The 112634-nt window shown below is 74.3% G+C and carries 101 protein-coding genes, 1 rRNA gene and 2 pseudogenes (1 of these 104 running past the window's edge); 71 read left to right on the top strand and 33 right to left on the bottom strand.

Going from position 1 to position 112634, the window contains the following annotated elements; all coding sequences use genetic code 11:
* The 3 genes and pseudogenes from rrf to ACIGW2_RS20660 all read left to right on the top strand — a co-directional run.
* Positions 1-88 (top strand): 5S ribosomal RNA (gene rrf, locus ACIGW2_RS20650); the annotation flags it as partial.
* Between the two features lie 137 nt (positions 89-225).
* A pseudogene (locus ACIGW2_RS20655) lies at positions 226-1179 on the top strand (hypothetical protein); the annotation flags it as partial.
* An 81-nt stretch (positions 1180-1260) separates the two neighbouring features.
* On the top strand, positions 1261-2040 hold the full coding sequence (locus ACIGW2_RS20660; RefSeq protein ID WP_399845369.1) for a tetratricopeptide repeat protein: 780 nt from the start codon (positions 1261-1263) through the stop codon (positions 2038-2040).
* Between the two features lie 78 nt (positions 2041-2118).
* Here the strand turns inward: ACIGW2_RS20660 and ACIGW2_RS20665 are convergent, their stop codons facing one another.
* A complete protein-coding gene (locus ACIGW2_RS20665; RefSeq protein ID WP_399844952.1) occupies positions 2119-3405 on the bottom strand; it encodes a DUF1015 domain-containing protein in 1287 nt (428 codons plus the stop codon).
* A gap of 83 nt (positions 3406-3488) precedes the next feature.
* Here ACIGW2_RS20665 and ACIGW2_RS20670 point away from each other — a divergent pair, with 83 nt between their 5' ends.
* From ACIGW2_RS20670 to ACIGW2_RS20685, 4 genes are all read left to right on the top strand, one after another.
* Entirely contained in the window at positions 3489-4559 is a 1071-nt protein-coding gene (locus ACIGW2_RS20670; protein WP_391656864.1) for an HAD hydrolase-like protein, read from the top strand.
* A 161-nt stretch (positions 4560-4720) separates the two neighbouring features.
* Positions 4721-5776: a FecCD family ABC transporter permease gene (locus ACIGW2_RS20675; protein WP_391656865.1), complete on the top strand. Its 1056-nt coding sequence runs from the start codon at positions 4721-4723 to the stop codon at positions 5774-5776.
* An 86-nt stretch (positions 5777-5862) separates the two neighbouring features.
* Complete coding sequence (locus ACIGW2_RS20680) at positions 5863-6882, top strand: FecCD family ABC transporter permease (protein WP_391656890.1); 1020 nt, start codon at positions 5863-5865, stop codon at positions 6880-6882.
* 29 nt (positions 6883-6911) lie between these two features.
* On the top strand, positions 6912-7811 hold the full coding sequence (locus ACIGW2_RS20685) for an ABC transporter ATP-binding protein (RefSeq protein ID WP_399844955.1): 900 nt from the start codon (positions 6912-6914) through the stop codon (positions 7809-7811).
* Between the two features lie 55 nt (positions 7812-7866).
* Here ACIGW2_RS20685 and ACIGW2_RS20690 read toward each other — a convergent pair whose 3' ends face one another.
* Positions 7867-8214 carry an SCP2 sterol-binding domain-containing protein gene (locus ACIGW2_RS20690; RefSeq protein WP_361590626.1) on the bottom strand — a complete coding sequence of 116 codons (348 nt, stop codon included), beginning with the start codon at positions 8212-8214 and terminating at the stop codon, positions 7867-7869.
* A gap of 42 nt (positions 8215-8256) precedes the next feature.
* Here ACIGW2_RS20690 and ACIGW2_RS20695 point away from each other — a divergent pair, with 42 nt between their 5' ends.
* The 4 genes from ACIGW2_RS20695 (at position 8257) to recN (ending at position 12514) form a co-directional block, all read left to right on the top strand.
* On the top strand, positions 8257-8529 hold the full coding sequence (locus ACIGW2_RS20695) for a hypothetical protein (protein WP_399844958.1): 273 nt from the start codon (positions 8257-8259) through the stop codon (positions 8527-8529).
* Between the two features lie 7 nt (positions 8530-8536).
* Positions 8537-9352, top strand: a complete 816-nt coding sequence (locus tag ACIGW2_RS20700) for a TlyA family RNA methyltransferase (RefSeq protein ID WP_361590631.1) — start codon at positions 8537-8539, stop codon at positions 9350-9352.
* Positions 9349-10281: an NAD kinase gene (locus ACIGW2_RS20705; protein WP_361590634.1), complete on the top strand. Its 933-nt coding sequence runs from the start codon at positions 9349-9351 to the stop codon at positions 10279-10281. Before ACIGW2_RS20700 ends, ACIGW2_RS20705 begins: the two co-directional genes overlap by 4 nt.
* 490 nt (positions 10282-10771) lie before the next feature.
* Positions 10772-12514, top strand: coding sequence for a DNA repair protein RecN (recN, locus tag ACIGW2_RS20710; protein ID WP_399844961.1), 1743 nt, complete (start codon positions 10772-10774; stop codon positions 12512-12514).
* Positions 12515-12586: 72 nt separating this feature from the next.
* Here recN and ACIGW2_RS20715 read toward each other — a convergent pair whose 3' ends face one another.
* Positions 12587-13621 carry an HNH endonuclease gene (locus ACIGW2_RS20715; protein WP_399844964.1) on the bottom strand — a complete coding sequence of 345 codons (1035 nt, stop codon included), beginning with the start codon at positions 13619-13621 and terminating at the stop codon, positions 12587-12589.
* A gap of 71 nt (positions 13622-13692) precedes the next feature.
* Here ACIGW2_RS20715 and ACIGW2_RS20720 point away from each other — a divergent pair, with 71 nt between their 5' ends.
* A complete protein-coding gene (locus ACIGW2_RS20720) occupies positions 13693-14523 on the top strand; it encodes a hypothetical protein (RefSeq protein WP_399844966.1) in 831 nt (276 codons plus the stop codon).
* Positions 14524-14595: 72 nt separating this feature from the next.
* Positions 14596-15684 (top strand): glycosyltransferase family 4 protein, encoded by a 1089-nt coding sequence (locus ACIGW2_RS20725; protein ID WP_399844969.1) that lies wholly within the window; start codon positions 14596-14598, stop codon positions 15682-15684.
* 975 nt (positions 15685-16659) lie between these two features.
* Here ACIGW2_RS20725 and ACIGW2_RS20730 read toward each other — a convergent pair.
* The gene (locus ACIGW2_RS20730; RefSeq protein ID WP_361580411.1) at positions 16660-18282 is read right to left on the bottom strand and encodes a PucR family transcriptional regulator; all 1623 of its coding nucleotides are present in this window, start codon (positions 18280-18282) and stop codon (positions 16660-16662) included.
* A gap of 160 nt (positions 18283-18442) precedes the next feature.
* On the opposite strand from ACIGW2_RS20730, the gene ACIGW2_RS20735 reads away from it, so the two are divergent.
* Both ACIGW2_RS20735 and ACIGW2_RS20740 read left to right on the top strand, forming a co-directional pair.
* The gene (locus ACIGW2_RS20735) at positions 18443-19978 is read left to right on the top strand and encodes an APC family permease (RefSeq protein WP_391656872.1); all 1536 of its coding nucleotides are present in this window, start codon (positions 18443-18445) and stop codon (positions 19976-19978) included.
* Positions 19979-20009: 31 nt separating this feature from the next.
* On the top strand, positions 20010-21650 hold the full coding sequence (locus ACIGW2_RS20740) for a flavin monoamine oxidase family protein (RefSeq protein WP_391656873.1): 1641 nt from the start codon (positions 20010-20012) through the stop codon (positions 21648-21650).
* A gap of 10 nt (positions 21651-21660) precedes the next feature.
* On the opposite strand, the gene ACIGW2_RS20745 is transcribed toward ACIGW2_RS20740, so the two are convergent.
* Positions 21661-23052 (bottom strand): FAD-binding oxidoreductase, encoded by a 1392-nt coding sequence (locus ACIGW2_RS20745; protein ID WP_399844972.1) that lies wholly within the window; start codon positions 23050-23052, stop codon positions 21661-21663.
* 101 nt (positions 23053-23153) lie between these two features.
* Positions 23154-24956: a glycoside hydrolase family 15 protein gene (locus ACIGW2_RS20750; RefSeq protein WP_361580403.1), complete on the bottom strand. Its 1803-nt coding sequence runs from the start codon at positions 24954-24956 to the stop codon at positions 23154-23156.
* Between the two features lie 479 nt (positions 24957-25435).
* Between ACIGW2_RS20750 and ACIGW2_RS20755 the strand changes: the two genes are divergently transcribed.
* From ACIGW2_RS20755 to ACIGW2_RS20820, 14 genes are all read left to right on the top strand, one after another.
* Entirely contained in the window at positions 25436-27094 is a 1659-nt protein-coding gene (locus tag ACIGW2_RS20755) for a CTP synthase (RefSeq protein ID WP_356070008.1), read from the top strand.
* A gap of 89 nt (positions 27095-27183) precedes the next feature.
* On the top strand, positions 27184-27810 hold the full coding sequence (locus ACIGW2_RS20760; RefSeq protein WP_391656875.1) for an NUDIX domain-containing protein: 627 nt from the start codon (positions 27184-27186) through the stop codon (positions 27808-27810).
* Positions 27811-28038: 228 nt separating this feature from the next.
* On the top strand, positions 28039-30030 hold the full coding sequence (locus ACIGW2_RS20765) for a tetratricopeptide repeat protein (protein WP_399844975.1): 1992 nt from the start codon (positions 28039-28041) through the stop codon (positions 30028-30030).
* A gap of 145 nt (positions 30031-30175) precedes the next feature.
* Positions 30176-31291: an alanine dehydrogenase gene (gene ald, locus ACIGW2_RS20770; protein WP_391656877.1), complete on the top strand. Its 1116-nt coding sequence runs from the start codon at positions 30176-30178 to the stop codon at positions 31289-31291.
* Between the two features lie 447 nt (positions 31292-31738).
* Complete coding sequence (locus tag ACIGW2_RS20775; protein WP_345492490.1) at positions 31739-32764, top strand: ParA family protein; 1026 nt, start codon at positions 31739-31741, stop codon at positions 32762-32764.
* Positions 32761-33252 (top strand): hypothetical protein, encoded by a 492-nt coding sequence (locus ACIGW2_RS20780; protein WP_391656891.1) that lies wholly within the window; start codon positions 32761-32763, stop codon positions 33250-33252. Before ACIGW2_RS20775 ends, ACIGW2_RS20780 begins: the two co-directional genes overlap by 4 nt.
* A 45-nt stretch (positions 33253-33297) precedes the next feature.
* On the top strand, positions 33298-34386 hold the full coding sequence (locus tag ACIGW2_RS20785) for a segregation/condensation protein A (protein WP_399844978.1): 1089 nt from the start codon (positions 33298-33300) through the stop codon (positions 34384-34386).
* Positions 34387-34418: 32 nt separating this feature from the next.
* Positions 34419-34991: an SMC-Scp complex subunit ScpB gene (gene scpB / locus ACIGW2_RS20790; RefSeq protein WP_265865694.1), complete on the top strand. Its 573-nt coding sequence runs from the start codon at positions 34419-34421 to the stop codon at positions 34989-34991.
* Positions 34991-36100 carry a pseudouridine synthase gene (locus tag ACIGW2_RS20795; RefSeq protein WP_356070026.1) on the top strand — a complete coding sequence of 370 codons (1110 nt, stop codon included), beginning with the start codon at positions 34991-34993 and terminating at the stop codon, positions 36098-36100. The genes scpB and ACIGW2_RS20795 overlap by 1 nt, the downstream gene beginning before the upstream one ends.
* Before the next feature lie 168 nt (positions 36101-36268).
* On the top strand, positions 36269-36919 hold the full coding sequence (pnuC, locus tag ACIGW2_RS20800; RefSeq protein ID WP_356070029.1) for a nicotinamide riboside transporter PnuC: 651 nt from the start codon (positions 36269-36271) through the stop codon (positions 36917-36919).
* Positions 36916-38013, top strand: a complete 1098-nt coding sequence (locus tag ACIGW2_RS20805; protein WP_391656880.1) for an AAA family ATPase — start codon at positions 36916-36918, stop codon at positions 38011-38013. The genes pnuC and ACIGW2_RS20805 overlap by 4 nt, the downstream gene beginning before the upstream one ends.
* Positions 38010-38750 (top strand): NUDIX hydrolase, encoded by a 741-nt coding sequence (locus ACIGW2_RS20810; protein ID WP_399844982.1) that lies wholly within the window; start codon positions 38010-38012, stop codon positions 38748-38750. The genes ACIGW2_RS20805 and ACIGW2_RS20810 overlap by 4 nt, the downstream gene beginning before the upstream one ends.
* The gene (locus ACIGW2_RS20815; RefSeq protein WP_391656882.1) at positions 38747-39760 is read left to right on the top strand and encodes an ADP-ribosylglycohydrolase family protein; all 1014 of its coding nucleotides are present in this window, start codon (positions 38747-38749) and stop codon (positions 39758-39760) included. The genes ACIGW2_RS20810 and ACIGW2_RS20815 overlap by 4 nt, the downstream gene beginning before the upstream one ends.
* 3 nt (positions 39761-39763) lie before the next feature.
* A complete protein-coding gene (locus ACIGW2_RS20820; RefSeq protein WP_399844985.1) occupies positions 39764-40531 on the top strand; it encodes a DNA polymerase beta superfamily protein in 768 nt (255 codons plus the stop codon).
* On the opposite strand, the gene ACIGW2_RS20825 is transcribed toward ACIGW2_RS20820, so the two are convergent.
* Genes ACIGW2_RS20825 through ACIGW2_RS20835 form a run of 3 tightly spaced genes read right to left on the bottom strand, consistent with a single transcriptional unit; the run spans position 40448 to position 42066 of the window.
* Positions 40448-41200 (bottom strand): DNA polymerase beta superfamily protein, encoded by a 753-nt coding sequence (locus ACIGW2_RS20825; RefSeq protein ID WP_399844987.1) that lies wholly within the window; start codon positions 41198-41200, stop codon positions 40448-40450. The two genes, ACIGW2_RS20820 and ACIGW2_RS20825, sit on opposite strands and share 84 nt — an antisense overlap.
* A gap of 10 nt (positions 41201-41210) precedes the next feature.
* A complete protein-coding gene (locus tag ACIGW2_RS20830) occupies positions 41211-41675 on the bottom strand; it encodes a Rieske (2Fe-2S) protein (protein WP_399844989.1) in 465 nt (154 codons plus the stop codon).
* Between the two features lie 46 nt (positions 41676-41721).
* The gene (locus tag ACIGW2_RS20835; protein ID WP_391656886.1) at positions 41722-42066 is read right to left on the bottom strand and encodes a DUF952 domain-containing protein; all 345 of its coding nucleotides are present in this window, start codon (positions 42064-42066) and stop codon (positions 41722-41724) included.
* Positions 42067-42177: 111 nt separating this feature from the next.
* On the opposite strand from ACIGW2_RS20835, the gene ACIGW2_RS20840 reads away from it, so the two are divergent.
* The 7 genes and pseudogenes from ACIGW2_RS20840 to der all read left to right on the top strand — a co-directional run bounded on the left by ACIGW2_RS20840 (position 42178) and on the right by der (position 47480).
* Positions 42178-42633, top strand: a complete 456-nt coding sequence (locus ACIGW2_RS20840; protein ID WP_399844992.1) for a YidB family protein — start codon at positions 42178-42180, stop codon at positions 42631-42633.
* A gap of 98 nt (positions 42634-42731) precedes the next feature.
* Complete coding sequence (aroH, locus tag ACIGW2_RS20845) at positions 42732-43094, top strand: chorismate mutase (protein ID WP_356070053.1); 363 nt, start codon at positions 42732-42734, stop codon at positions 43092-43094.
* The gene (locus ACIGW2_RS20850; RefSeq protein WP_391656888.1) at positions 43091-44179 is read left to right on the top strand and encodes a prephenate dehydrogenase; all 1089 of its coding nucleotides are present in this window, start codon (positions 43091-43093) and stop codon (positions 44177-44179) included. Before aroH ends, ACIGW2_RS20850 begins: the two co-directional genes overlap by 4 nt.
* A gap of 167 nt (positions 44180-44346) precedes the next feature.
* Positions 44347-44496, top strand: a pseudogene (locus tag ACIGW2_RS20855) (prephenate dehydrogenase); the annotation flags it as partial.
* Between the two features lie 125 nt (positions 44497-44621).
* Positions 44622-45311, top strand: a complete 690-nt coding sequence (gene cmk / locus ACIGW2_RS20860; RefSeq protein ID WP_356070059.1) for a (d)CMP kinase — start codon at positions 44622-44624, stop codon at positions 45309-45311.
* Between the two features lie 53 nt (positions 45312-45364).
* Positions 45365-45952, top strand: coding sequence for a lysophospholipid acyltransferase family protein (locus tag ACIGW2_RS20865; RefSeq protein ID WP_391656892.1), 588 nt, complete (start codon positions 45365-45367; stop codon positions 45950-45952).
* A gap of 79 nt (positions 45953-46031) precedes the next feature.
* Positions 46032-47480, top strand: coding sequence for a ribosome biogenesis GTPase Der (gene der / locus ACIGW2_RS20870; protein ID WP_361580373.1), 1449 nt, complete (start codon positions 46032-46034; stop codon positions 47478-47480).
* A gap of 102 nt (positions 47481-47582) precedes the next feature.
* On the opposite strand, the gene ACIGW2_RS20875 is transcribed toward der, so the two are convergent.
* The gene (locus ACIGW2_RS20875; RefSeq protein WP_391653971.1) at positions 47583-47846 is read right to left on the bottom strand and encodes a hypothetical protein; all 264 of its coding nucleotides are present in this window, start codon (positions 47844-47846) and stop codon (positions 47583-47585) included.
* Between the two features lie 293 nt (positions 47847-48139).
* Positions 48140-48940, bottom strand: a complete 801-nt coding sequence (locus ACIGW2_RS20880; protein WP_356076372.1) for a hypothetical protein — start codon at positions 48938-48940, stop codon at positions 48140-48142.
* Positions 48941-49155: 215 nt separating this feature from the next.
* Between ACIGW2_RS20880 and ACIGW2_RS20885 the strand changes: the two genes are divergently transcribed.
* Positions 49156-49698 (top strand): transglycosylase family protein, encoded by a 543-nt coding sequence (locus tag ACIGW2_RS20885; protein ID WP_356076370.1) that lies wholly within the window; start codon positions 49156-49158, stop codon positions 49696-49698.
* 24 nt (positions 49699-49722) lie between these two features.
* Here ACIGW2_RS20885 and ACIGW2_RS20890 read toward each other — a convergent pair whose 3' ends face one another.
* From ACIGW2_RS20890 to ACIGW2_RS20900, 3 genes are read right to left on the bottom strand one after another with little or no spacing between them, the layout of a single operon-like run.
* Positions 49723-50370 carry an ATP-binding cassette domain-containing protein gene (locus ACIGW2_RS20890; RefSeq protein WP_391653970.1) on the bottom strand — a complete coding sequence of 216 codons (648 nt, stop codon included), beginning with the start codon at positions 50368-50370 and terminating at the stop codon, positions 49723-49725.
* Positions 50367-53516: an ATP-binding cassette domain-containing protein gene (locus ACIGW2_RS20895; protein ID WP_399844999.1), complete on the bottom strand. Its 3150-nt coding sequence runs from the start codon at positions 53514-53516 to the stop codon at positions 50367-50369. The genes ACIGW2_RS20890 and ACIGW2_RS20895 overlap by 4 nt, the downstream gene beginning before the upstream one ends.
* Positions 53504-53932, bottom strand: a complete 429-nt coding sequence (locus tag ACIGW2_RS20900) for a hypothetical protein (RefSeq protein ID WP_399845002.1) — start codon at positions 53930-53932, stop codon at positions 53504-53506. Before ACIGW2_RS20900 ends, ACIGW2_RS20895 begins: the two co-directional genes overlap by 13 nt.
* Positions 53933-54118: 186 nt before the next feature.
* Here ACIGW2_RS20900 and ACIGW2_RS20905 point away from each other — a divergent pair, with 186 nt between their 5' ends.
* The 4 genes from ACIGW2_RS20905 (at position 54119) to ACIGW2_RS20920 (ending at position 58315) form a co-directional block, all read left to right on the top strand.
* Positions 54119-54613, top strand: a complete 495-nt coding sequence (locus ACIGW2_RS20905) for a hypothetical protein (protein WP_399845005.1) — start codon at positions 54119-54121, stop codon at positions 54611-54613.
* Positions 54591-55907 (top strand): ABC transporter substrate-binding protein, encoded by a 1317-nt coding sequence (locus tag ACIGW2_RS20910; protein WP_399845008.1) that lies wholly within the window; start codon positions 54591-54593, stop codon positions 55905-55907. The genes ACIGW2_RS20905 and ACIGW2_RS20910 overlap by 23 nt, the downstream gene beginning before the upstream one ends.
* A gap of 70 nt (positions 55908-55977) precedes the next feature.
* Complete coding sequence (locus ACIGW2_RS20915) at positions 55978-57258, top strand: glycosyltransferase (RefSeq protein ID WP_399845011.1); 1281 nt, start codon at positions 55978-55980, stop codon at positions 57256-57258.
* Between the two features lie 70 nt (positions 57259-57328).
* The gene (locus ACIGW2_RS20920) at positions 57329-58315 is read left to right on the top strand and encodes a YafY family protein (protein ID WP_361580357.1); all 987 of its coding nucleotides are present in this window, start codon (positions 57329-57331) and stop codon (positions 58313-58315) included.
* On the opposite strand, the gene ctaD is transcribed toward ACIGW2_RS20920, so the two are convergent.
* Positions 58254-59966 carry a cytochrome c oxidase subunit I gene (gene ctaD / locus ACIGW2_RS20925; protein WP_399845015.1) on the bottom strand — a complete coding sequence of 571 codons (1713 nt, stop codon included), beginning with the start codon at positions 59964-59966 and terminating at the stop codon, positions 58254-58256. The two genes, ACIGW2_RS20920 and ctaD, sit on opposite strands and share 62 nt — an antisense overlap.
* Before the next feature lie 353 nt (positions 59967-60319).
* On the opposite strand from ctaD, the gene ACIGW2_RS20930 reads away from it, so the two are divergent.
* Positions 60320-60523 carry an I78 family peptidase inhibitor gene (locus ACIGW2_RS20930; protein WP_361580353.1) on the top strand — a complete coding sequence of 68 codons (204 nt, stop codon included), beginning with the start codon at positions 60320-60322 and terminating at the stop codon, positions 60521-60523.
* 111 nt (positions 60524-60634) lie between these two features.
* On the opposite strand, the gene ACIGW2_RS20935 is transcribed toward ACIGW2_RS20930, so the two are convergent.
* Positions 60635-61669, bottom strand: coding sequence for a phosphatase PAP2 family protein (locus tag ACIGW2_RS20935; RefSeq protein ID WP_399845019.1), 1035 nt, complete (start codon positions 61667-61669; stop codon positions 60635-60637).
* A gap of 413 nt (positions 61670-62082) precedes the next feature.
* Here ACIGW2_RS20935 and ACIGW2_RS20940 point away from each other — a divergent pair, with 413 nt between their 5' ends.
* Positions 62083-63807 (top strand): MFS transporter, encoded by a 1725-nt coding sequence (locus ACIGW2_RS20940; RefSeq protein WP_391653959.1) that lies wholly within the window; start codon positions 62083-62085, stop codon positions 63805-63807.
* Positions 63808-63822: 15 nt separating this feature from the next.
* Here the strand turns inward: ACIGW2_RS20940 and ACIGW2_RS20945 are convergent, their stop codons facing one another.
* Positions 63823-64257, bottom strand: a complete 435-nt coding sequence (locus ACIGW2_RS20945) for a cell division protein SepF (RefSeq protein ID WP_356076139.1) — start codon at positions 64255-64257, stop codon at positions 63823-63825.
* Positions 64258-64578: 321 nt separating this feature from the next.
* On the opposite strand from ACIGW2_RS20945, the gene ACIGW2_RS20950 reads away from it, so the two are divergent.
* Entirely contained in the window at positions 64579-65802 is a 1224-nt protein-coding gene (locus ACIGW2_RS20950) for a DUF5685 family protein (RefSeq protein WP_391653958.1), read from the top strand.
* A 34-nt stretch (positions 65803-65836) separates the two neighbouring features.
* Here ACIGW2_RS20950 and ACIGW2_RS20955 read toward each other — a convergent pair whose 3' ends face one another.
* Positions 65837-66805 (bottom strand): ABC transporter substrate-binding protein, encoded by a 969-nt coding sequence (locus ACIGW2_RS20955; protein ID WP_361580343.1) that lies wholly within the window; start codon positions 66803-66805, stop codon positions 65837-65839.
* Positions 66802-67296: a GNAT family N-acetyltransferase gene (locus tag ACIGW2_RS20960; protein WP_399845025.1), complete on the bottom strand. Its 495-nt coding sequence runs from the start codon at positions 67294-67296 to the stop codon at positions 66802-66804. Before ACIGW2_RS20960 ends, ACIGW2_RS20955 begins: the two co-directional genes overlap by 4 nt.
* Positions 67297-67734: 438 nt before the next feature.
* On the opposite strand from ACIGW2_RS20960, the gene ACIGW2_RS20965 reads away from it, so the two are divergent.
* From ACIGW2_RS20965 to ACIGW2_RS21000, 8 genes are all read left to right on the top strand, one after another.
* Positions 67735-68586 (top strand): amino acid ABC transporter permease, encoded by an 852-nt coding sequence (locus tag ACIGW2_RS20965; RefSeq protein ID WP_391653955.1) that lies wholly within the window; start codon positions 67735-67737, stop codon positions 68584-68586.
* On the top strand, positions 68583-70433 hold the full coding sequence (locus tag ACIGW2_RS20970) for an FAD/NAD(P)-binding protein (protein WP_399845028.1): 1851 nt from the start codon (positions 68583-68585) through the stop codon (positions 70431-70433). Before ACIGW2_RS20965 ends, ACIGW2_RS20970 begins: the two co-directional genes overlap by 4 nt.
* Positions 70434-70493: 60 nt before the next feature.
* Entirely contained in the window at positions 70494-71408 is a 915-nt protein-coding gene (locus tag ACIGW2_RS20975; RefSeq protein WP_399845031.1) for an amino acid ABC transporter permease, read from the top strand.
* The gene (locus ACIGW2_RS20980; protein WP_361580335.1) at positions 71405-72220 is read left to right on the top strand and encodes an amino acid ABC transporter ATP-binding protein; all 816 of its coding nucleotides are present in this window, start codon (positions 71405-71407) and stop codon (positions 72218-72220) included. The genes ACIGW2_RS20975 and ACIGW2_RS20980 overlap by 4 nt, the downstream gene beginning before the upstream one ends.
* A 51-nt stretch (positions 72221-72271) precedes the next feature.
* Positions 72272-73252, top strand: coding sequence for an ABC transporter substrate-binding protein (locus ACIGW2_RS20985; RefSeq protein WP_391653952.1), 981 nt, complete (start codon positions 72272-72274; stop codon positions 73250-73252).
* Positions 73253-73273: 21 nt separating this feature from the next.
* The gene (locus ACIGW2_RS20990) at positions 73274-74092 is read left to right on the top strand and encodes a DUF1684 domain-containing protein (protein WP_391653951.1); all 819 of its coding nucleotides are present in this window, start codon (positions 73274-73276) and stop codon (positions 74090-74092) included.
* Between the two features lie 192 nt (positions 74093-74284).
* A complete protein-coding gene (locus ACIGW2_RS20995) occupies positions 74285-75187 on the top strand; it encodes a S1 family peptidase (protein WP_399845035.1) in 903 nt (300 codons plus the stop codon).
* A 207-nt stretch (positions 75188-75394) separates the two neighbouring features.
* On the top strand, positions 75395-76303 hold the full coding sequence (locus ACIGW2_RS21000; protein WP_361580327.1) for a S1 family peptidase: 909 nt from the start codon (positions 75395-75397) through the stop codon (positions 76301-76303).
* A gap of 58 nt (positions 76304-76361) precedes the next feature.
* Here the strand turns inward: ACIGW2_RS21000 and ACIGW2_RS21005 are convergent, their stop codons facing one another.
* A complete protein-coding gene (locus ACIGW2_RS21005) occupies positions 76362-77399 on the bottom strand; it encodes a DUF3533 domain-containing protein (RefSeq protein ID WP_361580325.1) in 1038 nt (345 codons plus the stop codon).
* Between the two features lie 157 nt (positions 77400-77556).
* Here ACIGW2_RS21005 and ACIGW2_RS21010 point away from each other — a divergent pair, with 157 nt between their 5' ends.
* From ACIGW2_RS21010 to ACIGW2_RS21020, 3 genes are all read left to right on the top strand, one after another.
* A complete protein-coding gene (locus ACIGW2_RS21010) occupies positions 77557-81081 on the top strand; it encodes a DNA polymerase III subunit alpha (protein WP_399845038.1) in 3525 nt (1174 codons plus the stop codon).
* A complete protein-coding gene (locus tag ACIGW2_RS21015) occupies positions 81078-82037 on the top strand; it encodes a DNA polymerase thumb domain-containing protein (RefSeq protein ID WP_391653980.1) in 960 nt (319 codons plus the stop codon). The genes ACIGW2_RS21010 and ACIGW2_RS21015 overlap by 4 nt, the downstream gene beginning before the upstream one ends.
* A 190-nt stretch (positions 82038-82227) precedes the next feature.
* A complete protein-coding gene (locus tag ACIGW2_RS21020; RefSeq protein WP_391653948.1) occupies positions 82228-83112 on the top strand; it encodes an esterase/lipase family protein in 885 nt (294 codons plus the stop codon).
* A gap of 18 nt (positions 83113-83130) precedes the next feature.
* On the opposite strand, the gene ACIGW2_RS21025 is transcribed toward ACIGW2_RS21020, so the two are convergent.
* Both ACIGW2_RS21025 and ACIGW2_RS21030 read right to left on the bottom strand, forming a co-directional pair.
* Positions 83131-84072, bottom strand: a complete 942-nt coding sequence (locus ACIGW2_RS21025; protein WP_399845042.1) for a lytic polysaccharide monooxygenase — start codon at positions 84070-84072, stop codon at positions 83131-83133.
* Between the two features lie 186 nt (positions 84073-84258).
* Positions 84259-84933, bottom strand: a complete 675-nt coding sequence (locus tag ACIGW2_RS21030; RefSeq protein WP_391653946.1) for a response regulator — start codon at positions 84931-84933, stop codon at positions 84259-84261.
* 131 nt (positions 84934-85064) lie between these two features.
* Between ACIGW2_RS21030 and ACIGW2_RS21035 the strand changes: the two genes are divergently transcribed.
* From ACIGW2_RS21035 to ACIGW2_RS21050, 4 genes are all read left to right on the top strand, one after another.
* Complete coding sequence (locus ACIGW2_RS21035) at positions 85065-86048, top strand: Bug family tripartite tricarboxylate transporter substrate binding protein (RefSeq protein ID WP_399845044.1); 984 nt, start codon at positions 85065-85067, stop codon at positions 86046-86048.
* On the top strand, positions 86045-86578 hold the full coding sequence (locus ACIGW2_RS21040) for a tripartite tricarboxylate transporter TctB family protein (protein WP_391653944.1): 534 nt from the start codon (positions 86045-86047) through the stop codon (positions 86576-86578). The genes ACIGW2_RS21035 and ACIGW2_RS21040 overlap by 4 nt, the downstream gene beginning before the upstream one ends.
* Positions 86579-86581: 3 nt before the next feature.
* Positions 86582-88078 (top strand): tripartite tricarboxylate transporter permease, encoded by a 1497-nt coding sequence (locus ACIGW2_RS21045; protein WP_391653943.1) that lies wholly within the window; start codon positions 86582-86584, stop codon positions 88076-88078.
* 154 nt (positions 88079-88232) lie between these two features.
* Entirely contained in the window at positions 88233-88649 is a 417-nt protein-coding gene (locus tag ACIGW2_RS21050) for a DUF6299 family protein (protein ID WP_391653942.1), read from the top strand.
* Here ACIGW2_RS21050 and ACIGW2_RS21055 read toward each other — a convergent pair.
* Together ACIGW2_RS21055 and ACIGW2_RS21060 are read right to left on the bottom strand one after the other, a co-directional pair.
* A complete protein-coding gene (locus ACIGW2_RS21055; RefSeq protein WP_391653941.1) occupies positions 88636-89133 on the bottom strand; it encodes a DUF402 domain-containing protein in 498 nt (165 codons plus the stop codon). The genes ACIGW2_RS21050 and ACIGW2_RS21055 overlap by 14 nt on opposite strands.
* Positions 89114-90043, bottom strand: coding sequence for a GNAT family N-acetyltransferase (locus ACIGW2_RS21060; protein WP_391653940.1), 930 nt, complete (start codon positions 90041-90043; stop codon positions 89114-89116). Before ACIGW2_RS21060 ends, ACIGW2_RS21055 begins: the two co-directional genes overlap by 20 nt.
* A 74-nt stretch (positions 90044-90117) precedes the next feature.
* Between ACIGW2_RS21060 and ACIGW2_RS21065 the strand changes: the two genes are divergently transcribed.
* Both ACIGW2_RS21065 and ACIGW2_RS21070 read left to right on the top strand, forming a co-directional pair.
* Positions 90118-90492 (top strand): GntR family transcriptional regulator, encoded by a 375-nt coding sequence (locus ACIGW2_RS21065; protein WP_356075209.1) that lies wholly within the window; start codon positions 90118-90120, stop codon positions 90490-90492.
* Between the two features lie 222 nt (positions 90493-90714).
* Positions 90715-91521, top strand: coding sequence for an SGNH/GDSL hydrolase family protein (locus ACIGW2_RS21070; protein WP_399845049.1), 807 nt, complete (start codon positions 90715-90717; stop codon positions 91519-91521).
* Here ACIGW2_RS21070 and ACIGW2_RS21075 read toward each other — a convergent pair.
* Entirely contained in the window at positions 91505-93136 is a 1632-nt protein-coding gene (locus ACIGW2_RS21075; protein ID WP_399845052.1) for a serine/threonine-protein kinase, read from the bottom strand. The genes ACIGW2_RS21070 and ACIGW2_RS21075 overlap by 17 nt on opposite strands.
* Positions 93137-93411: 275 nt before the next feature.
* Here ACIGW2_RS21075 and ACIGW2_RS21080 point away from each other — a divergent pair, with 275 nt between their 5' ends.
* On the top strand, positions 93412-93684 hold the full coding sequence (locus ACIGW2_RS21080; RefSeq protein ID WP_391653937.1) for a hypothetical protein: 273 nt from the start codon (positions 93412-93414) through the stop codon (positions 93682-93684).
* A 222-nt stretch (positions 93685-93906) separates the two neighbouring features.
* Here ACIGW2_RS21080 and ACIGW2_RS21085 read toward each other — a convergent pair whose 3' ends face one another.
* Positions 93907-94695: an ABC transporter permease gene (locus ACIGW2_RS21085; protein ID WP_391653936.1), complete on the bottom strand. Its 789-nt coding sequence runs from the start codon at positions 94693-94695 to the stop codon at positions 93907-93909.
* Positions 94692-95678: an ATP-binding cassette domain-containing protein gene (locus ACIGW2_RS21090; RefSeq protein ID WP_391653935.1), complete on the bottom strand. Its 987-nt coding sequence runs from the start codon at positions 95676-95678 to the stop codon at positions 94692-94694. Before ACIGW2_RS21090 ends, ACIGW2_RS21085 begins: the two co-directional genes overlap by 4 nt.
* An 87-nt stretch (positions 95679-95765) precedes the next feature.
* Between ACIGW2_RS21090 and ACIGW2_RS21095 the strand changes: the two genes are divergently transcribed.
* On the top strand, positions 95766-96503 hold the full coding sequence (locus ACIGW2_RS21095; RefSeq protein ID WP_361580296.1) for a TetR/AcrR family transcriptional regulator: 738 nt from the start codon (positions 95766-95768) through the stop codon (positions 96501-96503).
* On the opposite strand, the gene ACIGW2_RS21100 is transcribed toward ACIGW2_RS21095, so the two are convergent.
* The 3 genes from ACIGW2_RS21100 to hmgA all read right to left on the bottom strand — a co-directional run bounded on the left by ACIGW2_RS21100 (position 96500) and on the right by hmgA (position 99948).
* Positions 96500-97750 carry a type ISP restriction/modification enzyme gene (locus ACIGW2_RS21100; protein ID WP_399845058.1) on the bottom strand — a complete coding sequence of 417 codons (1251 nt, stop codon included), beginning with the start codon at positions 97748-97750 and terminating at the stop codon, positions 96500-96502. The two genes, ACIGW2_RS21095 and ACIGW2_RS21100, sit on opposite strands and share 4 nt — an antisense overlap.
* An 80-nt stretch (positions 97751-97830) precedes the next feature.
* Positions 97831-98583: a GntR family transcriptional regulator gene (locus ACIGW2_RS21105; protein WP_391653930.1), complete on the bottom strand. Its 753-nt coding sequence runs from the start codon at positions 98581-98583 to the stop codon at positions 97831-97833.
* Positions 98584-98634: 51 nt separating this feature from the next.
* Positions 98635-99948: a homogentisate 1,2-dioxygenase gene (gene hmgA, locus ACIGW2_RS21110; RefSeq protein ID WP_391653929.1), complete on the bottom strand. Its 1314-nt coding sequence runs from the start codon at positions 99946-99948 to the stop codon at positions 98635-98637.
* A gap of 243 nt (positions 99949-100191) precedes the next feature.
* On the opposite strand from hmgA, the gene ACIGW2_RS21115 reads away from it, so the two are divergent.
* From ACIGW2_RS21115 to ACIGW2_RS21145, 7 genes are all read left to right on the top strand, one after another.
* Positions 100192-100860 (top strand): TetR family transcriptional regulator, encoded by a 669-nt coding sequence (locus ACIGW2_RS21115; protein ID WP_399845376.1) that lies wholly within the window; start codon positions 100192-100194, stop codon positions 100858-100860.
* A 121-nt stretch (positions 100861-100981) separates the two neighbouring features.
* Positions 100982-103183 carry a molybdopterin oxidoreductase family protein gene (locus tag ACIGW2_RS21120; RefSeq protein ID WP_399845062.1) on the top strand — a complete coding sequence of 734 codons (2202 nt, stop codon included), beginning with the start codon at positions 100982-100984 and terminating at the stop codon, positions 103181-103183.
* Positions 103184-103318: 135 nt separating this feature from the next.
* Complete coding sequence (locus ACIGW2_RS21125; protein WP_399845065.1) at positions 103319-104734, top strand: CitMHS family transporter; 1416 nt, start codon at positions 103319-103321, stop codon at positions 104732-104734.
* Between the two features lie 151 nt (positions 104735-104885).
* Positions 104886-105527: a hypothetical protein gene (locus tag ACIGW2_RS21130; RefSeq protein ID WP_391653925.1), complete on the top strand. Its 642-nt coding sequence runs from the start codon at positions 104886-104888 to the stop codon at positions 105525-105527.
* Positions 105514-106350: a class F sortase gene (locus tag ACIGW2_RS21135; protein WP_399845068.1), complete on the top strand. Its 837-nt coding sequence runs from the start codon at positions 105514-105516 to the stop codon at positions 106348-106350. The genes ACIGW2_RS21130 and ACIGW2_RS21135 overlap by 14 nt, the downstream gene beginning before the upstream one ends.
* Positions 106351-106833: 483 nt before the next feature.
* Positions 106834-108225 carry an aldehyde dehydrogenase family protein gene (locus ACIGW2_RS21140; RefSeq protein WP_399845070.1) on the top strand — a complete coding sequence of 464 codons (1392 nt, stop codon included), beginning with the start codon at positions 106834-106836 and terminating at the stop codon, positions 108223-108225.
* A gap of 86 nt (positions 108226-108311) precedes the next feature.
* Entirely contained in the window at positions 108312-109391 is a 1080-nt protein-coding gene (locus ACIGW2_RS21145; RefSeq protein ID WP_399845072.1) for a Zn-dependent alcohol dehydrogenase, read from the top strand.
* On the opposite strand, the gene ACIGW2_RS21150 is transcribed toward ACIGW2_RS21145, so the two are convergent.
* The 3 genes from ACIGW2_RS21150 to ACIGW2_RS21160 form a co-directional block, all read right to left on the bottom strand.
* Positions 109388-110329: a DMT family transporter gene (locus tag ACIGW2_RS21150; protein ID WP_391653921.1), complete on the bottom strand. Its 942-nt coding sequence runs from the start codon at positions 110327-110329 to the stop codon at positions 109388-109390. The genes ACIGW2_RS21145 and ACIGW2_RS21150 overlap by 4 nt on opposite strands.
* Before the next feature lie 104 nt (positions 110330-110433).
* On the bottom strand, positions 110434-111132 hold the full coding sequence (locus ACIGW2_RS21155; RefSeq protein WP_391653920.1) for an ArsR/SmtB family transcription factor: 699 nt from the start codon (positions 111130-111132) through the stop codon (positions 110434-110436).
* Between the two features lie 65 nt (positions 111133-111197).
* Entirely contained in the window at positions 111198-111884 is a 687-nt protein-coding gene (locus tag ACIGW2_RS21160) for a TetR/AcrR family transcriptional regulator (protein ID WP_361580273.1), read from the bottom strand.
* A gap of 96 nt (positions 111885-111980) precedes the next feature.
* Here ACIGW2_RS21160 and ACIGW2_RS21165 point away from each other — a divergent pair, with 96 nt between their 5' ends.
* A protein-coding gene (locus tag ACIGW2_RS21165) for an acyl-CoA dehydrogenase family protein (RefSeq protein ID WP_391653919.1) crosses the window boundary here: on the top strand, positions 111981-112634 show its 5' portion. The gene runs 495 nt beyond the window's last position; only the first 654 of its 1149 coding nucleotides appear in the window; it begins with the start codon at positions 111981-111983; its stop codon lies off the right edge, out of view.

A 112634-nucleotide genomic window follows, 5' to 3' on the forward strand; every position in this document is an offset into this window, starting at 1 on the left:
CGGTTACATTCCGAACCCGGAAGCTAAGCCTTTCAGCGCCGATGGTACTGCAGGGGGGACCCTGTGGGAGAGTAGGACGCCGCCGAACAATCTTTCAGGACCCCTGGTCCCAGCGTTCACGCTGGGACCAGGGGTCCTTTTGTTTTTCCTTAGTATTTCCTGAAGCGCGGTGCGGTGCCGGCTGCGCGAGAATGACTGCAGTACCCGAAGACAGGAGTCACCTCGATGTCCACCAACTCTCCCGACGATCGTCCGGAGCGCGAGCCGCGTCGCCGGGACGGTGGCGAGCGGGGCGGCTTCCGTGGGCCGCGTCGTGACGACAACCGTGGCGGCGGCTACCGCGGCCGCGACGACCGTCCCTCGTACCGCCGTGACGATCGCCGCGACGATCGCCGCGACGACCGGCGCGATGACCGCCGGGACGACCGGCCGTCGTACCGGCGCGACGACCGCCCCTCGTACGGCCGTGATGACCGTCGTGACGACAACCGCGGTGGCGGCTTCCGCCGTGACGACAACCGTGGCGGTGGCTTCCGTCGTGACGAGCGTCGCGACGACCGGCCGTCCTTCCGTCGGGACGACCGCCCCTCGTACGGCCGTGATGACCGGCGTGACGACAACCGCGGTGGCGAGCGTCCCCCGTTCCGTCGTGACGACCGTCGCGATGACCGCCGTGACGACAACCGTGGCGGTGGCTTCCGTCGCGACGAGCGTCGCGACGACCGGCCGTCCTTCCGCCGTGACGACAACCGTGGCGGTGGCTTCCGCCGCGACGAGCGCCGTGATGACAACCGTGGTGGCGGTGGTTACCGCGGTCGTGACGAGCGTCCGTCGTTCCGTCGCGATGACCGTCCGTCGTACGACCGTCCCTCCTACAACCGTGATGACCGTCGTGACGACAACCGCGGTGGCGGCTTCCGTCGTGACGACAACCGTGGCGGCGGGTTCCGTCGCGACGAGCGTCGCGACGACCGGCCGTCCTTCCGTCGTGACGACAACCGTGGCGGTGGCTTCCGCCGCGACGAGCGTCGGGACGACCGGCCGTCCTTCCGCGGGGGCGACGACCGGCGTGACGAGCGGCCCCGTGGGCCGCGGCGCGAGGACGACCGGCGGGGCGGCGGGGGTTTCCGTGGCCGCGACGACCGTCGGGACGACCGTGGGCGCGGGCCGCGCCGGGACGACCGGGGTGGCTACGGGCGCCGTGACGACCGCCGCGACGACCGGGGCCGCGGTGACCGCGACCGTGCGCCGCTGAAGCGGCTGCCGATCCCGCCGGAGGTCACCGGTGAGGAGATCGACCCGGACGTGCGGCAGGAGCTGATGAGCCTGCCCAAGGGGCTCGCCGACGACGTCGCCCGTAACCTCGTCATGGTCGCGCAGCTGATCGACGAGGACCCGGAGAAGGCCTACGGCTACTCCCGGGTCGCGCTGCGGCTGGCCTCCCGCGTCGCCGCTGTCCGCGAGGCGGCCGGCTTCGCCGCGTACGCCACGCAGAAGTACGCCGAGGCGCTGGCCGAGTTCCGGGCCGCGCGGCGGATGACCGGCGGGGTCGAGCTGTGGCCCGTCATGGCCGACTGCGAGCGCGGTCTGGGCCGCCCGGAGCGGGCGCTGGCCATGGCCGGCGAGCCCGAGGTGCAGAAGCTCGACAAGGCCGGTCAGGTCGAGATGCGGCTGGTGGCCGCCGGTGCCCGTCGGGACATGGGGCAGCTGGACGCCGCCATCGTGACCCTGCAGAGCCCGGAGCTGGCGTCGAACGCCAACCACCCGTGGACCGCGCGGCTGCGGTACGCCTACGCGGACGCGCTGCTGGCCGCCGGCCGGGAGAGCGAGGCGCGCGAGTGGTTCGCGAAGGCGCTGGAGGCCGACAAGGACGGTTCCATGGACGCCTCCGACCGCCTCGCCGAGCTGGACGGGGTCGAGTTCGTCGACGCCTTCGACGAGGAGGACGACGAGGACGGCGAGGAGAGCGGTGCGTCCGACTCCCTCGACGAGGGCACGGACGAGGACGACGACGAGGCCGAGGACGCCGACAAGGCCTGACCTGGACCGCGGTCGTGACACGAAGGGCGGCACCCCTGCCGGGGTGCCGCCCTTCGGCGTATCCGGATGTCAGGTGGGTCAGTCCAGGGCGAGGCTGCGCAGCACCAGGCCCGTCGCCGGCTTGGGGCCGAAGGAGGTCGACTTGCGGGGCATGGTGACGCCCTGGCGGGCCAGGTCGCGGACGACCTCCTCCTTCACCGGGTGCATGAGCACCGCCGTGCCGCCGCGCCGTTCGGCCTGCTCGACGGCGGCCCGGGTGTCGTGGATGTAGGCGATGTCCTCGGGGGCGTCCGGGATGCGCCACACGTGGTCGAGGAGCGTCGAGTGCAGCACCGTCGCGTCCAGGGTGCGCCAGGCCTCGGGGCGGTCGGGGCGGATCGTGCGGGCCAGCAGGTCCGGGTCCGGGCAGTCGAGGAGGTGGAAGGCGCCGTCGCCGGCGAGGACGAAGGCGTTGCCCTCGGTGGTCGCCGCGGCCAGGGCCTCCTGGGCGGCGGACAAGGGGCCGTCCAGGCGCGTGACGCGGAAGGCGTCGCCGACGGCGGCGAGCGCGTCGGCGACCGGGAGCCGGTTGAGCAGCCGGTGGATGGCGCGGACCCGGAGCGGGTAGCGGGCGGTGTCCACGAGCAGGACCAGGCCGTGGTTCCACGGGCCGGGCACGGCGTGCTCCTCGCGCAGCCGCAGATAGGTCGCCCAGCGGTGGTGGCCGTCGGCGATGAGGGCCTGGTGGCGGGCGAGTTCGGTGGCGACGGCGGTCAGGTCGGCCGGGTGGGTGACGGCCCAGAGGCGGTGCTGGAAGCCGTCCTCGGTGGTGGTGGCGAGCAGCGGTTCGCGCTCGGCGACCCGGTCGATGACGGCGGCGGCGCCGTCCCCGTCGCCGCGGTAGGTGAGGAGCAGCGGTTCGAGGTTGGCGCCCGTGGTGCGCATGAGGGCGGCGCGGTCCTCGACGACGTGCGGCATGACGTCCTCGTGGGGGAGCACGATGCCCTCGGCGGGCGTGGAGAGTTCGAGGGCGCCGATGAGGCCGCGCTGGAGGAGGCCGTCGCCGCGCTGCTCGTACACGTAGAGGGCGGGCTCGGGGTCCGGGGCGAGGATGCCGTCGGCGAGCCAGCGGTCGAGGGTGACGGCGGCCTTGCGGTGACGGGTGCCGGCGGTGATGGCCTGCGGGAGGATCAGCCGGACGATGTTGTGCGGGTCGGCGGACTCCAGCTCGTGCAGTCCGTCGGGCCGGACGACGACGTCGTACGGCGGGGAGGTCACGGCGGCCAGGCTGCCGACCCGCTCGGGGACGTACCGGAGGCCCCGGAAGGGGCTCAGGCGGAGACCGGGGGCGCGGACGTCGTCGGCCGCGTGACCTGAGGTGTTCATCTCGTCATCGTAGGCGGTGGGGGATGAGCGATGATCGGGGAGCGGGGTTTTCCGTGCCCCCGGCGAGGTGAGGAGTGCATGACATGACGGAATTCGGCCAGGGGCAGGGGCGGGAGGGGCGGCTGCGGACCGAGGGCAGCGCGCGCCCGCTGAGCGAGGCGTACGACACGGCGCTGCTCGACCTGGACGGTGTCGTGTACTACGCGGGCGGCGGCGCCGTCCCGTACGCGGTGGAGGCGCTGGGGACCGCCCGGGCGGGCGGCATGCACCTGGCGTACGTCACGAACAACGCGCTCCGGCCGCCGGACGTGGTGGCGGCGCACCTGACCGAGCTGGGGGTGCCGGCCGAGCCGGCGGACGTGATCACCTCGGCGCAGGCGGTGGCCCGGCTGATCGCCGACGAGATGCCGCCCGGTGCCCGGATCCTGCTGATCGGCGGCGAGGGGCTGCGGATCGCGCTGCGCGAGCGCGGGCTCGTGCCGGTGGAGTCGCTGGACGATGACCCGGTGGCGGTGGTGCAGGGGTACGGCGGTCCCGATCTGCCGTGGGGCCGGTTCGCGGAGGCGAGTTACGCGGTGGGGCGGGGGCTGCCCTGGTACGCGTCGAACACCGATCTGACCATCCCGAGCGCGCGGGGCATCGGGCCGGGGAACGGGGCCGCGGTGGAAGTCGTCCGGATCGCGACGGGTGCCGAGCCGAAGGTGGCGGGCAAGCCGCTGCCCCCGATGCACCGCGAGACGGTGCTGCGGACCGGGGCCGAGCGGCCGCTGGTGGTCGGCGACCGGCTGGACACGGACATCGAGGGCGCGTTCAACGGCGGGGTGGACTCGCTGCTCGTGCTCACCGGGGTGACGGACGTGCCGCGGCTGCTCGCGGCGGTGCCGGAGCACCGGCCGACCTATGTGGCGGCCGACCTGCGCGGGCTGCTCGTGCCGCAGCCGGAGGTGACCGGCGACGCGGACGGCGGTTTCCGGTGCGGCGGCTGGACGGCCTCGGTGAGCGGGGGCGCGCTGCTCCTGGAGGGGGCGGGCGAGGCGCTCGACGCCCTGGACGGGGTGCGGGCGCTGTGCGCGGCGGCCTGGACGGAGGCGGGCGCGGGGGCCTGCGGGCTCGACACGGCGAAGGCGCTGGAGCGGCTGGGCGCGGTGGGGTGAGCGGGTGAGCCGGCCGGGGGCCGGGCCGCGGTTCGGGCCGCGGTTCGGGCGGCCGGCGTCCGCCGGTGCGGCCGGGGACCTTGGGCCTTTCGTGCCCGGGGGCGTACCCCTGTCCGTACAGGGGATCGATCACCCTTCGCAGGGTAGGCTAACCTAACCTCGTGTTGGTCGAGAGTCCCTCCCGTGCGAGCGCGGAGTCGACCGGCCCTGCCCAGCCACCGGCGCGCCGCACCTCGCTGCGCGCCGTCGGACTGGTCGCGGCCGTCGGGGTCCTGCTGCTGATCTGCGTCCTGAGCATCATGATCGGTGCCAAGCCGGTGCCGCTCGGCGACGTGTGGCACGGCCTGTTCCACAACAGCGGCATCCGCAACGACGTCGTCATCCACGACGTGCGCGTCCCCCGCACCCTCCTCGGCCTCCTCGTCGGCCTGGCCCTCGGCCTCTCCGGCGCCGTCATGCAGGGACTCACCCGCAACCCGCTCGCCGAGCCGGGACTCCTCGGCGTCAACGCGGGCGCCGCCGCGGCCGTGGTGTCCGCGATCGCCTTCCTCGGCGTCACCGACCCCGCCGCCTACGTGTGGTTCGCCTTCGTCGGCGCCGCCGTCGTCTCCGTCCTCGTGTACGTGCTCGGCGGCAGCCGCGGCGCCACGCCCGTGCGGCTCGCGCTCGCCGGAACCGCGGCCACCGCCGCCCTGTACGGCTACGTCAACGCCGTACAGCTGCTGAACTCCGCCGCCCTGGACCGGCTGCGCTTCTGGACCGTCGGCTCGCTGGCCGACGCCAACATGGACACCGTCCGCCGGATCGCGCCCTTCGTCCTCGTCGGCACCGTCCTCGCGCTGCTCATCTCCCGTCCCCTCAACGCCATGGAGATGGGCGACGACACCGCCCGGGCGCTCGGCGCGCACCTCAACCGGACCCGGATCACCGCCATGGTGGCCGTGACGCTGCTGTGCGGCGCCGCGACCGCCGCCTGCGGGCCGATCGTCTTCGTCGGCCTGATGGTCCCGTACATGGTGCGCTCGATCACCGGCCCCGACATGCGCTGGATCCTGCCCTACGCGGCGGTCCTCTCGCCCGTGCTGCTGCTCGGCTCCGACGTCCTCGGCCGGGTCATCGCCCGCCCCGCCGAACTCCAGGTCGGCATCGTCACCGCGCTCGTCGGCGGACCCGTCTTCATCCGACTCGTGCGCCGCAAGAGGATGGCCCAGCTGTGAGCACCCCGAGCACCGCCACCGCCCGGACCGCCGAGACCGCCCCGCCCCCACCGGCCCCCCGGGCCGCCGTCCGGCGGACCCGCACCCTGCGGACCGGCGGGGGCCTGTCCGTACGGTACGAGCCGCGCGCCCTGATCTCCGTGCTCGGCCTGCTCGTGGTCGCGCTCGCCATGGCCGTCGTCCTCATCGGCAGCGGCGACTTCCCCGTCGCGCCCGGCGACGTCGTCTCGACGCTGCTCGGCGGCGGCACCGAGGTGCAGAAGATCGCGGTCCTGGACCTGCGGCTGCCGCGTGTGCTCGTCGCCCTGTTCGTCGGCGCCGCGCTCGGCATCGGCGGCGCCGTCTTCCAGTCCGTGTCCCGCAACCCGCTGGGCAGCCCCGACGTCATCGGCTTCGGCCAGGGCTCCACGGTCGGCGCGCTCGTCGTCATCGTCCTCTTCCAGGGCAGCGCCACGGCGGCCGCCGGCGGCGCGATCGTCGGCGGGCTCGTCACCGGCGCCGTGATCTACCTGCTCGCCTGGAAGCGCGGTGTGCACGGCTACCGCCTGGTGCTCGTCGGCATCGGCGCCGCCGCCATGCTCACCGCCCTCATCCACTACCTCCTCACCAAGGCCCAGCTGGTCGACGCGACCCGCGCCATGGTGTGGATGACCGGCTCCCTGGAAGGCCGGGACATGACCCAGTTCTGGCCGCTGTTCGGCGTCAGCTGCGTACTGCTGCCGCTCGTCCTCGGGCACGGGCGGGCGCTGCGCATGCTGGAGATGGGCGACGACGCCGCGTACGCGCTCGGCGTGAAGGTCGAGCGGACCCGCATCGTCCTCATGGCCTCCGCGGTGCTGCTCGTGGCCGTCGCCACCGCCGCCGCCGGGCCGATCGTCTTCGTCTCGCTGAGCGCGCCCCAGCTGGCCCGCCGGCTCACCCGCTCGCCCGGCCCGAACCTGGCCGCCTCCGCGCTCATGGGCACCACCCTGCTGCTGGTGGCCGACTGGACCGCCACCAACGCCTTCGGCGAGCGCCAGCTGCCCGTCGGCGTCGTCACCGGCGTCCTCGGCGGCTGCTACCTGCTGTGGCTGCTCGTCGGCGAGCGGAAGGCCGGCCGGATATGACCCTCGAGAACACCACCGGGAGCACGGGAATGACCACCGGCAGCACGACGGCACGAAACGAGCAGGCCGAGGCACAGGCCGAGGCGCAGGCACCGGCACCGGCCCGCGACCCGGCCCCGGGCCGGCAGCGGCTGAGCGCCGAGGCGGTCACGCTCGCCTACGACCAGCGGGTCATCGCCCGCGACCTGAGCGTCGACATCCCCGACCACTCCTTCACGGTCATCGTCGGCCCCAACGCCTGCGGCAAGTCCACGCTGCTGCGCGCGCTGTCCCGGATGCTGAAGCCCACCGAGGGCCGGGTGCTGCTCGACGGGCAGGCCATCCACACCATGCCCGCCAAGAAGGTCGCCCGCACCCTCGGGCTGCTCCCGCAGTCCTCCGTCGCGCCCGACGGCATCACCGTCGCCGACCTCGTCGCCCGCGGCCGCTACCCGCACCAGGGCCTGCTGCGCCAGTGGTCGCCCGAGGACGAGCGGATCGTGCAGGAGTCGATGGCCGCCACCGGCGTGGCCGAGCTCGCCGAGCGGTACGTCGACGAGCTGTCCGGCGGGCAGCGCCAGCGGGTCTGGATCGCGATGGCGCTCGCCCAGCAGACCCCGCTGCTGCTCCTCGACGAGCCGACCACCTTCCTCGACATCCAGCACCAGATCGACGTCCTCGACCTGTGCGCCGAACTGCACGAGACCCAGGGCCGCACCCTCGTCGCCGTCCTGCACGACCTCAACCACGCCGCCCGGTACGCGACCCACCTCATCGCCTGCCGGGACGGCGAGGTCGTCGCCGAGGGCCCGCCGGCCGAGGTGGTCACCGCCGAGCTGGTCGAGCGCGTCTTCGGGCTGCGCTGCCAGGTCATCGACGACCCGGAGACCGGCACCCCGCTGGTCGTCCCGGCCGGACGCGCGGCCCGCAGGCCCGCACTCCGGGCCTAGGGTCCGTCCGGCGGGCCCTAGGGGTCGTCCGGCAGGCCGGGTCCGGCCGGCGGGCCTAGAGCAGGGAGCGCAGGCGCAGCAGGTCGCGGAAGCCGGCCTCCAGGCCGACCCGGCCGGAGGCCCAGGCCCTGGCGAAGTTCAGCCGTCCGTCGACCATCGCGACCAGGTCGTCGCCGGTCATCCGCAGCCGGATCTGCGCCTTCCCCGGCGGCGGGCCCGGCACCGTGTCCTCGACCTCGATCCGCCCGTCGGCCAGCCGGCCGGTGAAGGTCGTGTCCAGGTCGGTGAGGTGGCAGCTCAGGGTGCGGTCGAGCGCGGCGGCGCCGCGCACCTCGCCGTCGGCCGCCGCCAGATTGTCCGAAAGTCTCTTCAGCGCCTCGCGGCACTCCGTGATCGTCGCCATCGCGCTCGACCGTACCCCAGGGCTTCGCGGTAGCGTCGGGGCATGAGCGACGCGACACCCGAAGACCCCGGCGCGGCCCCCGAGGCCGATCCGTACCAGCCCGCCGGACCCGCCCCCCTCGGTGTCGTCCGCACCCCCACCGGCCGCCCCGCCGTCGACGCGCTGCTCGACCGGCTCGGCGACGCCGACCACCTCACGGCGGACGGACACCTCGACGTGTACGAGGATGTACACCGTGGGCTGCGCGCCGAGCTGACCTCGCTCGACGCCGCACCGCAGCCCGCCGCACCCCGTCCGTACGACAACAGGAGCTGAACCGAACGTGGCAGGACCGGCACGCCGCCGTCTCGACGCCGAGCTGGTACGGCGGAAGCTGGCGCGCTCGCGCGAGCACGCCAGCCAGCTGATCGCCGCGGGCCGGGTGACCGTCGGCAAGACCGTCGCCACCAAGCCCGCCACCCAGGTCGAGACCGCCGCGGCCATCGTCGTCGCCCAGGACGACAGCGACCCCGACTACGTCTCGCGCGGCGGCCACAAGCTGGCCGGCGCCTTCGCCGCGTTCGTGCCGAAGGGACTCGTCGTCGAGGGCCGGCGCGCGCTGGACGCGGGCGCGTCCACGGGTGGCTTCACCGACGTCCTGCTGCGCGCCGGCGCCGCGCACGTCGTCGCCGTCGACGTCGGCTACGGGCAGCTCGCCTGGTCGCTGCAGAGCGACGAGCGGGTCACGGTCAAGGACCGCACCAACGTGCGCGAGATGACGCTCGACTCCATCGACGGCGTCCCCGTCGACCTGGTCGTCGGCGACCTGTCCTTCATCCCGCTCGGCCTCGTGCTGCCCGCCCTGGTGGCCTGCACCGCCCCCGGCGCCGACCTGGTCCTCATGGTCAAGCCGCAGTTCGAGGTCGGCAAGGAGCGCCTCGGCACCGGCGGAGTGGTGCGCAGCACCGAACTGCGCGCCGACGCCGTCAAGAACGTGGCCCGGCAGGCCGGCGAGCTCGGGCTCGGTGTCCTCGGCGTCACCGCCAGCCCGCTGCCCGGCCCGTCCGGCAACGTCGAGTACTTTCTGTGGCTGCGGGCCGGGGCGCCCGCCCTTGATCCGGCGGAAGTCGACCGCGCCGTGGCGGAAGGACCTCGTTGAGCACTGGTTCGAGCACGTCCGAGGAGAAGAGCGGCACCAGCCGCACCGTCTTCCTGCTCGCGCACACCGGCCGGCCGGCCGCCGTGCGCAGCGCCGAACTCGTCGTCCTCGGGCTGCTCCGCAGCGGCATCGGGGTGCGCGTCCTGGAGGCGGAGGCGGCCGACCTGCCGCTGCCGCCGGCCGTCGAGAAGGTCCCCGAGGGCTGCGCCGAGGCGCTCGACGGCTGTGAACTCCTCGTCGTCCTGGGCGGCGACGGCACCCTGCTGCGCGGCTCCGAGTTCTCCCGCGCCTCCGGGGTGCCGATGCTCGGCGTCAACCTGGGCCGGGTCGGCTTCCTCGCCGAGGCCGAGCGCGACGACCTCGACAAGGTGGTCGACCGGGTCGTGACCCGGGCCTACGAGGTCGAGGAGCGGATGACGCTCGACGTCACCGTCTATCAGAACGGCGACGTGCTGCACCGCGACTGGGCGCTCAACGAGGCGGCCGTGCAGAAGGTGTCCCCGGAGCGGATGCTGGAGGTCGTCATCGCCGTCGACGGGCGGCCGGTGACCGGCTTCGGCTGCGACGGGGTGATCTGCGCGACGCCGACCGGTTCCACCGCCTACGCGTTCTCCGCCGGCGGCCCGGTCGTCTGGCCCGAGGTGGAGGCGCTGCTCATGGTGCCGATCGGGGCGCACGCGCTGTTCGCGAAGCCGCTCGTCACCACCCCCGAGTCGGTCCTCGCGGTCGAGGTCGAGCCGCACACCCCGGACGGGGTGCTGTGGTGCGACGGGCGACGCACGATCTCGCTGCCGGCCGGCGCCCGCGTCGAGGTCCGCCGCGGCGCCGTCCCGGTCCGCCTGGCCCGGCTCCACCACGCCTCCTTCACCGACCGGCTCGTGGCGAAGTTCGCCCTGCCGGTGTCGGGGTGGCGGGGGGCGCCGCACTAGGGGGTGCATCGCCGATCATGCCGGGCTCGCTGTGCCTGGCACGCACGCTCGCCGCGTTGTCGTCGGTCGCCGATGGCCCCCTGGGCTTCGCCCGGGAGGTGCATCCACCGCATGGACTCCGCCCCCTCGGCCCGGCGGCCGGGGAGGTGCCCCCACCTCCGCCTTGCGATCGCGCGCACCGGACGCCGCTCCCTGATCCGGCCTGATCGACAAGACACCCTAGGGCCTGTCCGGCGGATGGCCAGGTCCGCGACTCCCCCGGAGCTTCGTCCCTCGGCCATGGCGGGCCGGGGGAGACCCCGTGCATCAGACGGCCGCGGCCTGTCCGCCCCTGACCCGCCGGGCCGGCCCCAGGAAGCCTCCCCGAGGCCTTCGCGGGGATCCTCCGGTGCGGGTCCGGCCCACTCCCGAGGGTGACGGGGTGCCCCGCCGACCTGCGGGTTCGCGTGCGGACGGCAGGGGCCGTCGCACAGGGGTGCTCCGACCTCGTATGGTCTTCTCCGTGTTGGAGGAGATGCGGATACGGTCGCTCGGGGTCATCGACGACGCGGTCGTCGAGCTGTCACCCGGCTTCACGGCGGTGACGGGCGAGACCGGTGCGGGCAAGACCATGGTCGTGACCAGCCTCGGGCTGCTGCTCGGCGGGCGCGCCGATCCGGCCCTGGTACGGATCGGGGCGGGCTCCGCCGTCGTCGAGGGGCGGATCACGCTGCCCCCGGGCGCGCCGGCCGCCGCGCGCGCCGAGGAGGCGGGCGCCGAGCTCGACGAGGGCGCGCTGCTCGTCAGCCGTACCGTCTCGGCCGAGGGACGCTCGCGGGCGCACCTGGGCGGGCGCTCCGTGCCCGTCGGGCTGCTCGCCGAGCTGGCCGACGAGCTCGTCGCCGTGCACGGCCAGACCGACCAGCAGGGCCTGCTGAAGCCGGCCCGGCAGCGCGGCGCGCTCGACCGGTACGCGGGGGACGCCGTGGCCGTGCCGCTCGCCGCGTACGGCGAGGCCTACCGGCGGCTGCGGGCCGTCGCCGCCGAGCTGGAGGAGATCACCACCCGGGCCCGGGAGCGGGCCCAGGAGGCGGACCTGCTGCGCTTCGGGCTGGCCGAGATCGAGGCGGTGGAGCCGCGCGCCGGCGAGGACGTCGAGCTGGCCGCCGAGGCGGAGCGGCTCGGGCACGCCGAGTCCCTGGCCTCCGCCGCCGCGCTCGCGCACGCCGCGCTCGCGGGCCAGCCGGAGGACCCGGAGGCCGTCGACGCGACCACACTGGTCGCGGGCGCGGGCCGGGCCCTGGAGGCCGTGCGGGCGCACGACCCGGCGCTCGCCGCGCTCGCCGACCGGATGGGGGAGATCTCCATCCTGCTCGCGGACGTGGCCGGCGAGCTGGCCGGGTACGCGGACAACCTGGACGCCGACCCGCTGCGGCTCGCGGCCGTGGAGGAGCGGCGGGCCGCGCTGACCCAGCTCACCCGGAAGTACGGCGAGGACGTGGCCGCCGTGCTCGCCTGGGCCGAGCAGAGCGCGACCCGGCTGACCGAGCTGGACGGTGACGACGAGCGCATCGAGGAGCTGACCGCCGAGCGGGACCGGCTGCGCGACGAGCTGTCGGTGCTGGCCCAGCGCCTGACCGACGCGCGCACGGAGGCGGCGGAGCGGTTCGCCGGGGCGGTCACCGCCGAGCTGGCCTCGCTCGCCATGCCGCACGCGCGGGTGTCGTTCGCGATCCGGCAGACCGAGGACCCCGAGGGCGTCGAGGTCGACGGCCGGCGGGTCGCTTTCGGGCCGGCCGGCGCGGACGAGGTCGAGCTGCTGCTCGCCCCGCACCCGGGCGCGCCGCCGCGGCCCATCGCCAAGGGCGCGTCCGGTGGTGAGCTGTCCCGGGTGATGCTCGCCGTCGAGGTGGTCTTCGCCGGCACGGACCCGGTGCCGACCTATCTCTTCGACGAGGTCGACGCCGGCGTCGGCGGCAAGGCGGCGGTGGAGATCGGCCGCCGGCTCGCCAAGCTGGCCCGTACCGCGCAGGTCGTGGTGGTCACCCACCTGCCGCAGGTGGCGGCCTTCGCCGACCGGCAGCTGCTCGTGGAGAAGACCAACGACGGGTCCGTGACCCGCTCCGGCGTCACCGTCCTGGAGGGCGAGGACCGGGTGCGCGAGCTGTCCCGGATGCTGGCCGGCCAGGAGGACTCCGAGACGGCGCGGGCGCACGCCGAGGAACTCCTCGCGGCGGCGCGGGCGGACGCCTGAGTGCTGCGGCGCGCCCACGCGCCGCAGGCTCCCTGCCCGCCCGCCGTGGTGCGCGGCGGGCGGAGCTCGGGCTCAGGGCGTGGGTATGTGCGTCACCACTCCCTGGCCCGGCCCCGACACGCCGGCGACCCGGCGGCGGGCCACGTCGTAGGCCCACGCGTAGGTCGAGACCTTCTTCTCGACGGAGAAGTGCTTGCCCGTCGCCGAGTCGAGCACGGTGTGGAACTCCTCCATCAGCTCCTCCCAGACCGCCGACGTGAAGTCGGCGTCGGTCCAGCCGTACAGCGACTTCAGTTCGCGCTTCACCGCGGAGAAGAAGGACTGCGGCTCCCGGGCGGGCGCGTCCACGCGCACCCTGTGCTCCTTGAGCCACGTCCGCAGCTCCTCCGGGGCGTCGAGCCACTTGTCCGGGCTGTCCCGCAGCTCCGCGTAGTCCACCCAGGCCCAGAAGCTCTCGGCGTCCGCGACGTCGGGCGCCTCGGCGTGGTGGGCGGGGCAGAGCAGGGCGAAGTTCCGGACGTCCAGTGATCCGCCGAGCGCCTCCGGCACCACGTGGCAGCGCTCGACCGGCTTCCGCCAGCAGACGAGGCAGGCCGGCTCGTCGAGCCCCAGGTACTCGGTGATCGCCTTGAGCGTGGGCTTGGACCTGCGCTCGGCCGGGTTCTTCTCGCGCGGCTTCAGACCCAGCTCGGCCGCGTCGTAGCCGTAGTCGCTGCCGTCGTCCGGGTAGCCGATGACCAGGGCCGGCGGGATGTCGTCGCGCTGGCGCCCGTTGTTGCGGACCCGGAAGAGCGGAGTGCTGAACTCCGTCAGGTACTGCAGCAGATAGCCCATGCCGAAGTCCCGCATCAGCTCGTAGGCGTCGTGGTCGTAGCCGTCCGCCGAGTTCCGGTGGCCCTGGATGTCCAGAAACAGCATGCGGGGCGCGCCCGGGGACTGCTTCTGCGCCATCCGTACGCACTCGAAGAGGCGCTGGGCACAGCGCTCGAAGTTCTCGTACACCTTCATGTCGTGGTAGATCGCCACGCCCTTCGGCGTGCTGCCCGCGCCCTTGCCCGACGCCCGTGCCGGCCCCCTGCGCGCCTGCTGCCTCGGCTTCTTGGCCATGTCCCCTCCCCGGTGGTGCTCCGTGCCGACAGCGTGGCAGCCGCCACTGACAGTTCATTAGGCTGACCGTCGTGATCAGGACACGAGGCAGGGCCGCCTCCGCCGCCGCCTCCTTCGGCGTGGCCGCCGGGGTGACCCGGGCCGTGTACGAGGGACTGCGGCGGTTCGGGGCCGGTGACGCGCGCTGGGAGCGGACCAACCACGCCGGGCGGACCGTCGGGCTGTGGGCCGGGCCGGCGACGGCTCTCGGCGCGGCGGCCGGATCGGGAAGCGGGGCGGCGGCGCTGGCCGTGCTCGCGGCCGGCGCGTGCGGGGCGTACGACGACGCCCGCGGGGATCACCGGCGGGGCTTCCGGGCACATCTGACGGCGCTGCGGCACGGCGAGGTCACCAGCGGGGCGGTCAAGCTGTTCGGGATCGGCGCCGCGGGGGTGGTGGCCGGGGCGCTGCTCAAGGAGCGGCCCGTCGACAAGCTGCTCGCCGGAGTGGTGATCGCCGGCACCGCGCACCTCGTCAACCTGGTGGACGTACGGCCGGGGCGCGCCGCGCTGCTCGTGCTCGGGCTCGGCGCGCCGGGACTGCTGCGCGGTCCGCTCGCCGCCGCGCCGATGGGGGCCGCAGCGGCGGTGCTCGGCGAGGACCTGGCCGAGCGCACCATGCTCGGCGACCAGGGCGCCCACGCGCTCGGGGCGGCGCTCGGCACGGCGGTGGCCGCCGGCAACGGGCGGCTCGGGCTGGCCCTGCACGCGGCCGGGCTGGTCGCCGCGGCGGTGTACGGGGAGCGGGTGAGCGCGTGCGCACGCGGCACGGCGCACGTTTCCGCGCACACCGTTGCGCGAGCCCCTGCGCAGGCCCCGGCGCAAGCCTCCGCGCTCACCCGTGTGGGTGATCCCGGGCGGTAAGTTGCTGAAGCCGCCCCGGAACGCGGTGACTTCGGTCCCGGAACGTGCGTACGGACTGGCATCCTTGGGCGCGTGACACAGCTCCGTACGGTCCAAGTGCTGGGCGGCGGCAGCGCGGGCAGCAGCGCGCACGTCAGATCACTTGCCGCGGGGCTGGTGGCCAGGGGTGTGCGGGTGACCGTGTGCGCCCCGCCGGAACTCGACCACGCCTACGACTTCCAGGGCGCCGGCGCGCGGCTCGTGCCGGTCCCGCGGCAGGGCGGGCCCGCGGCCCTCGCCGTGCTGCGCAACGCCTTCATCGGCGCCGACGTCGTGCACGCGCACGGCCTGGACGCCTCGGTGCGGGCCGCCCTCGCGCTGGCCGGCGCCGCCGCCGTGCCGCCCACCCCGCTGGTCACCACCTGGCACACCCGCAGCAGGGCCGCGGGGGCGCGCGCCGGGCTCGTGCGCCTCCTGGAGCGGCGGACCGTACGGGCGGCCGCCGTCGTCCTCGGCACCTCCTCCGAACTCGTCGACCGGGCCCGGCGGCGCGGCGCCCGCGACGCCCGGCTCGCGCCGGTCACCGTGCCCGCCTCGCGCGCGCCCGTCTGCCTCCACGACGGCAAGGCCCGGGCCGAACTCGGTGCCGTGGACCGTCCGTTGCTGATGGCCGTCGGCGCGCTCGAACCGGGGCGCGGCTACCGGCCGCTCCTCGACGCGGCCCGGATCTGGCGGGACCTCGACCCGCAGCCGCTGCTCGTCGTCGCGGGGGAGGGGCCCCTGCGGACGCCGCTGCAACGGCGCATCGAGGAGGAGGGGCTCGCCGTCCGGCTCATCGGGCGCCGCGAGGACGTCGCCGAACTGCTCGCCGCCGCCGACGTCGCCGTCCTGCCCTCCCGCTGGGAGGCCCGCTCCCTCCTCGCCCAGGAGGCGCTCCGCCTCGGCGTCCCGCTGGTCGCCACCGCCGTCGGCGGCGTGCCCGAACTCGTCGGCGAGGCCGCCGCACTCGTCCCCTACGGCGACCCGGAAGCCCTCGCGACCGCCGTCCGCACCCTCCTCGACGACCCCGACCGCCGCTCCGACCTGGCGGCGGCGGGCCGCATCCAGGCGTCCTCGTGGCCGACGGAGGACCAGACGATCGCCCACGTCCTGAGCGTCTACGACGAACTCTCCGCCCGCTGATTCCCCCCACCCCGCCCCTCCCCGAAACCCTGACGGCCCCTGGGGGCTCCGCCCCCGGCCCCCCGGGGCGGGCGCGGCACGCACCCCGTTCGGGTGCGGGGCGCCCAGGCCCAGGGCAAAGGTTGGGAGCCGTGGCCGGGCCCGTGGGTATCCCCGGCGGGGGCGGCAGCTTCGCGCCGCCGCGAGTGGTGCGCCGTACGGGTGCGGGGCGCCCGTGCCCTGGGGTCGGTGCCATGGCCGGGGCCTGGGGGTAGCGGCTGCGCCCCCGGCCTCTGGCATGGGGTGGGCGGCGGCTTCGCGCCGCCGTGCGGTCGCTGCCGTACCGGCGTCCTCGGCCGCGCCAGGGAGCCGGTTCCGTCGCCTGCGCCTCTCGGCCCTTCGGGCCTGGGATGGGCGGCGGCTTCGCGCCGCCGGTGCCGCGATGGTCCGTGTGCCCGTGCGGGTAACGGGACGGGGATTGCGAAGCTGCCCGGACGCGCTGGGCCCCGCCGGGCGAGCGGGCGGTCACGCCGTACGCCCGGCGGGCTTGGGGGGCTCCGTCCCCCTCAGCCCCGGGCGGGGGCGGCGGCTTCGCGCCGCGAGTGGTGCGCCGTACGGGTGGGGGGCGCCCGGGCTCGGGCGCGGAGGCTGGGGTCGTGGCCGGGGGCCGCGGGGCGGTGCCCCGGGGCGGGCGCGGCGGCTTCGCGCCGTCGAGCGGCGTCCCGTACGGTCGCCGGGCGCCCAGGCTGGGGGCATGGCGAGGGCCCGTGGGGCGGTCCCCCCGGCGGGGCGGCAGCTTCACGCCGCCGCGAGTGGTGCGCCGTACGGGTGCGGGGCGCCCGTGCCCTGGGGTCGGTGCCAGGGCCGGGGCCTGGGGTGGGCGGCTGCGCCCCCGGTCTCCGGCATGGGGTGGGCGGGAGCTTCGCGCCGCCGCGATTGGTGCCCCGGACGGGCGCGGGCGTGAGGGGTGGCGCCCCGGCGTCGTTGCCCGCCTCCTCACCCCGTATGCCGGCGGGCCCTCAGTGCCAGGCTCAGGGCCAGGACCGTCTGGGGGTCGTCGAGGTCGGTGCCGAGGAGGTCGGCGATGCGGGCCAGGCGGTTGTAGAGGGTCTGGCGGTTGAGGTGGAGTTCGCGGGCGGTTTCCGCCTTGCGGCCCGCGTGGGCCAGGTAGGTCTCCAGGGTGGGGAGGAGCGGGGGGCGGGAGGTGCGGTCGTGGTCGCGGAGGGGGCCGATCGCGCGGTCCACGAAGGCGGCGAGGTCCGGGTGGTCGCGCAGGCGCCAGAGCAGCAGGTCCGTGTCGAGGCGGCGGGCGTCGTACCAGGGGAGCTCCGAGAGACCCTGGGCGGCGGTCGCCGTCTCCGCGGCGTGGCGCAGGCCTGCCGAGGCCGCCGCCCAGCCGCCCGCCACGCCCACCACGACGACCGGCGGGTGGGCGCCCGCGCGTTCCAGGCCGGCCCGTTCGACGCCGGCCCGCAGGGCGGCGGCGACCCGGTCGGCGACGGCGGTGCGCTCGGACTCGGAGCGCAGGCCAAGCAGCAGCGGGACCCGGCCCTCCACGGGGCGGACGCCCAGCAGGACGGGGACGCCCACCGAGGACAGCTCCTCCAGGACCGCGCGGGCCAGCAGCGCCCAGTTGCCCGAGGGCGAGAGTTCCGAGGCGAGGCGCATCACGACCGGCAGGAGCGGGCCGTCGCCCGGCTTGAAGCCCAGCACCCGGGCCTGCGCCGGCGCGTCCTCCGCCGAGATCCGGCCCTCCGCGAGGTCGGTGAGGAAGTCGCCGCGGCCGCGCGCCGCCAGCTCCTCCTCCTGCCGGGCCTGCATGAGGACGACCGCGAGCAGCCCCGCCGCCCGCTCCGCCGCCATCCGGTGCACGGGGGACAGGGGGGACGAGACCCCCAGGAGGACCAGGCGCGCCCTGACCGACGACGTGCCCGGGCCGCCTCCCGGGACGTCCACCAGGACCGCGCCGGCCGGCGGGCCGGACTCGCGCGCGGCGCGCTGCCCGCGCAGCCCGTCCCACACCTGGAGCGGGTCGGCCGGCTCGGAATCGGTGCCCGCCGCGTACAGCAGCTGTCCGTCGGCGGTCTCCAGGAAGACCGGGTTGAGCGCGAAGTCCGCCAGGATGCGCAGCACCTGCGGCACCCCGCCGCCGCCGAGCAGCGCGACGGTGCACTGGTGGTGCACCTCCTCGGCCTGCCGGAGCAGCGCGTAGTGCCCGTTGACGATCTCGGTGTGGATCTCCTCCGTGACGGCCACGAAGGGCACCTCGCGGTGCAGCTGGACCAGCGGCAGCCCCGCGCCGCGCGCGGTCTCCACGATCGTCGCCGGGAGCCGGGCGAAGCGCGGGCCCAGCTCGACCACGAGCGCCGCGATCCCGCGCTCGGCGAGCCGCCGTACGAAGGCCCGCTGCTCGGCGGGCCGGGTGCCGAGGCCGAGGCCGGTGGTGAGCAGCAGTTCACCGCCCTTGAGCAGCGAGGCGATGTTCGGCACCTCGCCCGCGTGCACCCAGCGCACGGTGCGGTGCAGCCGGTCGGCGCCCGCGACGACCTCCGGGAGACCGCTGCGCAGGCCCGGAAGTTCGAGTGCCCGCTGCACGGTGATCCCGCCCTGACGTTCCATGCTCCGGACGCTACCCGCGTCGGTGTTTCCGCGACATCACCCGGGTGTCACCGGACCGGACAGTTCGTACAGAGGGGCGACAACTCGTCGCCCCGTGGCGGGAATTGTGCGACCGCCTGTCGATTGTGGCCTACGTCACGCGCGAGGATGCTCTCGCGCCATGGCAGAGAACCCCAACCCGACGGGGCACCAGGCCCCCCAGGTCCACCGGCTCAAGGCGAACTCGGTCGGCCTCGTCGGAGTCGTCTTCATGGCGGTCGCCACGGCCGCGCCGATCACCGCGATGACCGGCAACCTTCCCATCGCCGTCGGCTTCGGCAACGGCACCGGCGCCCCCGCCGGCTATCTCTTCGCGACCGTCGTCCTCACCGTCTTCTCGGTCGGCTACGTCGCCATGGCCAAGCGGATCACCGCCGCCGGCGCCTTCTACGGCTACATCTCGCACGGCCTCGGCCGGATCGCCGGCATGGCCTCCGGCATGCTCGCCGTCCTCGCGTACATCGTGTTCGAGGCGTCCATCGTCGGCGTCTTCGCCTACTTCGCCAAGACCACCGTGGCAGCCCAGCTGGGCGTGGACCTGCCGTGGATCGGCTACGCCGCCGCCATGCTCGCGGTCACCGCCGTCCTGTCGTACTTCGACATCAACCTCACCGCCAAGGCGCTCGGCGTGATGCTGGTCGCGGAGATCGCGGTGCTGTTCGCGGTCGCCACGGCCGTGCTGATCGCCGGCGGCGGCCCCGACGGCATCCCGGCCGAGCCGATCAACCCGAAGAACGCCTTCACCGGCGCGTCCGCCGGCCTCGGCCTGTTCTTCGCCTTCTGGTCGTGGGTCGGCTTCGAGTCGACCGCGATGTACGGGGAGGAGTCCCGCGACCCGAAGCGGGTCATCCCGCGCGCCACCCTGATCTCGGTCATCGGCGTCGGCCTCTTCTACATCTACGTGTCGTGGATGACCATCGCCGGCAACGGGCTCGCCGGATCGGTGAAGCTGTCCTCCTCGGCCAGCCCCCTCGACCTGTTCTTCGCTCCCACCGAGTCCTTCATCGGCGGCTGGGCGGTCGACGCCTTCCAGTGGCTGCTGCTCACCGGCTCCTTCGCCTGCGGCATGGCCTTCCACCAGTGCGCCGCCCGCTATCTCTACGCGATCGGCCGCGAGGGCTTCCTCCACCCGGCGCTCGGCCGCACCCACCCGCGGCACGGCTCGCCGTACGTCGCCTCCTTCGTGCAGTCGGTCATCGCCGTCGCCCTCGTCGGCGCCTTCTGGCTCACCGGCCAGGACCCCTACATCCACCTCTACACGCTGCTCGCGATCCTCGGCACGATGGCCATCCTCATCGTGCAGACCCTCTGTTCCTTCGCCGTGATCGGCTACTTCCGCAGGAACCACCCCGAGGACCGGCACTGGTTCAAGACCCTCACCGCGCCGCTGCTCGGCGGCATCGGCATGATCGCCGTGGTCGTGCTGCTGATCATGAACATGGAGACCGCGGCCGGACTCGCCGCCGACTCCCTCTTCTTCAAGGCCATCCCCTGGATCGTCGGCCTGGTCTTCTTCGGCGGCCTCGGCCTCGGCTTCTACCTCAAGGCCAAGCGCCCCGACCGCTACGAGATCATCGGCCGGATCGTCCTGGAGGACGCCACCGAGCGCGCCGACGACCGCACGGACCCGGCCCCCGCGCCCGTACCGCAGAGCTGACCGCCCCCTCCCTCACCTCCAGGAGCGCCCCATGGCACGCACCAACCCGATGCACCTCCTGAAGCAGCTGGCCGCCGAGCACGCCGACGCCCGACGGCTGAACCTCCCCGTCGACGAGCTCAGGGGCCTGCGCGGCGACGCCCTCGGGCGCCGCACCCTGCTCAAGTACGCCGCCGCGGCCGGCATCGCCGTCTCCGCCGGGTCGGCCGTCGCCGCCCCGACGCCCGCCCGGGCCGCCACCACCACGGCCGCCGCCGGTGCCCGGATCGCCGTCGTCGGCGCCGGCATCGCCGGTCTCACCGCCGCCCTCACCCTCCAGGACGCGGGCCTGAGCCCCGTGCTCTACGAGGCCAACCCCTCCCGGGTCGGCGGCCGCATGTGGTCCCAGCGCGAGCACTGGGCCTATGGGCAGACCTCCGAGATCGGCGGCGAGCTCATCGACACCAGCCACAAGAAGATCCTCGAACTCTGCCGCCGCTTCGGCCTCGCCACCGAGGACTTCCTCGGCGGCGGGCCCAACGGCGCCGAGGAGGTGCTGTGGTTCGACGGCGCCTACTACCCGCGGGCCCGGGCCGACGAGGACTTCAACGCCGTCTACCAGGCCCTGCACCGCGACCTGCTCGACGCCGGCGAGGTGACGTGGAACCGGACCACGCCCACCGGCACCGCCCTCGACACCATGACCCTGTACGACTGGATCGAGAGCCGGGTCCCCGGCGGACACTCCTCGCCGCTGGGCAAGTTCTTCGACGTCGCCTACAACGTCGAGTACGGCGCCGACACCACCGACCAGTCCTCGCTCGCCCTCGTCCTGCTCATGGGCTACCAGACCAATCCCGGCAACTTCAACATCTGGGGCCTGTCCAACGAGCGCTACCACGTCGTCGGCGGCAACGACCGGCTCCCCCACGCCATCGCCGGCGCGCTCAAGCCCGGCACCCTGCGCATGGGCTGGTCCCTGGACGCGGTCCGGGCCAACGCCGACGGCACCCAGACCCTCACGTTCACCGAGGCCGGCAGCACCCGCACCGTCACCGCCGACCACACGGTCCTGTGCGTGCCGCTGCCGGTCCTCCAACGGCTCGACCTGTCACGGGCCGGCTTCGACCCGCTGATGAGCAGCCTGCTGCGGGACGCTCGCATGGGCTACTGCACCAAGCTCAACATGCAGTTCGCCACCCGCCCCTGGCGCGGCACCGGCCCCTGGCCCGGGGTCTCCGCCGGCGACTGCTTCACCGACTCCGAGGTCCAGCAGACCTGGGACACCACCAAGGTCCAGGGCGGCACCGGCGGCATCCTCATCCAGTACGGCGGCGGCACCCTGGCCCGGTCGCTCAACCCCGCCGGCCCCTTCTCCACCGAGTCCGACCCCTACGTCCGGGACCTGGTCGCCCGCTACCTCAAGGGCATCGACGCCTTCTTCCCCGGCACCTCCAAGGCGTACACCGGGCGCGCCCAGCTCTCCGCCTGGCACAAGAACCCGTACGCCCTCGGCGCGTACTCGTACTGGCCGGTGGGCTATCTGCACCGGTACGCGGGCTACGAGGGCACCGCCCAGGGCAACGTCCACATCGGCGGCGAGCACTGCAGCTACGACTTCCAGGGCTTCATGGAGGGCGGCGCCACCGAGGGCGAGCGGGCCGCGCGGGAGGTGATCGCCGCCCTCCAGTAGAAGCGACCGGTCACGCGGCCGGGGCGATGTTGTGGTTGAAGCGGAAGACGTTGTCGGGGTCGAACGCGGCCTTGACCCGGGCCAGGCGCCGGTAGTTCTCGGCGCCGAAGCCCTCGACCACCCGCTGCCGGCCCTCGTCGCCCGTGAAGTTCAGGTAGACCGCGCCGATCGACCAGGGCCGGGCGTCGGCGCGGACGTCCTTCACCCACTGGACCGCCCGCTCGTCGTCGGCCGGGTCGTCCCAGACCGCGAAGGGGTGCACGCCCCAGGCCGCCGGGCGCCAGGGGATCGGCAGGTCGGCCGGACCGCGGCCGACCTGGCCGCCCAGCGGGAACAGCACGTGCTGCATGCCCGAGGGCACGATCATCCCGGCCGAGCGGGCGCAGAACACGTCGACGGCGGTGTCTGGGAAGGCCGACAGGTACTCGGCCGACCAGTAGTTCCGCATGCCCGGCGGGTCGTCCAGCATGCACTGGAAGTCGGCGTACGGCAGGTCCATCAGCAGCTCCACCGCCGGCTTCGGCGCGTACAGCGGGTCCGCGAACGCGCGCACCTCGGCCGCCGGTCCGGCCCAGGTCACCAGGGCGCCCGCGAGCAGCGTGCCCTGGAGGTCCTCCGGGATGAACTCCTCGGGCGGCGCGTTCAGATAGATCGCGCCGCCGCCCGCCTCGTCGGGCGCGTCCTGGAGCAGGTCGCGGTAGGCGCGGACCACCTCGGGGCCGTCCTCCTTCGGGTAGAGCAGCATCACGAAGGAGAACTCGGGCAGCGGATGCACCCGCAGCGTCATCGACGTGACCACCCCGAAGTTCCCGCCGCCGCCGTGCAGCGCCCAGAACAGCTCCGGGTTCTCCTCGGCGTCCGCGTGCACGTGGTGGCCCTCGGCCGTCACCAGCTCCACGGCCAGCAGGTTGTCGCAGGCGAGCCCGAACTTGCGCTCGAGCCAGCCCGATCCGCCGCCCAGCGTGAAGCCGCCGACGCCGGTCGTGGACGCCCGGCCGCCGGTCACCGCCACGTGGAAGGGCTGACAGGCCCGGTCGAGGTGGCTCATCGTCGCCCCGCCGGCGATCCGCACCGTCATGTGCTCCGGGTCGACCACCACGGCGTGCATCCGCCTGAGGTCCACCACGAGCCCGCCGTCGTTGAGCGCCGTGCCGGCCACGCTGTGCCCGCCGCCGCGCACCGCGATCGGCAGCTCGGCCTCCCGCCCGAACAGCACCGCGTTGGTGACGTCCTCGGGCGTCTCGCACTGGGCGATGACCGCCGGACGCCGGTCGATCATCCCGTTGAAGACGACCCTGGCCTCGTCGTAGCCCGGATCGCCCGGTACGAACACGTCACCCGCCAGGTCCTCGCGCAAGCCCGCGAGCAGGCGGTCCGGGACGGTGATGGTCTGGGGAGCCATGAGGTGCCCCCCTTTCGCACGACGGGGGACGGGACCTCTTCATCGTAGGTCCGGGTCCCCGGCCCCCGCGTGTCGAGCGGCGCCCGTCCCGGCGCGCCCGCTCAGCCCCCGTACGCCCCGCTCGCGGTGAGCCGCAGCGCGGTGTCGATCAGCGGGACGTGGCTGAAGGCCTGCGGGAAGTTGCCGACCTGCCGCTGGAGGCGGGCGTCCCACTCCTCGGCGAGCAGGCCCAGGTCGTTGCGGAGCGACAGCAGCTTCTCGAAGAGCTTGCGGGCCTCGTCGACCCGGCCGATCATCGCCAGGTCGTCGGCCAGCCAGAAGGAACACGCCAGGAACGCGCCCTCGTCGCCTTCCAGGCCGTCCACGCCCGCCTCCTCGCCGGCCGTCGGATAGCGCAGCACGAAGCCGTCCTCCGTGGACAGCTCGCGCTGGATCGCCTCGATCGTGCCGATCACCCGCTTGTCGTCCGGCGGCAGGAAGCCCATCTGCGGGATCAGCAGCAGCGAGGCGTCCAGCTCCTGCGAGCCGTAGGACTGGGTGAAGGTGTTGCGCTCCTTGTCGTAGCCCTTCTCGCAGACGTCCCGGTGGATCTCGTCGCGCAGCTCGCGCCAGCGCTCCAGCGGGCCGTCCGCGTCCCCGGACTCGATCAGCTTGATGGTGCGGTCCACCGCGACCCAGGCCATCACCTTGGAGTGGGTGAAGTGCCGGCGCGGGCCGCGCACCTCCCAGATGCCCTCGTCGGGCTGGTCCCAGTTCTTCTCCAGGTAGTTGATCAGCTTGATCTGGAGCAGGGAGGCGTAGTCGTTGCGGGACAGGCCCGTCATGTGGGCCAGGTGCAGGGCCTCGGTGACCTCGCCGTACACGTCCAGCTGGAGCTGGTTCGCCGCGCCGTTGCCGACCCGGACCGGGCCGGAGTTCTCGTAGCCCGGCAGCCAGTCCAGCTCCGCCTCGCCGAGCTCGCGCTCGCCCGCGATGCCGTACATGATCTGCAGGTTCTCCGGGTCGCCGGCCACCGCCCGCAGCAGCCAGTCCCGCCAGGCGCGGGCCTCCTCGCGGTAGCCGGTGCGCAGCATCGAGGAGAGGGTGATCGCCGCGTCCCGCAGCCAGGTGTAGCGGTAGTCCCAGTTCCGCACGCCGCCGATCTCCTCGGGCAGCGAGGTGGTCGGCGCGGCGACGATGCCGCCGGTCGGCGCGTACGTCAGCGCCTTCAGGGTGATCAGGGAGCGCACCACCGCCTCCCGGTAGGGGCCGTGGTACGTGCAGTGCTCGACCCACTCGCGCCAGAAGTCGACCGTCGCCTCCAGCGAGCCCTCCGGGTCCGGCAGCGGCGGCGGCTCCTTGTGCGAGGGCTGCCAGGACAGCGTGAAGGTGAGCCGGTCACCGGGGGTGACGGTGAACTCGGAGTACGTGGTGAGGTCCTTGCCGTGGGTCTCCACGTCGGCGTCCAGCCACACCGAGTCCGGCCCGGCGACGGCCACCGTGCGCTCGCCCACCTTGTGCACCCAGGGCACCACCCGCCCGTAGCTGAACCGCATCCGCAGCGAGGAGCGCATCGGCACCCGGCCGCTGACCCCCTCGACGATCCGGATCAGCTGCGGCGCGCCGTCGCGCGGCGGCATGAAGTCGGTCACCCGGACCGTGCCGCGCGGGGTGTCCCACTCGGACTCCAGGACGAGCGAGTCGCCCCGGTAGCGCCGCCGGTCGGCGGGGGCAGCGGGCGCGCCGTCGGGCACCGCCGGGCCGACCCGCCAGAAGCCGTGCTCCTCGGTGCCGAGCAGCCCCGCGAAGACTGCGTGCGAATCGAAGCGGGGCAGGCAGAGCCAGTCGACGCTGCCGTCCCGGCAGACCAGGGCGGCGGTCTGCATGTCTCCGATGAGTGCGTAATCCTCGATGCGCCCGGCCACGTGCTTCACTCCAGATCGAACGGCCACGTCCACCCCGCGGGGCGGCGCTTACGGTCAGCGGTCAAGGGATCGTTGACGAGCTCTTCGTACCGGTGACTTGGCGGGGGTGGTGCCGTGCCGGTCCGGCTCGGCAGCGCGTGTTCCGAGCAGGATACGACGCACCCGGGGGACCGGCCGCGCCGATCGTGCGACGGCGTTGAGCCGATCGGGTGAACGGGTCTTGACCCCGGCCGAAATCCCTCCTTGCCTGGCAAGCTTCCCGCCCCGGCACCCGGCGTGTCGCCGACCGTGTGCACCCGACTGCCCCGTGTGGCCGGAAGCGGTCTCCCGATGTCGCTGATACCCTGGTACCCCGTGGACCGGTGGGAAACGGCGACAGCCGAGGACCCCGCAACCGCAGCGACGGCACCCCCCGATTCTTGCCGAGGGGCTGCCGGAACGCACCTCCAGAACGCGACCACGGGAGCCCCCTCTTGGCGATGCCGCCCAACACCACGACGACCAAGCACATCTTCGTCACCGGGGGTGTCGCCTCCTCCCTCGGCAAGGGCCTGACCGCCTCCAGCCTGGGTGCGCTCCTCAAGGCCCGGGGCCTGCGGGTCACGATGCAGAAGCTCGACCCGTACCTGAACGTCGACCCCGGCACCATGAACCCCTTCCAGCACGGCGAGGTGTTCGTCACCAACGACGGCGCCGAGACCGACCTGGACATCGGCCACTACGAGCGCTTCCTCGACGTGGACCTCGACGGCTCGGCCAACGTCACCACCGGCCAGGTCTACTCGCAGGTCATCGCCAAGGAGCGGCGCGGCGAGTACCTCGGCGACACCGTGCAGGTCATCCCGCACATCACCAACGAGATCAAGTCCCGGATCCGCCGCATGGCGACCGACGACGTCGACGTGGTCATCACCGAGGTCGGCGGCACCGTCGGCGACATCGAGTCCCTGCCGTTCCTGGAGACCGTCCGCCAGGTGCGCCACGAGGTCGGCCGCGACAACGTCTTCGTCGTGCACATCTCGCTGCTGCCCTACATCGGCCCCTCCGGCGAGCTGAAGACCAAGCCGACCCAGCACTCCGTCGCCGCCCTGCGCAACATCGGCATCCAGCCCGACGCGATCGTGCTGCGCGCCGACCGCGAGGTCCCGACCGCCATCAAGCGCAAGATCTCGCTGATGTGCGACGTCGACGAGGCCGCCGTGGTCGCCGCCATCGACGCCAAGTCGATCTACGACATCCCGAAGGTGCTGCACTCCGAGGGCCTGGACGCCTACGTCGTCCGCAAGCTCGACCTGCCCTTCCGCGACGTGGACTGGACCGTCTGGGAGGACCTCCTGGACCGCGTCCACAACCCGGAGCACGAGGTCACCGTCGCCCTCGTCGGCAAGTACATCGACCTGCCCGACGCCTACCTGTCGGTCACCGAGGCCATGCGCGCCGGCGGCTTCGCCAACAAGGCCCGGGTCAAGGTCAAGTGGGTCACCTCCGACGACTGCAAGACCCCGGCCGGCGCCGAGAAGCAGCTCGCCGACTGCGACGCGATCCTCATCCCCGGCGGCTTCGGCGACCGCGGCGTGGCCGGCAAGGTCGGCGCCATCCGCTACGCCCGCGAGAACAAGGTGCCGCTGCTCGGCATCTGCCTGGGCCTGCAGTGCATCGTGATCGAGGCCGCCCGCAACCTGGCCGACATCCCCGAGGCCAACTCGACCGAGTTCGACCCGGCCACCGCGCACCCCGTCGTCTCCACGATGGAGGAGCAGCTGGCCTACGTCGAGGGCGCCGGCGACCTCGGCGGAACGATGCGCCTGGGCCTCTACCCGGCCAAGCTCGCCGAGGGCTCCGTGGTCCGCGAGACCTACGCGGGCGAGCCCTACGTCGAGGAGCGCCACCGCCACCGCTACGAGGTGAACAACGCCTACCGCGCGGAGCTGGAGAAGAAGGCCGGCCTGGTCTTCTCCGGCACCTCCCCGGACAACAAGCTCGTCGAGTTCGTCGAGTACCCGAAGGACGTGCACCCCTACCTCGTCGCCACCCAGGCGCACCCGGAGCTCAAGTCCCGCCCGACCCGCCCGCACCCGCTCTTCGCGGGCCTGGTGAAGGCGGCCGTCGAGCGCAAGACGGGCAAGACCGCGCAGTAGATCACGGCGCAGTCGATCGCGGCGTTAACGTTGCCGGGGTACGGGTCCGCGCGGCCCGTGCCCCGGTTTTCGTACGAGAGGACTCCCCGATGCAGGTGCAGGACACCCCGGAGGAATGGCGGGTCACCGCCACCGCGACCCCCTTCGCGGGCAAGAAGACGAGTGTCCGCACGGACGACGTGGTCATGCCCGACGGCTCGGTCGCCCGCCGCGACTACCAGGTGCACCCCGGCTCGGTGGCGGTCCTCGCGCTCGACGAGGAGGACCGGGTGCTGCTGCTCAAGCAGTACCGGCACCCGGTGCGGCAGAAGCTCTGGGAGATCCCGGCCGGCCTGCTCGACGTGCCCGGCGAGAACCCGCTGCACGCCGCCCAGCGCGAGCTGTACGAGGAGGCGCACGTGAAGGCGGGGGACTGGCGGGTCCTCACCGACGTCTACACCACGCCCGGCGGCTGCGACGAGGCCGTGCGGATCTTCCTCGCCCGTGACCTCGCCGAGGCGGAGGGCGAGCGCTTCGAGGTCTCCGAGGAGGAGGCCGACATGGAGACCGCCCGGGTGCCGGTGGACCAGCTGGTCCGGGGCGTGCTCGCCGGCGAGCTGCACAACAACTGCCTGGTCGTGGGCGTGCTCTCGCTGGTGGCCGCGCGCTCCGGGGACGGCCTGGACGCGCTGCGCCCGGCGGACGCCGAGTGGCCGGCCCGGCCGTTCGAGGCGTAGGCCGTACGGTCGCGGCGCGGCCCGCACGCGCGGCGGCGGGCAGCGGTGGCGGGGGAGCGGTGGCGGTGCCTCCGACCCGGGGCGACCGGTCGGACAATCCACTGATCCGATCGGGGGATCCGTCCGCCGCGCTCCGCCCGATCCGCGCCGCGCCCTGAACTACGCTCGTGATCGCCCGTGCGGAGCCCCCGCGGGATGGTCGTGCGCAGGTGGACGGGAGCGTGGCCCGTGACGGATCAGGCGGTGGCAGAGGTCGGCGCCGCGCGGTTCTACGGCCGCCAGCGGGAGCTGAAGGCCCTGCGGGCCGACATCGAACGCACCGGGCTCGACACCCTCACCGGCCGCAAGGCCCCCCGCGCCCGGGTCCTGCTCATCGCGGGCAAGCCCGGCTCGGGCCGCACCGCGCTCGCCGAGGAGCTGGCCGGCCGGCTCGCCGCCGACTACCCCGACGGGGTGTTCCGGGCCCGGCTCACCGAACCCGGCGGCGACCCCGTCCCCACCGCCCGAGCCGCCCGCGAGCTGCTCGCCGCGCTCGGCGTCGAGGAGCCGCCGGGCGCCGCCGAGGACGAACTCACCGCCCTGGTCCGCACCGCCTTCGCCGACCGCCGGGCGCTGCTGCTGCTCGACGATGCCGTCGACGCCGAGCAGGTCGACCCGCTGCTCCCGGACAACCCCGGCACCCTGGTGGTGGGCGTGGCCCGCGGCCCGCTCACCGGCATCCCGGACGTGCGGCCCTGCACGGTCGGCGGCCTCGACCCCAAGTCGGCCATCGAACTGCTCACCTCCTACACCGGCTCCGTCCGCGTCACCGTCGACCCGCAGGCCGCCGAGAGCCTGGCCGAGGAGTGCGGCGGGCTGCCCGCCGCGCTGGTGCTCGCCGGCGGCTGGCTCGCCACCCGGCCCAAGTCCTCGGTCGCCGACCTCACCAAGCGGCTGCGCGCCCTGACCGGCGACCCGATCGAGCGGACCTTCGCCCTGGTGCACGAGGCACTGCCGCAGCCCGCCGCCCGGATACTGCGTCATCTGGCGCTGGCCCCGCTCGGCCGGGCCGACGCCCACACCGCCTCCGCGCTCGCCGGCTGCTCGGTGTCCGCCGCCGCGACCACCCTCGCGGACTTCGCCGCGCTCGGTCTCGTCCGCGAGGTGCCCGGCGGGGACGGGCAGTACGAGGTGGGCGGGCACCTGGTGCCGCTGCTGCGCGCCCGGCTGGCCGAGCTCGACCGGCCGGCCGAGGTGCAGCTGGCCCGGGCCCGGATGCTGGAGCGGACCGTGCGGCTGCTCCAGTCCGCCCGCGCCGTCACCGAACCCGAGGGCTCCCCGGCCCGCCGCAAGCTCGCCGGGCTGCCCCGCGCGCTGCGCTTCCCCAACACGGCGACCGCCCGCGCCTGGCTGGACAGCCGCCGCCCGGTGCTGCTAGCCGCCGCCCGGCTCGCCGTCGCCGACGGGGAACTCGACACCCTGGCCCGCCGGCTGATCGCGGCCCTGGTCCGGGCGCTCACCGCGCACCGGGGCGCCGAGGCCGCCGCCCCCGACCTCTACGGGCTGCACCGGCTGGTGCTGGACGTCGCCGAGCGGCGAGGGCTGCACCGGGAGCAGGCCGCGGCCCTGCTCAACCTGGCCGACCTGGACGCCAGAACCGGACGCACTCAGGACGCTCTGCAACGATATCGGTCGGCTTTGGACGCCGGAAGGCGAGCAAATGATCCGTATGCCACGGGTCGCGCAATGGAATCCGTAGGTGGCGCCTATCAGGAGCTCGGGGACTGGCAGCGGGCCGGCGACTGGTACGGGCGCGCCCTCGCCCAGCGCCTCGCCCGCGACGAGCGCGCCGACCAGGCCCGGCTCTACGGCCGGCTCGGCGCGGTGCACACCTACGCCGGGCGCTACGGGGAGGCCCTGCGCAACTGGCGCGCCGCCGCCGCGGGCTACCGGCGCCTCGCCGATCTCCCGGGCTACGCACGGGCGTTGAGCGAGGCTGCCCGGGTCCAGGAGTACGCGGGCCGGCCCGAGGAGAGCCTGCGGACCTGCGAGGAGGCGGTCGAGTGGGCCCGCCGCGCGCAGGACGCGCGGCTGCAGGCGGCGCTCCAGCTGAGGCTGGCCGACACCCTGGACCGGCTCGGCGACCCGGCCGCCGCCCGGCTGCACCGTTCCGCGGCTGAAAGACTCCTGGGAACCGAGTCTTCCGCCTACGAAATCCGCAGTGCTTCTGAAGAAGATTAGTGCTTTGCAAGGCTAGACAGGGGGAACTCCTTCATTAGACTGGGTGAGCCGCGTTCGAACGTGGTCTGCCCCGGTGCGTGCTGATGCATCCGGGTATGTATCGCAGTGCACCCCGTTTCCCCCGATTCAAGGACCGTGATCGACGATGAAGGTCGGCATCCCCCGCGAGGTCAAGAACAACGAGTTCCGCGTGGCCATCACCCCCGCCGGTGTCCACGAGCTCGTCCGCAACGGTCACCAGGTCTTCGTCGAGCAGAACGCCGGTGTGGGCTCCTCCATCACCGACGAGGAGTACGTGGCGGCCGGCGCCGAGATCCTCCCCACCGCCGACGAGGTCTGGGCCACCGCCGACCTGCTGCTCAAGGTCAAGGAGCCGATCGCGGAGGAGTACCACCGCCTCCGCAAGGACCAGACCCTCTTCACCTACCTGCACCTCGCCGCCTCCAAGGAGTGCACCGACGCGCTCCTCGAGTCGGGCACCACCGCCATCGCCTACGAGACGGTCGAGACCGCCAACCGCGCGCTCCCGCTGCTCGCCCCGATGTCCGAGGTCGCGGGCCGCCTGGCCCCGCAGGTCGGCGCCTACCACCTGATGCGCTCGGCCGGCGGCCGCGGCGTGCTCCCCGGCGGCGTCCCCGGCACCCACGCCGGCGAGTGCGTCGTCATCGGCGGCGGCGTCTCCGGCTGGAACGCCGTGCAGATCGCCATCGGCCTGGGCTTCCACGTGACCCTGCTCGACAAGGACATCAACAAGCTCCGCGAGGCCGACAAGATCTTCGGCACCAAGGTCAAGACGATCGTCTCCAACGCCTTCGAGCTGGAGAAGGCCGTCATCGAGGCCGACCTCGTCATCGGTGCCGTCCTCATCCCGGGCGCCAAGGCCCCGAAGCTGGTCACCAACGAGCTCGTCGCCAAGATGAAGCCCGGAAGTGTCCTTGTCGACATTGCCATCGACCAGGGCGGCTGCTTCGAGGACTCCCACCCGACCACCCACGCCGAGCCGACCTTCCAGGTCCACAACTCGGTCTTCTACTGCGTCGCCAACATGCCGGGCGCGGTCCCGAACACCTCCACCTACGCCCTCACCAACGCCACGCTGCCCTACATCGTGTCGCTGGCGAACAACGGCTGGGTCGAGGCGCTGCGCCGCGACGCCGCCCTCGCCAAGGGTCTCAACACCCATGAGGGCAAGGTCGTTTACAAGGAGGTCGCCGAGGCTCACGGCTACGAGCACGTCGAGCTGAGCAGCCTCCTGGGCTGACCCGACGGACGGCTGTCAACATCCGCCGTCAACCCCGCGCACCGGGCCGGACCTTGTCGAGCAAGGTCCGGCCCGATGTGTGTCCGGCCACGTTCCGACGGGCGGTCAACTCGCCTCGAACGTAACTCTTTAACCGTTTCGCGCACCCCTGAAACGTGCGGTTGCATGCCTGCGCACCCTTGACAGCGGGGTGTTCGGTTGCCGACACATCGGGCCGGGTCCGGCGGATTGTGTTGCTGCGGACCGGTGACACGCCATAGAGTCGCCAACCGTCGGCATGGTGCCACGCTGACCTATCGATAAATGTTCCTGGTCACGTCCAAGGAGGTAAGACGACTTGTGAATGAGTCGACATTTACTCCCGAGGCCGCGGAGCCAGGAGCCCCGATCGGCTCCGTCGCGGTGCGGACCTTCGCGACGCACCAGACCATGACGCCAGCCCATACGATGAAGATGACGGACGGCCTACACGTGAACGCCACGGCCGGCAACGAGATGGGCCGAGAGTCCACCCACTTCGCCGCCTACGACGAGGTGCCCGAGGGGCACTTCTACGACCCCGACGCCGAGTACGAGCCCGATCCGGAGTACGCGGCCACCCTCGCACCCGACGCTGCCCGGCAGCGCCGCGAGCGGATCGGCCCCACCGGACGGCCCCTGCCGTACTTCCCGATCCCGGGCCCGCTGACCGACCACGGACCCGCGAAGATCATCGCGATGTGCAACCAGAAGGGCGGCGTCGGCAAGACCACGTCGACCATCAACCTGGGCGCCGCGCTCGCCGAGTACGGACGGCGGGTGCTGCTCGTCGACTTCGACCCGCAGGGAGCCCTGTCGGTCGGCCTCGGCGTGAACCCCATGGAGCTCGACCTCACCGTCTACAACCTGCTCATGGAGCGGGGCATGTCGGCCGACGAGGTGCTGCTCAAGACCGCCGTGCCCAACATGGACCTGCTGCCGAGCAACATCGACCTCTCGGCCGCCGAGGTCCAGCTGGTCTCCGAGGTCGCGCGCGAGTCCACGCTGCAGCGCGCCCTCAAGCCGCTGATGAACGACTACGACTACATCGTGATCGACTGTCAGCCCTCGCTCGGCCTGCTCACCGTCAACGCCCTGACGGCCGCTCACAAGGTCATCGTCCCGCTGGAGTGCGAGTTCTTCGCCCTGCGCGGCGTCGCGCTGCTCACCGAGACCATCGAGAAGGTCCAGGAGCGGCTCAACCCGGAGCTCGAGCTCGACGGCATCCTCGCCACGATGTACGACTCGCGGACGGTGCACTCGCGCGAGGTGCTCGCGCGCGTCGTCGAGGCCTTCGACGACCACGTGTACCACACGGTGATCGGCCGGACCGTGCGCTTCCCGGAGACCACCGTCGCCGGCGAGCCCATCACCACGTACGCCTCGAACAGCGTGGGCGCCGCGGCCTACCGTCAGCTCGCCAGGGAGGTGCTCGCCCGGTGTCACGCCGAGTGAGTCTGCCCGGCGCCGACGAACTGTTCCGTACGACCGGGGGCATGGGGCTGCAGTCCTCCTCGCCGCGCCGGACCGTGCCGCCCCCGGCCGGTGAGAGCGACTCCGCGGCGGCGGCCGCACCGGCGGAGGGATCCGCCGAGCACTCCGCGGCCGACACGGAGCCCGCCGAGCCGCGCGCCCGGACGGCGGAGACCAAGCCCGCGGCCCAGACCCCGGCCGCCCCGGCCACCCCCGCCCAGGCCCGCCGGCGGGGCCGCACCGCCAGCCGGCGCCCGAGCGGGCGCGAGCGCCACGACGAGAAGATCACGGTCTACGTCTCCGCCGAGGAGCTGATGGACCTGGAGCACGCGCGCCTGGTGCTGCGCGGCGAGCACGGCCTCGCGGTCGACCGCGGCCGGATCGTCCGCGAGGCGGTCGCGGTGGTCCTCGCGGACCTGGAGTCCCGCGGCGACGCGAGCATCCTCGTGCGCCGCCTGCGCGGCCGCTGACGGTAGCCTGCACAGCTGCCGCACCCCCGCTCCACCAGGACCCCGATGCCCCCTCCCTCTGACGAAACGTCCCGTCCGCCCCGCCGCCGCGCCCTGGGGCGCGGGCCGGGGACGGGCCCGGTGCCGGTGGCGGAACCCGAGCCCGAGCCGCTGCCCGAGCCGCTTCCCGTACGGGACGAGCCGGAGCCCGTACGAGCGGAACCCGAGCCCGTACGGGACGAGCCGGAGCCCGTACGAGCGGAACCCGAGCCCGTACGGGACGAGCCGGAGCCTGTACGGGACGAGCCCGGGCCGGTGGGGGACGAGTCGCGGTCCGGGGCGGGGCCGGAGGGCGGGGACGGGCGGTTCACCGTGCGCCTGGCGAACTTCGAGGGGCCGTTCGACCTGCTCCTCCAGCTGATCGCCAAGCACAAGATGGACGTCACCGAGGTCGCCCTGTCCCGGGTCACCGACGAGTTCATGGCGCACATCCGCGCCATGGGCCCCGACTGGGACCTCGACCAGACCACCGAGTTCCTGGTGGTCGCGGCCACCCTGCTCGACCTCAAGGCGGCCCGGCTGCTGCCCGCCGCGGAGGTGGAGGACGAGGCGGACCTGGCGCTCCTGGAGGCCCGGGACCTGCTCTTCGCCCGGCTGCTCCAGTACCGCGCGTACAAGAGGATCGCCGAGATCCTCGCCGAGCGCTGGGAGGGCGAGGGCCGGCGCCACCCGCGCACCGTCGGCCTGGAGCCGCACCACGCCGAGCTGCTGCCCGAGGTGGTCATCTCCATCGGCGCCGAGGGCTTCGCGAAGCTGGCCGTGAAGGCCATGCAGCCCAAGGCCAAGCCGCAGGTGTACGTCGACCACATCCACGCCCCGCTGGTCAGCGTGCGCGAGCAGGCGGGGATCGTGGTCGCGCTGCTGCGCGAGCGCGGCACCCTGGGCTTCCGCGAGCTGGTGGCCGGCGCCGAGGACACCCTGACGGTCGTGGCGCGCTTCCTGGCCCTCCTGGAGCTCTACCGGGAGAAGGCCGTCGCCCTGGACCAGGAGAGCCCGCTCGGCGAGCTCACCGTGTCCTGGACGGGCGGCGACACCGACACCGCGCCCGCCGTCACCGACGAGTTCGACCAGGACGTCAGGGAGGACGCCCCGTGAACGACCTCAAGCCCGCCCTCGAAGCCGTCCTCATGGTCGTCGACGAGCCCGTCACCGAGGAGCGGCTGGCCAAGGCCCTGGACCGCACCCCGCGCGAGGTCGCGCTCGCGCTGCGCGAGCTGGCGGACGAGTACGCCGTCCAGGGCCGCGGCTTCGAGCTGCGGGTGGTCGCCGGCGGCTGGCGCTACTACACCCGCGCCGAGCACGCCGCCGCCGTGGAGGCCTTCGTCCTGGACGGGCAGCAGGCCCGGCTCACCCAGGCGGCCCTGGAGACCCTGGCCGTCGTCGCGTACCGCCAGCCGGTCAGCCGTTCCCGGGTCTCCGCGGTGCGCGGGGTGAACTGCGACGGCGTCATGCGCACCCTGCTCCAGCGCGGTCTGGTGGAGGAGGCGGGCGCGGAACCCGAAACAGGTGCGATCCTGTACAGGACGACGAACTACTTCCTGGAGCGGATGGGCCTGCGCGGCCTGGACGAGCTCCCGGAGCTCGCGCCCTTCCTCCCCGAGGCGGAAGCGGTCGAGGCGGACTCCCTGGAAGGCGTCCCGTCGTTCGACCCCGACGCAGACGACGGCGCCGGGCACGCAGACGAGACAACGGAAGTTTGATGCGAAGCAGCAGCGGCAGGAACAGCGGAAACAACGGCGGGAGCCGTGGTGCCAAGAGCGGCGGCCGCGGCAACTACCGGGGAGCGGGCAACAACCGCGACGAGCGCGGCGGCGGCCAGACCCCCGCCCGCCCGCGCCGGCCCCGCCCCGAGGACCGCCAGTACGACGTGGACATGCCCTCGTCCGGCGGCGGCGCCCCGAAGCGCGGGCGCGGCGACGCGGCCCGCGGCGGCGCCAAGGGCGGCCCCAAGCAGTCCCCGAAGCGCGGCGGCGGCCGCACGGCCCCGGCGCGCTCGCGCGAGTACGAGGCCCGGGCGGAGGAGCGCAACCGCGAGCGGTACGCGAACAAGCCCGAGATCAAGACCCCCAAGACCTTCCCCGGCGCCGAGCAGGAGGGCGAGCGGCTGCAGAAGGTGCTGGCCCGCGCCGGCTACGGCTCCCGCCGCGCCTGCGAGGAACTGATCGAGCAGGCCCGCGTCGAGGTCAACGGCGAGATCGTCCTGGAGCAGGGCCTCCGGGTGAAGGACTCCGACGAGATCCGGGTCGACGGCCTGACGGTCGCGACCCAGTCGTACCAGTTCTTCGCGCTGAACAAGCCGGCCGGCGTCGTCTCCACCATGGAGGACCCGGACGGCCGCCAGTGCCTCGGCGACTACGTCACCAACCGCGAGACCCGGCTCTTCCACGTGGGCCGGCTCGACACGGAGACCGAGGGCATCATCCTGCTCACCAACCACGGCGAGCTGGCCCACCGCCTCACCCACCCCAAGTACGGCGTCAAGAAGACCTACCTGGCCGCCGTCACCGGCCCGCTGCCCCGCGAGGTCGGCCGGCGCCTCAAGGAGGGCATCCAGCTGGAGGACGGCTACGCGCGCGCCGACCACTTCCGGGTGGTCGAGCAGACCGGCAAGAACTACCTGGTCGAGGTCGTCCTGCACGAGGGCCGCAAGCACATCGTGCGCCGGATGCTCGCCGAGGCGGGCTTCCCGGTCGAGAAGCTGGTCCGCACCGCCTTCGGCCCGATCACCCTGGGCGACCAGAAGTCGGGCTGGCTGCGCCGGCTCAGCAACACCGAGGTCGGCATGCTGATGAAGGAAGTCGGCCTGTAGCCGGAAGCCCGTAGCCGCACCCCGCACCGCGGGGACCGAGGCCCGTGACCACCGTGAGGCGGTCACGGGCCTTCGTCGTACCCCGGACCCGCGTGTCGTTTCGCACTTGTGGTCGAGTCCGCCGCCATTTATAGTCAGGGTGACTCTTAAAGTATGGGGGAGGCGGGCATGAGTCTCGCGAACGTCCTGGAACCGTTGCAGCGGCCGCTGTTCACGCTGCTCGACACCCCGGTCAGCTGGACCGAGGTGCTCGGCTTCGGCAGCGGCGCGCTCTGCGTCTGGCTCGTCGCCCGCCAGCACGTCGCGAACTGGCCGATCGGCATCGCCAACAACCTCTTCTTCGTCCTGCTCTTCACCCAGAGCGGGCTCTACGCCGATGCCGGCCTCCAGTTCGTCTTCATCGCCCTCGCCGCGTACGGCTGGTGGACCTGGACCCACGGGGGTGGCCCGGGCTCCGACACCCTGCCGGTACGGCGCACCAGCCGCACCGAATGGACCTGGCTGATCGCGGCGGGGGCGGTGGGGACCCTCGTCCTCACCCTGCTCCTCGACCGGGCGACGGACTCCACCGTCCCCTTCTGGGACGCCCTCACCACCGCGCTGTCCCTGATGGCCACCTACGGACAGTGCCGCAAGCGCCTGGAGTCCTGGTGGCTCTGGATCGCCGCCGACGTCGTCTACGTCCCGCTGTACGCGTACAAGGAGCTCTACCTGACCTCCCTGCTGTACGTCGGCTTCATGACCCTGTGCGTCCTCGGCCTGCGCGGCTGGACCCGCGACCTGGCCGCCGTACGGCAGCCGCTGGAGGCCACCTCATGACCGCCCACGACACCGGCCGCCGCTACGGCCACGGGCTGGTCCTCGGCAAGTTCTATCCGCCGCACGCGGGCCACCACCACCTCGTGCGCACCGCGCGCGAGCGCTGCGACCGCCTCACCGTCCTGGTCTGCGCCTCCTCCGTGGAATCCGTGCCGCTCGACGACCGGGTCGCCTGGATGCGCGAGGTCCACCCCGACGCGCTCGTCGTCGGCGCCGTCGACGACGTCCCCGTCGACCTGCACGACCCCGAGGTGTGGGACGCCCACATGAAGATCTTCCGGACCGCCGTGCCCGAACCCGTCGACGCCGTCTTCACCTCCGAGGCGTACGGGGCGGAGCTCGCCCGCCGCTTCGGCGCCGCGTCCGTCCTCGTCGACCCCGAGCGCCGCACCCACCCCGTCTCCGGCACCGCCGTCCGCGCCGACCCGGCCGGCTGCTGGGACCACCTCTCCGCCCCCGTACGGGCCGCGCTCACCCGCCGGGTCGTCGTCCTCGGCGCCGAGTCCACCGGCACCACCACGATGGCCCGCGCGCTGGCCGAGCACTACCGCGGCCGCGGCGGGGTCTGGGCCCGCACCCGCTGGGTGCCCGAGTACGGGCGCGCGTACAGCGAGCGGAAACTCGCCGAACTGCGCGCCGAACGCCCCGACGCCGACTGGTCCGACGTCACCTTCCGCTCCGCCGACTTCCCCGTCATCGCGCTCCGCCAGGCCGAACTGGAGGAGGAGGCCGCCCGCGACGGCTCACCCGTCCTCTTCTGCGACACCGACGCCTTCGCCACCACCATCTGGCACGAGCGCTACCTGGGCACCAGCAGCCCCGGCACCGGCGAGATCGCCGCCCGCGGCCGGCAGCACCTGTGGCTGCTCACCGACCACCGCGGCGTCCCCTTCGAGGACGACGGACTGCGCGACGGCGAACACCTGCGGCCCTGGATGACCGCGCGCTTCCTCGCCCAGCTCGCCCACACCGGCCGCCGCACCGTCGTCCTCACCGGCCCGCACGAGGAACGCCTCGCGACCGCCGTCGCCGCCGTCGACGCGCTGCTCGCCGAGGGGTGGCACTTCACCGACCCCCTGCCGGAGCGCCGATGACCCCCGCACCGACGGTCCCGGAGGGCTACGACAAGCACGCCTTCGAGCCCTTCGCGCTCACCGCCGACCTCGCCGTCCTCACCGTCCGCGAGGGCCGCCTGCACGTCCTCCTCGTCGAACGCGGCCAGGCGCCCTACGCCGGCTCCTGGGCGCTGCCCGGCGGCTTCGTGCTGCCCCACGAGTCCGCCGAGCAGGCCGCCCGCCGCGAACTCGCCGAGGAGACCGGCCTGTCCGGCGACATCGCCGCCCGGCTCCACCTGGAACAGCTGCGCACCTACAGCGACCCGGACCGCGACCCCCGGATGCGGGTGGTCTCCGTCGCCTACACCGCGCTCGTCCCCGACCTGCCCGAGCCCCGCGGCGGCGGCGACGCCGCCCAGGCCCGCTGGCAGCCCTATGACACCGTCCGCGACCTGGCCTTCGACCACGACCGGATCCTCGCCGACGCCCGCGAACGGGTCGGCGCCAAACTCGAGTACACCTGTCTCGCCACCGCCTTCTGCACGCCCGAGTTCACCCTCGGCGAGCTGCGGCAGGTGTACGAGACCGTCTGGGGCGTCGCACTCGACCGCCCCAACTTCCGGCGCAAGGTCCTCGCCACCCCCGGCTTCGTCCGGCCGGTGGAAGGCCCCCCGCGCCGCACCGGCGGACGGGGGAAACCGGCCGCGCTCTACCGTGCGGGCGAGGCCACGGCCCTGCACCCGCCACTGCTACGACCGGAAGGACGACCCGCATGACGAAGAAGGCCGCGACGGGGGCGCTGGTGGGGCTGGCGCTGGGGGACGCGCTGGGATTCCCGACCGAGTTCAACGACGTCCCGCAGATCCTCGGGAAGTTCGGCCCCTGGCGGGCCATGGACCTGCCGGTCACCCGGGGCAGGGCGTACATCACCGACGACACGCAGATGACCCTCGCCTTCGCCCGGGGCATCCGCACCGCCATGGAGCGCGGACCGCTGGCGCCGCTGCGGCTGGCGCGCCCGCTGCGCGAGGAGTACGTCGACTGGTACCACTCGCCGGAGAACAACCGCGCCCCCGGCCGCACCTGCATGGTCGCCTGCCACCTCCTCGACGGCGACCGGCCCTGGCAGGACGCCAGCCAGATCGGCTCCAAGGGCTGCGGCGCCAACATGCGGGTCGCGCCCATCGGGCTCGTCCCCGGCCTCACCGAGGAGCAGCGGTCCGGCGCCGCCCAGCTCCAGGCCGCGCTCACCCACGGCCACCCCACCGGGCTCGCCGCCTCCGACCTCACAGCCCGGGCCGTGTGGCTGCTCGCCCAGGGCGCCGACCCCACCGGCCTGGTCGGCCGGCTCCGCTCGTACGCGTACGAGAACCGCTCCCGCTACCACGAGCACTGGCTCGGCGACCTGTGGACCCGCTCCCAGGACCCGGACGCCACCCACTTCATCCGGCGCGGCTGGGACGAGTGCCTGGCCGTCCTGGAACGCCTGGACGCCGTCCAGCGCACCGCCGACCCCGAGATCGACCCCTGCGCGTACACCGGCGACGGCTGGATCGCCGAGGAGGCCCTCGCCACCGGTCTGCTCTGCTTCCTGCTCTTCCCGGACCAGCCCCTGACCGCCCTCCGCCGCGCCGCCTGCACCCGCGGCGACTCCGACTCCATCGCGGCCCTCGCCGGCGCCTTCGCCGGTGCCCACCTGGGCGCGGACGCCTGGCCGGCGGAGTGGGTGGCGGCCGTGGAACACCGCGACGAGCTGCTGGCGCTGGGCGCGCTGTGGGACGCGTGAGCCGTGCCGACCACCTCAGCCCCCGACGTCGACCTGACCGCCGTCGTCGCCGAGCAGCCCGACCCCCTGCTCTTCGCCACCGTCTCCGGCGCCCACCTCTACGGCTTCCCCTCGCGTGACTCCGACGTGGACCTGCGCGGCGTGCACCTGCTGCCCGTCGCCGACCTGATCGGGCTGCGCGAGCCCGAGGAGACCAGGACCCGGATGTGGGACCGGGACGGCACGGAAATGGACCTCGTCACCCACGACCTGCGGAAGTTCGTCCGCCTGATGCTGCGGCGCAACGGCTACGTGCTCGAACAGCTCACCTCGCCGCTGGTCGTCCACACCACCGAGGCGCACGCCGAGCTGCGCTCCCTCGTCCCCGACGTGCTCACCGCCCACCACGCGCACCACTACCGCGGGTTCGCGGCCACCCAGTGGCGCCTCCACGAGAAGAGCGGCGAACTCAAGCCGCTGCTCTACACCTACCGGGCCCTGCTGACCGGCATCCACCTGATGCGCTCCGGAGAGATCCAGGCCCATCTGCCCACGCTCGCCGAGGCCGTCCCCGAGGCGCCCGCCCGGTTGCCCGGGCTCGTCGCCGCGAAGGCCCTGGCCGAGCACGCGGCCGCCGAGGTGCCCGCCGCGGAGGTGCGGGCGGAGGTGGAACGCCTGGGCGGCGTGCTCGACGACGCGCAGGCCCGGTCAGCGCTGCCCGGTGAGGCCGCCGGGTTCGCGGCCCTGGACGACCTCGTCGTACGCGTGCGGCGGGAGCTCGCGGAGGGCTGAGGCGCGGCGGGCGCGGGTGAGGAAGTCCTCGACGCGCGCGTGGTCCGGGGCGTCCGGGAGGGGGGTCGTGGTGCGGGCGGCGTCGGACTCGTCCTGGAGGCGGTTCATCCAGGACTCGACCTCCGGCCAGGACACCTCACCGCGCTTGACCGCGAGCAGCCGGTCCCGCTCCTCGCCCACCTCGATCCGCAGCTCGCCGCTGAGCAGCAGGTCCCGGCAGCTGATCAGCAGCCGCACCAGGTGCATCGCGTGCTTCCAGCGCGGCGCGCCGTGCTGCCGGACGTCCGCCTCCAGCTTGCGGCGCTGGCCGGCCGCGTAACGGACGAAGGTCTCGTGCGCGCGCCGCGACAGGAACGCGCCGCGCAGCGACAGCAGTTCGCGGCCGGTGGCGTCGGCGTGCTCGACGAGCGGGGAGTGGAGGCACTCCAGGACGTTCGGGTTGTTGCGCAGCGCCAGCTCGCAGAAGCGTTCCAGCTCCCAGCTGAACTGCTCCGCCGCCGGCCCCTCCACATGCGCCGGCGGCTTGTCGAAGCGCCAGAACAGCGGCGTCGGCGCGAGATACACCCCGCGCCGGTCCGTGTCGCTGTCCTCGGTCGCCAGACCGAACGCGCGCGACCCCATGACACAGGAGTAGATCGTGTGGTCGCGCACCAGTTCCTCAGGAGTCATGCGCGACAGGCTAAGCGAGCGTGATCGTTCCCGCCGAGACTTTGATCCGCTCCTCCGGGAGCGGCCGCGGGGCCGGGCCGGCGGCGACCGAGCCGTCCGCGATGCGGTACTGGGAACCGTGGCACGGGCAGTCGATCGTGCCGTCCGCGACCTTGGCGACCGTGCACCCCTGGTGCGTGCAGACCGCCGAGAAGGCCTTGAACTCGCCGGCCACCGGCTGGGTCACCACCACCTTCTCGTCCGCGAAGACGGTGCCGCCGCCGACCGGGATGTCCGCGGTCCGGGCGAGCGGACTCGGCGCCGCCGCGGGCGAGGACGGCGACGCGGCCGGAGGCGTCGACGGGGACGCGCTCCGCGCCGTACCGCCCGGGCCGTCGTCGTCCGAGCCGCAGCCCGCGACCAGCGCCGTGGCGGCGACGGAGCCCGCGCCGGCGCGCAGGACGGTACGGCGGCGGGGCATGGGGTGAGGAGTCATGCCGCCCAGATTGGGCCGGGCGGAGGCCCGGTGCCGGGCAACACGCCTACGCCCGGGGCGCCAGCTCCCTCGGCCGGCCGCCCGCGTCCCGCCGCACCTCCAGGACCTCCGTCACCGCGGACCGCTCGATCGGCCCGTACACGTGCGGGAACAGCACGTCCTCGGAGCTCCCCGAGCCCTCCCAGCGGACCTCCCCGCCCAGCCGCGACTCGTCGATCACCAGGACCAGCAGCGTCCCCGGCACGTCGCGGTAGTACCGGTCGGCGACGGCGAGGGCCGACGGCTCGTCCCCGGAGCAGTGGACGAAGCCCTCGGCGGCGAGGGAGGGCGGGGCGTAGGGGAGGTCCGGATCGGCGGACCAGACGTCCAGGGGTACGAGGTGCAGCAGCATGCCGACAGTTGTACCGCGCCCGTGCGCCCCCGGCCCCGCTCACCCCGGGTGGCGGAGCAGGCCGCCCCGGGTGACATTGGCCCTGTTCCGCACCGGAAGAAAGGCGTGGTCATGGCAGGAAACGATCTCGGCGGTCTGCTCGGCGGCCTCCTCGGCGGAAGCGCCGGGGGAAGCGGGAGCGGCCAGGGCGGCGGTGCCGGCGGCGTCCTCGGCGCACTCCTCGGCGCGCTGATGGCCGGCAAGGGCGGCGGCGCACCGGGCGCCGGCGGGCAGGGCGGCTCGAACCCGCTGGGCGGGCTCCTCGACATGCTCACCCGCTCCGGCCTCGCCGACCAGGCCCAGTCCTGGCTCGGCACCGGCGACAACAAGCCCGTCAGCGGCGCCCAGATCGCCGGCGCCCTGCCCGACGACACCCTGCAGAAGGTCGCCGCCGAGGCCGGCGTCACCCCTGACCAGGCCGCCGACGAGATCGCCCGCGAGCTGCCGCGGGTCGTCGACAAGCTGTCCCCGCAGGGGGAGCTGCCCGGCGGTTCCCTGGAGGACCTGATCCGCGCGCAGAAGCTCTGAGCGGTCCGCATCGCGGGCGCCGCCGCGGGCGCTCCGGCCGCTGACTAGGCTGGCCGGAGCACCTGCGCGGGTGGCGCGGACGACGAAGGAGTGACGAGGTGGCGGTACGAGCGGTCCGCGGCGCGGTCCAGCTGGAGCGGGACGACGCCGGGCACATGCACGAGCAGGTCGAGGAGCTGCTCACCGCCGTGCTCGAACGCAACGGACTGACCGCCGACGACCTCATCAGCATCTGGTTCACCGCCACGCCCGATCTGCACAGCGACTTCCCCGCAGCGGCCGCCCGCCGCCTCGGGATCGTGGACGTCCCGCTGATCTGCGCGCAGGAGCTCGACGTCGAAGGTGCGATGCCGAGGGTCGTACGGCTCCTCGCGCACGTCGAGTCGGAACTGCCCAAGTCCCGGATCGCGCACGTCTACCTCGGTGCCGCGGCCGCCCTGCGCAAGGACATCGCCCAGTGAGAACCGCGCTCGTCATCGGAACCGGCCTGATCGGCACCTCGGCCGCCCTCGCCCTCGCCGGGCGCGGGGTCACCGTGCACCTGCGCGACCACGACCCGGCCCGGGCCCGCACCGCCGCCGCGCTCGGCGCCGGCACCGACCAGGCGCCCGACGGGCCGGTCGACCTCGTGATCGTCGCCGTACCGCCCGCGCACGTCGCCGGCACCCTCGCCGCCGCCCTCCGGGCCGGCCTCGGCCGCGGCTACCTCGACGTGGCCAGCGTCAAGGGCGGCCCCCGGCGCGAGCTGGAGGACCTGGGCCTCGACCTCACCGCGTACATCGGCACCCACCCCATGTCCGGCAAGGAGCGCTCCGGCCCGCTCGCGGCCAGCGCCGACCTCTTCGAGGGCCGCCCCTGGGTGCTCACCCCGACCCGCGACACCGACACCGAGGTCCTCAACCTCGCCCTGGAGCTGGTCGCGCTGTGCCGGGCGGTGCCCGTCGTCATGGACGCCGACGCCCACGACCGGGCCGTCGCCCTCGTCTCGCACACCCCGCAGCTCGTCTCCTCGATGGTCGCGGCCCGCCTGGAGAGCGCCGACGAGACGGCCGTGCGCCTGTGCGGCCAGGGCATCCGCGACGTCACCCGGATCGCCGCCTCCGACCCCCGCATGTGGGTCGAGATCCTCTCCGCCAACCCCGGCCCGGTCGCCGACGTCCTCGCGGGCGTCGCCGCCGACCTCGACGAGACGGTACGGGCGCTGCGCTCGCTGGAGTCCGAGGACGAGGCCGAGCGCCGGGACGGCGCCCTCGGCGTCGAGGACGTCCTGCGCCGCGGCAACGCCGGCCGCGCCCGCGTCCCCGGCAAGCACGGCGCCGCCCCCACCACGTACGAGACCGTCGCCGTGCTCATCAGCGACCAGCCCGGTGAGCTGGCCCGGATCTTCGCCGACGCCGGCCGTGCTGGCGTCAACATCGAGGACGTGCGCATCGAGCACGCGACGGGCCAGCAGGCGGGCCTGGTCCAGCTGATGGTGGAGCCGGCGGCGGCCCCGGTCCTGGAGTCGGCGCTGCGGGAGCGGGGCTGGGCGCTGCGGAAGAGCTGAGGGGCGGGCGGGGCGTGTCCGGGCGCCCGGAGGGCCGGGTGGCCGGGGTGCCCGGCCGACGACCGCCGGACGGAGTCCGGCGCGGCCGTCCGAAGCCCGGGAGGCCCTCCGGGGCCGAGTGGTGCGAGGGTGGCGGTGGGCAGTCAAGCCCGGCCCGGGGCGAGCCGGCCCGGATCTTCGCCGACGCGGGCCGTGCGGGCGTCGACATCGAGGACGTGCGCATCGAGCACGCGACGGGCCGGCAGGCGGGCCTGGTCCCGCTGATGGTCGAGCCCGCCGCAGCCCGGCTGCCGGAGTCGGCGCCGCGGAAGAGCTGAGGGGCGGGCGGGGCGGCGCCGTGGGACCGCTCGGCCGAACGGGTGCGGGGGACTCGGTAACCTTGGGGGAGGTCCCCGCGCGTCCGCACGGGACCTCCCGCTCACCCAGGAAGGCCTTCCCCACCGTGGAAACCGTGATCGTCGCCATCGACGGCCCCTCCGGCACGGGCAAGTCGAGCACCTCGAAGGCGGTTGCCGCCAAGCTGGGGCTGAGCTACCTCGACACCGGGGCCCAGTACCGGGCCATCACCTGGTGGATGATCAGCAACGGCGTGGACGTCCAGGACGCCGAGGCCGTCGCCAACGCCGCCGCCAAGCCCGTCATCGTCTCCGGCACCGACCCGGCCCGCCCCACCATCACGGTGGACGGCGTCGACGCCTCCGGCCCGATCCGCACCGAGGAGGTCACCTCCAAGGTCAGCGCCGTCAGCGCCGTGCCCGAGGTGCGCGCCCTGATCACGGAGCTGCAGCGGACCATCGCCCGGACCGCCGAGGGCGGCATCGTCGTCGAGGGCCGCGACATCGGCACCACCGTGCTGCCCGACGCCGACCTCAAGATCTTCCTCACCGCCTCGCCGGAGGCCCGCGCCGCCCGCCGCTCCGGCGAGCTCAAGGGCGCCGACGTGGCCGCCACCCAGCAGGCCCTGATCAAGCGGGACGCGGCCGACTCCAGCCGCAAGACCTCCCCGCTCGCCAAGGCCGACGACGCCGTCGAGGTGGACACCACCGAGCTCACCCTCGACCAGGTCATCGAGTGCGTCGTCACCCTGGTGGAGGAGAAGCGCGGCCAGGAGCGGACGGCGGTCGCCCCGTGACCCAGCCCTCGGGGAAGGGTGCCGCCGTCGGCCGGCGCATCGGCATCGGGCTGATGTACGGCCTCTGGAAGCCGCGCGTGCTCGGCGCCTGGCGGGTCCCGGCCTCCGGTCCCGTCATCCTCGCCGTCAACCACGCGCACAACATCGACGGCCCCATGCTCATGGGCACCGCCCCGCGGCCCGTGCACTTCCTCATCAAGAAGGAAGCGTTCGTCGGGCCGCTCGGCAGCTTCCTGGAAGGCATCGGCCAGCTCAAGGTCGACCGCGACTCGACCGACCGCACCGCGATCGGCAACGCCCTCGCGGTCCTGGAGCACGGCGGCGTCCTCGGGATCTTCCCCGAGGGCACCCGCGGCGAGGGCGACTTCGCCTCGCTGCGGGCCGGCCTCGCCTACTTCGCGGTCCGCAGCGGCGCGCCGATCGTCCCGGTCGCCGTCCTCGGCAGCACCGAGAAGCCCGGCCGGCTGATCAAGGCGCTGCCGCGGCTGCGCAGCCGCGTCGACGTCGTCTTCGGCGACCCCTTCGAGGCGGGCGACGGCAGCGGCCGGCGCACCCGCAAGGCGCTCGACGAGGCCACCTTCCGCATCCAGGAACGTCTCACCGACCACCTGAAAAACGCCAGGCGCCTCACCGGGCGCTGAGCGACACTCTCAGTAGTGGGCCCCGCGGGCTCAGGCCCGCGAGGACCCACCGACCACGAATGATCAAGGAACGGACTTCATGAACGACCAGCACGACCACGGGGCACTTGGCGACGCCGAGTACGCGGAGTTCATGGAGCTCGCCGCGGAAGAGGGCTTCGACGTCGAGGACGTCGAGGGCGCGATCGAGGAGGCCGGGCACGGCCCGCTCCCCGTGCTCGCCGTCGTCGGGCGCCCGAACGTCGGCAAGTCGACCCTGGTGAACCGGATCATCGGCCGCCGGGAGGCGGTCGTCGAGGACCGCCCGGGCGTCACCCGCGACCGCGTCACCTACGAGGCCGAGTGGGCCGGCCGCCGCTTCAAGGTCGTCGACACCGGCGGCTGGGAGCAGGACGTCCTCGGCATCGACGCCTCCGTCGCCGCCCAGGCCGAGTTCGCCATCGAGGCCGCCGACGCCTGCCTCTTCGTCGTGGACGCCACCGTCGGCGCCACCGACACCGACGAGGCCGTCGTCAAACTGCTGCGCCGCGCGGGCAAGCCGGTCGTCCTCGCCGCCAACAAGGTCGACGGCCCCGCCGGCGAGGCCGACGCCGCCATGCTGTGGTCCCTCGGCCTCGGCGAGCCGTTCCCGGTCTCCTCGCTGCACGGCCGCGGCACCGGTGACCTCCTCGACGAGGTCCTCAAGGCCCTGCCCGAGGCCCCCGAGCAGCGCTTCGGCAGCCCGATCGGCGGCCCGCGCCGGATCGCCCTCATCGGCCGCCCGAACGTCGGCAAGTCCTCCCTGCTCAACAAGGTGGCCGGCGAGGAGCGCGTGGTCGTCAACGAGCTGGCCGGCACCACCCGCGACCCGGTCGACGAGCTGATCGAGCTCGGCGGCAAGACCTGGAAGTTCGTCGACACCGCCGGCATCCGCAAGAAGGTGCACCTCCAGGAGGGCGCGGACTACTACGCCTCCCTGCGCACCGCCGCCGCCGTCGAGAAGGCGGAGGTGGCCGTCATCCTCATCGACACCACCGACCACATCTCGGTCCAGGACCAGCGCATCATCACGATGGCGGTCGAGTCCGGCCGCGCCATCGTCATCGCCTACAACAAGTGGGACGAGCTGGACGAGGAGCGCCGCTACTACCTGGAGCGCGAGATCGAGACCGAGATGCAGCAGGTCTCGTGGGCGCCCCGGGTCAACGTCTCCGCGAAGACCGGCCGCCACATGGAGAAGCTGGTCCCGGCCATCGAGACCGCGCTCGCCGGCTGGGAGACCCGTGTCCCCACCGGCCGGCTGAACGCCTTCCTGGGCGAGCTGGTCGCGGCCCACCCGCACCCGATCCGCGGCGGCAAGCAGCCCCGCATCCTCTTCGGCACGCAGGCCGGCACCAAGCCGCCCCGCTTCGTGCTCTTCGCCTCCGGCTTCCTGGAGGCCGGCTACCGCCGCTTCGTCGAGCGCCGGCTGCGCGAGGAGTTCGGCTTCGAGGGCACCCCGATCCACATCTCGGTGCGGGTGCGCGAGAAGCGCGGCAAGAAGAAGTAACCGGCAGGAAGCAGGAGCCGGTACGACGAGAGACGGCCGGGGGCCGGGGCGAGCACGCGCCCCGGCCCCCGGCCGTATGCCCTTCAGGGCCGTTGCGGGCCGTTACGGGCCCGTCCGCCGGCCCGGCGGCAGCGCGTACGCGGACCAGCCCGCCGACGGCCGGGCGTAGTCGCCGCTCTGCCCCGGCAACCGGTGGGCGCCGAAGCCCCGGAAGCCCAGCTCCTCCTCGCCGCTGCGGTCGCCCGGCAGGGTCCGGAACGACCGCCGGTACTCGGAGTACAGGGCGTCGTAGATCGGGGTCGCCGAGAAGCCCGCCGAACCGCCGGCGCCGGTGATGCCGGCCGTGCCGTCCTGCGCCGGGCGCATCGACGGGATCGGGCTCCCGACCGGAGTGCCGACCGGGGTCCCGACCGACGTCGCGACCGGGGCCGTGACAGAGGTCGTGACGGGGCCCGGGGCCGGGCTCGGGACCGGCACCGGGCGCGGGTACTGCTCGCGGAATGGGTCGTATGGGTGCACATAGGTGCCAACGACCCCGCCGCCCGCGAGATGCGGGCGGCGGGCCTCGGAAAGCGGCGGCTGGGGGCGCGGCACCGTCGTCGGCGCCGAAGGCCCGCCGACCGGCCCCACCGGCCCTATGCCGGGTCGCGCGTCGTCCATCAGGTGCCGGCCAGCGGCATCGCGGCGGCCACCAGGCGCCCGTTGGCGGCGGCCTTCTCCAGCGCGTCGCGCAGCAGGTCCTCGCGCGGCTGCTGCCCGATCGAACCGACCGGCGCGGCGAAGACGAGCACCGTGTGCGACTTGTTCGCCGCGGCCCGCCAGCCCTCGGTCACCTGGAGCGGCTGGTGCGCCTGCCACCAGGCGGCCTGGCCCGCACCGCCGGGGCCCGGCTGGAGCACCGAGTGCAGCTGGCCCATCGCGACCAGGACCGACCAGCCCGGCAGCGGGGCCGGCTTCCGGTTGACGTCGGAGACCGGCTGGAAGCCCTGCTCGACCAGGAGCGTCAGGAACTCGTCGGTCAGCCCGTCCGAACCGGGGCGGGCCACCGGCGCGGTCGGCTCCACCACCAGCGCCGGGTGCAGCTCGCCCTCGATCAGCACCAGACCGCTGGTCACCCCGAGCACCGCCTGCTCCGGGTGGGCGGCGGCGAGCTCGTCGGCCGCTCCGGCGGCGTCGGCGGCGTCGGCCGCCGTGATGGAGGCGACGGCGCCCTGGAGCTGCTCCTCGGCGACCCGGACGACCTGGGACGGGATGCAGCTGGCGTGCGCGAAGGCGAGGACCGCGGTCTCCTCGCCGACGAACAGCACGGTGCTGGTGCGCTCCTGCTCCGAGTCGCCCGGGGTCCGGCAGGAGGTGCAGTCGTAGCTGCCCGGGGCGTTCTCGCCGGCGAGCAGCCGGTCCGCTTCTTCGTCGCCGATCTCGGCGCGTACGTCCTCGCTGACGTCGAGCATGCGCGGCACGGGGGGCTCCCTGGACTCGTTGCGTGCGAGGCCGGGCGGTTCCCGGCCGTCTCATGCCGAGTTCAACGGGGAAGACTCGCCGGGGGTCACGCGTCCGGGGGCGACGACTTGTGCGCGCGGGGCCGGTCCGCGCGGTGCCGCCGACCGGGTGGGATGTGAACGGCGTTCCGCGCGGCACGGGCACGGCGCCCGGAAGCGCTGCCTAGCCTGCCCCGATGTCGAAGATCCGATATTGGACGGCCGGTGCCGTGCTGGCCGCCGCCGCGCTGCTGTCCCCGGCGCTGCCCCCGGCGTCCGCGCACGCCGAGGAGGCCGGGGCCGCCGCGCCCACGCCCGTCGAGGCCTGCGTCAAGGACCAGTGGCCCTGGGGCTGCGTCGCCGCGTGCGAGAGCAGCGGGGACTGGCACGCCAACACCGGCAACGGCTTCTACGGCGGGCTGCAGTTCTGGCAGCCCACCTGGGACGAGTTCGGCGGCCGCCGCTACGCCCGGCGCGCCGACCTGGCCACCCGCGCCCAGCAGATCGCGGTCGCCGAGGAGGTGCTGCGGGTGCAGGGCTGGGGGGCCTGGCCGGTCTGCTCGAAGCGGTACGGGCTGAGCGGCCGCGCCCATGTCGTGCAGCGCGGCGACACCCTCAGCGCGGTCGCCCGCCGTTTCGGCACGAAGGGCGGCTGGCAGGCGCTGTACGCCGCGAACCGCTCGCTGATCGGGCCGGACCCGAACCGGCTCATGGTCGGCACCATGCTGCGGCTGCCCTGACGGGGCCGTCGGGCGGTCGGGCGGTCAGACGAGCTCCCCGCAGGAGGCGAGGGCGCCGCGGCGCAGCTCGTACCCGAGGGAGCCGGCCGGCAGCCCGGCCGGGACGCGCTGCTCGGCGAGCACCACCGCCGCGCCGGCGGGCGGGGCCGCGAGGGCGGCGAGCAGTGCGTACGTACGGGAGGCCCCGGACGCCGACAGACCGAGCGAGGGCTCGTCGACCAGGACGACCCGTGCGGTGCCGCACACCGCGCGGACCAGCGCCAGCATCCGGCGCTCGCCGCCCGACAGGGTCGCGGCCCGGTGGTCGAGCAGCCGTGCGAGCTCCGGGTAGGCGGCGAGGGCCTCGTCCCGGCGGCCCGGCACGGCGAGGTCCAGGTTCTCGGCGACGGTGAGGGTCGCGTACACCGCCCGCAGATCCGGTACGAAGCACAGGCCGCGGCGCGCCCGGAGGTGGGCCGGCACCCGCGTCACGTCCTCGCCCCGCCACACCACCCGGCCGCCGCTCAGCGGCACCGTCCCGGCGAGCGCCCGCAGCACGGTGCTCCGGCCGGAGCCGTTGCGCCCCAGGAGCACGGTCACGGTGCCGGCGGGCAGCGCGAGGTCCAGGCCGTGCAGGGCCTCCAGCGGGCCGTAGCGCACCCGGGCGGCGCGCAGCGCGATCTCGACGCTCATGCGATCCGACCGCCCTCCATGGTGTGGACGGTACGGGCGATGCCGGCGACGAGGTCCGGGTCGTGCTCGACCACGAGCACGGCGAGGCCGTCGGCGGCGAGCGCCGCGAGGATCCGGGCGAGCGCGGCGGCCTCGGCGGTGTCGAGCCCGGCGGCGGGCTCGTCGAGCAGCAGCGTGTGCGGCCGCCCCGCGAGCGCCCGGGCGAGCTCCACCCGGCGCAGCGTCCCCGTCGGCAGCCCGGCCGCCGCCCGGTGCCGCACCGCCCCGTCGAGCCCGAACAACCGCAGTGCCTGCTCGGCCCCGGACCCCCCGACCCGCACGTTCTCCTCGACGCTCAGCGACGGGAACACCACCAGCTGCTGAAACGTCCGCGCCACCCCGAGCCGCTGCCGCACGTGCGCCGGCCGCCTGCTGACGTCCAGCCCGTCCAGCAACACCCGCCCCGCCGTCGGCCGCACGGCCCCCGCCAGACAGTCGAACAACGTGCTCTTCCCGGCCCCGTTGGCCCCCACGACCGCGGTCACGCTCCCGCCCCGCACCGCCACGTCCACCCCGTCCAGCCCGACGGTCCCCCCGGGATACACGACCCGCACCCCCTCGGCGACGAGCCGCGCGGCGCGGGCGCGGGCGCCCGGGGGACCGGGCACGGCGGCCGCCCCGGCGGCCGGCCGCCGGGGCTCGGGGCCGGGCGCCCTGCGGGCGCCCGAGCCCGGCTCTGGCTCCGGCGGTGGTGTCACGGGGAGCAGGTGATCCGCGGGCCGCCCGCGCGCGGGCCGGGGCGCTCGGCCGGGCGCTGGGCTTGGCGGGGTCGGTTTCTCGTGGGCCGTGACTGGCGGGGGCTCGGCTGGCGGCGTCGGGCTGGGCGTGCGGGGGGCGCCCTTGCCCGGTTCCGGCCCGTGCCTGGCGGGCTCCTCGTGGCGCACCGGCGGCCGGGGCTCGGGGCCCGCGCCCCCGCCCGGCCCGGCCTCCGGGCTCGGCGGCGTCGGGCTGGGCGGCCTGTGGGCGCCCTTGCCCGGTTCCGGCCCGTGCCTGGCCGGCTCCTCGTGGCCCGCCGGCGGCCGGGGCTCGGGGCCGGGCGCCCCGCGGGCGCCCGAGTCCGGCTCTGGGCTCGGCGGGGTCGGCGCCGCGTGGGCCGTGACTGGCGGGGGCCCGGCCGGCGGCGTCGGGCTGGGTGCGCGGGGGGCGCCCTTGCCCGGTTCCGGCCTTGGCCTGGCTGGCTCCTCGTGGCGCACCGGCGGCCGGGGCTCGGGGCCCGCGCCCCCGCCCGGGCCGGCCTCCGGGCCCGGCGCCGCCTGCTGCCGGCGGTGCGGGTGGCCGGCGCGCTGCCCGTGCGCGGCCGGTTTCCCCCGGCCCCCCAGCCGCCGACGGGCCCCGCCGCGCGCCCCGCCCCCGCCCCGTTCGAGGAGCCACGGCAGGACCGGGGGCAGGCGGCCCGACAGGGTGGCGAGGAGGCCGATGAGGGCGGCGGCGATGCCCGGGTGGGGGGTTGCGTCGAGGGAGACGAGGAGGGTCGCGGCGAGGAGGGGGGTGAGGAGGGTGTCGGCGCCGAGGACGAGGACGGCAGCGAACCAGAGCAGGCCGCGGACGGGGTCGAAGGCGTCGGGGTCGAAGGCCCGGACGGACCAGGCGAGCAGGGCGCCGCCGAGGGCGGCGAGGGCGGCGCCGAGGGTGAAGGCGAGGAGCTTCAGGGCGGCGACCGGGACGCCCGCCGCCTCCGCGCCCGGCTCGTGGTCGCGCAGCGCGGCCAGCGCCCTGCCGGTGCCGCCCCGGCGCAGCGCGGCGACCAGGGCGAGGCAGCCGGCCAGGACCAGCAGCTCCAGGGCGTAGAAGGCGCGGTCGTCGGCGAGGCCCGCCGGCCGGGTGACGGTCACGCCGGCGGTGGCGTAGGGCTGGGCGAAGACGAAGCGGCTCACCGCCACGCCGACGGCGAGCGTCGCCAGGGCGAGCGCCAGGCCGTGCCGGCGGATCGCCGGCGCGCCGGTCAGCAGGCCGACCGCCGCCACCGCCGGGACGGCCACGGCGAGCGCGGCCGCGGCCGGGAGGCCCGCCGTGGTGAGCAGGGCCGTGAAGAGGGCGCCCAGGCCCGCGTAGGCCGCTTGGCCCAGGGCGATCTGGCCGCCCCGGCCGGAGACCACGACGAGCGAGAGCAGGATCACCGCGAGCGCCGGGACCTGGACGGCGGTGCTCAGGTCCTCGCCCGCGAGGCCCAGCGGGAGCAGGAGCAGGACCGCGGTCACCAGCCGGACCGGCACCGGGACCCGGGGCGCGGCCCGGGGCGGCGGGAGGGCGTCCGTGTCGCCGACGCCCGGCAGGACGAGGGCGGCGACCAGCAGGGCGACCACGAAGAGATTAGCCCCGGCCGCCTGGAGCACGTCGCCCGCCCAGCCGGCCGGGTGCAGCCGGGTGAGCTGCGCCTGGGCCACCCCCAGCGCGAGCGCGGTCAGCACCGCCACCGGCAGGCTGCGCATCCGGGCGACCACCGCGACCGCGATCACCTCGACGACCAGCAGCGGCATCCCGTACGGGTCGAGGCGCACGTACGGCGCGAGCAGCACGCCCGTCAGCCCGGCGGTGCAGGAGCCGAAGGCCCAGCCCGCCGCCGCCACCCGGTCCGCGGGGATGCCGGAGAGGACGGCGAGCGGCCGGTTGTCGACCACCGCCCGCAGCTGCCGCCCGAACCGCGTCCACCGGGTCACCGCCCCCACCGCGCAGGCCAGCGCCACGGCCGCCGCGAGCTGCGCCCACGGATCGTCGCCGAGCAGCACCGGAGCGTCGTCGCGGGCGCCGCCGCCCCACACCAGCGCCGCCGCGCCGACGAGCAGCACGAACACGCCGATCGAGGCCACCAGCGTCTGCGCCGGGCCCGCGCCCGCGACCGCGAGCGGCCGGAACACCAGCCGGTCCAGGACCAGGCCGATGCCGGGGGCCACCACCAGGAGCGTGACCAGCGCCCCGAGGGGCAGCGGCCAGTGCCAGACCACCACCAGCTGGCGCAGCACGTACGCGCAGACCATCGCGATCGCGCCGTGCGCGAGGTTGAGGACGCCGGTGGCCCGGTAGGTGACGACGAGACCGATGCCGGTGAGCGCCGCCGCGCTGCCGACGGCGAGGCCGGCGAGGACGAGGTCGTACGTCAGCGAGGCCACGGCTCACACACCGGGCAGGGGTCGAGGCCGGCGTCGCCGGCCGGTTCCGCCTCGGGGCGGTCCGCCACCAGCGGGCAGTCCGGGCGGTGCGCGAGGGTCCCGCCGGGGACCCGCAGCGGCGGCCCCGTGGACGAGGGCGCGGCCGGAGCCGACGGTTCGTCCTCCTCCTGCTCGGCCTCCTCCGACCGGCCCGGGGCCCGGGAGAGCAGGGCCGCACCCGCGCACAGCACCGCCGCGGCGACGAGCAGCGCCGCCCCGGGGACGGTGCACGAGGCCAGGTAGGGCAGCTGGCGCTCGGCGAAGCGCTCGCCGGAGATCCCGTACCAGCCGGCCACGCTCAGCACCGTGCCACCGGCGGCCGCGACGAGCCCGGCCCACCAGAGGAGCCGCGACGACGGGCGCGGATGCGACGGCACGAGCGGCCTCCTTCCCGGCGAGGTCCGGCGAGGTCCGGCGAAGCCCGAGGCCGCCCGGGGGTCTTCCCGACCCACGGTCCCAGGGGTCGTCCTTCCCCGCTCGCTGCTCCTATGTTCCCTTCCGTCCGCTTCCTTGCGCTATGTGCGGAACCGGCTCACCCTGGAAACGACAGGGTGGTGAGCGACATGCTTCTCTCGCGACGCGCGGGCGCCTTCGGCGCCACCGCGGTACTCCTCCTCGCCCCGGTCCTCGCGGGCTGCTCGGACGACAACGGCTCCTCCGACAAGGTCACGCCGACCACCATGCCCGCGATGACCGACCAGCCGGCGGACCCGGACGCGGCCAAGGCACAGATCACCAAGAACTGGACCGCCTTCTTCGACCCGAAGACGCCGACCGCCGAGCGCATCAAGCTCCTGGAGGACGGCGAGCGGATGGCGCCCGTGCTCGCGGCCTTCGCCGGCGACAAGAACGCCGCCCAGAGCTCCGCGAAGGTGAAGAAGATCGACTTCACCTCGCCCACCGGCGCGAACGTCACCTACGACCTGCTGGTCGCCGACAACACCGCGCTGCCGGACGCCAAGGGCACCTCCGTGCTCCAGAACGACACCTGGAAGGTCTCCGTGCGGACGCTCTGCGGCCTCGTCCAGGTCAGCGGTGCGACCGTCCCGGGCTGTTGAGACGGCCCTGGCGCTGCTCCTCGCCGGGCTCGCCGCGCTCACCGCGCTCGTCACGGGCTGCGGCAGCCGGCTTCCGGAGCGGGCCTTCGAGACGCGGCCCACCGTCCACCCCTCCGGCGGTGAGCCGCTCCGCGTCGGCGTCATCACCAGCGCCACCAGCCCGGTCGGCGGCGACGCCCTGACCGGCCCGCGCGATGGCGCCCTCGCCTACTTCGCCGCCCTCAACGCCCGCGGCGGCCTCGACGGACGCCGGATCGAGGTGGTCACCTGCGACGACGGCGGCAGCGGGGTCGGCAACAACGCCTGTGTGCACCGGCTCGTCGACGAGCGCAAGGTCTTCGCCCTGGTCGCCACCACCGCCCTCGACTACGCGGGCGCCCCGCGGGTCTCCGCCGCCGGCGTCCCCGACATCGGTGGACAGCCGCTCACCCCCGCCTACGAGACCTACCCCCACCTCTACGGGATCTACGGCAGCTCCGCCCCGCGCACCGGCGCCGCGCCCGGCTGGCACGGCGTGCTGTACGGCGGGACCGAGGTCTACCGCTGGTTCAGGACCCACCTCGGCGCCCGGACCGCCGCCGTCGTCTCCTACAACCAGGCCGCCTCCGCCGCCTATGCCCGGCTCGTCGCGGACGGGCTGCGCAAGGAGGGCTACCGGGTCGTCGACGAGCAGGTCGACTTCGTGCTGCCCAACTTCCGCGCGGTGGCGGCCGATCTGCGGGCCCAGCGGGTCGACGTCGTCTTCGACGCCATGGACAGCCACGGCAACGCCCGGCTGTGCGAGGCGATGCAGGCCTCCGGCGTGCGGGTCGCGGCCAAGGTGACCAACGTGCAGAACTGGAACGCGGCCGTGCCCCGCGACTACGCCCGCGCCCCCGGCTGCCGGGCCGCGCTCTACGCCACCGGCTCCAGCCGCTCGTACGACGACACCTCCGTCCCCGCCGTGCGCGAGTTCCGGGCCGCCATGGAGCGGCGGGGCCAGCGGACGCTGTCCCAGTGGCAGTTGGAGGGCTGGGCGGCGGCCATGTGGTTCACCGACGCGGCCCGGTCCTGCCTCGGCACGGACGAGCGGGGGCCGACCCGGGCCTGCGTCGAGCGGTACGTCAACCGGGCCGAGCCGTACACCGCCCGCGGCCTGTTGCTGCCCGTCCGCTTCGAGCACCTCGCCGAACCACCGGAGTTCCGCGACACCTGTCTGTCCGTGGCCCGTTGGCGCGACGGACACGGCTGGGTCGCGCAGGGCGACATGAACCGGAACTGCGCCACCGTCCCCCAGCTCGGATACCGCCCGTGAACCCGCCCGCGCCGGGGCAGTACAGTCAGCCCGACCAGGCACCACCTGACCGGGGGGAACCGGCGGCACGATGCGCATCTCTTTCCTGCTCCACAACGGCTACCACATCGGCGGCACCATCCGGACGACCTTCACGCTGGCCGCCGAACTGGCGGACCGCCACGAGGTGGAGATCGTCTCGGTGTTCCGCCACCGCGACCGGCCGATCCTCGGAGTGCCCGAGGGAGTGACGCTGCGTCACCTCGTCGACATCCGGAAGACGAGCCCCACGTACGACGGGGAGCACCCCGACTTCCACCGCCCCGCCCGGGTGTTCCCGCGCGGCGACGGGCGCTGGAAGCAGTACAGCGCGCTCACCGACGCGCGGATCGGCGCCCATCTCGCCTCCGTCGAGGCCGACGTGGTCGTCGCCACCCGCCCCGGGCTCAACGTGCAGCTCGCCCGGCAGGCCCCGCGCGGGCCGGTCCTGATCGGCCAGGAGCACCTGACCCTGGACGGGCACAGCTACCGGCTGCGGCGCGACATCCGGCACGAGTACGCCCTCCTGGACGCCGTCACCACGGTCACCGAGGCCGACGCCCGCGCCTATCGCGCGCTCGGGCTGCCCGGCGTACGGATCGACGCCGTGCCCAACAGTGTGCCCGCGCCCGCCGTGCCGCCCGCCGACCCGGCCGCGAAGGTCGTCGTCGCGGCCGGCCGGCTCACCGCGGTCAAGCGCTACGACCTGCTGATCGACGCCTTCGCGGACGTGGTCGCCGCCCGGCCCGACTGGAAGCTGCGGATCTACGGCACCGGCGACGCCGTCGACGACCTGAAGAAGGCGCTGGCCCGGCAGATCGAGCGGCTGGGGCTGCGCGAGCACGTGTTCCTCATGGGCACCGCCCATCCCATGGAGCCCGAGTGGGCCAAGGGCTCGCTCGCCGTCGTCACCTCCCGGCGCGAGTCCTTCGGGATGACCATCGTCGAGGCGATGCGCTGCGGACTTCCGGTGGTCTCCACCGACTGCCCGCACGGCCCCGGCGAGATCATCGAGGACGGCGTGGACGGGCGGCTCGTCCCGGTCGACGACACGGCGGCGGTGGCCGCCGCGCTGCTCGGCCTGATCAACGACGACGAGGCCCGGGCCCGCGCCGCGAAGGCGGCCCTCGCCGCCTCCGAGCGCTTCGACCCGTCCCGTACCGCCGCCCGCCACCTGTCCATCTGGTCGGACCTGGCCGCGGCCGGCGCCGGCTCCCGCCCGCGCAGCCATCCCGCGCTGCGCGCCGCCGCGCACCGTACGGCCGGCGCGGCGGTCGACGCCGTCTACGCGGCGAAGGCCCGGGCCGGCCGGATCGTCCGCCGGCTGCGCTGACGCCCGCCGCACGGGGGGAGCGGAGGATCGCGGACCGTACCCGTCCGCGATCGCTGGCAGACTCGCGCCCATGTTGGAGACCTCCGCACGACTGCTGCGTCTGCTCTCGCTGCTCCAGGCCCACCGGGAGTGGTCCGGCCCCGAGCTCGCCGACCGGCTCGGGGTGACCGCCCGGACCGTGCGGCGGGACGTCGAGCGGCTGCGGGAGCTCGGCTATCCGGTGCACGCCACGCCCGGCACCGGCGGCGGCTACCAGCTGGGCGCGGGCGCCGAGCTGCCGCCGCTGCTGCTCGACGACGACGAGGCGGTCGCCGTCGCGGTCGGACTGCGCACGGCGGCCGGACACGGGGTGGAGGGCATCGGGGAGAGCTCGGTGCGCGCCCTCGCCAAGCTGGAGCAGGTGCTCCCGGGCCGGCTGCGGCGCCGGGTGGGCGCCCTCAACGCCTTCACCGTGCCGATGCTGCGCACCCCCGCGGACCGGGTCGACCCGGCGGTGCTGACCGAGCTGGCGAACGCCTGCCGGGACGCCGAGCGGCTGCGCTTCGAGTACCGGGACCACGCCGGGGCCGCCACCCGCCGCACGGTCGAGCCGCACCGCCTGGTGTGCACCGAGCGCCGCTGGTACCTGGTCGCCTGGGACCTGGACCGGGACGGCTGGCGCACCTTCCGCGCCGACCGGATCGTGCCGAAGCCGCCGCACGGGCCGCGCTTCACGCCCCGCGAGCCGCCCGCCGAGGACCTGGCCGCGTATGTCGCGCGGGGCGTGTCCACCGGCGCGTACGCCACCGAGGCGACGGTACGGCTGCACGTGCCGCTCGCCGAGGCCGCCGCGGCCGTCGGCATCGCCCACGGGGTGCTCACCGCCGAGGGCGAGCACTCCTGCCTGCTGCGCACCGGCGCGCACACCCTGGACGTGATGGTGATCCACGTCGCCATGATCGGCTTCGAGTTCGAGGTGCTGGACCCGCCGGAGCTGGCGGACCGGGTGCGGGTGCTCAGGGACCGCCTGTCCCGGGCTCTCGACCGGCCGGGCGGTGCTCCGCCGTCCGCCCCGTGAGCCGCAGCCGCTCGTGCGCCGCGAACTCCGGGTGGTGCAGGTCGAAGGCGGGCGACTCGGAGCGGATCCGCGGCACCTCGGTGAAGTTGTGCCGGGGCGGCGGGCAGGAGGTCGCCCACTCCAGGGAGCGGCCGAAGCCCCACGGGTCGTCCGTCGTGACCTTCTCGCCGTACCGCCAGGTGCGCCACACGTTGTAGAGGAAGGGCAGCGTGGACAGGCCGAGGAGGAAGGCGCCGATCGTCGACACCGTGTTGAGCGCGGTGAATCCGTCGGCGTCCAGGTAGTCCGCGTACCGCCGGGGCATGCCCTCGGCGCCCAGCCAGTGCTGCACCAGGAAGGTGGTGTGGAAGCCGGTGAAGAGGGTCCAGAAGTGGATCTTTCCCAGCCGCTCGTCGAGCATCCGCCCGGTGAACTTGGGCCACCAGAAGTGGAAGCCGGCGAAGGTCGCGAAGACGACCGTGCCGAAGACGGTGTAGTGGAAGTGGGCCACCACGAAGTACGAGTCGGTGACGTGGAAGTCCATCGGCGGCGAGGCCAGGATCACCCCGGTCAGCCCGCCGAAGAGGAAGGACACCAGGAAGCCGGTCGCCCACAGCATCGGCGTCTCGAAGGACAGCGAGCCGCGCAGCATGGTGCCCGTCCAGTTGAAGAACTTCACCCCGGTCGGCACGGCGATCAGGAAGGACAGCAGCGAGAAGAAGGGCAGCAGCACCGCGCCGGTCACGAACATGTGGTGCGCCCACACCACCACCGACAGGCCGGTGATGGTCATGGTGGCGGCGACCAGGGTCACGTAGCCGAAGATCGGCTTGCGGGCGAAGACCGGGATGATCTCGGTGACGATGCCGAAGAACGGCAGCGCGATGATGTAGACCTCGGGGTGCCCGAAGAACCAGAACAGGTGCTGCCAGAGCAGCGCCCCGCCGTTCTCCGGCCGGAAGACCATCGAGCCGAGCCGCCGGTCGGACTCCAGGACCAGCAGGGCCGCGGCGAGCACCGGGAAGGCGACCAGGACCAGGATCGTGGTGAAGAGGACGTTCCAGGTGAAGATCGGCATCCGGAACATCGTCATGCCGGGGGCCCGCATCCCGATGATCGTCGCCAGGAAGTTCACCGAGGCCAGGATGGTGCCGAAGCCGGAGAGGGCGAGCCCGACGATCCACAGGTCGACGCCCGCCCCCGGGGCCCGCAGCGCGCTGTTCAGCGGGGCGTAGGCGGTCCAGCCGAAGGCGGCCGGCCCGTCCGGGGTGAGGAAGGAGAAGACCACCATCAGGCCGCCGAAGAGGAACAGCCAGTACGAGAACATGTTGAGCCGCGGGAAGGCCACGTCGGGCGCGCCGATCTGGAGCGGCACCAGCTCGTTGGCGAAGCCCGCGAAGGTGGGCGTCGCGAAGAGCAGCAGCATGATCGTGCCGTGCACGGTGAAGGCCTGGTTGTAGTCCAGGTTGTCCACCAGCTGGAGCCCCGGCCGGGCCAGCTCGGCCCGCATCAGCATCGCCAGGACCCCGGCGATCAGGAAGAAGACGAACGAGGTCGCCAGATAGAGGTGGCCGATCTTCTTGTGGTCCGTCGTGGTGACCCAGTCGATCAGCAGCCGGCCATGCCGCTGTCGCGGCGGATCGACGGCCGCGGTCTCGGTCTCGGTGCCCATCCCCGGATGATGGCCCCGGCCGGGCGGGCAGCGGGGGAGGCGGACCGGCGGGTCGTCCGGTCGGGGGAGGATGTGGACGGGGTGCGGGGAAAGCGTGAATCCGGCCCGGCACGCCGCTCCCGCCGGTTCGCGGCCCCGGAGCCGTACCGAATTACCGGCCGGAGGGCCGGGGCGCGGAATTCGTGAAGCGCTTTCCGGATGCGTACGCGGCCCGTGCGGGAGAGCGGCGGAAGCGGTCGGGAATTACCCGGGAAACGGCTGGAAACCGTCGTTGCCGATCGGCGCGGTCTCCCCGGGCTTATGTCGAGAAGCTGTGACACAAGCGTGACCGGCGGGGTACTAACGTGAGCTGTATGACACCCGAACACACACCCGAGCACGCCGGTGAAAGCTATGTGGGGCTCGCCGAGGAGGAGGCCGAGCGGCTGGCCAGGGCCCGCGGCCACCGTGTCGTCCGGTCCCTGCCGCCGGGCTCGATCATCACCATGGAGTACCTGGAGGGGCGCATCAACTTCGAGGTGGAGCACGGCGTCGTCACCCGCGTCTGGCGGGGCTGACCGGGCCGCCCGCCGCCGTGGCGCCCCCGGACGCGCGCGAGGGCCCCGGCCGATCGGAATCGGCCGGGGCCCTCGCGTACGTCCTGCGTCGGCCCTGGGTCCCGGGGCGGCTCAGCCGCCCGTCGCGGGCCGTGAGTGCGGCGGCCGACGGCTGCCGGCCGGACCGACCGGGCCGCGCTCGGCGCGCACCGTGTGGTGCGCGCCGTGGTGGGTCTGGTGGGCGCGCGGCGCCGCCAGCGGCTGGCCCGCGCGGGGCGCGCCGCCGCGGGTGGCCGCGGCCCGGCCGGAGCCGGCGCCGACGGTCTCCCGGACCGGCTCCTCGGCCCCGGACGCGGCCGGACGCTGCGGGAAGAGGCCCGGCAGCGGGCCTCCGCTCGCCACCGGCAGCGAGGGCACCAGGCGCCGGCGGGACCGCAGCTGCTCGCGCAGCCGGTCGCGCAGGGCCAGGATCCAGGCCTCCGCGACCGCGAGCACCGGCTCGCACCAGGGCAGCGCGAGCAGGATGAGGAGGCCGGCGGCCCAGCCGAGCAGCACGTCGCTCAGCCAGTGCGTCCCCAGGTACACGGTGGTGAGGCCGACGCCGAGCGCGACCACGGCCGACAGGGCGGAGAGATAGCGGCGGGCCCTCGGCGTGGTCGCCAGATAGGCCAGGATGCCCCAGGTCACGACCGCGTTGGCGGTGTGCCCGGACGGGAATATATCGCCGCCGGCGAAGAGCTCGGCGGAGCCGATCTGCGTCGCGTAGTGGGGGCCGAGGCGGCCGAGTCCGAGTTTGACCGCGCCGACGGTCGCGTTCAGCAGGAGCAGCGCGGCGCCGAGGCAGAGCAGCGGTCGCAGGGTGTGCTGGCGCCAGGAGCGCCAGCCCAGCCAGGCCGCCACCATGACGGCCGTGGGGCCGCGCTGGCCGAGGACGACGTAGTAGTCGAGGAAGGCGTGCAGCCCCTGCCACTGCTGGTAGGGGCGGAAGAGCATGATCTTCCAGTCGAGGGTGACCAGCCAGGTCGACAGCAGTACGGCGACGACGATGGCCAGATAGAACGCCAGCGTCCCGCCGAAGAGGGCGAGACGCGTGCGGGTCATCCGCGGGACCTCTATCTTCGGCGGTTCCGGCTCCCGGTCCAGCCGGGCAAAGATGTCGGTACGCACCCAATCGACGTTACAGGGAGTGAGTAGCGACCTTGGTCGTTCCGGTGCCTTCGTGATGACGATGTGATGTGGAGTTGCTCTCAGCCGGGCGTTTGTTCCCGTCACCCGTCGGAAAATCCGATGACCTCCGGCGCTTTTGACGGACCGGTTTTTCCGGAAGCGTGTTTGAGGCCCTCCCGGAATTCGACGCGGGCTCCCGGACGCCGAATTCGGCCCGCCCGCGCCCCGCCGCGCCGGGCGCCCGGAGTGGCGTACGCCACACCGCGCGGCCCGCCGGGTGAGAGCTGGACCACGCGCTCGGGCCTTGAACTCGCGTACGCTGACGGCTCACTCGCCCGTCGATGCCGGGCCGTCCCGGGGCCGCTCCCGGCCGGTGCCCGCCGAGCGCGAGGGCTTCACTGGGAGGTACGTACATGGCGCGGACGAACACGGCCGGAGCACGTCTCCGCACCGCCGGCGGTGGTGCCAACCGCTGGGTCGTCCTCGTCGTCCTCTGCGTCAGCCTGCTGCTCGTCGCGCTCGACTCGACCGTGCTGCACGTCGCCGTCCCCTCCCTCACGGAGGACCTCCACCCGAGCTCCACCGCGCTGCTGTGGATCGTCGACGCCTATCCGCTGATCTGCGCCTCGCTGCTGATCCTCTTCGGCACCCTGGGCGACCGGGCCGGCCGCAGACGGGTGCTGCTGCTCGGTTACGCGCTGTTCGGCCTCGCCTCGGCGATCGCCGCGCTCGCCACCGCGCCCGCCGTGCTGATCGGCGCCCGCGCGCTGCTCGGCGTCGGCGGCGCGATGATCATGCCCGCCACGCTCTCGATCCTCCGCGCCGTCTTCCCCGACCGGCGCGAGCGCGCCACCGCCATCGGCATCTGGACCGCCACCGCGGCCATCGGCGCGGCCACCGGGCCGGTGCTCGGCGGCTTCCTCGTCGAGCACTTCTGGTGGGGTTCGGTCTTCCTGGTGAACATCCCGCTGATGGCGCTGATGCTCCCGCTCGGCCGGCTGCTCCTGCCGGAGTCCCGCGGCGACGCCGACGGGCCCTGGGACGTGCTCGGCGCGCTCATGGCCGCCGCCGGTGTGCTCGGCGTCGTCCTCGGTGTGAAACGGCTCGGCGCCGGAGACCCGCCACTGGCCCTCGCCACCCTCGGCCCGCTGCTGCTCGGCGCCCTGCTGCTGTTCGGCTTCGTGCGCCGCCAGCGCCGCCGCGCCCACCCGCTGATCGACATGCGGCTCTTCGCCCGCGCCGCCTTCACCACCTCGGTGGGCTGCGTGGTGCTCGCCATGCTGGCCCTGGTCGGCCTCCAGCTGATCGCCGTCCAGTACCTCCAGCTGATCCTCGGCCTCAGTCCGGTCGAGACCGGCCTGCGGCTGCTGCCGCTCACCCTCGCCGCCATGGCCGCCGGCGCCACCGGCTCGTACACCCTGCGCCGGCTCGGCCCGCGCCGGATGGTGTGCTGGGGCTTCCTGCTGACCGCCGGTGCGGTGCTGCTGCTCGTCCTCATGGGCCAGCACGACCGGCCGCTGCTGCTCACCACGGGATTCGTGCTGCTCGGCTTCGGTCTGCAGACCACGCTCTTCTCGGCGTACGAGTCGATGCTCAGCGAGGCCCCGCCGCAAAGCGCGGGCGGCGCCGCGGCGATCGGCGAGACCTCCTACCAGCTCGGCGCCGGCATGGGCACCGCGCTGCTCGGCAGCGTGATGAACGCGGCGTACGCGCCCGGGCTGAGCGGGGTGCCGGGAGTGCCGGACGCGGCGGCGAAGGCCGCCACGAACTCGCTCGGCGAGGCCTACCAGGTCGCCGCCGGGCTCGGCGGCCCGGCCGGCGCGGCGCTGCACCACGCCGCCCGGCACGCCTTCGTCAGCGGACTGCACGTGACGCTGTGCGTGAGCGCCGGGCTGCTCCTGGTCGGCGCGCTGATGGCGCTGCGCCTGCCGCGCGTGATGGAGTGCCCGGCGGTCGACCCGCGGCTTGTGGACGCGGTGGACGCGTCCGTGGGCGGCACGAGCTGTCCCGGGCCGGCCCGGAAGTCGCCGGGACCGGACGGCGGGCCGCGGACGGGGGGCGGGGCCGCGGATGCCGTACGGGTCCCCGCCACGCGGGGCCGGACCGAACCGGCCGGTTCGGGAACGCCGGGCCACTGACCGGCCCGGGTCCGGTCAGGACTGGTTGAAGAAACCGTCCTGCGAACGGCCGCCGGACTCCCCGCTGACGATCTCCGTGTCGGCCGGGGTCAGCAGGAAGACCCGGGTCGCGACCCGCTCGATCGAGCCGCGCAGACCGAAGGCGAGACCGGCGGCGAAGTCGACCACGCGCTTGGCGTCGTTCGGCTCCATCGCGGTCAGGTTCACGATCACCGGGACGCCGTCCCGGAACAGCTCGCCGATGCCCCGGGCGTCCCGGAACCCGTCGGGGGAGACGGTCGCGATCCGACGGCCCTGCTCCTGGGCCGTGTCGGTCGCCACCCGCACCCGCGGGTCCGTCACCCAGGCGTCGTTGCTCTCGGCACCGTCGGCGTACTCGTCGTCGTAGTAACGCTCGTCGTTGTCCTCGACGAGTCCCAGCCAGGCACTGGCCTTGCGCACCGATCCCATGGACGCCTCCTTTCGCGCGGTCACTCGTGGTTCCGCAATCCCTATCGTCGTCCATGATGCGGATCGCGCGCCAAGTGGATAGTCGGCGCGCAGGGGATTCGTGACGGTACTGGTGCAGAACGTGAGGGCCGGAATCTGGCGATTCGTCAGGCTTCTTGCGGTATACGGGGCCTGACAGGGGGTCGGACGGAGCCGTGCAACTTAAATGAAGAACGTCGGGCCGGAAGGGTGACGACCGGGGCGTACGGGTGAACGGGACCGGCTGGGTACGATGCCCGACGCAGTCGCGCGGAGCCCCGCGCCGGCCCACGGGGGAGTGTCTTGTTCGGAATCGTCAGGCCCTGCGCGCACCGACTCACCGAAGGTCTGAAGGTCGAGTGGATGGCCCATCTCTGCGGCCTCTGTCTGGCACTTCGGGCCGACCACGGACAGTTCGCCCGCATCGTCACCAACTACGACGGCCTGATCGTCTCGGTGCTGACGGAGGCTCAGACCGGGCGCACCGAGGCCGGCCGGCGCACCGCCGGCCCCTGCCCGCTGCGCGCCCTGCGGACCGCGCCGGTCGCCCGCGGCGAGGGCGCCCGGCTCGCCGCCGCGGTCTCCCTGGTGCTCGCCTCCGCCAAGATCCGCGACCACGTCGCCGACCGGGACGGACTGCTGGCCCGCCGCCCGGTCGCCGCCGCGGCCCGCCGGGTCGCCCGCTCCTGGGACCGGGCCGGTGCCCGCACCGGACGGGAGCTCGGCTTCGACACCGCCGTCCTGGTCGACGCCGTCGACCGGCAGACCGGCCTGGAGGCCCTGGCCGGGCCCGGCACCCCGCTGCTCGTCGTCACCGAACCGACCGAGACCGCCACCGCGGCGGCCTTCGCGCACACCGCGGTGCTCGCCGGGCGCCCCGGCAACGCCGAACCGCTCGCCGAGGCCGGCCGGCTCTTCGGCCGGCTCGCCCACCTCCTGGACGCCGTCGAGGACCAGGCCGCCGACGACGCCGCCGGCGCCTGGAACCCGCTCACCGCGACCGGCACCTCCCGCGAGGAGGCCCGCCGGCTCGCCGACGACGCCCTGCACGGCATACGCCTCGCCCTGAAGGACGCCGAGTTCGCCGACGGACACCTCGCCCACGTGCTCCTCGTCCACGAGCTGCGGGTCTCCGTCGACCGGGCCTTCGCCTCCGCGTCGGGCGCCACGTGCGCGCACGGGCCGGTTCCGGGGCAGCCGCCGCACGTGCCGGTGCCCGGCAACCCGTACGCCGCCCCGGGGACCGGCCCCTGGCAGCCCGGACCGGGCGGGCCCGGCGGCCCCGGGCTGCCGCCGGAGCCGCCGAACCGGCGCGGCACCCTCGCCGGCTGCGCGGTCTGGCTCGGCCTCGCCTGCACCTGCCAGCTGTGCTGCGGCACGTACGAGGACCCGTGGACCCGGCAGCGCCGCGAGGGCCTGTGCAACGACATCGGAGACTGCTGCGACTGCTGTGACTGCTGCAGCAACTGCTCCGACGGGTGCTGCGGTGACGGCTGCTGCTGCGACGGCTGCGGCTGCGACTGCTGAGCCGCGCGACCGCCGGCCCCCGCGGCGACCCCTGCTACTTCTTCGGCGCCGGGATCTCCGGCGGCGAGATCCGCGACGCGGGGATCGCGGAGGCGCTCACGCCCCACTTCCGCAGGATGCGGTCGTAGGTGCCGTCCGCCTTCAGGCCGTTGACCGCGGCCTGGAAGGCGGGCGCCAGCGGCGTGCCCTTCTTGAACGCGAAGCCGACGTCGAGCCGCCGGTACTCGTTCAGGAACTTCGTGCCGGGCTGCTGGGTCACCGCGTAGCGGATGCCGTTGATGGTGCTCATCACCACGTCGCTGCGGCCCTGCTGGAGCGACATCCACACCGCGCCGGGCTCGTTGTAGACGTTCACCTCGTACGCCGGCTTCCCGGCCGCCGCGCAGCGCCCCTTGTTCTGCTCCAGGGTGCGTTCGAAGGTGGTGCCCGCGCCGGTGGCGACCTTCAGACCGCACAGCTGCGACAGGTCGGTCACCGCGGCGAGGGCGCTGTCCGCCCGGGCCGCGAAGCCCTGCCCGTCGTTGACGTAGGTCACGAAGTCGATGGTCTTCCGGCGCTCCTCGGTGACGCCGAAATTGCCGGTGCCCACGTCGTACTTGCCGCTGCCGAGCGCCGGCAGGATCGCCTCGAAGCCGGCCACCTCGCGTTTCACCTCCAGGCCGAGCGCCTTCGCCACGGCGGCGGCGAAGTCGGCGTCCAGACCGACCACCGTGCGCCCGTCGGGCAGATAGGCCGAGCTGGGCGGGCTGCCGACGGAGGCGGCGAGCGTGAAGGAGCCCCGCTCCCGCACGTCGGCGGGTAGCAGCTTCGCCGCGGCCTCGTTCTTGCGTACCCCCGCGACCACGTCCTCGGTCGGCAGCGCCCCCTGGGCCGCGCCGCCCTTCCCGGCCGCGCCGGCCGGTGCGGTCGCCGGGGTGCCCGAGCCGCAGGCGGTGAGGGCGAGCGCGGCGGTGGTGATCAGCGCGAAGGCGACGGCGTTGCGTCGCGGGTGCGAGGTGCTCATGGCGTCGTGGTCTCCAGGTCCAGGTGCTTCTCGAAGGGCAGCGGCCCGATCGACTCGGGATCCGCCGCCAGGTCGAAGAGCGGGCGGTAACCGGCCGCCAGATAGAGGCCCTTGGCCTCGGGCTGGCGCGGTCCGGTGGTGAGGTAGATGCGGGAGTAGCCGCGCTCGGCGGCCTCCCGTTCGAGGACGGTGAGGACCCGGCGGGCCAGGCCGCGGCGGCGGTGCCGGGAGTGGGTCCAGATCCTCTTCAGTTCGGCGGTGCGCTCGTCGTAGCGGCGGTACGCGCCGCCGGCGACGGGCCGTCCCCGCTCCAGGAGCAGCAGGAACGCCCCGTGCGGCGGGGCGAACTCGGCCGCCGGATAGCGGTTCAGGTCCTCCGACGAGCCGTAACGGGTCTCGTACTCGTGGGCCAGCTCGTCCAGGAGCGGGCGTGCCAAGGGGTCGGCGGGCGTGGTCCGGTGCACGGACACGCCGGGCGGCGCGAAGGTCATGACGGTCCTTCAGGACGAAGGCGGGAAAGCCCGGAAGGGCAGGGTGGAGCGAGGGGAGGGGAGGTTCCGGGCACGCACGGGGGCGTGACCGCGTGTGAAGGCGCCGCGGAGGACAGCACGCGGGCAGGGTGCAGCGGGGGGTCGGCTCAACAGGAAGAGGACCACACTCGACCGAAGTCGATGTGGGAGCGCGTGACCAGCCACTGCTGCGGATGCATGGCCCAAGTGGAACAGGCATCCGTTTTCCCGTCAACCGTGATGAGACGTACGGCTCACAGTGCGGACAGCCTTGACAGCGGGCCGTGTTCAGCGCATAGCCTCGAAGGGCGCGGACCGGGCTGAGGGGCCCGATCCGAGCGTCCTCGCGCGTGAAGGCGCACCCCGTGTTCGATCCGTCCCCGGCCCACCGGGCCGTCCTGGCATCCACGGAGCCTTCGCATGTCCGCGACCCTCGCCAAAGCCCCCGCACCCGCTCCGGCCCCGCCGGAACCGGCGCTCCGCATCGTCCCCGCCCGCCGCACCGGCCAGTGGACCGCGGCCGGCGCCGTCGTCCTCCTCGCCGCCCTCGGGCTGTACTCCGTCCTCACCAACCGCGCCTTCCAGTGGGACGTCGTCGCCGCCTACTTCACCTCCACCGCCGTGCTGCGCGGCCTCGGCCTCACGCTCTGGCTCACCGCCGCCGTGATGGCCGCCGGCTTCGCCCTCGGCACCCTGCTCGCCGTGCTGCGGCTCTCCGCCAACCCGGTGCTGCGCGCGGTCAGCTGGGCCTACGTGTGGTTCTTCCGGTCCACGCCGATCCTGGTCCAGCTGCTGTTCTGGTTCAACATCGGCGCGCTCTACCCGACCGTCCTCGGCATCCACACCGTCAACCTGCTCGGCCCGCTGTCCGTCGCCGTCATCGGCCTCACCCTGCACGAGGCCGCCTACGCCGCCGAGGTGGTCCGCGGCGGCATCCTCTCCGTCGACCGCGGCCAGATCGAGGCCGCGCAGTCGCTCGGCCTCGGCCGGCGCCGCCGGTTCACCCGGATCGTGCTGCCGCAGGCCATGCGCTCCATCGTGCCGCCCGCCGGCAACATGCTGATCGGCACCCTCAAGGGCACCTCGATCGTCTCCGTCATCGCCGTGCAGGACCTGCTCTACTCGGTGCAGCTCGTCTACCACCGCACCTACCAGGTCATCCCGCTGCTCCTGGTCGCCACCGTCTGGTACGTCCTGGTCACCTCCGTGCTCAGCGTCGGCCAGCACTACGTCGAGCGGCACTACGGCCGCGGCACGGCGGGTGCCCGATGAGCGCCGCCCCCCGCCCCTCCCTGGTGATCGTCGGCGCAGGACCGCGCGGCACCGGCGTCCTGGAGCGGATCGCCGCCAACCTCCCCGAGCTGTACGGCGACCGGCCCCTGGACCTGCACCTGGTCGACCCGCACCCGCCCGGCCCCGGCCGGGTCTGGCGCACCGCCCAGTCCCCGCTGCTCTGGATGAACTCCCGGGCCGCGGACGTCACCCTCTTCACCGACGAGACCGTCGCCCTCGACGGGCCGGTCCGCCCCGGACCCACCCAGGCCGACTGGGCCGGCACCGACGGAGCCGTCTTCCCCACCCGCCGCCGTCAGGGCGCCTATCTGCGCTGGGCCTACGAACAGGCCCGGGCCGCCCTGCCCGCCACCGTCACCGTGCACGAACACCCCACCACCGCCGTGCGCGTGGAGGGGCCCCGCGACGGACGGCAGCGGGTCTGGCTCGACGGGCGCGCCGCCCCGCTCGCCGCCGACCTCGTCGTGCTCACCCTCGGCCACCTCGACGCCCGGCCCGACGCGGCCCAGCGGGAGCTCGGCGCCTTCGCCGCCCGTCACGGCCTCGTCCACCTGCCGCCCGGCTTCACCGCCGACACCGACCTCTCCGTGCTTCCGGCCGGCGAACCGGTCCTGGTCCGAGGCTTCGGACTCGCCTTCGTCGACCTCATGGTGCTGCTCACCGAGGGCCGCGGCGGCCGGTTCGAGGAGGGGCCCGACGGGCGGCTCGTGTACCGGCCGTCCGGCCGCGAGCCGGTGCTGCACGTGGGCTCGCGCCGGGGCGTCCCGTACCACTCCAAGATCGGATACGAACTCGCCGGCGAGGCCCCGCCGCTGCCGCGCTTCTTCGGACCCGAGCAGATCGCCGCCCTGGAGGCGCGGGCCGAGCCGCCCGTGTTCCGGCGGGACGTCTGGCCGCTGATCGCCAAGGAGCTCGGCTGGGCGCACTACCACCGCCTGTTCACCGCCCACCCCGAGCGCACCGCGCTGCCCTGGGCGGACTTCGCCGAGGCCTACGCGGCCGCCGCGCCGCTCGGTGCCGACCTCGACGCCCTGGTCGCCGCCGCCGTGCCCGACGCGGGCGACCGCTTCGCCCCGGAGGCGATCGACCACCCGCTCGACGGCGTGCGGTTCGCCTCCGCCGAGGCCCTCCAGCACGGGCTGCGGCGGTACGTCACCGAGGACCTCGACCGCCGCCACGACCCCGCGTACAGCCCCGACCTGGCCGTCTTCGGCGCCCTGGTCTCCGTCTACGGACAGCTCGCCCGACTGGCCGACCCGGGCGACCTGGACCACTGGTGGCACGGCTTCTTCAGCTTCCTCGCGTCCGGCCCGCCCGGGCCGCGCCTGCGGCAGCTGCTCGCGCTGTCCGAGGCCGGGATCGTGCGCTTCCTCGGCGCCGGCCTGACCGTCGAGGCCGACGAGGAGCGCGGGGTGTTCCGGGCCGCCTCCACCAGCCTGCCGGGGGAGTGGACCGAGGCCCGCGCCCTGGTCGAGGCCCGGCTCCCCGAGCCGACCGTGCGGGACACCGCGAGCCCGCTGCTGCGCGGCCTGTACGAGGACGGGGCCCGGGCCACCGGGGCCGGGCTGCTCGCCGTCGACCCCGAGGACGGGCGGCTGCTCGGGCGCGACGGACGCCCCCACCCGCGCCGCTTCGCGCTCGGCCCGCACACCACCGCCCGGGGCGGCGGGGCCTTCACCCGGCCCCGTACCGGCGGCGTGGCCCTGGGCCAGAACGACCGCACCGCCCGCACCGCGCTCGCGCTGCTGCGGGAGACGTGGGCACCGGCCTCCTGTCCGGCGCCCGAGGTCGCGCCCGAGTCCGCGCCCGAGCCCCTGAGCGCCTGACCCGGCCCGCGGCCGGCCCCTCCCCGTACCGCCCCTTCCGCCCTCTCCCGAGGTACCGCCATGTCCCTGACCAGTGATCCCCCCGTCTCCGTCGCCCCGCCGTCGAAGGTTTCCGCCGCCACCGGCGACGGCGGCGGGCCGGACGACCCCGGCGCCCTGAAGATCGTGCCCGTGCGGCACCCCTGGCGCTGGGTCGCCGTCGCCGCCACCGCCGTCCTGCTCGCCCAGTTCCTGCACGGACTCGTCACCAACCCCGGCTGGGAGTGGGACGTCTTCGCCCGCTTCTTCACCGCCGAGGCGATCCTCCGGGCCGTCTGGGTCACCCTCCAGCTGACCTTCTACGGCACCGCCCTCGGCTTCGCGCTCGGTATCGTGCTCGCCTTCATGCGCCTGTCCGCGAGCCCCTTCCTGAAGGTCGTCGCCTTCGGCTACATCTGGGCCTTCCGCGCGGTGCCGCTCATCGTGCAGCTGCTGTTCTGGTTCAACCTCGCCTATCTGTACGGGAAGCTGAGCATCGGCATCCCGTTCGGCCCGTCCTTCTGGTCCTTCGACACCATGGGCCTGGTCGGCGCCATGAGCGCGGCCGTGCTCGGGCTCGCCCTCCACCAGGCCGCCTACGCGGCCGAGATCGTCCGCGGCGGCGTCCTCTCCGTGGACGCCGGCCAGCTGGAGGCGGCGGCCGCCCTCGGCATCCCCCGGCTGCGGCAACTGCGCCGGATCGTGCTGCCGCAGGCGATGCGCTCGATCCTGCCCAACGCCGCCAACGAGATCATCGCCCTCTTCAAGGGCACCTCGATCGTCTCCGTGATGGCGATCGGCGAACTCTTCTACCAGGTGCAGGTCGTCTACGGGCGCAACGGGCGGGTCGTCCCGCTCCTCATGGTCGCCACCGCCTGGTACGTCCTGCTCACCACCGCGCTCTCCGTCGTCCAGCACTACGTCGAACGCCACTACGCGAAGGGGAGCACCCGATGAGCTCCACGACCACCGCCCCCGCCCACCCCGCCACCCCCGCCGACCCCGACGCCGACGTCAAGGTCCGGCTGCGCGCCGTCCGCAAGAACTTCGGCCCGCTGGAGGTGCTGCGCGGGATCGACCTGGACGTCCGGCCCGGCGAGGTCACCGTCGTCCTCGGCCCCTCCGGCTCCGGCAAGTCCACCCTGCTGCGCACCATCAACCACCTGGAGAAGGTCGACGGCGGCACGGTCAGCGTCGACGGCACCCTGGTCGGCTACCGCCGCTCCGGAAACCGGCTCTACGAGCTGCGCGAGCGGGAGATCCTCCGGCAGCGCACCCGGATCGGCTTCGTCTTCCAGAACTTCCACCTCTTCCCGCACCTCACCGTCCTGGAGAACATCGTCGAGGCGCCGGTCTCCGCCCTCAAGCGCCCCCGCAAGGAGGCCGAGGCGAGCGCCCGGGCGCTGCTCGACCGGGTCGGCCTCGCCGACAAGGCCGGCGCCTACCCCCGGCAGCTGTCCGGCGGGCAGCAGCAGCGGGTCGCCATCGCCCGCGCGCTCGCCCTCGAACCGGGCCTGCTGCTCTTCGACGAGCCGACCTCCGCGCTCGACCCGGAGCTGGTCGGCGAGGTCCTCGACGTCATCAAGGACCTGGCCGCGGCCGGCACCACGATGATCGTCGTCACCCACGAGATCGGCTTCGCCCGCGAGGTCGCCGACACCGTCGTCTTCATGGACGAGGGACGGATCGTCGAACAGGGCCCGCCCGCCGAGGTCCTGGACGCCCCACGCCACGAACGCACCCGCGCCTTCCTCTCCAAGGTCCTCTGACCCCCCGCCACCTCGCGGGACCCCTCTCCCCTCACCCGAAGGAGCATCACCATGACCACCCGCCGTACCGTCCTCACCGCGCTCGCCGCGTTCTCCGCGCTCGGTCTGCTCACCGCCTGCGGCACCAGCGACGCCGCCACCGACGAGATCAGGCCCCGGGACCAGAAGGGCTCCGGCACCGCGATCAACCTCGGCCCCGAGCAGCACCGGGTGCGCACCGCCAAGGTCGACGCCATCGCCGCCAAGCTCCCCGAGGCCGTCCGCAAGCGCGGCACCCTCAGCCTCGGGGTGTCCACCGGCAGCGCCCCACCGCTCGCCTTCTACGCGACCGACGACAGAACGCTGATCGGCGTCGAGCTGGACATCGCCACCCTGGTGGCCGACACGCTCGGCGTGCAGCCCGAGTTCTCCCCGGTCTCCTGGGAGAACCTGTTCGTCGGCCTGGACAGCGGCAAGTTCGACGGCGTCTTCTCCAACGTGACGGTGACGGAGGAGCGCAAGGAGAAGTACGACTTCGCCACCTACCGCCTGGACGACCTCGCCTTCGAGGCGAAGAAGGGCGCCGGCTGGAAGGTGTCCGGGCCGGCCGACGTGGCCGGAAAGAGCATCGCGGTCAGCTCCGGCACCAACCAGGAGAAGATCCTGGTCGACTGGAGCAGGCAGAACGAGCGGGCCGGCCGCAAGCCGGTCGACATCAAGTACTTCCAGAACCAGACCGACTACTACCTGGCGCTCCAGTCCGGCCGGATCGACGCCTACCTGGGCCCCAACCCGACCGCCGCCTACCACGTGGCCTCGGCCGGACAGACCGAGATCGTCGGCAAGTTCTCCGGCGCCGGCGCCGGGCTCCAGGGCAAGATCGCCGCCACCACGAAGAAGGACAGCGGCCTGGTCGAGGCCTACGCGGCCGCGCTCAACCACGTGGTGCAAAACGGCACCTACGCACAGGTCCTGAAGCGCTGGGGGCTGAGCAGCGAGGCCGTCCCGGCCTCCGAGATCAACCCGCCCGGCCTGCCCCGTACCAAGAACTGACCTGTGGAAGGCTGAACCACCATGAGCACGCACGACACGGCCCGGGGCGCGCAGGGCGCGGATCCCCGGCAGGAGTGGCAGCACTGGCACGAGCAGCGGACGGCGGCGGTCGCCTCCTCCTACGGACCGCTCTCGCTGACCGGAACCTATTGGCTCTCGGACGTCCCCGACGGACGGATTCCGGACGTTCCGGGAGTGTGGCGGGCGGAGGGCGACGAGGTCGTCCTCACCGCGGGCGCCGAGGACGCGATCACGGTCGACGGAGCGCCGTTCACCGGCACGGTGCGGCTGACCGCCGACCACGCCCCGATCCACGAGTCGCGGGTGGCCTCCGCCGGGCGGCGCCTGGTGGTGCTGCGCCGCGAGGGCGAGTGGGCGGTGCGGGACTTCGACCCGGAGTCGCCGGCGCGGCGCGCCTTCACGGGCATCGAGGCCACGCCGTACGAGGAGAAGTGGGTGCGGCCGGGCGTGTTCCGGCCGTACGCCGAGTCCCGCAGCGTCCGGGTGGAGAACGCGGACGGCAAGGAGCGCGGTCTCGGCCTGGCCGGCGAGGTGGTCTTCGACCTCGACGGCACCGACCACAGCCTGCAGGTCGCGATCGAGGACGACGGCTCGCTGTGGGCGGTGTTCGCGGACACCAGCAGCGGCAAGGACAGCTACCGCTTCCGCTTCCTGCGGCCGGCCGCCCCGGCCGCGGACGGCTCGGTGACCGTCGACTTCAACCGGGCGCTGCTGCCGCCGTGCGCCTTCGCGGCGCACTTCATCTGCCCCTTCCCGCCGCCGGGGAACACCCTGGACGCGGAGATCGCGGCGGGGGAGCGGCGGCTCGCCGGGAGCTGATCCCGCCTGTTCCCGACGGTGCGGGCCCGCGCGGACCCGCACCGTCCGGGGCGGCCCCGCGCGGGGTGCGGGGGCGGTGCGGCGCGGGTCCGCGCGCGTAGACGAGGCGTGTGGGCGGTCTTGTGCGTTCCGGTTGGAGGGGCCAGTATCGCTCGCGGTGCATGTCAGGAACACGTCACCTGACGGTGCCTCATGGGCCCGCCACCCACGGGTCTCTCCGCCGTACCCCGAAGGAGAACAGTGAGGACCACGCGCATCCGCCTGCTCGCCGTCGCCGCGGCCGTCGCGGCCGCCACCGCCCTCGGCCTGCCCGGAGCCCAGGCCGCCCCCACCCCCGGACCCGCGAGCGCCGAGGCGCTCGCCCGCGCCGACGCCGCCGTCCTCAAGGCGGACGTCGGCGGCACCGCCTGGTACGTCGACAGAGCCGCCGGCCGGGTCGTCGTCACCGCCGACTCGACGGTCTCCGAGGCGGGCCTCGCGAAGATCCGCCGGGCCGCCGGGGCCGACGCCGCCGCGCTGCGCGTGGAGCGCACCCCCGGTGTCTTCAAGCCCCTGCTCGCCGCCGGCGACGCCATCTACGGCAACGGCTACCGCTGTTCGCTCGGCTTCAACGTGCGCAGCGGCTCCACGTACTACTTCCTCACCGCCGGCCACTGCGGCAACGTCGTGAACACCTGGTACGCCAACTCGGCCCAGTCGACCCTGATCGGCCCCACCGTCGGCTCCAGCTTCCCGGGCAACGACTACGCCCTGGTCCGCTACGACAACGCCTCGCTGAGCCACACCGGCGGCTTCACCGCGGCCGACGCCTACGTGGGCGAGTCCGTGAAGCGCTCCGGCTCCACCACCGGCACCCGCAGCGGCACCGTCACCGGCCTCGACGCGACCGTGCACTACTCCGGCGGCGGCACCGTGCGCGGCATGATCCAGACCAACGTCTGCGCCGAGCCCGGCGATTCGGGCGGTGCCCTCTACGACGGCACCAAGGCGCTCGGCATCACCTCCGGCGGCAGCGGCAACTGCTCGACCGGCGGGACCACGTTCTACCAGCCGGTGCCCGAGGCGCTCGCCAAGTACAGGGTCAGCCTCTACTGACCGTCCGGGCCCGTGCCGAGCTCCACGGGCCCCGTACCGAGCCCTTTCCGCACCCTGCTGGTCGGTCGGAGGCCGCCCGGACCGAGCCGCTCCCACGGCCCGGTTCCGCGCGGCCCGAGACCTCCACGGCGCCGGCCCCCCAAGGCCGCGTCCCACGGGTCCGGCACCCCACGGCGGACCCCCGATTCCCCCCTGGAGGAACGAGAAGTGAGGACCACGCGCACCACCCCCACGAGAAACGCGCGCACCGTCCGGCTGCTCGCCGTCGCGACCGGCCTGGTCGCCGCCGCGGCGATCGCCGTCCCCACCGCCAGCGCCGACTCCGCCGCGTCGGCCGGCACGTTCAGCGCCTCCCAGCTCTCCGCGGCCGGTGACGCCGTGCTCGCGGCCGACGTGGCCGGCACCGCCTGGCGCACCGACGCCGCCACCGGGAAGGTCGTCGTCACCGTCGACTCCACCGTCTCCCAGGCCGAGATCGCCAAGATCAAGAAGCAGGCCGGGGCGAACGCGGGCGCGCTGCGCATCGAGCGCACCAACGGCACCTTCCGCAAGCTGATCTCCGGCGGCGACGCCATCTACGCGAGCAGCTGGCGCTGCTCGCTGGGCTTCAACGTCAAGGACAGCGCCGGGAACTACTACTTCCTCACCGCCGGTCACTGCACCGACGGCGCGGGCACCTGGTGGTCCAACTCCGCCCGCAGCACCGTGCTCGGCAGCACGGCCGGGTCGAGCTTCCCCACCAACGACTACGGGATCGTGCGCTACACCAACAGCTCGATCACCAAGTCCGGCACGGTCGGCAGCGTCGACATCACCAGCGCCGCCAACGCCACCGTCGGCATGTCCGTCACCCGCCGCGGCTCCACCACCGGCATCCACAGCGGCACGGTGACCGGTCTCAACGCCACCGTGAACTACGGCGGCGGCGACATCGTCTACGGCATGATCCAGACCAACGTCTGCGCCGAGCCCGGCGACTCCGGCGGCCCGCTCTACTCCGGCAGCCGCGCCATCGGCCTCACCTCGGGCGGCAGCGGCAACTGCTCCTCGGGCGGCACCACCTTCTTCCAGCCCGTGACGGAAGCGCTGAGCGCGTACGGCGTGAACGTCTACTGAGCCCGCGAGAGTGCCCCCGGCGGACGCGCCGGGGGCACTCCCGTGCCGTCCTACGCCTTCAGGCCCTGACCGCGCCCACCTCGTCGGCGATCGGCTCCGCCGCCGGCTCCCGCTTCAGCGCGGACATCACCAGGGTGACGGCGGTGCCGACCACCGCCCAGGCGGAGAGCACCAGCATCGAGACGGTCATGTCGTTGCCCTTGAAGTACGCGATCGAGCGCGCCGCCCAGGTGCCCGCGCCCGGTGGCAGGGCCGGGCCGATCGCCTTCCAGAACGGCGGCAGCATCGGCAGCGGGAAGGCGCCGCCCGCGCTGGGGTTGCCCGCGACGACGACCAGCAGGATCGCCAGGCCGATGCCGACGATCCCGAAGACGGACTGGAGCGCGAGGGTGGCGGCGCCGACCGCGAAGACCACCAGGGCGCCCAGGCCCCACAGCGCGGCGACGCTGCCGGGCAGCGCGCCCAGGACCGGGCCGACGATGATCGCGCCGCCGAGACCGCCGAGGATCGCGTAGAGCGCGAGCGTCCCGAGCCGGATGATCGCCCGGTGCGGGTTCGCGGGCCGGGAACCGGCGCTGATCGCCAGGATCGCGGCGCAGATGTAGCCGCCGACGCACCAGCCGATGACCAGGTAGAAGGCGGAGAGCCCGTTGAAGTCCTGGGGGGACGAGGGGGCCACGTCGACCGTCCGCAGCTGGCGCTGGTTGCCCGCCTCCAGCCGGGTCAGCATCCCCTCCAGGGTGACCGAGAGCGCCTTGCCGCCGCCGGACGCCACGAGCAGCGTGTCGGTGCGCCCCCGCGGGTCGACGATCAGGGCGCCGTCGATGTCCCGGTTCATGATCTGCTCCCGGGCCGTCGCCGGGTCCGGGACCGTCCGCGCGTCGAGCGGGTCGCCGGGCAGCGCGTCCATGCGGGTCACGAGGGTGCCGGCGACCTGCGGCGGGGCGACCACGCCGAAGGGCACGTCCGTCGGCTTGGGGTGGTGCAGGGCCCCGACGTACGAGGTGATGAACAGCAGCTGGAGGGCGAAGACGCCGACGACCAGCAGGGCGGCGCGGGGGGTGACGGCACTCTTCAGTTCGGCGACGAGACTCATGCCCCCACGCTCTGGGGCCGGGGGCGTTTCCGCAGGTGGGACGGGGCCGTATGGCTGACGGCCCCCGGTTATCGTACGGACGTTCGAAAATGGGCTAGGGTGGGAAGGCGGGGGTGGGAACGTACGTACGATTTTGCTGTGGGAGGTGGGACGGCGCATGCCGGGGTTCACGCATCTGCACACCGCCTCGGGCTTCTCCCTGCGCTACGGCGCCTCGCACCCCGCCCGCCTCGCCGAGCGCGCCGCCGAGCGGGGCATGGACGCCCTCGCCCTGACCGACCGCGACACCGTCGCGGGCACGGTCCGCTTCGCCAAGGCCTGCGAGCGGGAGGGCATCCGCCCGCTCTTCGGCGTGGACCTCGGCTGCGAGCCCTTCCTCGCCCCGGTCCCGCACGAGACCCGGCCCGCCGGTGCCCGCCCGGCCGCCGGCGGGATCAGCTCCGCCCGGCGGATGCCCGTGCGCGGCGGCGCCTTCGTCGACGAGTCCGCGCCCCGCGCCGTCTTCCTCGCCCGCTCCCGCGCCGGCTGGGCCGAGCTCTGCGCACTGGTCAGCGCCGCCCACGCGCACGCGGGGGAAGGGCAGCCCCTGCTGCCCCGCACCGCCCACCCCGGCGCCGGACCGGACGCCGGGCTCTTCGTCCTGCTCGGCCCCGCCTCCGACGTCGGACGCGCCCTCGCCGCCGGCCGGCCCGACCGGGCCGCCCGCCTCCTCGCCCCCTGGCGCGAGCGGTACGGCGACGCCCTCTGCCTGGAGGTCGTGCACCACGGGCGCACCGGCACCGGCCCCGGCTCGCTGCGGCTCGCCGCCCGCACCCTCGGCCTCGCCGCCGAGCAGGGCGTGCGCCCCGTGCTCGGCAACGAGGTGCGCTACGCCGACCCCGGCCAGGGCCCGGTCGCCGACGTGCTCGACGCGGCCCGCCGCCTGGTGCCCGTCGACCCCCGGGGCGGGCTCGACAGCGGCGAGGCCTGGCTCAAGGACGCCGGCACCATGCGGGACGTCGCCGAGCGGGTGGTGGAGGCCGCCGGCTTCCGCCGCGACGCCGCCCACCGGCTCCTGGCGCACACCGAGGACGTCGCCGCGGCCTGCCGGGTCGACCCCGAGGACGACCTCGGCATGGGCTCCGCCCACTTCCCTGAGCCGTACCTGGTCGGCGCCGCGCACCGCACCGCCCAGCGGGTGCTCGCCTCCCGGGCCGCCGCCGGCATGGTCCGCAAGGGGTACGAGAAGCGGCGCGACTACTGGGACCGGATGCACCGCGAGCTCGACGTCATCGCCCACCACGGCTTCGCCAGCTACTTCCTGACGGTCGCCCAGGTCGTCGACGACGTGCGCGGCATGGGCATCCGGGTGGCCGCCCGCGGCTCCGGCGCCGGCTCCCTGGTCAACCACCTCCTCGGCATCGCCCACGCCGACCCGGTCGAGCACGGCCTGCTGATGGAGCGCTTCCTGTCCAAGCGCCGCACCGAGCTGCCCGACATCGACATCGACGTGGAGTCCGCCCGCCGCCTGGAGGTCTACCGGGCGATCCTCGACCGCTTCGGCGCCGAACGGGTCGCCGCCGTCGCCATGCCCGAGACCTACCGGGTCCGCCACGCGGTGCGCGACGTGGGCGCCGCCCTGTCCATGGACCCGGCCGAGATCGACCGGATCGCCAAGGCCTTCCCGCACATCCGCGCCCGGGACGCCCGCGCCGCCCTCGAGGAACTGCCCGAACTGCGCCGGCTCAAGGAGGAGCTGCGCGACCACGAGCGCTTCTGGGAGCTGGTCGAGGCGCTCGACGCGCTGCCCCGCGGCATCGCCATGCACCCGTGCGGGGTGCTCCTCTCGGACGCCTCGCTGCGCGCCCGCACCCCCGTCGTCCCCACCAGCGGGGAGATCCCCGCGGGCCCCGGCGGCCCCGGGCCCTCGCCGATGCCCATGGCGCAGTTCGACAAGGAGGACGTGGAGGACCTCGGGCTGCTCAAGCTCGACGTCCTCGGGGTGCGGATGCAGTCCGCGATGGCGCACGCCGTCGCCGAGGTCGAGCGCGCCACCGGCACCCGGCCGGACATCGACGCGATCCCGCCCGGCGACCCCGACACGTACGCGCTCATCCGCTCCACCGAGACCCTCGGCTGCTTCCAGATCGAGTCCCCGGGCCAGCGCGACCTGGTCGGCCGGCTCCAGCCGGAGAACCTCCACGACCTCGTCGTCGACATCTCGCTCTTCCGGCCCGGACCGGTCGCCGCCGACATGGTCCGCCCGTTCATCGAGGCCCGGCACGGCCGCGCCCCGGTCCGCTACCCGCACCCCGACCTGGCCGAGGCGCTGAAGGAGACCTACGGGGTCGTCGTCTTCCACGAGCAGATCATCAAGATCGTGAGCATCATGACCGGCTGCGGCCGCGACGAGGCCGACCAGGTGCGCCGCGGCCTCTCCCACCCCGACTCGCAGGGCCGGATCAAGCTCTGGTTCGCCGAGCGGGCGAAGCGGCAGGGGTACGCGGACGAGGTCGTCGCCCGCACCTGGGAGATCGTCGAGGCCTTCGGCTCGTACGGCTTCTGCAAGGCGCACGCGGTGGCCTTCGCCGTGCCGACCTACCAGTCGGCCTGGCTCAAGGCGCACCACCCGGCCGCCTTCTACGCCGGGCTGCTCACCCACGACCCCGGCATGTACCCCAAGCGGCTGCTGCTCGCGGACGCCCGGCGGCGCGGGGTGCCCGTGCTGCCGCTCGACGTGAACCGCTCGGCGGCCACCCATCGGATCGAACTGGTGTCCGAGAAGGGGGCAGAGGCCTGGGGCCTCCGGCTCGGGCTCGCCGAGGTCCACGGCATCAGCGAGGCCGAGAGCGCCCGCATCGAGACCGGACAGCCCTACGCTTCCCTGCTCGACTTCTGGGAACGGGCCCGCCCGCGCAAACCCGTCGCCGAACGCCTCGCCCAGGTCGGCGCCCTCGACGCCTTCGGCGCCAACCGCCGCGACCTGCTGCTCCACCTCACCGAACTGCACCGGACCCAGCGCGGCGCCGCCTCCTACGGCGGACAACTGCCGCTCGCCCAGGGCCGCAAGACCGCCCCCGTCGGCCTGCCCGACCTCGACGAGACCGAACGGCTCAGCGCGGAGCTCGGCATCCTCGGCATGGACGCCTCCCGCCACCTCATGGGCGACCACCGGGCCTTCCTGCGCGAGCTCGGCGTGGTCTCCGCCGAGCGGCTGCGCTCCGCCCGGCACGGCCAGACCGTCCTGGTCGCCGGCGCCAAGGCGGCCACCCAGACCCCGCCGATCCGCTCCGGCAAGCGGGTCATCTTCACCACCCTCGACGACGGCACCGGCCTGGTCGACCTCGCCTTCTTCGACGACTCCCACGAGCGCTGCGCCCACACCGTCTTCCACTCCTGGCTGCTGCTGGTCCGCGGCGTGGTGCAGCGCCGCGGCCCGCGCAGCCTCAGCGTGGTCGGCGCCGCCGCCTGGAACCTCGCCGAGCTGGCCGAACTGAGGGAGAGCGGCGGCCTCGCGGCGGTGGGGGAGCGGCTCTCCGAGAGCCCGGCGGAGCCCGCCGCGGAGAGCGGTGACACCGGCCGCCGGATCACCCTGCCCACCGGCTACACGATGAACCCCTGGGCCGACCTCCGGCCGGCCGGGGAAGGCACCGCGACACCGTCGCGGAAGCTGTGGCACAGCAGTCCCGGGAGCGCCGGATGATCCTCTGCGTACGGTTCCGGCTGGAGGCGGCCGGGGAGGCGATGCTCCCCCGGCTGCTCGACCTGCTCGGGGAGTTCACCCCGCTCGTCGAGGCGACCCCGCCCGACGGGGCGCTCGCCGACGTGCGCGGCGCGCTGCGCTACTTCGGCTGGAGCGCGGCCGAACTCGGCTCCGTGATCCGGGTCAGGGCGCTGGCCCTGTACGGCGTCGACTGCGTCATCGGCGCGGGCCCCAACCCGATGCTGGCCCGGATGGCGGCCCGCGAGGCCCGGCCCGGCGTCACCCTGGTCGTCGAGGACCCGGCGGCCTTCCTGTGCGACCGGCCGGTCGTCGCCCTCGACGGCGTCGGCCGGGCCACCGCCCGCACCCTCTGCGGTTACGGCCTGGACTCCGTCGGCCGGGTCGCCGCCGCACCGCTCGCCGTGCTCCAGCGGCTGGTCGGCGCCAAGGCCGGCCGCGAACTGTGGGAACGGGCCCAGGGCATCGACCGCACCCCGGTCGTCCCCGGCGAGGTCTCGCGCTCGGCGGCCGCCGAACGCTCCTTCCCGCACGACGAACTGGACCCCGCCGAGCACCGCAGGGCGCTGCTCTCGCTCACCGAGGAGCTGGGCTCCCGGATGCGCACCGAGCGCCAGGTCTGCCGCTCCCTGACGGTGACCGTCCGCTACGCCGACCGCACCACGTCGAGCCGCACCCGCGCCCTGCGCGAGCCCACCGCCCACTCGGCGGACCTCAGCGCGCTCGCGTACGCGATCCACGCCTCCTTCGGCCTCCAACGCGCCCGGGTCCGGGGCATCGCCCTGCGCGTCGAGGGCCTGGCCCCGGCCGAGTCCGCCGCCCACCAGCTCACCTTCGACCCGGCCGACGACAAGGCCCGCCGCATCGAGGCGGTGGCCGACCGGGCCCGCGCGAAGTACGGGCCGCGGGCGGTGCTGCCGGGCTCGCTGGCGGCCTGAGCGGCCGCGGCCGTACCTCGTGCGGGCCGGCCCGCACGGCTCCGGCGGCGACGCGCGACTTTTTACCGACGCGTAACTTCCCACCGCGGCTACCCGTACGTAACTTGGCGGAAAGCGCATCCCCACTTGTGGTCCGGACCGCAGGGCGTAGCACTCCCTCATTCCCCTTGAGCCGCAAGGAGATCGCCCGATGCTGCCCTGGAAACCGTTCCGGAGAACCTCCTGGAAGCGCATCGCCCGAGCGCTGTCCGTCCTGGCGCTGACCGCCGCCGCCACCCTCGCCCCCGGTGCCGCCGCCCAGGCCGACACCGCCCCCAGCCGGGGCTGGAACGACTTCACCTGCAAGCCCTCCGCCGCCCACCCCCGCCCGGTCGTCCTCGTCCACGGCACCTTCGGCAACTCCGTGGACAACTGGCTGGGGCTCGCCCCCTACCTCGTCGACCGCGGGTACTGCGTCTTCTCGCTCGACTACGGCCAGCTGCCGAACGTGCCGTTCTTCCACGGGCTCGGCCCCGTCGACAAGTCCGCCGGACAGCTCGCCGCCTACGTCGACCGGGTCCTCGCCGCCACCGGCGCCGCCGAGGCCGACCTCGTCGGGCACTCGCAGGGCGGCATGATGCCGCGCCACTACCTCAAGTTCCTCGGCGGCGCCGCCAAGGTGAACGCCCTCGTCGGCATCGCCCCCGACAACCACGGCACCACCCTCAACGGCCTCACCCAGCTGCTGCCGTACTTCCCCGGCGCCGAGGACCTGCTGACCACCGCGACCCCGGGCCTCGCCGACCAGATCGCCGGCTCCGCCTTCCTCACGAAGCTCAACGAGGGCGGCGACACCGTGCCCGGCGTGCGGTACACCGTGATCGCCACCAAGTACGACGAGGTCGTCACGCCCTACCAGTCGGGCTGGCTGTCCGGCCCCAACGTCAGCAACGTCCTGCTCCAGGACCGCTGCGCGCTCGACTTCTCCGAGCACGTGGCCATCGGCACGGTGGACCGGATCGTCTTCCACGAGGTGGCCAACGCCCTCGACCCGGCCCACGCGACCCCGACGACCTGCGCCTCGGTCTTCGACTGACGCCCGGCCGACCGCCGCTCAGCCGTGCCGGCGGCGCCCCGCCACGAACAGCACGGCCGCCCCGACCGCCAGCACACCGGCGCCGCCCGCCACCAGATACGGCACGGCGGCGTCGCCCCCGGTCTCGGCCAGCTCCTCGCCGGAGGCCGCGCCCTGCGGCGCGGGGGCGGCGGGGGCGGCGGGCGCGCTGCTCGCCGGGGCGGCCGGGTGTCCGGTGTGCTCCGCGTGCCCGGCGGCGGGTGCCCGGCCGGGAGTCCCGGCGGGCGCGCTGCTCGGGGTCGAGGCCGGGGCCGAGGTCGGGGCGGGGGCGGCCGGTGCGGCGCCGCCGGTGTCCTTCCCGAACACCACGTCTGAGCAGGCGTAGAAGGCCTCGGGGGAGTCGGAGCGCTGCCAGATCGAGTAGATCAGGTGCCGCCCCGACTTCTCCGGGACCGTCCCCGTGAACACGTAGTCCCCGTTCGCCATCCCCGGGTCGACGACCCGCGCGAACGGCTCCGCCTCCAGGTCCGACCACTTCAGCGGCTTCGACGGGTCGTACCCGTCCTTCGTCACGTACAGCTCGAAGGTGCCCCGGTGCGGCGCGGTCCCCCGGTAACGGAAGGTGCGCGGCCCGGACTTGAGCGCGGTCGCCGGCCAGTCCGCGCGCGCCAGGTCGAGGCCGCGGAACTTCTCGTTCCCGGCGCTGCACAGCTCGCCGTCGGGAATGATCTCGCGGTGCCGCCCGGCCGCGTTCGCGATGTTCACCCCGTTCCAGTCGTAGAGCGCCTGCGTCCCGCCCGCCGCCACCGCCGCCCGGCACGCCGCCGACTTCGGGTGCTCCGGCCCCTCCGCGTGACACCCGGCGACCCGGCTCACCGGATCGGTCATCGACCCGTGCGCGAACGCGGGCCCGGCGGCGAGCCAGGACAGGGCGAGCACGGCGGTGGAGGTGACGGCCGCGGCCGTACGGCGTGAGGTCATGGGGGAGCGACTCCTTCACGAGGTGGGGGCGTGGGGGGTTGCCCAGGAAACTAGCCCTCGAAAAGCCCCGATCCGGGCCCCGGAGCCCTCAACCGCCGATCCTTAGGGTCGCGTTAAGGAGCGGCTAAGCGGGACCACAGACAAGGCCCTCGCCCTCGCCCCGCCCGGCGCGGAAAGCCCCGCGCGTCAGCCCACCCGCCGGTAGCGGCGCTCCGGGCGGCCCGTGCCGCCGTAGCGCAGCGTGATCTCGGCCCGGCCGGTCGCCGCGAAGTACTCCAGATAGCGGCGGGCGCTCACCCGGGACAGCGAGCCCGCCTCCGCGCACTCGGAGGCCGACAGGCCCTCCGGGTGCGCGCGCAGGATGGTGTCGACCAGGTCGGCGGTCGGCGCCGCGAGGCCCTTCGGCAGCTCGCGGGAGCCGCGCGGGCGGGCGCCGAAGATCCGGTCCACGTCCTCCTGGCGCGCCTCGGCCTCCGCGAGGTCGTCGAGCCGGCCGTGCAGGGCCGCCACGTGCCGCAGCTGCTCCTGGAGCGCCGCCTGGCTGAACGGCTTGATCAGATAGTGCAGGGCCCCGGCGCGCAGCGCCGAGCGGATCGTGTCGGCGTCCCGCGCCGCCGTGATGAACAGCGCGTCCGTCGCGAGCCCCGCCGCCCGCAGCTCGCGCAGCACCGCGACCCCGTCCATGTCCGGCAGGAAGATGTCGAGCAGCAGCAGATCGGGCCGCAGCGCGTGCGCCGCGCGCAGCGCCTCGGCGCCGGTGTGCGCGACCCCGGCGACGGCGAAGCCCGGCACCGCCGACACATAGCGGCAGTGCAGCTTGGCCACCATGAAGTCGTCGTCGACCACCAGCACCTTCGTCACGCCGACAAGGTAGGACGCGACCACAAGGACCACAACGTCCGTTGGTTGCGGAAGAGCGACAGCTTCCTCACGCGGGGGCAACATGTGGGCCACCTCACAGACCCCCGTTCCCCCTTCGAGAGGCGGCACCCGTGCGTCTGCGCACTCCCCTCGCCCTGCTCGGGGCGGCGCTGCTCGTGCTCGTCGGACCGCCGCTGCTGACCACCGGCAGCGACTCCGACTCCGGCACCCGGATACCCGGCCTGCGCTTCATGGTCCCCAACACCCCCGGCGGCGGCTACGACATCACCGCCCGCACCGCGGCGAAGAACGCCGAGGACGCCGGGCTCACCTCCGGCATCGAGGTCTTCAACCTGCCCGGCGCCGGCGGCACCGTCGGCCTCACCCGGCTGGTCGGCGAGCACGGCAACGGCCGGCTCGCCATGTCCATGGGCCTCGGCGTCGTCGGCGCCGTCCACACCAACAAGACCCCGAAGACCCTCGCCGACACCACCCCGATCGCCCGGCTCACCATGGAGCAGGACATCGTGGTGGTCGGCAAGGACTCCCCGTACAAGACCATCCAGGACCTGCTCGCCGCCTGGCGGAAGGACCCCGGCAAGCTGCCCGTCGGCGGCGGCTCCTCGCCCGGCGGCCCCGACCACCTCGCCCCGATGCTGATGGCCCGCGCCGCCGGCATCGCCCCGAAGAGCGTCAACTACGTGCCCTTCGACGGCGGCGGCGAGCTCCTCGCCTCCATCCTCGGCAACAAGGTCGCCTTCGGCGTCTCCGGCGTCGGCGAGTACCTCGACCAGATCAAGGCCGGCGAGCTGCGGCTGCTCGCCGTCACCGGCGCCGAGCGGGTCCCCGGACTCGACGCGCCCACCCTGCGCGAGGCGGGACTCGACACCGAGTTCATCAACTGGCGCGGCATCGTCGCCCCGCCCGGCCTGACCACCGCCGAACGCGACAAGCTCGTCGGCCTCGTCACGAGGCTGCACGCCTCGAAGGAATGGCGGGACTCCCTGAAGACCCACGGCTGGAACGACGCCTTCCTGCCCGGCGAGGAGTTCGGCACCTTCCTCGCCGCCCAGGACCAGCAGGTCGGAACCGTCCTGAAGGAGCTCGGACTGTGACCACCACCGCCCCCGGGCGCCCCGAGACCGCCCCCCGCGCCTCCTGGCTGCGCGAGCACTCCGAACTCGGCGTCGCCGCCGGGCTGTTCCTGCTCGGCGTCCTCGTCCTCACCGACGCCCTCACCCTCAGCGCCGACCTCGGCGGACGCGGCCCCGTCGGCCCCCGCACCGTCCCCCTCGTCGTCGGCGCCGGACTGCTGGTCGTCGCCGTCCTCCTCGCCGTCGACGTGCTGCGCGGCGGCCGCGGCGAGGCCGAGGGCGGCGAGGACGTCGACCTGTCCGAGCCGAGCGACCGGCGCACCGTGCTGCTGCTCGCCGGGGTCTTCCTGGGCTTCGCCGTCCTCATCGGCCCCGTCGGCTTCCCCGTCGCCGGCGCCCTGCTCTTCTGGGGCGCGGCCCACGCCCTCGGCAGCCGCCACCTCCACCGCGACCCGCTGATCGCCGCCGCGCTCTCCCTGCTCACCTACCTCGTCTTCGACAAGCTGCTCGGAGTCCCGCTGCCCGGCGGCCCGCTGATGGGAGTGCTCTGACCCATGGACTCGCTCACCTCCCTGCTCGACGGGTTCGGCACCGCGCTGACCCCGATGAACCTGCTCTGGGCCGCCGTCGGCGTCCTCCTCGGCACCGCCATCGGCGTGCTCCCCGGCATCGGCCCCGCCATGGCCGTCGCCCTGCTGCTCCCCGTCACCTACGGCCTGGAGCCGACCGGCGCCTTCATCATGTTCGCCGGCATCTACTACGGCGCCATGTTCGGCGGCTCCACCACCTCCATCCTGCTCAACACCCCCGGCGAGAGCGCGGCCGTGGTCGCCGCCATCGAGGGCAACCCCATGGCCAAGGCCGGGCGGGGCGCCCAGGCCCTGGCCGCCGCGGCCATCGGGCACTTCACCGGCGGCCTGGCCGGCACGATCCTGCTCGTCGCGCTCGCCCCGACCGTCGCCGCGCTCGCCGTCGACATCGGCGCCCCCGACTACCTCGCCCTCATGGTCCTCGCCTTCATCGCGGTGACCTCCGTCCTCGGCTCCTCCCGGATCCGCGGCCTGGCCTCCCTGCTCATCGGCCTCACCCTCGGCCTGGTCGGCCTCGACCAGATGACCGGCCAGCAGCGCCTCACCTTCGGCTCGCTCCAGCTCGCCGACGGCATCGACGTCGTCATCGTCGCCGTCGGCCTGTTCGCCATCGGCGAGGCCCTGTGGGTCGCCGCCCACCTGCGCCGCACCACCGGCGAGGCCATCCCGGTGGGCCGCCCCTGGCTCGGCCGCTCCGACGTGCGGCGCACCTGGAAGGCCTGGCTGCGCGGACCGCTCATCGGCTTCCCGTTCGGCGCGATCCCGGCCGGCGGCGCGGAGATCCCCACCTTCCTGTCGTACGTGACGGAGAAGCGCCTCTCGAAGCACAGGGACGAGTTCGGCAAGGGCGCCATCGAGGGCGTCGCCGGCCCCGAGTCCGCCGCCTCCGCCTCCGCCGCCGGCACCCTCGTCTCCATGCTCACCCTCGGCCTGCCGACCACCGCCGTCGCCGCCGTGATGCTCGCCGCCTTCCAGCAGTACGGCATCCAGCCGGGCCCGCTCCTCTTCGAGCGCGAACCCGAGCTGGTCTGGGGCCTGATCGCCTCGCTGTTCGTCGGCATGGTGCTGCTCCTCGCCCTCAACCTGCCGCTCGCGCCCGTCTGGGCGAAACTGCTGCGCATCCCCCGGCCGTACCTCTACGCCGGCATCCTGTTCTTCGCCGCCGTCGGCGCGTACGCGGTCGGCGGCGAGGCCCTCGACCTGGTGATCCTCCTGGTCATCGGCCTCATCGGGTTCGGCATGCGGCGCTACGGCCTGCCGGTGCTGCCCGCCGTCATCGGCGTCATCCTCGGCCCGGCCGCCGAACAGCAGCTGCGCCGCGCCCTGCAGATCAGCGACGGTTCGGCGGCCGGACTGGTGAACACCCCGTTCTCGCTCACCGTCTACGCGGTCGTCCTGGCCCTGCTGGCCTGGCCGCTGCTGCGGAGGCTGGTCGTCCGGCGCCGTACCGCGGAGGCGTGACGGACCTGCGCCGGCGGATCCGGGCCGTACGACGGTATGCATGACCGAAAGTCCTCAACGCGCCCCCGATGGGGTGAGTTTCGGACAGCCGGCGGCCTGATCCGGTATCCCTGGCGGGCAGCGTCCCACCCCCACCCCGAAGGGATTCCCACCGATGCGTGCTCGCCTCGTCCTCGCCGGCGCCCTGCTCGCCACCGCCGCCGCCACCGCTCCGACCGCCCACGCCGGGCCCCTCGACGGACTGTCCGTCGACCCGCGCGGCACGGTCGCCCAGGACGGCACGGTCACCCTGTCCGGCAGCTACCGCTGCGCGGACGACAGCGCGGGACCGGTCTTCGTCAGCTCCACGCTGGTCCAGGCGGACCGTTCCGCCGGGATCGGCGGCACCCGCGCCGTCTGCGACGGCCGGGTGCACCGCTGGACCAACAGCGCCGTGGTGAAGGAGCCCGGCTACCGGGCCGGCACGGCCCGGGTCGAGGCCACCCTGATGCAGCTCACGCCGACCGGCCCGCTGGGCCTGCCGATGCCCGGCTTCCTCGCCACCGAGGAGGCCGGCGTCACGCTCGGCTGAGCAGCCGCACGAGTCCGTCCCGGCCGAGCCGCTCCAGCTCGTCCAGGGCGCGTACGGCGCGGGCGGCCGCCTCCGGGTCGGAGGCGGCGAGCCCGCTCGCCGCGAACTCGTCCTCGTCGAGCCGCAGCACCTCGCTCCCGTCGGCCGACACCCACAGGTCGAGGTCCAGGTCCTCGACCACCACCCGGGCCCCGTCCGCCGCCACCGCGGCGGGCCGGGTCACGTCGCAGTACCAGCCCTTGAGCGCGCCGGCGCCGGAGCGGACCTCCTTCACCGCGTACCACCGGTCGCGCCAGTAGTGCTCGGTGAACACGTCGCCCGGCTCGAAGCGCACGAAGCCGAAGTCCCGTACGCCCGGGGCCGCCCAGGGCGCGCGCACGGTCAGCCGGACGCCGTCGTCGGCGAGCAGCTCGGCCGGATACCGGATCTTGGTGCGCCCGGCCTTCACCAGGGCGATCTCGACCTCAGCCGAGGCGGCGGACATGACGGGTCTCCTTCGCGCAGATCGCGTAGCCGAACCAGCGGTTGACGGCCAGCATCGGCCCGTTCTCCGCGTCGTTGCCGGTGAAGGCCTGCGTGCAGCCGGCCGCGCGGGCCCGGTGCAGCGAGTCGTTCTTCACCAGCTTGGCCAGTCCCCGGCCCCGGTGCTCCGGGTGGGTGCCGGTCATGGCCGAGCCGTAGCGCCCGAGGCCGTCCGTGCGGGCCGCGCAGAACGCCACGGGGCGCCCGCCGGCCACCGCGACCGTGGTCAGCTCCCGGTCGAGCAGCGGATGCTCCCAGGTGGTGGCCAGCCAGTGCGCGTAGTCGGTCAGTTCGGCCGGCACGTCGCCCGGCTCGTCCGCCGTGGTCAGCGCGTCCAGCTCGAACAGCGGGCGGGGGTCGGCCGCGAAGTCGGCCGCGGTGCGCAGCTCGACCCCGGCGGGCGGCGCCTGGCGCGGCGGCAGCGCGGCCGCGGCCAGGTCCAGCCGCAGGAAGTAGGCGGAGCGGCTGCCCCGGTAGCCGTGCCGCCCGGCGAAGGCGAGGTTGGCCGGCTCGTCGAGCACCCAGCTGTAGAGGGTGTCCGCCCCCGCCCGCGCCAGGTGCTCCTCGGCGGCGCGCAGCAGCAGCGCCCCGGCGCCCCGGCGGCGGTGGGCCGGGTCCACGAAGACGTTGACCTCGCCGATGCCCGGCTCGGGCGACTCGTGGGCCAGCGCCACCTCGGCGGTGCCGACCGCCTCGCCGTCGATCTCGGCGAGCAGCGGCCTGCTGTGCGCGTCGGGATGGGCGTGCGCCAGGTCGTGGGCCACCTGCCGGCCGGTCGCGAGCATGTGGGGCAGCGCGGCGCGCCGCACGCGGGCGAAGGCCTCGGCGTCCTCGGGGACCGAGAGCCGTACATCGCGGACGATCACAGTCATGTCACCGCACGCTATGCGGCGGCGCCGGGCGCCCGCCTCCCATTTTCCGGCGGGCCGGGTGCAGAATCAGGCGGGTGACGCTTCGAATCAGCGTGGATCCCCGTTCCACCACCGCCCCGTACGAACAACTGCGCGCCCAGATCTCGGAGAGTGCCCGCTCGGGCGAGCTGCCCGTCGGCTACAAGCTCCCGACGGTGCGCGGTCTCGCGGAGGACCTGGGGCTCGCGGCGAACACCGTCGCCAAGGCGTACAAGGCCCTTGAGGCGGACGGTGTGATCGAGACCCGCGGCCGCAACGGAACCTTCGTCGCCGCGGCCTCCGACGCCGCCTCCCGGCTGGCCGCCACGGCCGCCTCGGCCTACGCGACGGAGGCCCACCGGCTCGGCCTCAGCCACGAACAGGCGGAAGCCGCGGTGCGGGACGCACTGCGCGCCGCGTACGACGAGTAGGGAAGGACCACAGGAGGGCGGCCCGGGGCCACGGTGGTCCGCCGGCCCCGGTCCGCGCCCTCCCCGGGCCCTCGCATGACGGCCCGTCGACTGGCTTGAAATCACTGGTTTCTGAAGAGGTTTCAACGCGCGTCCACCACGAGTTTTGACATGAACACTTCCGGCAGGCCGGATCCGCTGCTACTACCTGGTAACGCAGAGATCCTGCTAAAGGGAGGTTCCATGAAACTGTCCCGTTTTACGGCTTTCTCCTCCTCGCTGCTCCTCGGCGCCGTCCTCGCCCTCACCGGGGCCGGGGTCGCACAGGCCGCCGAGACCGCCGCGGTGGACTACGTGGCCCTCGGCGACTCGTACTCCTCCGGCGTCGGAGCCGGGAGCTACGACAGCGCCAGCGGCGACTGCAAGCGCTCGACCAAGGCCTATCCGGTGCTCTGGAAGAACGCCAACGCGCCGTCCTCCTTCGCCTTCACCGCGTGCTCGGGCGCCCGAACGGGTGATGTCACGGCGAATCAGCTCGGACCCCTCAACACCGGCACCGACCTGGTCTCCCTCACCATCGGCGGCAACGACGCCGGTTTCGCCGACGTCATGACGACCTGTGTGCTGCAGTCCGAGTCGACCTGCATCAACCGAGTGAATCAAGCCAAGGCCTACGTCGACACGACCCTGCCCGGCAAGCTCGACGCCGTCTACAGCGCCATCCGCACCAAGGCCCCCAACGCCCGCGTGGTCGTGCTCGGGTACCCCCGCTTCTACCAGCTCAACGGCACCTGCGTGGCCGGCCTGAGCGAGAACGAGCGCCGCGCCATCAACGACGCCGCCGACTACCTCAACGCCGCCACCGCGAAGCGCGCCGCGAACCACGGCTTCCCCTTCGCCAGCGTCGTCCCGCCCTTCACCGGACACGAGATCTGCTCCGGCTCGGCCTGGCTGCACAGCGTCAACTGGCTCAACATCGGCGAGTCGTACCACCCGACCGCCGCCGGCCAGTCCGGCGGCTACCTGCCCACCTTCAGCGGCGCGGCGTAGCCGAACCGCCGCCCGGCGCACCGCCGGGAGCACCGCCTGGGGAGGCGGTCCCGCCCGTAGGAGCCGTCGTCGTCGGCGACGACGGGGGAGGGGCCGTCTCCTCGCACGTCACCGAGAACGCCACCCAGTTCGACTGCCGGACCACCGGCTCCCGCACCTCCAGCCGGATCCGGTCGCTCACCGCCGCCCCCGCCGGATAGTCCGCCTGCGTCCGGGTCAGCCGCTGCTCCAGCGGCCCGCCCTCCGGGAAGTCCAGGGTCCGCCAGGCCGCGTCCTGCTTCTCGCCGCTCTCCGTCGCCCAGCGGTACGCCACCGTCGCCGGCGCCCGGTCCACCGTCACCGCCGCCGTGAACTCCGGCGCCCCGTCCAGCGGCGGCGGACACGGCCCCTCGTACGCGTCGCGCACCGCCCGCACGCTGACGATCACCGACACCGGGGGAGCGCTCGTGGTGCTCGGCGGGGTGCTGCTCGGCTCCGCCGACGGCGAGGCCGTCTCCGACGCCGTCGTCGGCGCGCCCGTGCTCACCGTCGGCACCGGCGGCGTGCCGCCGTCGCCCCCGCCGCCCGAGTCGCGCAGCGCCGCGTACGTCAGTCCGCCCGCCACGAGCAGCAGCGCCGCGAGCCCGGCCACCAGACCCCACCGCCGGCGCGGCCGCCCGCCCGCGCCCTCCGGACCCGGACCGGGCACCGGCGCCGGCACCGGCATCGGCGCGGTCGGCCCGGTGCCGCCGGTGCCGCCGGGACCCTCCGGGCCGCCCACCGGCAGCGGCGCGTACGCCCCGGGCGGCGGCGGCTCCGTGCGCGGCGTCCCGCCCGCGCCGACCAGCCGCAGCTGCTCCTCCGCCGCACGGGCGGAGAGCCGCTGCTCCGGGTCCTTGCGCAGCAGTCCCTCGATCACCGGTGCCAGCGGGCCCGCGTGCGCGGCCGGCGCGGGCTCCTCGTCCACCACCGTGCGCAGGGTGTCCAGCGGCGTCTCCCGGCGGAACGGCGACACGCCCTCCACCGCCGCGTACAGCAGCACCCCGAGCGACCACAGGTCGGCGGCGGGCCCGGGCGTGTGCCCCAGGGCCCGCTCCGGCGCCAGGTATTCGGGCGAGCCGATCAGCTCGCCGGTCATGGTCAGCGGGGACACGCCCTCCACGGCCGCGATCCCGAAGTCGGTGAGCACCACCCGCCCATCGTTGGCCAGGAGCACGTTCGCCGGCTTCACGTCCCGGTGCAGCACCCCCGCCTCGTGCGCCGCGCGCAGCGCCGCGCACACCTCGGCGCCCACGTGCGCCGCCCGGCGCGGCGGCAGCGGCCCCTCGGCCTCCAGCGTCTCCGCCAGGGTGAGTCCGGGGACCAGCTCCATCACGATCCAGGGGCGGCCGTCGTCCAGGGCCACGTCGTAGACGGTGACCACATTGCGGTGGCTGATCCGCGCGGCGGACCGGGCCTCCCGCTCCAGGCGGGCGAACAGGCGCTCGCGGTCCGCGTCCGGCAGACCGGCCGGCGCCCGCACCTCCTTGACCGCCACCTCGCGCCCCAGGACCTCGTCCCGGGCGCGCCAGACGGTGCCCATCCCGCCCTCGCCCAGCACGTCGAGCAGCCGGTAACGCCCCGCGATGACCGTCATCTCTCCACGGTAGCGGAGGGCCGCCGCCTTTGGTGGCGGAGATCACACCCGGTCACGGGGCCACGGGCGGGGGCCGGGCGTGCAGGATGGTTCGTGACGGTTCGACAGGTGTTCGATCCCTGTCCAACTCGCCCTGGAACCAGACGCATTCGGACAGTGATCGTCAACCCCCGTACACGCGCGGTGAATCCTGCGGCCGGAATACACGGGTGTCGTAGCGGGGCGATAGGGTTAACCTGCCCGGGCCGGGTGCCCTCGTACGGGTGGGGAGTGACATGGAACAGATAGCAATGCGCAGCAGGCCGCGAGTGCCTGCCATCACCTGCGGGAGCAGCGCGACCAGTTCGCGGCTCGACCGCCATCTCGCGGTGCTCGGCGGCCCCGCCGTGCCGCAGCGCGAGGCGGCCGAGGCGACGCTGCTCATGCGGGAACTGACGACGCGTACGCGCGAGGTGCCGATGCAGGGCCACCGCAGCCGCAGCGCGCGGGTCTCGCTCTTCGCCCCGCTGCGCCGACTGCGCCGCTCCCTCTTCGGCAGCCACCGCTGACCCCCGGCACCCCGCGCTGACGGGCCGTCCGGGCCGGGCTCCCGCGTACCCCGACGCACTCCTCCCGCCCGCCCCGCTCGGCCCACGGCCCGCCTCCACCCCGCCGCCGGACGTGTCCCCACCCGTCCGGCGCTTCTCCTTTTCGGGGCCCGGCTCCCCTCCGGGGCGCCGGGGCCGGACTCGGCGCGCCCCTTCGGGGCACTCGCCCCCTGCGCGCCCGGGTCAGCCGCGGGCGTAGCGCCGCACCGCAGCGGGGGCGCACAGCACCAGCAGGCCCAGTGACCAGAGCAGCGCACCCGCCACCGGGTGCGTCACCGGCCAGGCCGCCTCGCCCGGCGGCGGCACCGGCGCGTTCCCGAAGAGGACCCGGACGGCGGTCGACACCGCCGAGATGGGATTCCACTCCGCGAGCGTCCGCAGCCAGCCCGGCATGCCATCCGTCGGCAGATACGCGTTCGACAGCAGCGGCAGCATGAAGGTCGCGCTGCCCAGCTGACCGGCCGCCTCCTCGCTCTTCGAGGCGAGGCCCAGCAGGATGCCCACCCAGGTCGCCGCGAACCGGAAGAGCAGCAGCAGCCCGAGCGCGCCCAGCGCCCCGGCGGCCGAGCCCTCGATCCGCCAGCCCATCGCGAGCCCGGTCAGCAGCAGCGGCACCGTGCCCACCGCCGTGGTGACCAGATCGGCCAGCGCCTGCCCGAGCGGCACCGCGGCCCGGCTCACCGGCAGCGTGCGCAGCCGGTCCGTGACGCCCCGGTGGGTGTCCTGGGCCGCCTGGAACATCCCCGTCATCACGCCGTTGGCGGCCGTCGCCACCAGCATGCCCGGCACCAGGAAGGCCCGGTAGTCGGCGCCCGGCATGGCGAGCGCGCCGCCGAACACGTAACCGAAGAAGAGCAGGAAGACGACCGGCATGGTCTGCGTCATGACCGTGATCGCCGGAGCGTGCCGGACCCGCAGCAGGTTCCGGCCCAGCATCGCGGTGCCGTCGTGGACGAGGGTGCCGGCGCTCATGCGGCGAACTCCTTCCGGGCGGTGCCGTCCTGGCCGCCCCGGCCCGCGCCGGTGTCGTCCCGGTCGGTGAGGCGCAGGAACACCTCGTCGAGGGTGGGCGGGCGCAGCGAGGCGTCCAGGATCGGGACGCCGGCCGCGTCGATCTCGCGGACGAGGCGCGGCAGGGTGAGGGTGGGGTCGGTGGTGACCGCGCCGACCGTGCGGCGCTCGGCGTCGAGGGCCGGCAGCGAGCCGGTGAGCCGGTCGAGCACGGCGGCGGCCGTCTCCAGGGGCGCGGGCTCGGCGACCACGACCTCGGCGTAGTGGCCGATCAGCGCCTTGAGTTCGGCCGGGGTGCCGCGCTCGGTGGCCCGGCCCCCGTCGACCAGGACGACCTCGTCGGCCAGCCGGTCGGCCTCCTCCAGGTACTGGGTGGTGAGCAGCACGGTGGTGCCCTCGGCCGCCAGCTCCCGCACGGCGTCCCAGATCCCGTTGCGGCTGTGCGGGTCGAGGCCGGTGGTCGGCTCGTCGAGGAAGAGCACCCGCGGCGGCACGATCAGGCTCGCCGCGAGGTCGAGCCGGCGGCGCATCCCGCCGGAGTAGGTGCGGGCCGGCCGCCCGGCCGCCCCGGCGAGGCCGAAGCGCTCCAGGAGCTCGTCGGCGCGCGAGCGCGGGGCGCGCAGGAGCCGGGCGAAGAGCCGCAGGTTCTCGGCGCCGGTGAGGTCGCCGTCGACCGAGGCGTACTGCCCGGTGACCGCGATCCTCCGGCGCACCCCGGCCGGGTCGCGGACCACGTCGTGGCCGGCCACCCGGGCGCTGCCGGCGTCCGGCCGCACCAGCGTGGTGAGCACCCGGACCGCCGTGGTCTTCCCCGCGCCGTTGCGCCCGAGGAGGCCGCAGACGGTGCCCTCGGGGACGGCGAGGTCGAGCCCGCGCAGCGCGCGCACCTCGCCGTAGCGCTTCTCCAGGCCCTCACTAAGTACAGCGTACGTAGTTGTTGTCATGGGTGGACCCTAGCGCACTACGTACGGTGTACGTAACGAGGTGGGGGCCGGCTCCCTGTTTACGATGGGGCGACGAGGTGATGAGTGATGGCGGGCCGAGCGGCCGAACCCGAAGTGATCTGGGCGCGCCCCGAGCGCACCGGCCGCGGCCCCAAACCGGCCCACAGCCGGCGCGACATCGTCGACGCCGCCGTCCGCATCGCCGACGCCGAGGGCATCGACGCCGTCTCCATGCGCCGCATCGCCGCCGAACTCGGCTGCGGCACCATGTCGCTGTACAACTACGTGCCGCGCAAGGAGGACCTCTACGAGCTGATGGTCGACGCGGCCAGCGAGGAGTACGAGCTCCCCGAGCCCAGCGGGGACTGGCGGGCCGACATGACCGGCATCGCCCGGCAGACCCGCGCCATCATGGAACGCCACCCCTGGCTCACCCGGGTCATGACCACCGCCTACGGCTTCAGCCCCAACGCCCTGCGCTTCCTGGAGTGGTGCCTCGGCGCGCTCGCCCCGCTCGCCATCGAGCCCGGCCTGAAGATGCAGCTCATCGCCATGATCAACGGCACCGTGATGGCCACCGTGCGCAACGAGCAGGCCATCGCCGAACGGGCCCGCGGCCTGCCCTGGAGCGAGGCCGAGGAACAGCAGGTCCGCGGCGCCTACCTGATGAGCCGGCTCTCGACCGGCGCCTACCCGCACCTCGCCGCGCTGCTCGCCGCCTCACCGGCGCCCGTCGACACCGACGAGATCTTCGACCTGACCATCGCCCGGCTGCTCGACTCCTTCACGCCGCGCCCTCAGACGCCGCCCGGCGACGCCGTCTAGAGGAGCACGAACTGCCCCTCGGGGCCCTCCTCCTGATGGTCCAGTACGGAGGCGGGACGGCGCGCCGCCGCCGGCACCGGCAGCACCCCGGCCACCCGCAGGGCCCCGGGGCCGAGGCCGTTCGCGGCGGCGCGCGCCCGCAGCGCCGTGCGCTCCGTCTCACGCTCCGCGAGCAGCGCCAGGACGGTGATCAGCTCCAGCAGCTCCGAGGTCCACTCCTGCGGCCAGGCGGCCGGGCCGATCGCCTCCAGCGTGCCCGGGTCGGCGGCCGCGGTCCGGTGCGCGAACCACTGCTCCAGCATCCGCACCCCGCCGACCTCGAACTCCCACGCCGCCGCCGGCACCGGCGAGATCCGGCCCTCGTCCAGGCTCAGCACCTCGCCCTCCGGGTCGTACGAGAGCACCGCCGGCCGGGCCGGGATCGCCGCCCGCACATACGGCCTGCGCCCGCCCGGCAGCCGCGGCCGGGCCCCGCCGCGCGCCCCGCGCACCTGCGTCTCCACCAGCCCGCGGCCCAGCGCCACGCCCGCCGCCCACACCTCGGGGTCCGCCGGCAACGGCACCCGGCACCCGGCTGCCGAAGGCGCCGCCACGGCCACCGTCCACGCGAGCAGGTCCGCCGCGGCCACCTCGTGCCCGTACCGCCCGCCCAGGAACTCCGCCAGACCCGGCGCCAGATTCGGCTCGCGCCCCTCCGGCCGCCGGAACAGCGGCCGGATCCGGCCCGGCCGGCCCGCCGGGGAACGCCCGTCCGGCAGCGCCGCCGTGACCAGCACGGCGGGACCGGCCGCGCCCGGCACGTACCCCTGCTCGACCGCGAACAGCTGCCGCTCGTCCGCCACCCGCCACAACTCCGGCCGCGCCACGTCGATCAGCCGGTGGTCCGGCAGCAGCCACTGCTCGTCGAACGGCCCGTGCGCGAGCCGCACCGGCTCCGGACACGCCCCGGCCTCCCGCGCGAGCCGCCCGGTCCCGGTCCGCTGCCCGGGCAGCGCCGCCACCGAACTCCCCGTCGTCCGCGCCCGGCTGGCCCGGAACAACACCTCCCGCTCGGCCCCGTCCGCGGCCACGAGCCGCGCCCAGCGCTCGCGCAGCGTCCGCACGTCCGGGGCGACGATCCACCCCCGCCCGAGCCGCAGCGGCGCCACGGACCAGGGCATGAGGTCGTCGAGCAGCGGCGCGTCCAGCAGCGGCACGTCGATCCCGGCCTCCCGGGCCGGCGGCAGGTCCTCCGTCACGCCCCGCATGCTAACGAGGGCGGGGAGTGGGCAGCCAGGGGCGGCGGGACGCGCCCGCGCAGGCCCTGCGGCTCACCGCGCCCCGACCGTCATCGTGAGGCCTCGACCGTCACCGTGAAGGAGAAGCGGTCGCCCCGGTAGCGGATCCGGGCCACGTCCACCACCCGGCCGTCCTCGCCGTACGTCACGCCCGTGTAGTGCAGGATCGGCGAGAGCAGCGGCACCCGCAGCAACTGCGCGGTCTCCGGGTCGGCGAGGCGGGCCTCGACGGTGTCCGTGATGCGACTGATCCGCACCCCGACCACGTCACGGAGCACCTTCGTCATCGGCCAGCGCTCCAGGTCCGCCGGGTCGATGTCCGCCGCGATCTCCGGGAGCACCGCGTTCTCCGCCCAGTTGGTCGGCTCGCCGCTCTCCCCGTCGGCCCGCAGCCGCCGGAAGACCGCGACCTCGTCGGCCCCCGGGAAGTACTCGGCGAGCTCGCCCGGCACCGGCTCGGTGCCCTGGCCCAGCACCGTGGTCCGCTCGCCCGACTGCTGGGCCACGATCGCGTCGATCGAACCCAGCAGCCGGCGCGGGGTGGAGCGCCGGGCGCCCGGCTCGATGAAGGTGCCGCGCCGCCGGTGCCTGCTGATCAGGCCCTCCTCCTCCAGCTCCTTCAGGGCCTGGCGCATGGTCAGCACGCTCACCCCGTAGTGCGCCGCGAGCTGTTCCTCCGTGGGCAGCCGCAGCGAGGAGTCGGGGGTGCGGCCCAGTATCGAGGCGCGCAGCGACTGCGAGACCTGGTACCAGAGCGGGAGCTTCCGGTTCAGGACCAGCGAGTCGGGAGCGAAGGCGGTCACGGTCTCCTCCGGACGACGGCTAGGGGACACCCGGCCGGATGGTACGGCTGTTCACGGGCGGAAGTGGCGCTCCAGACCCTGCCACACGTCGTCGTACGCGCGCTGCAGGTGGTCGGCACCGGCCGCCTGGGCGGTGGCGGTGACCGGCCAGCGGGTCTCGAACATGAAGGCCAGACCGTCGTCGATCTTCTGCGGCTTCAGCTCGGCGGCGCTCGCCCGGTCGAAGGTCTCCCGGTCGGGCCCGTGCGCGGACATCATGTTGTGCAGCGAGCCGCCGCCCGGCACGAAACCCTCCGCCTTCGCGTCGTACGCGCCCTCGATCAGGCCCATGTACTCGCTCATCACGTTGCGGTGGAAGTACGGCGGCCGGAACGTGTCCTCGCCCACCAGCCAGCGCGGCGCGAACACGACGAAGTCGACGCCCGCCAGGCCCGGGGTGTCCGAGGGCGAGGTCAGCACCGTGAAGATCGACGGGTCCGGGTGGTCGTACGAGATCGTCCCGATCACGTTGAACCGGCGCAGGTCGTAGACGTACGGGGTGTGGTTGCCGTGCCAGGCGACCACGTCGAGCGGGGAGTGGTCGTACGTCGCCGCCCACAGGTTGCCGCAGTACTTGTTGACCACCTCCACCGGGCCCTCGACGTCCTCGTACGCGGCGACCGGCGCCCGGAAGTCACGGGCGTTGGCCAGGCCGTTCGCACCGATCGGACCCAGGTCGGGCAGCTGGAACGGGGCGCCGTAGTTCTCGCACACGTAACCGCGGGCGGTCTCGCCCTGCAGCTCGACCCGGAAGCGCACCCCGCGCGGGATCAGCGCGACCTCGCCCGGACCGGCCGCCAGGTCGCCCAGCTCGGTGCGCAGCAGCAGTCCGCCGCGCTCGGGCACGATCAGCAGCTCGCCGTCGGCGTCGCTGAACACCCGCTCCATGGACGCGTTCGCGTGGTAGAGGTGCACGGCCATGCCGGCCCGCTGCGCCGCGTCGCCGTTGCCGCCGAGGGTCCACAGGCCCGCCAGCCAGTCGGTGCCGGCCGGCGGCTCCGGCAGCGGGTTCCAGCGCAGCCGGTTCGGGTCCGGCACGGTCTCGGTGAACGGCGCGCTGCGCAGGGAACCGTTGTCGATCCGGGCGAACGGCGGGTGCGCCGCCGAGGGGCGGATCCGGTACAGCCACGAGCGCCGGTTGTGCGCCCGGGGCTCGGTGAACGCGCTCCCGCTCAGCTGCTCCGCGTACAGGCCCAGCGGCGCCCGCTGCGGCGAGTTCCGCCCGTGCGGGAGGGCACCGGGGACGGCCTCGGAGCTGTGCTCGTTGCCGAATCCCGTGCTGTAGGTCAGCGCTTCGGCCGTCTTTCTGGCCTGTTCCGCGTTCATCGCGTGCTCCTGTCCTGACGCTCACAACAATCCTATGCATGACCGTAGGATTCCGCGCCCGCTGCCGTCAACGGGGTGCGGGGAGCGGGATGCGGGGGTGCGGGGTGCGGTGGATCTGCCGGGCGGGCCGGGGCCCTTGGACGCGGCGGGGCCGGGAGAGGTTCCGGAAGGGTGTCGAGGGACGCTCCGGCGAGGCGTGCTTCCGGCCGCGGCCCTGTCCACCGTCCCCGCCGCGCGGGCATGATGGTCCCCGTGCCCCAGCCCGCCCCCGCCCCGCAGCCCGGCCCCGTCCCGGCGTCCGCCCCCGCGCTCCGCCGCGCCCCCGTCCAGCGGCGCAGTGCCGAACGGCTCGCCCGCATCCTCGACGCCTGCGCCGAGCTCCTGGACGAGACCGGGTACGAGCAGCTGAGCACCCGGGCCGTCGCCACGCGCGCGGGCGTGCCCATCGGGTCGGTCTACCGCTTCTTCGGCAACAAGCGGGCCATGGCGACGGCCCTCGCCCACCGCAACCTCGACAGCTACGCCGCCCGCGTCGACGCCGGCCTCGCCGCGCTCCCGGCCGCCCCCGACGGCCGCGCCGTCATCGACACCGTCCTCGACGCGTACCTCGCCATGAAGCGGAGCGTCCCCGGCTTCGGCCTGGTCGACTTCGGGATCCCCGCCGCCGCGCCCGGCGAGCCCGGCGCCGACGAGGACCCCAACCACCTCGTCGCCGAACGGATCTGCGGCCTGCTCGCCGCCCCCCTCGGCCGCCCCGCCGACGCGCTCCTGCTGCGCAAGGTCCTGGTGAGCGTCGAGGCCACCGACGCGCTGCTCCGGCTCGCCTTCCGCACCGACCCGGCCGGCGACCCCGCGCTCATCGCCGAGACCCGGGCCCTCCTGCACGCGTACCTCGCCCCCTCGCTGGGCTGAACCCGGCGCTCCGTCGCCGCCCCGGTCCCGGCACCTTCCCGACCTCCCTACCGGTCGGTATGCTCGCGCTTGCCCGCGCGCCCGCCACCGCGCCCCGCCGCTGCCGCCCCAGGGAGACCCCATGTCCACCGCCCTGCGCATCTGCCCCCTGTGCGAAGCGACCTGCGGGCTCACCCTCACCCTCGACGGGAACCGTGTCACCGGCGCCCGCGGCGACCGCGACGACGTCTTCAGCCAGGGCTTCATCTGCCCCAAGGGCGCCGCGTTCCCCGAGGTGGACGCCGACCCGGACCGGCTGGTCCGGCCCCTGGTCCGGGAGGACGGCGTCCTGCGCGAGGCGGACTGGTCCGAGGCCTTCGACCTGATCGCCGCCCGCCTCCGCCCGCTGATCGAGGAGCACGGCCCCGACGCCGTCGCCCTCGTCCTCGGCAACCCCAACGTCCACACCGTCGCCGGCGCCCTCTATCCTCCGCTGCTCATCGGCGCCCTCGGCACCCGCAACCTCTTCACCGCCTCCACGCTCGACCAGATGCCCAAGCACGTCTCCAGCGGGCTGCTCTTCGGCGACGCCTTCGCCGTGCCCGTGCCGGACCTGGACCGCACCGACCACCTCCTGATGCTCGGCGCCAACCCCCTGGACTCCAACGGGAGTCTCTGCACCGCCCCCGACTTCCCCGGCCGGCTGAAGGCCCTGCGCCGGCGCGGCGGCACCCTCACCGTCGTCGACCCGCGCCGCACCCGCACCGCCCGCCTCGCCGACCGCCACCTGGCCATCAGCCCCGGCACCGACGCCCTCTTCCTCGCCGCGCTCGTCCACACCCTGTTCGCCGAGGACCTGGTCCGCCTCGGCGCACTCGCCGCGCACGTCGAGGGGGCCGAGGACGTGCGGGAGGCGGTACGGGAGTTCAGTCCCGAGGCCGTCGCCGCCGCCTGCGACCTGGACGCCGACACCATCCGCGCCACCGCCCGCGAACTCGCCGCCGCCCCGACCGCCGCCGTCTACGGCCGGATGGGCGCGTCCACCGTCGCGTACGGCACCCTCGGCAACTGGCTCGTCGACGTCCTCAACGTCCTCACCGGCAACCTCGACCGCCCCGGCGGCGCGCTCTTCCCGCTCTCCGCGACCGCCCCCGCGCCCCGCCCCGCCGGCCCCGGCAAGGGCTTCGCCCTCGGCCGCTGGCGGAGCCGGGTCTCCGGCCACCCCGAGGCCAAGGGCGAACTCCCGCTCGCCGCCCTCGCGGAGGAGATCGACACACCGGGCCAGGGGCGGGTGCGGGCGGTCGTCACCATCGCCGCCAACCCGGTCCTGTCGGCCCCCGACGGCGACCGCCTCGACGCGGCCCTCGGCTCCCTCGACTTCATGGTGGCCGTCGACCCCTACCTGAACGAGACCACCCGGCGCGCCGACGTCGTCCTGCCCCCGCCGCCGCCCTCCCGAAGCGCGCACTTCGACTTCGCCTTCAACGGCTTCGCCGTCCGCAACCAGGCGCGCTACTCACCGCCGGCGCTCCCGCTGGAGGAGGGGCGCATGGACGAGTCCGAGATCCACGCGCGGCTGATCCTCGCCGTCTCCGGCCTGCACGGCGCCCCGCCGTCCGCCGTCGACGACCTCGCCGTCGAGCGCACCCTGGCCAAGGCCGTGACCCAGGAGCACTCGCCGCTGTACGGCGCCGACCCCAAGGAGCAGGCGGCCCTGCTCAGCGGGGACACGGGCCCCGAGCGGCGGCTCGACCTGATGCTCCGGCTGGGCCCGTACGACCTGACCCTCGACGACCTGCGCGGCGCCCCGCACGGCATCGACCTCGGACCGCTGCGCCCCCGGCTGCCCGGCCTCCTCAAGACCCGCAGCGGGCGGATCGAGCTGCTGCCCGCGCCGATTGCCGCCGACCTTCCGCGGCTGCGCGCCGCGCTCACGGCCGCACCGGAGCCGGGCTCCGTCCGGCTCGTCGGACGGCGCCACCTGCGCTCCAACAACAGCTGGCTGCACAACATTCCCTCCCTCAACGGGGGTTCGAACCGCTGCACCCTCCAGGTGCACCCGAGTGACGCCGAACGGCTCGGCCTCACCGCCGGCGCGCCCGCCCGCGTCGAGGGCACGGGCGGCGCGCTCACGGCCGAGGTGGAGATCACCGAGGAGGTCCGCCCCGGCGTGGTGAGCCTGCCGCACGGCTGGGGCCACGACCGCCCCGGCACCCGCCTCGCGGTGGCCGCCGGCCGCCCCGGCGTCAACGTCAACCAACTGCTCGACGGCGCCCTGCTCGACCCCCTCTCCGGCACGGCCGTGCTCAACGGCTTCCCGGTCCGCCTGTCACCGGTGCGCTGACGGGCATGCTGTGACCTGGGGTTTTGCTCGTATTGCTCACGCGTCAACATCTTGTTAACGCCGGAAGGGCGCACCTACCGTCATCCGCACCGCCGCTCTGGCGGGAGTTCAAGGGTGAACGTGAGGTGTACTCCCATGCTGACCGTCCTCGGCTTCGCCATGATCGCGACCTTCCTGGTCCTGATCATGCTGAAGAAGATGTCGCCGATCGCGGCGCTCGTGCTCATTCCCGCGTTGTTCTGCGTCGCCGTCGGCCAGGGCGCCCAGCTGGGCGACTACGTCATCGACGGCGTCGGCAAACTGGCGCCCACCGCCGCGATGCTGATGTTCGCGATCGTCTACTTCGGCGTGATGATCGACGTCGGCCTCTTCGACCCGATCGTCCGCGGCATCCTGCGCTTCTGCAAGGCCGACCCCGTGCGGGTGGTCGTCGGCACGGCGGTGCTCGCCGCGATCGTCTCCCTGGACGGGGACGGCTCGACCACCTTCATGATCACGGTCTCGGCGATGTATCCGCTCTACAAGCGCCTCGGCATGAGCCTGGTCGTCATGACCGGCGTCGCCGCCACCGCCAACGGCGTCATGAACACCCTTCCCTGGGGCGGTCCCACGGCCCGCGCTGCCACCGCGCTCAAGCTGGACGCCGGCGACATCTTCGTCCCGATGATCCCCGCGCTCGGCGTCGGACTGCTCTTCGTCTTCGCCCTCGCGTACGTCCTCGGCCGCCGCGAGCGCAAGCGCATCGGCTACCTCAGCCTGGACGACGTGCTGGACCGCGACTCCGAGACGGTCCTCGTCACGGCGGGCGGCGGCAGCGCCGACGGCGCCACCGCGGCGGGTACGAAGACGGGCTCCGGCGCCGGTCCGGGCGCGGGCGGCCCGGGCGGGGCCGGGCCGGAGGACGAGGGCTTCCAGGGCCTCGACCCGCACCGCGCCACGCTGCGCCCCCGGCTCTACTGGTTCAACGCCGCCCTGACCGCCGTCCTGCTCACGGCGATGATCATGGAGCTGCTGCCCATCCCGGTGCTCTTCCTGCTCGGCGCCGCGCTCGCGCTCACCGTCAACTACCCCGACATGGCACAGCAGAAGGCCCGGATCGCGGCCCACGCGGACAACGTCCTCAACGTCGCCGGCATGGTCTTCGCCGCCGCCGTCTTCACCGGCGTCCTCAACGGCACCGGCATGGTCAAGCACATGGCGGACTGGCTGGTCGGCGCCATCCCCGAGGGCCTGGGCCCGCACATGGCCCTGGTCACCGGCGTGCTGAGCATCCCGCTCACGTACTTCATGTCCAACGACGGCTTCTACTTCGGCGTGGTGCCGGTGCTCGCCGAGGCCGGCGCGGCGCACGGCGTCTCCCCGCTGGAGATCGCCCGCGCCTCCCTGGTCGGCCAGGCCCTGCACATGTCCAGCCCGCTGGTCCCCGCGGTCTACGTGCTCGTCGGCATGGCGAAGGTGGAGTTCGGCGACCACACCCGGTTCACGGTCAAGTGGGCCGCGCTGACCTCGCTGGTGGTGCTGGCCGCGGGCCTCCTCTTCGGAATCATCTAGCCGGGCCCGGGTTCGGACGGGACTCCTACGGCCGGACGGGTGGAAGTGGAGGGCGGCACGGCACGGTGCCACCCTCCGCACCCATGTGGTGACCAATAGTCAGATTATCGGCACACGATTTCCGAGATCTGTACGACTGGAGGAACCACGCATGACCGCTCCGGCGATCCGTCCCCTGCTCTCCGCCGCCGTCACCGCGCTCGCCCTCGGCTCCGTCGGCCTCGCCGGCGCGCCCGCCGCACACGCCGTCCCCGGCGACAACGGCGACGTGAAGGTCCACGACTCGAAGACCGGGGAGTTCGACCAGCGGGACGACCCGAAGGTCTGCCGCTTCTACCTCGACGCCTTCAACTTCGACGGCAACCAGAAGGTCACCTGGACCATCGCCCCGCAGCCGCCCAAGGCCGACTCCCCGAACCTCAGCGGCAGCCTCACCACCGACGCCAACGGGCACAAGCGGACCGAGGACCTGAAGCTCCCCGACGGGATGTACAAGCTCGACTGGACCTTCACCGGCGAGCAGGGCGCGGGCAAGCACAAGGTCTTCAAGGTCGACTGCGGCACCATCGCCAGCCCGCCGCCCACCACCGGCGGCGGCAACGGCGGCCACGGGCACGGCCACAAGCCGCCGCACGGTCCGGTCGGCGCGGGCGGCGGCGGTGCGGCCGACCTCACCGGCTCCACCGACGACTCCGGCTTCGGCGTCGCCTCGGCCGTCGCGGCCGGCCTCGCCGGCACGGCGGGCCTGATCCTCATCCGCCGTTCCCGCCGCCGCACCGATGGCGCCGCGTAGGTCCGTCACCCCGCGCGCGACGACCCCCGTCGGCCGGGCCCCGGCCCGTCCGCGCGGGGTCGCCCGGCGCGGGCGCACCACCCGGCGGCAGCGCCGGCTCCTCCGGCTCGCCCGCACCGTCGTCGTGACCCTCGGCCTCGTCGTCGGCACCGTCTGGTGGGCCGGCGACGAGGAGCCGGCCGGCTCCGCCCTCGCCGCCGGAACCGCCGCCCACGGCGCTCCGGCGGCGGAGGCGGGGGCCGACGGTGCCAACGGCGCCGAGGCGGCGTCGGACGGGGCCGGGCGGGCCGGGCCCAAGGGCGCGGCCACGGCCGCGGCCAGGCCCGCCCCGAAGCCCCAGTCGCCGTCGGCCCCGCTGGCCCGCTCCCGTCCCACCACCCTCGCCGTCCCCGCGATCACCATCGAGGCGCCCGTCATCGGCCTCGGTCTGGAACCCTCGGGCAGCCTCGCCACCCCGCCCGTCGACAACCCCCGGGTCGTCGGCTGGTACGCCAACGGCGTCACCCCGGGAGAGCGCGGCACCGCCGTCGTCGTCGGCCACCGCGACACCCGCACCGGCCCGGCGATCTTCCTCAACCTCGACTCGCTCGACCCCGGCAACACGATCCGGGTCGCCCGCGCCGACGGCAGGGTGGCCGTCTTCACGGTCGACCGGGTTCGTACGTACGCCAAGTCGGCGTTCCCCGACGGGGAGGTGTACGGCGCCGCCAAGCGCCCCGAGCTGCGCCTGATCACCTGCGGCGGAGCCTTCGACCGCAAGGCCGGCTACGCCTCCAACATCGTGGTCTTCGCCCATCTCACGGACGTCGACCGGCAGATCTGACCCGGGCGGCGGGCGCCCGGCTCGGCGGTCACCGCCGTCGTCCGACTGCCCCCGTCGTCCCGTCGTCCCGCCGTCCCCGCCCGCCGGGGGCGGCGGCGTCGCGTCTGGCGACAACTCGCCAAGCCCTTCCGTCGCGGTCCGCCCGGAGGGCACGATGGCCGAGGAGCAGAACACGGCAGCCCTGCACCGTGTGGACCGTCCGATCGCCGGCGCCCGATCGCCCGGGTCCACCCCCGCCCGCCGCCGCTTCCGCTCCCTCCCCGCCCCGAGCGGCCCGCGCCGCCGCCCGGGAGGCCCGGTCCCGCTCCTCCTCGGGACCGAGGCTCGCCCGCACCCCCCCGCCGGAGAGGCCCCTCCGTCCGCCGCCCATGCGCCAGGCAGCGGCATCGGAGGGTCAGGCGGAAGGGAAACCCTGGCGCCGGAAAACTAACGGCGCTAGTTTGGGGTGCCCGTGCACGTGCCCCAGGCGAGGAGAGACAGCGGATGCAGGCCCACGACGCGATGTACATCGGCGGGGAGTGGCGCCCCGCCGCCACCACGGACACGCTTCCCGTGACCGACCCGGCGACCGAGCAGGTCGTCGCCCACGTCCCGGCCGGTACCGCCGAGGACGTGGACGCCGCCGTGCGCGCGGCCCACGCGGCCTTCCCCGGGTGGGCCGCCACCCCGCCAGCCGAGCGGGCCGCGCGGCTCTCCGCGCTGCGCGACGCCCTCTCCGCCCGCGCCGAGGAGATCGCCGCCACCGTCACCACCGAGCTGGGCGCCCCGCCGCAGCTCGCCGCCGCCGTGCACACCGGGCTGCCCATCGCCGTCGCCGGCTCCTACGCCGAACTCGCCGCCACCCACCCCTTCGAGGAGCGGATAGGCAACTCCACCGTCCACTCCGAGCCCGTCGGCGTGGTCGCCGCGATCACCCCCTGGAACTACCCGCTGCACCAGATCGTGGCCAAGGTCGCCCCCGCCCTCGCCGCCGGCTGCGCGATCGTCCTCAAGCCTGCCGAGGACACCCCGCTGACCGCCCAGCTGTTCGCCGAGGCCGTGCACGAGGCCGGCTTCCCGGCCGGTGTGTTCAACCTGGTCACCGGCCTCGGCACGGTCGCCGGGCAGGCCCTCGTCGAGCACCCCGGCGTGGACCTGGTCTCCTTCACCGGCTCCACCGCCGTCGGCAGGAGGATCGGCGCGCTCGCCGGCGGCGCGGTCAAGCGGGTCGCCCTCGAACTCGGCGGCAAGTCGGCCAACGTCATCCTGCCCAGCGCCGACCTCGGCAAGGCCGTCGCCGTCGGCATCGCCAACGTCATGTCCAACTCCGGCCAGACGTGCAGCGCCTGGACCCGGATGCTCGTCCACACCGAGCAGTACGACGAGGCCGTCGCCCTCGCCGCCGCGGCCGTCGCCAAGTACGTGCCGGGGGAGCGGGTCGGCCCGCTCGTCAACGCCCGGCAGCGCGACCGGGTGCGCGGCTACATCGAGCAGGGCATCGCCGAGGGTGCCCGGCTCGTCGCCGGCGGCCCCGACGCCCCGCTCGCGACCGGCTACTACGTCGCCCCGACCGTCTTCGCCGACGTCACCCCCGGCATGACCATCGCGCAGGAGGAGATCTTCGGCCCGGTCGTCTCGATCATCCGGTACGAGGACGAGGCCGACGCCCTGGCCATCGCCAACGGCACCGTCTACGGGCTCGCCGGCGCCGTCTGGGGCGAGGAGGCGGAGGCCGTGGCCTTCGCCCGCCGCATGGAGACCGGCCAGGTCGACATCAACGGCGGCCGCTTCAACCCGCTGGCCCCGTTCGGCGGCTGGAAGCAGTCCGGAGTGGGCCGCGAGCTCGGCAGGCACGGCCTCGCCGAGTACCTCCAGACGAAGTCCCTGCAGTTCTGACGAGGTCCCTGCAGTTCCAGCGACACGGGGGCACGTGCCGCCGTCCGCCCCGCCCTGCCCGTACGGGAAACCGAGGAGACACCAGCGTGATCCGCGCCGCCGTCCTGCCCGCCGTCGGCTCCGCCCTGGAGATCACCGGCATCGAACTGCCCGAGCCCGGGCCCGGCCAGGTCCGGGTCCGGCTGGCCGCCGCCGGGGTGTGCCACTCCGACCTGTCGCTGTCCAACGGCACCATGCGGGTCCCGGTGCCCGCCGTCCTGGGCCACGAGGGCGCCGGCACCGTGGTCTCCGTCGGCGAGGGGGTCACCCATGTCGCCCCCGGCGACGGCGTCGTCCTCAACTGGGCGCCGTCCTGCGGCAACTGCCACCCCTGCGGCCTCGGCGAGGTGTGGCTGTGCGCCAACGCGCTGGCCGGCGCCGCCGACGTGCACGCCCGCACCGCCGACGGCACCGAACTGCACCCCGGGCTCAACGTGGCGGCCTTCGCGGAGGAGACCGTCGTCGCCGCCGGCTGCGTGCTGCCCGTGCCCGACGGCGTGCCGCTCACCGAGGCCGCGCTGCTCGGCTGCGCCGTCCTCACCGGCTGGGGTGCCGTCCACCACTCCGCCCAGGTCCGGCCCGGCGAGACCGTCGCCGTGTTCGGCGTCGGCGGCGTCGGCCTCGCCACCCTCCAGGCCGCGCGGATCGCCGGCGCCGCCACGATCGTCGCCGTCGACGTCTCGCCGGAGAAGGAGGAACTGGCCCGGGCCGCCGGCGCCACCCACTACGTCCTGGCCTCCGACACCACCGCCAAGGAGATCCGGGCGCTCACCGGCGGACACGGCACCGACGTGGCCGTCGAGTGCGTCGGGCGCGCCACGACCATCCGCACCGCCTGGGAGTCCACCCGGCGCGGCGGCCGCACCACGGTCGTCGGCATCGGCGGCAAGGACCAGCAGGTCACCTTCAACGCCCTGGAGATCTTCCACTGGGGCCGCACCCTCGCCGGCTGCGTCTACGGCAACTCCAACCCCGCCGAGGACCTGCCCGTGCTCGCCGAGCACATCCGGGCCGGCCGGCTCGACCTGAGCACCCTGGTCACCGAACGCATCACCCTGGAGGGCATCCCGGGCGCCTTCGCCAACATGCTGGCCGGCAAGGGCGGCCGCGCCCTGGTCGTCTTCTAGCGCCGTACGGGATCGGCCGCGGGGCGCTCCACGGTCCGCGAGCGCGGGCGCGAGCGGGAGACCGCCACGCCCGCCAGGCACAGCGCGCCGCCGCCGAGCGTGAGCAGACCCGGGAGTTCGCCGAGGAGGACCCAGGCCATCAGCACCACCAGGGCAGGGACGGCGTACGTGGTCGCGCCCATCCGGCCCGCCGTGGTGCGGGCCAGGGCGTAGGCCCAGGTGGTGAAGGCGAGGGCGGTCGGGAAGACGCCCAGGTAGACCATGTTGAGGGTCGCCGACAGCGGGGCGCGGGCCGCCTCCGACACGAGCTGCCCCGCGAACGGCAGACAGGCCACCGTGCCGACCAGACACCCGAAGGTCGTCACCTGCAGCGCGCTGCCGTGCGCCAGGGCCGGCTTCTGCGCGACCACCCCGCCCGCGTACGCCACCGCCGCGAGCAGACACAGCAGCACCCCGAGCACCGAGGCGTGCCCGCCCCCCGAACCGGCCGACATCGACAGGCCGACCGCGACGGCGCCGGCGAAGGACACCGCCATGCCCGCGAGCAGCCGGGGCGGCAGGGCCTCGCCGAGCACCTTGGCGCCGAGGAGCGCGATCAGGATCGGCCCGATGTTCACCACCATCGCCGCCGTGCCCGCGTCGACCTCCTGCTCGCCCCAGTTGAGCACCACCATGTACGCGCCGAACCACAGCAGCCCCGACACCACGATCCCGCGCCAGGCGGCCCGCGGCGGCAGGCCCTCCCGCCGGACCAGGAGCACGGCCCCGAGGACGAGGGAGCCGGCGATCAGCCGGCCCAGGGCGAGGGCGCCGGGGGAGTAGGCGGCCCCCGCGCTGCGGATGGAGACGAAGGCGGAGGCCCACAGGACGACGGTGACGCCGGCGGCGGCGAGCGCGAGCCGCGCGGTGCGGGCGGGCGCGGTGGAGGAGTTCGGCATGGGAGGACCGTAGGGCCCGGACCCTTCGGCGTTCACCGCAATATCGCGCTCCGGCCCCCGGCCCCGGCCCCGCACTCCTGGCCCCCGCCCCGGTGCGGGCGGCCTCACCGCAGCTCCTTCGGCTCGATGCCGAGGCGCGCGTGCAGCGCCCGTTCCCCGGCCGCCGTGACCCGCACCGCGCGCTCGGACCCGATCCGTACGCACCAGCCGGCGTCCAGCGCGTGCCGGCACAGCTCCGCGCCCGCGAGCCCGGCCAGATGCGGCCTGCGCTCGGTCCAGTCGAGGCAGCCGCGGGCGAGCGGGCGCCGGCTCCGGCCCGGTACGAGCGGGAGGCCGAGGTCCGCGAACCAGGCGAGCCCGGCGTCGGTCAGCGCGAAACCGGTGTCCTGGCGCAGCAGCCCGCGGGCCGTCATCGCCCCGGCGATCGTGGTCCCGAGCCGCCCGGCGAGATGGTCGTAGCAGGTGCGGCCGCGGGCCATGGCCCGGCTGGCGTTCACGGCGCGCAGGCCGTGCGGGGCGGCGGGCCCGGCCGGTTCGGCGCGGGCGGCCAACTCCTCGACGAGACGGGCGATGCCGGCGTCGGCGAGCCGTACGTACCGGTGGCGGCCCTGCCGTTCCTCGCTGAGCACCCCGCCCGCGACCAGCCGGCCCAGGTGCTCGCTGGTGGTGGAGGGCGCCACCCCGGCGTGCCGGGCCAGCTCACCGGCGGTCCAGGCCCGGCCGTCGAGCAGGGCGAGCAGGAAGGCGGCGCGGGTCTCGTCGGCGAACAGTGCGGCCAGCGCCGCGAGTTTTTCGGGAGCCATGGTCCCAGGATGCCCCGGTCACCCTTCGGCACCGGCCGAAGCGTTCGGGCCCTCCTGCGCGGGCCCTACGCCCCGCTCGCGCCGCCCGCCTCGTCCTGCTTGGCCCACTGGCCCCGCACCCCGGCCTCGTACTGCGTGTTCAGCCCGTCGAGAAGCGCCCGCAGGCCCGTCTCGAAGGCCCCCCGGTCGACCTGCTCGCGGTGCTCCGCGAGGAGGTGGGCCTGGCCCAGGTGCGGGTAGTCGGCCGGGTCGTAGGCGTCCTCGTCGTCGACGAAGCCGCGGGCGAAGGAGCCGAGCGCGGAGCCGGTGATGAAGTAGCGCATCAGGGCGCCGATCCGGGTGGCCTGGGCGGGCGGCCAGCCGGCCCGCACCATCGCGCCGAAGACGGCGTCCGCGACCTTCAGACCGGCCGGGCGGCGGCCCGGGCCCTGCGCGAGCAGCGGCACCAGGTTCGGGTGGTCGGCCAGGGCGGCGCGATAGGAGACGGCCCAGTCGTGCAGCGCGGTGCGCCAGTCCCGGGGGTCGTCCGGCGCGAACATCGACAGGTCGACCTTCGCGCTGACCGCGTCGGCGACCGCGTCCAGGATCTCGTCCTTGGTGCCGAAGTGGTTGTAGAGGGAGGGGCCGCTGACGCCCAGTTCGGCGGCGAGCCGCCGGGTGGAGAGGGCGCCCAGGCCCTCGGCGTCCACGAGCGCGCCCGCCGTCGCGACGATGCGGTCTCGGCTGAGCAGGGGCTTGCGCGGTCGGGCCATGGCGCACATAGTAGGCGGGCACAGGAAAACTAGCAGTGGTAATTAAATCTCGGGTGGCCGCACCGGCGCCCGGGCCCGGACCGATGGGGTGACGCCGTGAATCTGGAGCTCAGCGAGGAGCAGGAGGCCGTACGCCGGCTCGCCGAGGACTTCGTCGCCCGCGAGGTCGCCCCGCACGCCGTCGCCTGGGACCGCGCCGAGGAGGTCGACCGGGGCATCGTGAAGAAGCTCGGCGCCGTCGGCTTCCTCGGTCTGACGATCCCCGAGGAGTACGGCGGCTCCGGCGGCGACCACCTCTCCTACTGCCTGGTCACCGAGGAGCTGGGCCGCGGCGACTCCTCGGTCCGCGGCATCGTCTCCGTCTCCCTCGGCCTGGTCGCCAAGACCCTCGCCGCCTGGGGCGACGAGCGGCAGAAGCGCGCCTGGCTGCCCCGGCTCGCCTCCGGCGAGGCCATCGGCTGCTTCGGCCTCACCGAGCCCGGCACCGGCTCCGACGCCGGCAACCTCGCCACCCGCGCGGTCCGCGACGGCGACGACTACGTCATCGACGGCAGCAAGATGTTCATCACCAACGGCACCTGGGCCGACGTGGTGCTGCTCTTCGCCCGCACCGGCGGCCCCGGCCACCGCGGAGTCTCCGCCTTCCTCGTCCCCACCGACACCCCCGGCCTCACCCGCCGCCCCGTCCACGGCAAGCTCGGGCTGCGCGGCCAGGCCACCGCCGAACTCGTCCTGGAAGGCGTCCGCGTC

The sequence above is a fragment of the Streptomyces sp. NPDC053541 genome, from assembly GCF_044544705.1.
Classification (GTDB): domain Bacteria; phylum Actinomycetota; class Actinomycetes; order Streptomycetales; family Streptomycetaceae; genus Streptomyces.

Coding starts and splice junctions, on each gene's coding strand:
- ACIGW2_RS20665 (WP_399844952.1), bottom strand. CDS start 3,405: ATGAACACCTCAGGTCACGCGGCCGACGACGTCCGCGCCCCCGGTCTC.
- ACIGW2_RS20670 (WP_391656864.1), top strand. CDS start 3,489: ATGACGGAATTCGGCCAGGGGCAGGGGCGGGAGGGGCGGCTGCGGACC.
- ACIGW2_RS20685 (WP_399844955.1), top strand. CDS start 6,912: ATGACCACCGGCAGCACGACGGCACGAAACGAGCAGGCCGAGGCACAG.
- ACIGW2_RS20690 (WP_361590626.1), bottom strand. CDS start 8,214: ATGGCGACGATCACGGAGTGCCGCGAGGCGCTGAAGAGACTTTCGGAC.
- ACIGW2_RS20695 (WP_399844958.1), top strand. CDS start 8,257: ATGAGCGACGCGACACCCGAAGACCCCGGCGCGGCCCCCGAGGCCGAT.
- recN (WP_399844961.1), top strand. CDS start 10,772: ATGGTCTTCTCCGTGTTGGAGGAGATGCGGATACGGTCGCTCGGGGTC.
- ACIGW2_RS20715 (WP_399844964.1), bottom strand. CDS start 13,621: ATGGCCAAGAAGCCGAGGCAGCAGGCGCGCAGGGGGCCGGCACGGGCG.
- ACIGW2_RS20730 (WP_361580411.1), bottom strand. CDS start 18,282: ATGGAACGTCAGGGCGGGATCACCGTGCAGCGGGCACTCGAACTTCCG.
- ACIGW2_RS20735 (WP_391656872.1), top strand. CDS start 18,443: ATGGCAGAGAACCCCAACCCGACGGGGCACCAGGCCCCCCAGGTCCAC.
- ACIGW2_RS20740 (WP_391656873.1), top strand. CDS start 20,010: ATGGCACGCACCAACCCGATGCACCTCCTGAAGCAGCTGGCCGCCGAG.
- ACIGW2_RS20745 (WP_399844972.1), bottom strand. CDS start 23,052: ATGGCTCCCCAGACCATCACCGTCCCGGACCGCCTGCTCGCGGGCTTG.
- ACIGW2_RS20755 (WP_356070008.1), top strand. CDS start 25,436: ATGCCGCCCAACACCACGACGACCAAGCACATCTTCGTCACCGGGGGT.
- ACIGW2_RS20760 (WP_391656875.1), top strand. CDS start 27,184: ATGCAGGTGCAGGACACCCCGGAGGAATGGCGGGTCACCGCCACCGCG.
- ald (WP_391656877.1), top strand. CDS start 30,176: ATGAAGGTCGGCATCCCCCGCGAGGTCAAGAACAACGAGTTCCGCGTG.
- ACIGW2_RS20775 (WP_345492490.1), top strand. CDS start 31,739: ATGAAGATGACGGACGGCCTACACGTGAACGCCACGGCCGGCAACGAG.
- ACIGW2_RS20785 (WP_399844978.1), top strand. CDS start 33,298: ATGCCCCCTCCCTCTGACGAAACGTCCCGTCCGCCCCGCCGCCGCGCC.
- scpB (WP_265865694.1), top strand. CDS start 34,419: ATGGTCGTCGACGAGCCCGTCACCGAGGAGCGGCTGGCCAAGGCCCTG.
- ACIGW2_RS20795 (WP_356070026.1), top strand. CDS start 34,991: ATGCGAAGCAGCAGCGGCAGGAACAGCGGAAACAACGGCGGGAGCCGT.
- pnuC (WP_356070029.1), top strand. CDS start 36,269: ATGAGTCTCGCGAACGTCCTGGAACCGTTGCAGCGGCCGCTGTTCACG.
- ACIGW2_RS20805 (WP_391656880.1), top strand. CDS start 36,916: ATGACCGCCCACGACACCGGCCGCCGCTACGGCCACGGGCTGGTCCTC.
- ACIGW2_RS20810 (WP_399844982.1), top strand. CDS start 38,010: ATGACCCCCGCACCGACGGTCCCGGAGGGCTACGACAAGCACGCCTTC.
- ACIGW2_RS20815 (WP_391656882.1), top strand. CDS start 38,747: ATGACGAAGAAGGCCGCGACGGGGGCGCTGGTGGGGCTGGCGCTGGGG.
- ACIGW2_RS20825 (WP_399844987.1), bottom strand. CDS start 41,200: ATGACTCCTGAGGAACTGGTGCGCGACCACACGATCTACTCCTGTGTC.
- ACIGW2_RS20830 (WP_399844989.1), bottom strand. CDS start 41,675: ATGACTCCTCACCCCATGCCCCGCCGCCGTACCGTCCTGCGCGCCGGC.
- ACIGW2_RS20835 (WP_391656886.1), bottom strand. CDS start 42,066: ATGCTGCTGCACCTCGTACCCCTGGACGTCTGGTCCGCCGATCCGGAC.
- ACIGW2_RS20840 (WP_399844992.1), top strand. CDS start 42,178: ATGGCAGGAAACGATCTCGGCGGTCTGCTCGGCGGCCTCCTCGGCGGA.
- ACIGW2_RS20865 (WP_391656892.1), top strand. CDS start 45,365: ATGTACGGCCTCTGGAAGCCGCGCGTGCTCGGCGCCTGGCGGGTCCCG.
- der (WP_361580373.1), top strand. CDS start 46,032: ATGAACGACCAGCACGACCACGGGGCACTTGGCGACGCCGAGTACGCG.
- ACIGW2_RS20875 (WP_391653971.1), bottom strand. CDS start 47,846: ATGCGCCCGGCGCAGGACGGCACGGCCGGCATCACCGGCGCCGGCGGT.
- ACIGW2_RS20885 (WP_356076370.1), top strand. CDS start 49,156: ATGTCGAAGATCCGATATTGGACGGCCGGTGCCGTGCTGGCCGCCGCC.
- ACIGW2_RS20890 (WP_391653970.1), bottom strand. CDS start 50,370: ATGAGCGTCGAGATCGCGCTGCGCGCCGCCCGGGTGCGCTACGGCCCG.
- ACIGW2_RS20905 (WP_399845005.1), top strand. CDS start 54,119: ATGCTTCTCTCGCGACGCGCGGGCGCCTTCGGCGCCACCGCGGTACTC.
- ACIGW2_RS20915 (WP_399845011.1), top strand. CDS start 55,978: ATGCGCATCTCTTTCCTGCTCCACAACGGCTACCACATCGGCGGCACC.
- ACIGW2_RS20920 (WP_361580357.1), top strand. CDS start 57,329: ATGTTGGAGACCTCCGCACGACTGCTGCGTCTGCTCTCGCTGCTCCAG.
- ctaD (WP_399845015.1), bottom strand. CDS start 59,966: ATGGGCACCGAGACCGAGACCGCGGCCGTCGATCCGCCGCGACAGCGG.
- ACIGW2_RS20930 (WP_361580353.1), top strand. CDS start 60,320: ATGACACCCGAACACACACCCGAGCACGCCGGTGAAAGCTATGTGGGG.
- ACIGW2_RS20940 (WP_391653959.1), top strand. CDS start 62,083: ATGGCGCGGACGAACACGGCCGGAGCACGTCTCCGCACCGCCGGCGGT.
- ACIGW2_RS20945 (WP_356076139.1), bottom strand. CDS start 64,257: ATGGGATCGGTGCGCAAGGCCAGTGCCTGGCTGGGACTCGTCGAGGAC.
- ACIGW2_RS20955 (WP_361580343.1), bottom strand. CDS start 66,805: ATGAGCACCTCGCACCCGCGACGCAACGCCGTCGCCTTCGCGCTGATC.
- ACIGW2_RS20960 (WP_399845025.1), bottom strand. CDS start 67,296: ATGACCTTCGCGCCGCCCGGCGTGTCCGTGCACCGGACCACGCCCGCC.
- ACIGW2_RS20965 (WP_391653955.1), top strand. CDS start 67,735: ATGTCCGCGACCCTCGCCAAAGCCCCCGCACCCGCTCCGGCCCCGCCG.
- ACIGW2_RS20970 (WP_399845028.1), top strand. CDS start 68,583: ATGAGCGCCGCCCCCCGCCCCTCCCTGGTGATCGTCGGCGCAGGACCG.
- ACIGW2_RS20975 (WP_399845031.1), top strand. CDS start 70,494: ATGTCCCTGACCAGTGATCCCCCCGTCTCCGTCGCCCCGCCGTCGAAG.
- ACIGW2_RS20980 (WP_361580335.1), top strand. CDS start 71,405: ATGAGCTCCACGACCACCGCCCCCGCCCACCCCGCCACCCCCGCCGAC.
- ACIGW2_RS20985 (WP_391653952.1), top strand. CDS start 72,272: ATGACCACCCGCCGTACCGTCCTCACCGCGCTCGCCGCGTTCTCCGCG.
- ACIGW2_RS20990 (WP_391653951.1), top strand. CDS start 73,274: ATGAGCACGCACGACACGGCCCGGGGCGCGCAGGGCGCGGATCCCCGG.
- ACIGW2_RS20995 (WP_399845035.1), top strand. CDS start 74,285: ATGGGCCCGCCACCCACGGGTCTCTCCGCCGTACCCCGAAGGAGAACA.
- ACIGW2_RS21005 (WP_361580325.1), bottom strand. CDS start 77,399: ATGAGTCTCGTCGCCGAACTGAAGAGTGCCGTCACCCCCCGCGCCGCC.
- ACIGW2_RS21010 (WP_399845038.1), top strand. CDS start 77,557: ATGCCGGGGTTCACGCATCTGCACACCGCCTCGGGCTTCTCCCTGCGC.
- ACIGW2_RS21015 (WP_391653980.1), top strand. CDS start 81,078: ATGATCCTCTGCGTACGGTTCCGGCTGGAGGCGGCCGGGGAGGCGATG.
- ACIGW2_RS21020 (WP_391653948.1), top strand. CDS start 82,228: ATGCTGCCCTGGAAACCGTTCCGGAGAACCTCCTGGAAGCGCATCGCC.
- ACIGW2_RS21025 (WP_399845042.1), bottom strand. CDS start 84,072: ATGACCTCACGCCGTACGGCCGCGGCCGTCACCTCCACCGCCGTGCTC.
- ACIGW2_RS21045 (WP_391653943.1), top strand. CDS start 86,582: ATGGACTCGCTCACCTCCCTGCTCGACGGGTTCGGCACCGCGCTGACC.
- ACIGW2_RS21050 (WP_391653942.1), top strand. CDS start 88,233: ATGCGTGCTCGCCTCGTCCTCGCCGGCGCCCTGCTCGCCACCGCCGCC.
- ACIGW2_RS21055 (WP_391653941.1), bottom strand. CDS start 89,133: ATGTCCGCCGCCTCGGCTGAGGTCGAGATCGCCCTGGTGAAGGCCGGG.
- ACIGW2_RS21060 (WP_391653940.1), bottom strand. CDS start 90,043: ATGACTGTGATCGTCCGCGATGTACGGCTCTCGGTCCCCGAGGACGCC.
- ACIGW2_RS21070 (WP_399845049.1), top strand. CDS start 90,715: ATGAAACTGTCCCGTTTTACGGCTTTCTCCTCCTCGCTGCTCCTCGGC.
- ACIGW2_RS21075 (WP_399845052.1), bottom strand. CDS start 93,136: ATGACGGTCATCGCGGGGCGTTACCGGCTGCTCGACGTGCTGGGCGAG.
- ACIGW2_RS21080 (WP_391653937.1), top strand. CDS start 93,412: ATGGAACAGATAGCAATGCGCAGCAGGCCGCGAGTGCCTGCCATCACC.
- ACIGW2_RS21085 (WP_391653936.1), bottom strand. CDS start 94,695: ATGAGCGCCGGCACCCTCGTCCACGACGGCACCGCGATGCTGGGCCGG.
- ACIGW2_RS21090 (WP_391653935.1), bottom strand. CDS start 95,678: ATGACAACAACTACGTACGCTGTACTTAGTGAGGGCCTGGAGAAGCGC.
- ACIGW2_RS21095 (WP_361580296.1), top strand. CDS start 95,766: ATGGCGGGCCGAGCGGCCGAACCCGAAGTGATCTGGGCGCGCCCCGAG.
- ACIGW2_RS21100 (WP_399845058.1), bottom strand. CDS start 97,750: ATGCGGGGCGTGACGGAGGACCTGCCGCCGGCCCGGGAGGCCGGGATC.
- hmgA (WP_391653929.1), bottom strand. CDS start 99,948: ATGAACGCGGAACAGGCCAGAAAGACGGCCGAAGCGCTGACCTACAGC.
- ACIGW2_RS21115 (WP_399845376.1), top strand. CDS start 100,192: ATGGTCCCCGTGCCCCAGCCCGCCCCCGCCCCGCAGCCCGGCCCCGTC.
- ACIGW2_RS21120 (WP_399845062.1), top strand. CDS start 100,982: ATGTCCACCGCCCTGCGCATCTGCCCCCTGTGCGAAGCGACCTGCGGG.
- ACIGW2_RS21125 (WP_399845065.1), top strand. CDS start 103,319: ATGCTGACCGTCCTCGGCTTCGCCATGATCGCGACCTTCCTGGTCCTG.
- ACIGW2_RS21130 (WP_391653925.1), top strand. CDS start 104,886: ATGACCGCTCCGGCGATCCGTCCCCTGCTCTCCGCCGCCGTCACCGCG.
- ACIGW2_RS21135 (WP_399845068.1), top strand. CDS start 105,514: ATGGCGCCGCGTAGGTCCGTCACCCCGCGCGCGACGACCCCCGTCGGC.
- ACIGW2_RS21140 (WP_399845070.1), top strand. CDS start 106,834: ATGCAGGCCCACGACGCGATGTACATCGGCGGGGAGTGGCGCCCCGCC.
- ACIGW2_RS21150 (WP_391653921.1), bottom strand. CDS start 110,329: ATGCCGAACTCCTCCACCGCGCCCGCCCGCACCGCGCGGCTCGCGCTC.
- ACIGW2_RS21155 (WP_391653920.1), bottom strand. CDS start 111,132: ATGGCTCCCGAAAAACTCGCGGCGCTGGCCGCACTGTTCGCCGACGAG.
- ACIGW2_RS21160 (WP_361580273.1), bottom strand. CDS start 111,884: ATGGCCCGACCGCGCAAGCCCCTGCTCAGCCGAGACCGCATCGTCGCG.